At 36.8% G+C, this 115343-nt stretch carries 105 protein-coding genes, 1 tRNA gene and 1 riboswitch (2 of these 107 only partly in view); of the genes, 9 read left to right on the top strand and 97 right to left on the bottom strand.

What is annotated here, in order from left to right; translation table 11 throughout:
• The 11 genes from EDD66_RS04615 to EDD66_RS04565 all read right to left on the bottom strand — a co-directional run.
• Positions 1 to 828, bottom strand: partial view of a ribokinase gene (locus EDD66_RS04615; protein ID WP_123608383.1) — the 5' portion only. It extends 63 nt beyond the left edge of the window; 828 of the gene's 891 nt are visible here — the first part of the coding sequence; it begins with the start codon at positions 826 to 828; its stop codon lies off the left edge, out of view.
• 185 nt (positions 829 to 1013) lie between these two features.
• Entirely contained in the window at positions 1014 to 1415 is a 402-nt protein-coding gene (rbsD, locus tag EDD66_RS04610) for a D-ribose pyranase (RefSeq protein WP_123608382.1), read from the bottom strand.
• A gap of 253 nt (positions 1416 to 1668) precedes the next feature.
• Positions 1669 to 2715: an ABC transporter permease gene (locus EDD66_RS04605; RefSeq protein WP_123608381.1), complete on the bottom strand. Its 1047-nt coding sequence runs from the start codon at positions 2713 to 2715 to the stop codon at positions 1669 to 1671.
• A 25-nt stretch (positions 2716 to 2740) separates the two neighbouring features.
• A complete protein-coding gene (locus EDD66_RS04600; protein WP_123608380.1) occupies positions 2741 to 4285 on the bottom strand; it encodes a sugar ABC transporter ATP-binding protein in 1545 nt (514 codons plus the stop codon).
• A gap of 17 nt (positions 4286 to 4302) precedes the next feature.
• Positions 4303 to 4944, bottom strand: coding sequence for a DUF2291 domain-containing protein (locus tag EDD66_RS04595; RefSeq protein WP_123608379.1), 642 nt, complete (start codon positions 4942 to 4944; stop codon positions 4303 to 4305).
• A gap of 216 nt (positions 4945 to 5160) precedes the next feature.
• A complete protein-coding gene (locus tag EDD66_RS04590) occupies positions 5161 to 6216 on the bottom strand; it encodes a D-ribose ABC transporter substrate-binding protein (protein ID WP_123608378.1) in 1056 nt (351 codons plus the stop codon).
• Positions 6217 to 6302: 86 nt separating this feature from the next.
• Positions 6303 to 7796, bottom strand: coding sequence for a glycerol kinase GlpK (glpK, locus tag EDD66_RS04585; protein WP_207667753.1), 1494 nt, complete (start codon positions 7794 to 7796; stop codon positions 6303 to 6305).
• Positions 7786 to 8727 carry a transketolase family protein gene (locus EDD66_RS04580; RefSeq protein ID WP_123608376.1) on the bottom strand — a complete coding sequence of 314 codons (942 nt, stop codon included), beginning with the start codon at positions 8725 to 8727 and terminating at the stop codon, positions 7786 to 7788. Before EDD66_RS04580 ends, glpK begins: the two co-directional genes overlap by 11 nt.
• Positions 8720 to 9577: a transketolase gene (locus EDD66_RS04575; RefSeq protein ID WP_279232879.1), complete on the bottom strand. Its 858-nt coding sequence runs from the start codon at positions 9575 to 9577 to the stop codon at positions 8720 to 8722. Before EDD66_RS04575 ends, EDD66_RS04580 begins: the two co-directional genes overlap by 8 nt.
• 4 nt (positions 9578 to 9581) lie before the next feature.
• Positions 9582 to 10982, bottom strand: coding sequence for an L-fucose/L-arabinose isomerase family protein (locus EDD66_RS04570; protein WP_123608375.1), 1401 nt, complete (start codon positions 10980 to 10982; stop codon positions 9582 to 9584).
• A gap of 21 nt (positions 10983 to 11003) precedes the next feature.
• Positions 11004 to 12008 (bottom strand): LacI family DNA-binding transcriptional regulator, encoded by a 1005-nt coding sequence (locus EDD66_RS04565; protein WP_123608374.1) that lies wholly within the window; start codon positions 12006 to 12008, stop codon positions 11004 to 11006.
• Positions 12009 to 12435: 427 nt separating this feature from the next.
• On the opposite strand from EDD66_RS04565, the gene EDD66_RS04560 reads away from it, so the two are divergent.
• Positions 12436 to 13986, top strand: a complete 1551-nt coding sequence (locus EDD66_RS04560) for a putative polysaccharide biosynthesis protein (RefSeq protein WP_123608373.1) — start codon at positions 12436 to 12438, stop codon at positions 13984 to 13986.
• Positions 13987 to 14085: 99 nt separating this feature from the next.
• Here EDD66_RS04560 and EDD66_RS04555 read toward each other — a convergent pair whose 3' ends face one another.
• From EDD66_RS04555 to EDD66_RS18670, 14 genes are all read right to left on the bottom strand, one after another.
• A complete protein-coding gene (locus tag EDD66_RS04555) occupies positions 14086 to 14559 on the bottom strand; it encodes a glutathione peroxidase (RefSeq protein ID WP_123608372.1) in 474 nt (157 codons plus the stop codon).
• 220 nt (positions 14560 to 14779) lie between these two features.
• On the bottom strand, positions 14780 to 15040 hold the full coding sequence (locus EDD66_RS04550) for an HPr family phosphocarrier protein (protein WP_123608371.1): 261 nt from the start codon (positions 15038 to 15040) through the stop codon (positions 14780 to 14782).
• A gap of 55 nt (positions 15041 to 15095) precedes the next feature.
• Positions 15096 to 16466 (bottom strand): PhoH family protein, encoded by a 1371-nt coding sequence (locus tag EDD66_RS04545; RefSeq protein WP_123608370.1) that lies wholly within the window; start codon positions 16464 to 16466, stop codon positions 15096 to 15098.
• A gap of 208 nt (positions 16467 to 16674) precedes the next feature.
• Complete coding sequence (gene atpC, locus EDD66_RS04540; protein WP_123608369.1) at positions 16675 to 17082, bottom strand: ATP synthase F1 subunit epsilon; 408 nt, start codon at positions 17080 to 17082, stop codon at positions 16675 to 16677.
• 23 nt (positions 17083 to 17105) lie between these two features.
• Positions 17106 to 18494 (bottom strand): F0F1 ATP synthase subunit beta, encoded by a 1389-nt coding sequence (atpD, locus tag EDD66_RS04535; protein ID WP_123608368.1) that lies wholly within the window; start codon positions 18492 to 18494, stop codon positions 17106 to 17108.
• Between the two features lie 45 nt (positions 18495 to 18539).
• Positions 18540 to 19412: an ATP synthase F1 subunit gamma gene (gene atpG / locus EDD66_RS04530; RefSeq protein ID WP_123608367.1), complete on the bottom strand. Its 873-nt coding sequence runs from the start codon at positions 19410 to 19412 to the stop codon at positions 18540 to 18542.
• Between the two features lie 8 nt (positions 19413 to 19420).
• The gene (gene atpA, locus EDD66_RS04525) at positions 19421 to 20920 is read right to left on the bottom strand and encodes a F0F1 ATP synthase subunit alpha (protein WP_123608366.1); all 1500 of its coding nucleotides are present in this window, start codon (positions 20918 to 20920) and stop codon (positions 19421 to 19423) included.
• Between the two features lie 4 nt (positions 20921 to 20924).
• Positions 20925 to 21431: an ATP synthase F1 subunit delta gene (gene atpH, locus EDD66_RS04520; RefSeq protein WP_123608365.1), complete on the bottom strand. Its 507-nt coding sequence runs from the start codon at positions 21429 to 21431 to the stop codon at positions 20925 to 20927.
• Positions 21428 to 21913: a F0F1 ATP synthase subunit B gene (gene atpF / locus EDD66_RS04515; protein WP_243115299.1), complete on the bottom strand. Its 486-nt coding sequence runs from the start codon at positions 21911 to 21913 to the stop codon at positions 21428 to 21430. Before atpF ends, atpH begins: the two co-directional genes overlap by 4 nt.
• A 15-nt stretch (positions 21914 to 21928) precedes the next feature.
• A complete protein-coding gene (atpE, locus tag EDD66_RS04510; RefSeq protein ID WP_123608363.1) occupies positions 21929 to 22153 on the bottom strand; it encodes an ATP synthase F0 subunit C in 225 nt (74 codons plus the stop codon).
• A gap of 21 nt (positions 22154 to 22174) precedes the next feature.
• Positions 22175 to 22399: an ATP synthase F0 subunit C gene (gene atpE / locus EDD66_RS04505; RefSeq protein WP_123608362.1), complete on the bottom strand. Its 225-nt coding sequence runs from the start codon at positions 22397 to 22399 to the stop codon at positions 22175 to 22177.
• Positions 22400 to 22465: 66 nt separating this feature from the next.
• Positions 22466 to 23149, bottom strand: coding sequence for a F0F1 ATP synthase subunit A (locus tag EDD66_RS04500; RefSeq protein ID WP_243115298.1), 684 nt, complete (start codon positions 23147 to 23149; stop codon positions 22466 to 22468).
• A 125-nt stretch (positions 23150 to 23274) separates the two neighbouring features.
• Positions 23275 to 23712, bottom strand: a complete 438-nt coding sequence (locus EDD66_RS04495) for a hypothetical protein (protein WP_123608361.1) — start codon at positions 23710 to 23712, stop codon at positions 23275 to 23277.
• 749 nt (positions 23713 to 24461) lie between these two features.
• Positions 24462 to 24974, bottom strand: a complete 513-nt coding sequence (locus tag EDD66_RS18670) for a collagen-like domain-containing protein (protein ID WP_170164254.1) — start codon at positions 24972 to 24974, stop codon at positions 24462 to 24464.
• 4 nt (positions 24975 to 24978) lie between these two features.
• Here EDD66_RS18670 and EDD66_RS18665 point away from each other — a divergent pair, with 4 nt between their 5' ends.
• Positions 24979 to 25371: a C1q-like domain-containing protein gene (locus tag EDD66_RS18665; protein ID WP_170164253.1), complete on the top strand. Its 393-nt coding sequence runs from the start codon at positions 24979 to 24981 to the stop codon at positions 25369 to 25371.
• A 621-nt stretch (positions 25372 to 25992) separates the two neighbouring features.
• On the opposite strand, the gene EDD66_RS18660 is transcribed toward EDD66_RS18665, so the two are convergent.
• Positions 25993 to 26751: a collagen-like domain-containing protein gene (locus tag EDD66_RS18660; protein WP_243115297.1), complete on the bottom strand. Its 759-nt coding sequence runs from the start codon at positions 26749 to 26751 to the stop codon at positions 25993 to 25995.
• Here EDD66_RS18660 and EDD66_RS18655 point away from each other — a divergent pair.
• Complete coding sequence (locus tag EDD66_RS18655) at positions 26732 to 27439, top strand: right-handed parallel beta-helix repeat-containing protein (protein ID WP_243115296.1); 708 nt, start codon at positions 26732 to 26734, stop codon at positions 27437 to 27439. The two genes, EDD66_RS18660 and EDD66_RS18655, sit on opposite strands and share 20 nt — an antisense overlap.
• A gap of 200 nt (positions 27440 to 27639) precedes the next feature.
• On the opposite strand, the gene EDD66_RS04480 is transcribed toward EDD66_RS18655, so the two are convergent.
• The 17 genes from EDD66_RS04480 to EDD66_RS04400 form a co-directional block, all read right to left on the bottom strand.
• A complete protein-coding gene (locus tag EDD66_RS04480; RefSeq protein ID WP_123608359.1) occupies positions 27640 to 28497 on the bottom strand; it encodes an AAA family ATPase in 858 nt (285 codons plus the stop codon).
• Between the two features lie 185 nt (positions 28498 to 28682).
• Entirely contained in the window at positions 28683 to 28904 is a 222-nt protein-coding gene (locus EDD66_RS18995; protein ID WP_123608358.1) for a GNAT family N-acetyltransferase, read from the bottom strand.
• A gap of 289 nt (positions 28905 to 29193) precedes the next feature.
• The gene (locus EDD66_RS04470) at positions 29194 to 30339 is read right to left on the bottom strand and encodes a substrate-binding domain-containing protein (protein ID WP_123608357.1); all 1146 of its coding nucleotides are present in this window, start codon (positions 30337 to 30339) and stop codon (positions 29194 to 29196) included.
• 51 nt (positions 30340 to 30390) lie between these two features.
• Entirely contained in the window at positions 30391 to 31641 is a 1251-nt protein-coding gene (locus tag EDD66_RS04465; protein WP_123608356.1) for a sugar ABC transporter permease, read from the bottom strand.
• A gap of 1 nt (position 31642) precedes the next feature.
• Positions 31643 to 33205: a sugar ABC transporter ATP-binding protein gene (locus EDD66_RS04460; RefSeq protein ID WP_123608355.1), complete on the bottom strand. Its 1563-nt coding sequence runs from the start codon at positions 33203 to 33205 to the stop codon at positions 31643 to 31645.
• A 53-nt stretch (positions 33206 to 33258) separates the two neighbouring features.
• Complete coding sequence (locus EDD66_RS04455) at positions 33259 to 34083, bottom strand: Cof-type HAD-IIB family hydrolase (RefSeq protein ID WP_243115295.1); 825 nt, start codon at positions 34081 to 34083, stop codon at positions 33259 to 33261.
• Positions 34084 to 34103: 20 nt separating this feature from the next.
• A complete protein-coding gene (locus EDD66_RS04450) occupies positions 34104 to 35315 on the bottom strand; it encodes an ROK family transcriptional regulator (RefSeq protein WP_123608354.1) in 1212 nt (403 codons plus the stop codon).
• Positions 35316 to 35831: 516 nt separating this feature from the next.
• Entirely contained in the window at positions 35832 to 36737 is a 906-nt protein-coding gene (metA, locus tag EDD66_RS04445; protein WP_123608353.1) for a homoserine O-acetyltransferase MetA, read from the bottom strand.
• A gap of 142 nt (positions 36738 to 36879) precedes the next feature.
• Positions 36880 to 38856 carry an NAD-dependent DNA ligase LigA gene (gene ligA, locus EDD66_RS04440; RefSeq protein WP_123608352.1) on the bottom strand — a complete coding sequence of 659 codons (1977 nt, stop codon included), beginning with the start codon at positions 38854 to 38856 and terminating at the stop codon, positions 36880 to 36882.
• Positions 38857 to 38883: 27 nt separating this feature from the next.
• A complete protein-coding gene (gene rluF / locus EDD66_RS04435) occupies positions 38884 to 39639 on the bottom strand; it encodes a 23S rRNA pseudouridine(2604) synthase RluF (protein ID WP_123608351.1) in 756 nt (251 codons plus the stop codon).
• Positions 39640 to 39728: 89 nt separating this feature from the next.
• Entirely contained in the window at positions 39729 to 40448 is a 720-nt protein-coding gene (locus tag EDD66_RS04430; protein WP_123608350.1) for a hypothetical protein, read from the bottom strand.
• A gap of 22 nt (positions 40449 to 40470) precedes the next feature.
• Positions 40471 to 40543: transfer RNA gene (locus EDD66_RS04425), tRNA-Arg, on the bottom strand.
• A gap of 97 nt (positions 40544 to 40640) precedes the next feature.
• Entirely contained in the window at positions 40641 to 41618 is a 978-nt protein-coding gene (locus EDD66_RS04420; RefSeq protein ID WP_170164252.1) for a DUF5688 family protein, read from the bottom strand.
• A gap of 396 nt (positions 41619 to 42014) precedes the next feature.
• The gene (locus EDD66_RS04415) at positions 42015 to 43589 is read right to left on the bottom strand and encodes an EAL domain-containing protein (protein ID WP_123608348.1); all 1575 of its coding nucleotides are present in this window, start codon (positions 43587 to 43589) and stop codon (positions 42015 to 42017) included.
• 257 nt (positions 43590 to 43846) lie between these two features.
• Entirely contained in the window at positions 43847 to 45232 is a 1386-nt protein-coding gene (gene gltA, locus EDD66_RS04410) for an NADPH-dependent glutamate synthase (protein WP_123608347.1), read from the bottom strand.
• The gene (locus tag EDD66_RS04405) at positions 45233 to 46123 is read right to left on the bottom strand and encodes a sulfide/dihydroorotate dehydrogenase-like FAD/NAD-binding protein (protein WP_123608346.1); all 891 of its coding nucleotides are present in this window, start codon (positions 46121 to 46123) and stop codon (positions 45233 to 45235) included. It abuts the gene before it with no gap.
• A 144-nt stretch (positions 46124 to 46267) separates the two neighbouring features.
• Positions 46268 to 46768 carry a CYTH domain-containing protein gene (locus EDD66_RS04400; protein ID WP_123608345.1) on the bottom strand — a complete coding sequence of 167 codons (501 nt, stop codon included), beginning with the start codon at positions 46766 to 46768 and terminating at the stop codon, positions 46268 to 46270.
• 218 nt (positions 46769 to 46986) lie between these two features.
• Here EDD66_RS04400 and EDD66_RS04395 point away from each other — a divergent pair, with 218 nt between their 5' ends.
• Positions 46987 to 47538 (top strand): phosphatase PAP2 family protein, encoded by a 552-nt coding sequence (locus EDD66_RS04395; protein ID WP_123608344.1) that lies wholly within the window; start codon positions 46987 to 46989, stop codon positions 47536 to 47538.
• Between the two features lie 75 nt (positions 47539 to 47613).
• On the opposite strand, the gene EDD66_RS04390 is transcribed toward EDD66_RS04395, so the two are convergent.
• The 6 genes from EDD66_RS04390 to EDD66_RS04365 all read right to left on the bottom strand — a co-directional run bounded on the left by EDD66_RS04390 (position 47614) and on the right by EDD66_RS04365 (position 56225).
• The gene (locus EDD66_RS04390; RefSeq protein WP_123608343.1) at positions 47614 to 49491 is read right to left on the bottom strand and encodes a DUF4914 family protein; all 1878 of its coding nucleotides are present in this window, start codon (positions 49489 to 49491) and stop codon (positions 47614 to 47616) included.
• 317 nt (positions 49492 to 49808) lie between these two features.
• On the bottom strand, positions 49809 to 50174 hold the full coding sequence (locus EDD66_RS04385; protein ID WP_123608342.1) for a DUF2294 domain-containing protein: 366 nt from the start codon (positions 50172 to 50174) through the stop codon (positions 49809 to 49811).
• 96 nt (positions 50175 to 50270) lie between these two features.
• Positions 50271 to 50984: an HAD family hydrolase gene (locus tag EDD66_RS04380; protein WP_170164251.1), complete on the bottom strand. Its 714-nt coding sequence runs from the start codon at positions 50982 to 50984 to the stop codon at positions 50271 to 50273.
• Positions 50985 to 51092: 108 nt separating this feature from the next.
• Entirely contained in the window at positions 51093 to 51998 is a 906-nt protein-coding gene (locus EDD66_RS04375; protein ID WP_123608340.1) for a DUF362 domain-containing protein, read from the bottom strand.
• Between the two features lie 120 nt (positions 51999 to 52118).
• Positions 52119 to 53972 (bottom strand): coiled-coil domain-containing protein, encoded by a 1854-nt coding sequence (locus tag EDD66_RS04370; protein WP_123608339.1) that lies wholly within the window; start codon positions 53970 to 53972, stop codon positions 52119 to 52121.
• A 186-nt stretch (positions 53973 to 54158) separates the two neighbouring features.
• Positions 54159 to 56225: an efflux RND transporter permease subunit gene (locus EDD66_RS04365; protein ID WP_207667746.1), complete on the bottom strand. Its 2067-nt coding sequence runs from the start codon at positions 56223 to 56225 to the stop codon at positions 54159 to 54161.
• Positions 56226 to 56402: 177 nt separating this feature from the next.
• Here EDD66_RS04365 and EDD66_RS04360 point away from each other — a divergent pair, with 177 nt between their 5' ends.
• Positions 56403 to 56993 carry a TetR/AcrR family transcriptional regulator gene (locus EDD66_RS04360; protein WP_123608338.1) on the top strand — a complete coding sequence of 197 codons (591 nt, stop codon included), beginning with the start codon at positions 56403 to 56405 and terminating at the stop codon, positions 56991 to 56993.
• A gap of 45 nt (positions 56994 to 57038) precedes the next feature.
• On the opposite strand, the gene EDD66_RS04355 is transcribed toward EDD66_RS04360, so the two are convergent.
• From EDD66_RS04355 to sigK, 18 genes are all read right to left on the bottom strand, one after another.
• Positions 57039 to 58883: a heavy metal translocating P-type ATPase gene (locus tag EDD66_RS04355; protein ID WP_123608337.1), complete on the bottom strand. Its 1845-nt coding sequence runs from the start codon at positions 58881 to 58883 to the stop codon at positions 57039 to 57041.
• A gap of 18 nt (positions 58884 to 58901) precedes the next feature.
• The gene (locus EDD66_RS04350; protein ID WP_123608336.1) at positions 58902 to 59123 is read right to left on the bottom strand and encodes a cation transporter; all 222 of its coding nucleotides are present in this window, start codon (positions 59121 to 59123) and stop codon (positions 58902 to 58904) included.
• A gap of 62 nt (positions 59124 to 59185) precedes the next feature.
• Positions 59186 to 59548, bottom strand: coding sequence for an ArsR/SmtB family transcription factor (locus EDD66_RS04345; RefSeq protein ID WP_123608335.1), 363 nt, complete (start codon positions 59546 to 59548; stop codon positions 59186 to 59188).
• A gap of 409 nt (positions 59549 to 59957) precedes the next feature.
• On the bottom strand, positions 59958 to 63854 hold the full coding sequence (locus EDD66_RS04340) for a DUF5057 domain-containing protein (protein ID WP_123608334.1): 3897 nt from the start codon (positions 63852 to 63854) through the stop codon (positions 59958 to 59960).
• Positions 63855 to 63873: 19 nt separating this feature from the next.
• The gene (locus EDD66_RS04335; RefSeq protein WP_170164250.1) at positions 63874 to 64380 is read right to left on the bottom strand and encodes a prepilin-type N-terminal cleavage/methylation domain-containing protein; all 507 of its coding nucleotides are present in this window, start codon (positions 64378 to 64380) and stop codon (positions 63874 to 63876) included.
• A gap of 21 nt (positions 64381 to 64401) precedes the next feature.
• Positions 64402 to 64917 (bottom strand): prepilin-type N-terminal cleavage/methylation domain-containing protein, encoded by a 516-nt coding sequence (locus EDD66_RS04330; RefSeq protein WP_123608332.1) that lies wholly within the window; start codon positions 64915 to 64917, stop codon positions 64402 to 64404.
• Entirely contained in the window at positions 64907 to 67021 is a 2115-nt protein-coding gene (locus EDD66_RS04325) for a hypothetical protein (protein ID WP_123608331.1), read from the bottom strand. The genes EDD66_RS04330 and EDD66_RS04325 overlap by 11 nt, the downstream gene beginning before the upstream one ends.
• 2 nt (positions 67022 to 67023) lie before the next feature.
• The gene (locus EDD66_RS04320) at positions 67024 to 68040 is read right to left on the bottom strand and encodes a type IV pilus modification PilV family protein (protein ID WP_123608330.1); all 1017 of its coding nucleotides are present in this window, start codon (positions 68038 to 68040) and stop codon (positions 67024 to 67026) included.
• Between the two features lie 207 nt (positions 68041 to 68247).
• A complete protein-coding gene (locus EDD66_RS04315) occupies positions 68248 to 69012 on the bottom strand; it encodes a hypothetical protein (RefSeq protein WP_123608329.1) in 765 nt (254 codons plus the stop codon).
• Complete coding sequence (pilM, locus tag EDD66_RS04310; RefSeq protein WP_123608328.1) at positions 68999 to 70657, bottom strand: pilus assembly protein PilM; 1659 nt, start codon at positions 70655 to 70657, stop codon at positions 68999 to 69001. The genes EDD66_RS04315 and pilM overlap by 14 nt, the downstream gene beginning before the upstream one ends.
• Before the next feature lie 27 nt (positions 70658 to 70684).
• Complete coding sequence (locus EDD66_RS04305) at positions 70685 to 71437, bottom strand: prepilin peptidase (protein WP_123608327.1); 753 nt, start codon at positions 71435 to 71437, stop codon at positions 70685 to 70687.
• 81 nt (positions 71438 to 71518) lie between these two features.
• Positions 71519 to 71923, bottom strand: coding sequence for a type II secretion system protein (locus EDD66_RS04300; protein ID WP_123608326.1), 405 nt, complete (start codon positions 71921 to 71923; stop codon positions 71519 to 71521).
• A 96-nt stretch (positions 71924 to 72019) separates the two neighbouring features.
• Positions 72020 to 73234 carry a type II secretion system F family protein gene (locus tag EDD66_RS04295; protein WP_123608325.1) on the bottom strand — a complete coding sequence of 405 codons (1215 nt, stop codon included), beginning with the start codon at positions 73232 to 73234 and terminating at the stop codon, positions 72020 to 72022.
• A 12-nt stretch (positions 73235 to 73246) separates the two neighbouring features.
• On the bottom strand, positions 73247 to 74302 hold the full coding sequence (locus EDD66_RS04290; RefSeq protein WP_207667745.1) for a type IV pilus twitching motility protein PilT: 1056 nt from the start codon (positions 74300 to 74302) through the stop codon (positions 73247 to 73249).
• Between the two features lie 24 nt (positions 74303 to 74326).
• On the bottom strand, positions 74327 to 76024 hold the full coding sequence (locus tag EDD66_RS04285; RefSeq protein WP_123608324.1) for a GspE/PulE family protein: 1698 nt from the start codon (positions 76022 to 76024) through the stop codon (positions 74327 to 74329).
• Between the two features lie 202 nt (positions 76025 to 76226).
• Positions 76227 to 76350, bottom strand: a riboswitch (cyclic di-GMP riboswitch).
• 291 nt (positions 76351 to 76641) lie between these two features.
• Positions 76642 to 77103 (bottom strand): chemotaxis protein CheX, encoded by a 462-nt coding sequence (locus tag EDD66_RS04280; RefSeq protein ID WP_123608323.1) that lies wholly within the window; start codon positions 77101 to 77103, stop codon positions 76642 to 76644.
• Complete coding sequence (locus tag EDD66_RS04275) at positions 77094 to 77957, bottom strand: response regulator (RefSeq protein ID WP_123608322.1); 864 nt, start codon at positions 77955 to 77957, stop codon at positions 77094 to 77096. Before EDD66_RS04275 ends, EDD66_RS04280 begins: the two co-directional genes overlap by 10 nt.
• Positions 77958 to 78152: 195 nt before the next feature.
• The gene (sigK, locus tag EDD66_RS04270; protein WP_123608321.1) at positions 78153 to 78773 is read right to left on the bottom strand and encodes an RNA polymerase sporulation sigma factor SigK; all 621 of its coding nucleotides are present in this window, start codon (positions 78771 to 78773) and stop codon (positions 78153 to 78155) included.
• A 344-nt stretch (positions 78774 to 79117) separates the two neighbouring features.
• Between sigK and EDD66_RS04265 the strand changes: the two genes are divergently transcribed.
• Entirely contained in the window at positions 79118 to 81550 is a 2433-nt protein-coding gene (locus EDD66_RS04265) for a CoA-disulfide reductase (protein ID WP_123608320.1), read from the top strand.
• Positions 81551 to 81756: 206 nt separating this feature from the next.
• On the opposite strand, the gene EDD66_RS04260 is transcribed toward EDD66_RS04265, so the two are convergent.
• The 9 genes from EDD66_RS04260 to EDD66_RS04220 all read right to left on the bottom strand — a co-directional run bounded on the left by EDD66_RS04260 (position 81757) and on the right by EDD66_RS04220 (position 89417).
• Positions 81757 to 82992: a peptidase U32 family protein gene (locus EDD66_RS04260; protein ID WP_123608319.1), complete on the bottom strand. Its 1236-nt coding sequence runs from the start codon at positions 82990 to 82992 to the stop codon at positions 81757 to 81759.
• Between the two features lie 3 nt (positions 82993 to 82995).
• A complete protein-coding gene (locus EDD66_RS04255) occupies positions 82996 to 83655 on the bottom strand; it encodes an O-methyltransferase (RefSeq protein WP_123608318.1) in 660 nt (219 codons plus the stop codon).
• Between the two features lie 136 nt (positions 83656 to 83791).
• Positions 83792 to 84262, bottom strand: coding sequence for an endolytic transglycosylase MltG (locus EDD66_RS04250; protein WP_123608317.1), 471 nt, complete (start codon positions 84260 to 84262; stop codon positions 83792 to 83794).
• Positions 84263 to 84422: 160 nt separating this feature from the next.
• Positions 84423 to 86159 (bottom strand): ribonuclease J, encoded by a 1737-nt coding sequence (locus tag EDD66_RS04245; protein WP_123608316.1) that lies wholly within the window; start codon positions 86157 to 86159, stop codon positions 84423 to 84425.
• A gap of 24 nt (positions 86160 to 86183) precedes the next feature.
• On the bottom strand, positions 86184 to 86642 hold the full coding sequence (locus EDD66_RS04240; RefSeq protein WP_123608315.1) for a Fur family transcriptional regulator: 459 nt from the start codon (positions 86640 to 86642) through the stop codon (positions 86184 to 86186).
• A gap of 233 nt (positions 86643 to 86875) precedes the next feature.
• Positions 86876 to 87154, bottom strand: a complete 279-nt coding sequence (locus EDD66_RS04235; RefSeq protein ID WP_123608314.1) for a DUF1292 domain-containing protein — start codon at positions 87152 to 87154, stop codon at positions 86876 to 86878.
• A gap of 11 nt (positions 87155 to 87165) precedes the next feature.
• Positions 87166 to 87600: a Holliday junction resolvase RuvX gene (gene ruvX, locus EDD66_RS04230; RefSeq protein ID WP_123608313.1), complete on the bottom strand. Its 435-nt coding sequence runs from the start codon at positions 87598 to 87600 to the stop codon at positions 87166 to 87168.
• A gap of 22 nt (positions 87601 to 87622) precedes the next feature.
• Positions 87623 to 87886 (bottom strand): IreB family regulatory phosphoprotein, encoded by a 264-nt coding sequence (locus EDD66_RS04225; protein ID WP_123608312.1) that lies wholly within the window; start codon positions 87884 to 87886, stop codon positions 87623 to 87625.
• Between the two features lie 106 nt (positions 87887 to 87992).
• A complete protein-coding gene (locus tag EDD66_RS04220) occupies positions 87993 to 89417 on the bottom strand; it encodes a MiaB/RimO family radical SAM methylthiotransferase (RefSeq protein ID WP_123608522.1) in 1425 nt (474 codons plus the stop codon).
• A gap of 258 nt (positions 89418 to 89675) precedes the next feature.
• Here EDD66_RS04220 and EDD66_RS04215 point away from each other — a divergent pair, with 258 nt between their 5' ends.
• A complete protein-coding gene (locus EDD66_RS04215) occupies positions 89676 to 89909 on the top strand; it encodes an HPr family phosphocarrier protein (protein ID WP_123608311.1) in 234 nt (77 codons plus the stop codon).
• 335 nt (positions 89910 to 90244) lie between these two features.
• Here the strand turns inward: EDD66_RS04215 and thiI are convergent, their stop codons facing one another.
• The 12 genes from thiI to gpr form a co-directional block, all read right to left on the bottom strand.
• A complete protein-coding gene (gene thiI, locus EDD66_RS04210; protein ID WP_123608310.1) occupies positions 90245 to 91423 on the bottom strand; it encodes a tRNA uracil 4-sulfurtransferase ThiI in 1179 nt (392 codons plus the stop codon).
• A 35-nt stretch (positions 91424 to 91458) separates the two neighbouring features.
• The gene (locus tag EDD66_RS04205; RefSeq protein ID WP_123608309.1) at positions 91459 to 92625 is read right to left on the bottom strand and encodes a cysteine desulfurase family protein; all 1167 of its coding nucleotides are present in this window, start codon (positions 92623 to 92625) and stop codon (positions 91459 to 91461) included.
• 36 nt (positions 92626 to 92661) lie between these two features.
• Positions 92662 to 93402 (bottom strand): 16S rRNA (uracil(1498)-N(3))-methyltransferase, encoded by a 741-nt coding sequence (locus EDD66_RS04200; protein ID WP_123608308.1) that lies wholly within the window; start codon positions 93400 to 93402, stop codon positions 92662 to 92664.
• A 12-nt stretch (positions 93403 to 93414) separates the two neighbouring features.
• Positions 93415 to 94368: a 50S ribosomal protein L11 methyltransferase gene (prmA, locus tag EDD66_RS04195; protein ID WP_123608307.1), complete on the bottom strand. Its 954-nt coding sequence runs from the start codon at positions 94366 to 94368 to the stop codon at positions 93415 to 93417.
• Between the two features lie 17 nt (positions 94369 to 94385).
• Complete coding sequence (dnaJ, locus tag EDD66_RS04190; RefSeq protein WP_123608306.1) at positions 94386 to 95567, bottom strand: molecular chaperone DnaJ; 1182 nt, start codon at positions 95565 to 95567, stop codon at positions 94386 to 94388.
• Between the two features lie 257 nt (positions 95568 to 95824).
• Positions 95825 to 97681: a molecular chaperone DnaK gene (dnaK, locus tag EDD66_RS04185; RefSeq protein ID WP_123608305.1), complete on the bottom strand. Its 1857-nt coding sequence runs from the start codon at positions 97679 to 97681 to the stop codon at positions 95825 to 95827.
• A 77-nt stretch (positions 97682 to 97758) separates the two neighbouring features.
• Positions 97759 to 98400, bottom strand: coding sequence for a nucleotide exchange factor GrpE (gene grpE, locus EDD66_RS04180; protein WP_123608304.1), 642 nt, complete (start codon positions 98398 to 98400; stop codon positions 97759 to 97761).
• 28 nt (positions 98401 to 98428) lie between these two features.
• A complete protein-coding gene (gene hrcA, locus EDD66_RS04175) occupies positions 98429 to 99460 on the bottom strand; it encodes a heat-inducible transcriptional repressor HrcA (RefSeq protein WP_123608303.1) in 1032 nt (343 codons plus the stop codon).
• Positions 99461 to 99710: 250 nt separating this feature from the next.
• A complete protein-coding gene (gene hemW / locus EDD66_RS04170) occupies positions 99711 to 100913 on the bottom strand; it encodes a radical SAM family heme chaperone HemW (protein ID WP_243115294.1) in 1203 nt (400 codons plus the stop codon).
• 59 nt (positions 100914 to 100972) lie between these two features.
• Complete coding sequence (gene lepA / locus EDD66_RS04165; protein WP_123608302.1) at positions 100973 to 102784, bottom strand: translation elongation factor 4; 1812 nt, start codon at positions 102782 to 102784, stop codon at positions 100973 to 100975.
• Positions 102785 to 102856: 72 nt separating this feature from the next.
• A complete protein-coding gene (gene spoIIP, locus EDD66_RS04160) occupies positions 102857 to 104170 on the bottom strand; it encodes a stage II sporulation protein P (protein WP_170164249.1) in 1314 nt (437 codons plus the stop codon).
• Between the two features lie 78 nt (positions 104171 to 104248).
• Positions 104249 to 105199: a GPR endopeptidase gene (gene gpr, locus EDD66_RS04155; protein WP_243115293.1), complete on the bottom strand. Its 951-nt coding sequence runs from the start codon at positions 105197 to 105199 to the stop codon at positions 104249 to 104251.
• Between the two features lie 247 nt (positions 105200 to 105446).
• On the opposite strand from gpr, the gene rpsT reads away from it, so the two are divergent.
• Positions 105447 to 105710 (top strand): 30S ribosomal protein S20, encoded by a 264-nt coding sequence (rpsT, locus tag EDD66_RS04150; protein ID WP_123608300.1) that lies wholly within the window; start codon positions 105447 to 105449, stop codon positions 105708 to 105710.
• A 35-nt stretch (positions 105711 to 105745) separates the two neighbouring features.
• Here the strand turns inward: rpsT and EDD66_RS04145 are convergent, their stop codons facing one another.
• Positions 105746 to 106120 (bottom strand): YbaN family protein, encoded by a 375-nt coding sequence (locus EDD66_RS04145; protein WP_123608299.1) that lies wholly within the window; start codon positions 106118 to 106120, stop codon positions 105746 to 105748.
• Positions 106121 to 106297: 177 nt separating this feature from the next.
• Here EDD66_RS04145 and EDD66_RS04140 point away from each other — a divergent pair, with 177 nt between their 5' ends.
• Positions 106298 to 107629: an APC family permease gene (locus tag EDD66_RS04140; protein WP_123608298.1), complete on the top strand. Its 1332-nt coding sequence runs from the start codon at positions 106298 to 106300 to the stop codon at positions 107627 to 107629.
• 98 nt (positions 107630 to 107727) lie between these two features.
• Here EDD66_RS04140 and EDD66_RS04135 read toward each other — a convergent pair whose 3' ends face one another.
• From EDD66_RS04135 to EDD66_RS04105, 8 genes are all read right to left on the bottom strand, one after another.
• On the bottom strand, positions 107728 to 108477 hold the full coding sequence (locus EDD66_RS04135) for a DeoR/GlpR family DNA-binding transcription regulator (protein ID WP_123608297.1): 750 nt from the start codon (positions 108475 to 108477) through the stop codon (positions 107728 to 107730).
• Positions 108478 to 108662: 185 nt separating this feature from the next.
• The gene (locus tag EDD66_RS04130) at positions 108663 to 110036 is read right to left on the bottom strand and encodes a GntP family permease (protein ID WP_123608296.1); all 1374 of its coding nucleotides are present in this window, start codon (positions 110034 to 110036) and stop codon (positions 108663 to 108665) included.
• Positions 110037 to 110054: 18 nt separating this feature from the next.
• Complete coding sequence (gene pdxA / locus EDD66_RS04125; protein ID WP_123608295.1) at positions 110055 to 111056, bottom strand: 4-hydroxythreonine-4-phosphate dehydrogenase PdxA; 1002 nt, start codon at positions 111054 to 111056, stop codon at positions 110055 to 110057.
• Positions 111057 to 111136: 80 nt separating this feature from the next.
• The gene (locus tag EDD66_RS04120; protein WP_123608294.1) at positions 111137 to 112441 is read right to left on the bottom strand and encodes a four-carbon acid sugar kinase family protein; all 1305 of its coding nucleotides are present in this window, start codon (positions 112439 to 112441) and stop codon (positions 111137 to 111139) included.
• A 271-nt stretch (positions 112442 to 112712) separates the two neighbouring features.
• On the bottom strand, positions 112713 to 113765 hold the full coding sequence (locus EDD66_RS04115; RefSeq protein WP_123608293.1) for a PQQ-dependent sugar dehydrogenase: 1053 nt from the start codon (positions 113763 to 113765) through the stop codon (positions 112713 to 112715).
• A gap of 178 nt (positions 113766 to 113943) precedes the next feature.
• Positions 113944 to 114309 carry a GyrI-like domain-containing protein gene (locus EDD66_RS18650; RefSeq protein ID WP_243115292.1) on the bottom strand — a complete coding sequence of 122 codons (366 nt, stop codon included), beginning with the start codon at positions 114307 to 114309 and terminating at the stop codon, positions 113944 to 113946.
• Complete coding sequence (locus tag EDD66_RS18645) at positions 114306 to 114815, bottom strand: helix-turn-helix transcriptional regulator (RefSeq protein ID WP_243115291.1); 510 nt, start codon at positions 114813 to 114815, stop codon at positions 114306 to 114308. The genes EDD66_RS18650 and EDD66_RS18645 overlap by 4 nt, the downstream gene beginning before the upstream one ends.
• A gap of 31 nt (positions 114816 to 114846) precedes the next feature.
• A protein-coding gene (locus EDD66_RS04105) for an AraC family transcriptional regulator (RefSeq protein WP_123608292.1) crosses the window boundary here: on the bottom strand, positions 114847 to 115343 show its 3' portion. It continues 499 nt past the right edge of the window; only the last 497 of its 996 coding nucleotides appear in the window; its start codon lies off the right edge, out of view; the stop codon is at positions 114847 to 114849.

Raw genomic sequence — 115343 nt, 5'->3', positions numbered from 1 at the left:
TCTTGATACTGCGATTGCAGACGCTTTGGAAGAGAGTTTCAGTGCCTCTTCAACAGGCAGATCATTTAGAAGAGAATTTAAGAAATATCCGGTAAAGGTATCTCCCGCCGCTGTTGTATCCACTGCTCTCACCCGGTATATTCCATGAGAACATTCCTTTTCTTTATCCCGGTAGACGACTCCTTTTGATCCAAGGGTAAGGACAATCCTTGCCTTAGGATATTGCTCTATCATGGCATCCAGAATTTCCTGCTCATTGGATAAGCCGGTTATCTGCTCTCCTTCAATTTCATTGAGTAAGAACAAAGTAATTTTGGATAGATCACATTCTCTCACTGCCTCATCAAAAGGAGATGGATTCAACGCTATGTTCATTCCTTTTTCATAAGCCCTGTCAATAATATAACTAAGCAGGTTCACTTCATTCTGAAGCAATATCCAGTCTCCCGGATCAAAAGAATCTAATACCTCATCCACATATTGGGAAGTTAAGAATCTATTGCTTCCACCATAGAGAAGAATGCAGTTCTGTCCCTCATTATCCACCTGAATGATTGTATGACCGCTTCTTCCCTGGATTTTTTTAATGTGGCTCACTTCTATCTGATTCTTCTTACAGGTATCTAACAGAAGTTCTCCATCCTCACCGATGAATCCTGCATGATAAACAGATGCACCTGCCCTTGCTAACGCAACTGACTGGTTTAGTCCCTTTCCGCCGCAAAAGGTCTCCATTTTAAGAGAGGAAGCAGTCTCTCCCGGCTTCACAATATGTTTTACAGAATAGACGTAATCATAGTTCAATGATCCAATGTTTAATATCTTCATCATTTTTCCTCCCTTTACCACCTTATTATTAGGCATTTGCGAAACTATTAAGTTTTCTAAATTTATGAAGCAATGAATACAAATTCCTCCGCTCCAACGCTCCTTCCGCTTAGCTTCCGCTCCGGAATTGTATTAATTGTTTCACAAATAAATATAATTTTAGAGTTTCGCAATTACCTGCCTTATTATATAGGAAATGATACCCCTGCCCGTAGAATAATATTAGGAAATGGTGTGAATTCTCCCGTACGGATTGCGAATTTTACATTCTTTGTTGCCTCTTTAAACTCCAAATGAGGTATCATTTCATATTCCACTTCCGGTAATGACTCCTGAATGAACTCCAGTAATCTTTCATTTTTTGTTACAATTTCTTGGGCAAGGCAATAGTATTCTGTTTCTGTCTCGTTAAGAACAGCAGTCAATACCTGTTCAAAGCTTGGTACTCCTCCACACAAGGCGAGATCAACAATAGGTATTCCTGCAGGAATGGGAAGTCCCGCATCTCCGATCACAAAAGTATCTCCATGACCCAGTGCAGCAATATATCCGGCTAATTGAGCATTTAATATCCCACGTTTTTTCATCCTTTTTCTCCTCTCAAAATATATGATCAGCTGATTTTGAAACTCTATTCTGTGTTTATGATTGTTCCAACGTGTTCTTTGTCTGTCGTTACTGTTTGATGAAATTGTTTGTACGTTACATACACTGAAATGCGAAACTTCAGTGTATGGATAAGTCAAACAATTTCATCAAACTGTAGTAGACAGCCTAAGAATACGGGAACATCAATAAACCCCAGAAAAGAGTTTCTCAATTACCTAATTATCTGGATAATTATGAATTTTCGTTACGGGACTGTAACGCCATCTTAGCCTGTAAATTACGTTGGAACTGGTCAATTACTACTGCAAATACGATTACCAGACCTTTAATCACCATCTGCCAGAATTCAGATACTCCGCACATTACCAGACCATCATTGATCACACCGATTACAAAGGCACCTATAATCGTTCCTCCAATGGTTCCCACGCCCCCTGACATGGAGGTTCCTCCAAGTACGGTTGCGGCAATTGCATTCATCTCCCAGGATTCGCCGGAAGCAGGATGGGCAGCCACTAATTGGGAAGCAGTGATGATTCCTACGATTGCGGCACAGATTCCGGAGAACATATATACTAATATTTTAACTTTATTTACTTTTACACCGGATAATTTAGCGGCCTTTTCATTCCCGCCAATGGCAAGGATATGCCATCCAAATGAAGTCTTCTTTAAAAGAATTGCTGCAATTACTGCAATAATCAGCAGTATGATTGCACCTACGGGAATTCCCCCAATATTTCTTCCAAAAAATTCAAACCCGGTATTACCAAGTCCTTCTTTACCTGTAAGGTTAGAAAAAGTTGCCCCGTTGGATCGAAGCATCGCAAAACCTCTTGCCACATACATCATACCCAGAGTAGCAATAAAAGGTGCTACATTAAATTTTGTGATTACCAGACCATTAAGAATACCAATGAGGGCACCACAGATCATAGTAATGATTACAATTGCAGGCACACTGAAATACACCGTGACCCCAAACATTTTCAGGGTAAGGCCTTCATTGATCAATCCACCGGCGATCATACCGCCCAAGCCGACGATTGCACCTACGGAAAGATCAATACCTCCGGTAATAATAACATAAGTCATCCCGATTCCAAGAATACCATATAAAGCTACATGCTTAGCGATGAGCAATAAACTGCTTGTAGTTAAAAAAGTCGGAGTTGCTATACTAAAGAATACTACCAAAATACCTAATACGATTAATGTTCTTCCTTTTAAGAGAGTCATTATGATAGCACTATTATTTTTTTGCTTTGAATTATTCATACAATCTGTCTCCTTTTCTTTCTCATCAATGTCCATGATGACCTTTATAAGAGGCTAAAACTAAATGCTCTTCTTTTATCTCATCACCGGTCAATTCACCTGTTTTGATTCCATTGGACAGGACCATGATCCGGTCTGCAATTGCTATGATTTCCTTTAACTCTGATGAAATAACGATAATAGATAGACCTCTTTCCGCATATTGGTTTATAATATCAAATACCTCTGTCTTTGCTCCAATATCGATTCCTCTGCTTGGCTCATCAAGAAGCAGTATTCTAGGGTTTGTGAGAATCCCTTTCCCGATGACTACTTTCTGCTGGTTTCCACCTGACAGAGAAAGAATCGGCAGGTTCTTATTTGCCACTTTTATATGTATATCTTTAATCTCCTCATCGATTGCCTGATTTTCTTTTTTAGAATCAAGGAATAACCTTTTCCCATAATTCTTCAGACTTGACAAAGATATATTCTTGGCAATATTCATCGTCTGGACGATTCCCTCCTGCTGTCTATCCTCAGGTACAATGGCAAATCCTTTATCAATCTGTTCTGATATGCTCTTTACCGATAAAGTCTCACCTTCCAGCATAATTGTTCCCGTATGTTCCGGACGAAGTCCCATAATACATTCAAAGATCTCTGTTCTTCCGGCACCCATAAGACCATAGATTCCCAGTATCTCGCCTTTTTTCAATTCAAAGCTCACGTTGTCAAGCAAAAATCCGCCCCCGCTCTTTGGCAGGGATAGATTATTAACCTGAAGAACTGTCTCACATTTATCCCAGTCAATATTTCTTTCTCTCCTTGGGTATGATTTACCTTCTCCAACCATTTTCTGAACGATCCAGGGTACATCTATATCCTTTACATCAGCTTCTGCCACATATCTGCCGTCTCTTAGAATCGTAACATGGTCACCAATTTTCATAATTTCTTCTAATCTGTGAGAAATATAAACAATGGAGATTCCCGAGGCAGTCAATTCTCTCATTAATTTAAATAAAACCTCTACTTCCTGCTGGCTAAGGGAAGAAGTCGGCTCATCCATGATCAGTATTTTAAGATCATCCTGAATCAGATTTCTGGCAATTTCAATCATCTGCTGCTGACCTACTCTTAAATCCCCGATCAAGGTACCAGTATCCAATGGAAATTCCAATTTTTCCAGGATTTTATTGGTCAGATCAATATGGGTCTTATTATCCAGGGTCACCTTTCCTTTTGTCTTCTCTCTTGCCATAAAGATATTCTGGTACACATTAAGATTTGGAAATAAACTTAATTCCTGATGTATAATGCCTATTCCATGTTTTCTTGCTTCCGTTGTATCTCTTAGAAAAACTTCCTTCCCATCCATTGAAATAGTTCCGGAGGAAGGCTGTTCAATCCCGGCTATGATCTTCATCAAAGTAGATTTACCTGCACCATTTTCTCCAATTAGCACATTTACTTTGCCTTTTAACACATCGAAGGATACGTTATCCAGTGCTTTTGTTCCAGGGTAAATCTTATCAATGCATTCTGCATGCAGACAGACCTCTTTGTTTTCTTTTTCTTTATCAGTCATTGTCAATGCCCCCTCTTTTATTTGACAGTCAAAGTAACCGGAGTAATTAGTAACAGATCATCTTTATCCGCTGTGAAACACCCTGTAAATTCAATATGTTTTCCTTCCAAAGTGGTTAGATCCATCTGCTCGATAATTGATGTTTTGATAATATCGTGAATACTTTGTGAAACTGCCGCATAGTCAACCTGATTCTTATAATCTTCAAATTTGATGATATCTAAAGAATCCCTTACTGCCGAGCCTTTAAATACCGGTCCGATCTGCAGGCGGATTACCGCTTCCCCTGTGTAGCTGTCTAATGTCACTTCCACATACCCTGCTTTTTTCTCTGTATTTACCTCTTTCACGGTCCCGGCTCCTTTTACCGTATAGTTCAGTTCACCGGAACTTCCCATGGAATATTTGCCATATTGGTCCGCAAGTGATTTTAAATCTCCATTGGATTCTGCTAAAAAAGCTGATAAGTCCACCGCTTTTTCCGTTAATTCCGATAAAGCAACCGAATCCCATATTTCTGCAACATTATCACCGGCATTAAATTCAACTTCTCCGGTTAATTTTCCTTCTTCTCCAATCTTTACGATTTTCATACAGCCTGTCATAACTGACATTGACAGGATGACTGCCATGGATAATAATAATATTCTTTTTCGCATATTTTCCCCATTTCTCCGTTTTATATATTTGATCGTGGATTCTCATAACGGCAAGATGCTCCACAATTAATTGCCGATTTTAATAAATTAATAGGATGTTTATCAGAATTTTCATCAGATAAGGTACGATTCAATATACCTTAACCGTACCTTACCCCAGTATACCCACAAGCTGATATATATACCAATTACTTGTCTAAATTTTATCTACTACGATTATTTATATCTGAATGCTGATAACTGGTCTGCATTCTCTTTTGTAATTACCACACAGTCAACAAGCTGCTTTTCATCCAGCCCTGTTGTACCATTCTTCAAATAATCATCTGCCTGCTGCACCGCCATCTCTGCAATTAATGCAGCCTGTTGAAGAGCTGTTGCAGTAATATTTCCAGCTTTAATTTCATCTCTTACATCATCACTGCCATCTACACCAATAATTGCAATATCTTTTAATCCGGCCGCTTTAATTGCAGCTGCTGCTCCCATAGCCATTGTATCATTACCACAGATGACACCTTTAATATCTGGATTAGACTGGATAATCGTTTCCATCTTTGTATATGCTTCCGCCTGTTCCCAATTGGCTGTCTGAGTGGCTACCAGTTCCATATCCGGATACTGATCGATTACTTCATGGAATGCACTTGATCTGACTCCGGCATTGGTATCTGATTCTTTTCCAAGTAATTCTGCATATTTTCCTGCCTCACCCATGGCTTCAACAAAAACTTCCGCAACTGCCTTTGCACCCTGGTAGTTATTTGCAACGATCTGAGAAATTGCAATTCCTGATTCATTGATCTCTCTGTCAATTAAAAATGTAGGAATATTATTATCCCTTGCCTTTTGCACTGCTGCAACTGTCGCGTCAGAACCTGCGTTATCACAAATGATCGCTGCTGCTTTTTCTGAAATGGCAGTATCAAATAATTCTGCCTGTTTTGTAGGATCGTCATCATGAGATACTGTTTTTACTTCATATCCCAATTCCTGTGCCTTTGCAGCTGCCGCTTCTGCTTCTGTCTTAAAGAAAGGATTGGAATGGGAAGGGGTGATGATATAGATCAGATTCGTTCCCCCTCCGGTCAGTGCAGCTGTTGGTTCTTCTGCTGGAGTTTCTGCTTCTGCATTATCAGTAGTTTCTTCCGTTGACTCAGTTGCTGCAGGTTCTTCTGCCTTGTCTGCTCCTTTACTCCCACAGCCTACAAGCATGGTGCCCATTAATGCTGCTACCATAAAACCTGCCATTAACTTTTTGAATTTTTTCATTACTTCATCCTCCTAATTTATTATATAGTTTTATTGATGGCTATCAGCTGTAACTCTCCTGCTTTTAGAACCGGAGAGAACGGCTGCTACATCCCTGGTCTGCTCAGGGCACATAAGACTGCGTCTTTCCAGCCCTGATAACGGATTTCTCTTATCCTTTTATTCATTACAGGATTAAAACTTTTTCTCTCCATTCTTGCAAACAATTTTTCTTCTTCATAAATTCCTAAGGTGATACCTGCAAGATAAGCTGCTCCAATCCCTGATAATTCTTCAACGTCCGGTACCTGTACTCCAATTCCAAGAAGATCACTTTGAAACTGCATTAAATACTCATTTCTGGTCGGTCCCCCGTCTACTCTTAATTCACGGATTGTAACACCGGATTCTTCACTCATGATCTTTACAATATCTCCAATCTGATAAGCAATGCTCTCTACTGCCGCTTTCACAATTTCTGCTTTTCCCGTTGTTCTTGTCATTCCGCTAATATGTGCTGTTGCATTGCTGTCCCAGTACGGTGCTCCAAGACCTGTAAATCCAGGAACCAGATAAGTTTTATCCTCTTTTTTGGCTGCTTTAGCCAGTTCTTCACTTTCCCTGGCCGATTGGATCAGCCCTACATTTTCTATCAGCCATTTAATGACCGCACCTGTATAATTAATATTGCCTTCTAATACGTAATTCACTTCTCCATTCATACTATAGGCAAGAGAAGTAACAATACCTTTCTGACTGAACACCGGCTCTTTCCCTATATTCATCATAATGGAGGAACCAGTGCCATAAGTTGCCTTTATCATTCCTTTTTTCAGGCAGCCCTGGCCAAAAAGAGCACCATGGGAATCACCAAGTACTCCCCGGATGGGTACTTTATGGTCAAGAAAGCCGGTAAAATCCGTTTCTCCATAAAAACCATTAGAGTCACACACTTCTGGCAGCATTTCTACCGGGATTTCAAATATCTTACATATCTCTTCATCCCATTTCAGCTCAAGAATATTAAACAACTGGGTTCTGGACGCATTGGAGTAATCTGTTTTAAAAGAAACTCCTCCCGTTAGTTTGTATACAAGCCAGCTGTCCATGGTCCCGCAGCATAATTCTCCTTTTTCAGCTTCTTCTCTCGTTCCATCCACATTCTTAAGAATCCAGCTTAATTTTGCCCCGGAAAAGTATGGGGACAGGTGCAGACCGGTACGGCTCTTTATTATATCTTTATGGCCTGCTCTTTCAATCTCATTGCAGATCGCTTCTCCTCTGGCACATTGCCATACAATGGCATTGTATACCGGGTTCCCTGTGTGTCTTTCCCAAACCATGGCAGTTTCTCTCTGGTTGCTGATACCTACTCCAACTATATTGTTTTTGTCAATACCTGCCTGTTTTACCACTTCTCTTACCACATCTAATGTGTTTTCATAGATCTGTATGGGATTATGTTCTACCCAGCCTTGTTCAGAAATAAGCTGGTCATGGGGCAGATCACTTCTGGCAATCAGACCTCCATCCTCGTCAAAAAGCAATGCTTTGGTTCCTGAGGTACTTTGGTCAATTCCTAATATGTATTTATCTGACATCATTTATCAACTCCATTGCTGCTTTTACGATACCTTCTTTATTTAAGCCGTAATAATCAAATACTTCCTTGGAAACACCGGTCACAACCGGAGAATCCGGCAGTGCCAGATTAATGACTTTCTTAGGGGCAGTATTTGCAACTATCTGGCTTACCATGGCACCCAGACCGCCAATATAGGTATGTTCTTCTATTGTAATAATGCCTTTTGTTTCTTTTGCAGCCTTTTCTATTGCCAAACGATCGATTGGTTTCACGCAGTACATATCAAGTACTCGGGCATATACTCCCTGTTTCTCTAATTCAATAGCCGCATTGTTTGCCGCACTTACCAGTTCACCGCACGCTACAATCGTCAGATCATTGCCTTCATGGACAAGGGTCGCCCTATCTAGTTCAAACTCTATATTTTCTTCTTTATATAAATCCTCTACCGGATTGCGTCCCACCCGGATATACGCCGGTTTTTCATCCTCCAGCAAACATTTAAATAACTTTTTTGTCTGTAACCGGTCGCTTGGGATATAGACTCTCATATTGGGAATAGATCCCATAGTCGCAATATCCGTAGAGGAATGGTGAGTCATACCAAGTGCTCCATAGCTGATCCCGCCGCTGATCCCTATTAATTTTACATTGGTATTAGAATAGGCTACATCTACTTTCGCCTGCTCCATACTTCTTGTTGACAGGAAACAGGCAGGAGAAGCTACATAGGGCTTTTTCCCACATTTTGCAAGACCTGCGGCAATGGATACAATGTTTTGTTCTGCAATTCCAGTCTCTATAAATTGATCCGGATGAGCTGTCACAAAGTCTGCTAAAGAAGCAGAACCTCTGGAATCACTGCAAAGGACAACAATATCATTATCCGTATTTGCTTTTTCTACTAATACATCACATATTGCCTGGCGATTTGGTATTTTATTCATATGCTGCGACTCTCCTTTGCTCTAATTCTGCCAATGCCTGTTCATATTCTTCCTGGTTTGGTATCCTGTGATGCCATCCTGCTTTATTTTCCATAAAAGATACACCATAGCCTTTTGTTGTATCTGCAATGATTACGGTAGGCCTGCCCTTGGTTTCTTTTGCCGTCTGAAATGCCTGATCCAGAGAATCCATATCATTCCCTTTTGCATGGATTACATTCCATCCAAAACTGCTCCATCGTTGATCCTGATCATCCTGAGCCATGACTTCTTCTGTCGTACCGGATATTTGCAGACGATTTCTGTCCACCACTGCAGTCAGATTGTCAAGCTTATAATGGCCTGCTGCCATGGCTCCCTCCCATACGGAACCTTCTGCAAGTTCACCATCCCCCATCACAGTATATACCCGGTAAGAGGACTGATCCATTTTACCTGCAAGGGCCATGCCGACAGATACTGACAACCCATGCCCAAGAGAACCTGAATTCATCTCTATCCCATTCACTTTATTGTTTGGATGTCCGATATATTTGGATTGAAACTGGGAATAGGTTTCAAGATCAGTTTTTGGAAAGAATCCTCTTCCCGCAAGGACACTATAAAGTGCTTCCACAGAATGTCCCTTGCTAAGTATAAACCGGTCTCTTTTTGGATCATTCGCCGTCGCTGGTGTTATGTTCATATGTTTATAGTAAAGAGTTACTAAAATGTCCATTACGCTGAAATCTCCGCCCATATGCCCTGTCTTTGCTTTGTATATCATATTAACGACATCTTTTCTCAGTTCAAACGACACTGCCTTTAAATTATCCATTTCTTTCCTCCTTGCTCTTTCTTGATCCTCAATCACTCTATTCTCCTCTGATGTAAGCTTTTACTTCCTCCTCAATGGGATCATAAAAGTCCGGTGTGACATTAATATATTTACATGCTTCATACAATACCGGTACAACATCTTTATGAATTCCAACACAATGATGAATGTAAGGACCGCATACGAGCTTATCTTCCAATCTTTTTAGATTCTCCACTTCAATCCAAAGATAAGTTCCCTTGGTGTATGGACCGTCAACGCCTTTTGCCCTGCCTAATAATAGTGAATATTCTCCGTTGTCACCATCAAATCTACATAAAGTAATGTCACCATGCTTTGCTTCCGCCTCTACAGCACCCGGATGTTTGAATGCTAAAGGATATCCAAGTGTTGGTTTCTCTTTTGCAATAGAAATCGGCCAAGGGCCACAATGCTGCAGTAGTTCTCCATTCTCATTATCCGGATGGCGGACTGTCCAGTCAGCGAAAAAGGATCGTGTCTGCCCCATACCTGCTGCTTCCACTAAAATAGAAGTGATTGCTCCATGTATATCTGTTTCACACGCAACTGGAATTCCCAGATCATTCAACAAAGAATTGGCTGCACAAGGCATGATTCCCAGTTCTGATTGAAGACAGTTCCAACACTGGATCGCTATGGCATTGCAGCCATATCTTTCTGCCATTCCCTGCATTGCTACCTTCATAGCTGCCACACTTTCCAAAGCTTTGTCATCTATCTCAACTTTCATATTCTCTTTGATATATGTAATTACTTCTGCAACTTCAGTTCCTTCCTTTTTGGCTGCCTTTACTTCATCCATAAGTTCCGGCATTGGAACAGGAGATAGCTGAATATTATATTTTTCAAGCAATTCTCCTTCATTACACATGGTAGACCAGAAATCAAAAGGTCTTGTAGATATCTGTAATATCCTTGTATTTCTAAAAACTTTCACAACATTACATACTGCCATAAAATCTCTGATTCCTCTTTCGAATTCAGAATCCCCCAATCTGCAGTTCGTCATGTAAGTAAATGGCACCCTGAATCTTCTAAGTACCTTACCAGTTGCAAACAATCCACATTGACTGTCTCTTAAGCGGACACCTGATTCATCGGGTCTTTCATCTCTTGGCCCCCATAAAAGTACCGGTACATCCAGTTCTTTTGCTAATCTTGCAACTTCATATTCTGTTCCAAAATTGCAGTGGGGAAAGAACAGCCCATCTATTTTCTCTTTTTTGAATTTCTCAGCAATCTTTTTTCTGTCTTCCTCATTATAGAGCAGACCTTCTTTATTGATATCATTAATATCAACAACGTCTATCTCCAGTTCTTTTAACCTGTCCCTTGTAAGATTTCCGTATTTAATTGCATCCGGAGCACTGAAAATACTCCTTCTCGTAGGTGCCAAACCGATTTTAATCTTATCCATATGATTTCCTCCATATCTATTTTATTTCGTTAAATCTTTTACACTATCTCTCTCAATGAACTCCGTACACACCTGAGTCTTGGACTTGATACCTGCTCCGTTCCTGATCACATCAAGAAGTCTTCGAACTGCCATCTGCCCCATTTCCTGTTTAAATACCCGAATGGTTGTTAACCTTGGAGTCGAGATTTCACTGGATGACAAATCATCAAATCCAATTAAAGATACATCCTCAGGGACATGGTATCCCTTTTCAATCAGTGCCTTCATTGCACCAAGTGCTATCATATCGTTGTCTGCGAAAAAAGCGGTAGGTATTGGTGGTTTTTTCTCCAAAAAAGCAAGCATATCCTTATATGCACCATCCATTGTGGTATCCAGTGTGACAATATATTCTTCCCTGATACCGATTCCTTTTTTATGTAATGCCCTTGCATAGCCATTGGCTCTTGCACTGAACGCTTTGATACGGAATCTTCCTCTTAGATAACCGATCTCTGTATGTCCCTTCTCGATCAGATATTCAATTGCATTTCTTGCAGAATCTGAATTATTAATTAATATCCCATTAAATTCCATGGAAGTGCTCCAGCTATCCAGAATCACAATAGGGCACTTTGCATCCATAAATCTTTCAAAATCTTCATCCTGCGCCTCTGTTCCCAACATTATGATCGCAGTAGATCTGTCATTTAGAATTTCATCCAGCCTTGTTTCATAAGAATCACTTCGCCTATCCAGATTACAGACTGTCATTTCATAGCCGAATTCTCTGCACTCAGTCTCTACACCGTCTAATAAATTCGTAAAGAATGGAGAATTATCAATGATCGAACCATTTCTTTTGTAAATTACCAGCATAATTCTTGATATTTTTAATTCATTTACATAACCTATCTCATTGGCAATCCTGAATATCGTTTCTGAAGTTTCTTTATTTACACCTTTTTTACGGTTTAATGCATTGGAAACGGTAGCAGGTGAAAATCCGGTGATATCACTTATCTTTCTGATGCTTGGTTTCAAAATATCACTCCTTTTGTAATTCTTATTATAAATGTTTTATATGAATATTCAATAATTTTATAATATATTATTTGCTTTTTGTAATATTTTCACGGTTTTTTAATTTATTTTTTGTGCAAACATTACATATTTTCAATACAAATCTATTTACTTGCATATTTTTTAGTTATTATTTTATATAAACATTTATATAAAACATTAATAAACAATATTGAACTATTCCCAGGTAAAGTTGTATTTCAAGGAGGCAATACGATAAAAAGGACCTGCTCCACACTGGAACAGGTCCCTGAATTATTAACTTAAATATTCTCTGGTCTCAAAGGGGGCAAAAATCCCATTTTCTTTAAAATAACATTTTTGTCATTCTATTTCCCTTTGAAAAGAAATATATTAAATTATAAAATATATAAATAGGCGGATAAGGATGAGCAAAAATACAATAATAAAAGGCACATTAATTCTTACTATTGCAGGTTTTGCTACAAGATTTATTGGAGTTTTTTATAAAATCTATCTTGCAAAATTAATGGGAGCAGAGATGATGGGCGTTTATCATCTTGTATTCCCTGTATATGGAATATGCTTTACCCTATATGGATCGGGACTTCAAACTTCTATCTCAAGGCTCATTGCCGCTGAGAGGGGAAAGAATAATAAGCAAAATATAAAGAAAATATTAGCTGTAGGATTAATTTTCTCTGTTAGTATTGCACTTGTTCTATCGATACTGGTATATAGTAATTCTGAGTATATAGCAGGCAGATTGCTTACCGAACCAAGAAGTGCATCTTCTTTAAGAGTCCTGGCCATGGTCTTCCCATTCTGTGGCATCACTGCTTGCATCAATGGTTATTATTATGGGATAAAGAAGGCTTCTGTACCAGCTGCCAGTCAATTGTTTGAGCAGATCGTAAGAGTCCTATCTGTGTACATAATCTCAACAATCATAGGAAATGGCGACGTCACCCTGACTTGTGAACTTGCTGTATTTGGTATTGTTCTTGGAGAAATTGCTTCAAATGTTTATAATATTATTTGTTTTGTAAAAGGAAATCTTAAAAGCACAAGAATAAGATATGAAATACAACAAAAGAATCCGTTCTTTACCGCTGCGCGAAAAGAACGAATTCCTCAAAATATCTTAAAACTTGCAGTTCCATTAACAAGTAACCGACTCCTTATTAGTATATTACAAAGCTTCGAAGCAGTCTTAATTCCTAATATGTTAAAAAGTTCAGGTCTGACAAATGCCGAGGCATTAAGTGTTTACGGTATATTAACCGGAATGTCCATGCCATTTATTATGTTTCCATCCACCATAACCAATTCCTTTGCTGTTATGCTGCTTCCTGCAGTATCAGAGGCACAGGCTGCCAGAAATGACCGGATGATCGATAATACTACTTCCATCTCTATTAAATATAGTTTATTAATTGGTATCTTAAGCACTGGTGTCTTCATTATCTTTGGTAATTCTTTAGGTATGGAAGTATATCATAATAAACTGGCGGGCAGTTTCTTAACGACCTTAGCCTGGTTATGTCCTTTTCTCTACCTTACCACTACTTTAGGAAGCATCATTAATGGATTAGGTAAAGCTCATATTACATTTTTTAATACCGTTATCGGATTGTCCATACGTATCCTTTTTATTCTTTATCTTGTTCCAAGGAAAGGAATTGCCGGTTATCTGATCGGCCTATTAGTAAGCCAATTGATCATATCCTTTTTAGACGGCTTTGCAATCTATCGAAATGTACCTGTAAGTATTCATGCCATTGATTGGATCGTAAAACCTGCGCTCATTATTTTTTTTGAAGGTCTTATCATTATGCGTTTTTATAATTACCTTGTAACAACCTCCAGTACACATCCTCTTATAATACTATTGCTCTGCTGTTTCGTTTTAAGTGCAGGCTATTTTATATTATTATTAATAACCAAAGCAGTGTCTTTAAAAGAATTTAGAAGGTGATATATAAAAAGTCTATCCTCTCCCTATGATGTACTGAGTAAAGGAAGAGGATAGATCTTGTTGCAGTTATAAGGCTCAAAATGTAACATCCCTTTTGTTCTATAATAATTCTGCAATCCTTGATTCTATTTTTTCCGGCGCTGTAGCTGGAGCAAATCGTTCTACAATATTTCCTTTTCTGTCAACTAAGAATTTGGTGAAATTCCATTTAATATTATCACCTAGTACACCTTTTTTCTGAGATTTAAGGTATGTAAACAGAGGCTCTTCATTCCTGCCATTTACTTCAACCTTAGCAAATTGTTTAAAAGTAACTCCATATTTAATTTGACAAAAATCCACTATCTCTTCTTCTGTTCCAGGTGCCTGATTTGCAAATTGATTACATGGAAAATCAAGTATTTCAAACCCTTTGCTTTGATATTTTTCATATAGATTCTGTAATCCATCATATTGAGGTGTAAATCCACATCCAGTAGCAGTGTTCACAATAAGCAGAACCTTCCCCTTAAAATCCTCCAGGCTGACTGGATTCCCTTTTTCATCTTTTATTTCAAATTCATAAATTGACATATTGCCCTCCTTATATTGTACAAAATTAAATTGTATACAATTTTTATAAATTAAATTGTACACAATCTATTTTGAAATGTCAAGCCTGTTTCTTAAGATTTTTACTTTATCTTCCCATGAAATATATTTTATGAATCGACTCAATGAAATCCAATTTATTCATAATAAAAAGAACATGAAGACAATTTCATGTTCTTTTTACTTTGCATCCTGCTCCATATTAACTTACCATTGATTCTTTCATTAAATACTTATCAACCTTTTGCCATTTAAAATCATTTAAAATTTTTAATAACATCTCGCTTTTAATATGATCTGTTACTAATTCAATTGGCTCTGTCAGATCCAGGCAAAATACCCCCATTATGGATTTAGCATCTACAGCATGTATCCCTGACTTTAATTCAAGCTCCTCATCAAATCTGGAGACTGCATTTACAAAATTAACTACCTTATCTACTGAATTTAAACTTATTAACATCTATATTCTCCTTTAAGTTACAACTATATATTATATTCTATCATGTATAAATTTATTACATTCTTTTTATTGCTTCAAAAGCAAGTTCCGAACGTTCACATTCTTTTGCCGTTAATGTAATCTGATAGCAAAGAGAACTCCCCTTCATCCGTTCAGAAGCATAACATAGACCATTGGTTCTTTCATCTAAAAATGGTGTATCAATTTGTTTCGGATCTCCAAGCAATATAACTTTTGTTCCCTTCCCTGCTCTTGTTATGATCCCGGTTACTTGTTTTGGCGTCATATTCTGTGCTTCATCTATGATTAAGTAAGTATTTACAAAAGAACGTCCTCTGATAAAATTCATAGCTTCCGCAGTGACTATGCCTCTATCAAAAATTTCATCGATTTTTCCTTTCAATTCCCTCTCATCTTTATATCTCTCAGTTTCATTGGAATCAATCAACTGTTCTAAATTATCAATCACCGGTCTGATAAGTGGAGAAATTTTTTCCTGTTCATTTCCAGGTAAAAAACCTATATCATTGTCAAATTGAACATTCGGTCTGGTAATAAGTATTTTTCTATATTCTTTATTGGTAGAATTCAATAATTTTTCCAGACCTACCGCTAAAGAATAGAAGGTTTTGGAGGTACCTGCCATTCCCTTTACGATCACTAATGGAACTTTATCAGCATCTTCCATTAATGCCTCTTGTAAAAAGTATTGACCAGCATTTCTTGGATTAACCCCATATGGTTTACTTTTTTTATATTTCAGAGGTACAATTTTCTGTCCATCAAATCTTCCAAGTTGTGTTTTATTTGTTGATTGATCTGCATGTAAGATAACAAATTCATTGATTATAAATTCCCCTTCTTTTTTCATTCCACTTTCATCTATACAGTAAGTATCAGATATATTTATTCCCTTTTTCTTAAAGTCTTTGAATAGATCCTCAGGTGCATAGACTTCTGTACGCCCAAGATATTGGGCCTTTTCTGCCGGAACCTGTTCATTGGCAAAATCCTCTGCCTGAATGCCAATTATTTGTGCTTTCATCCGAAGAAGAATATCTTTTGTTACCAGGATAACCTGATCTGATTTTTCCTGCAGACCTTTACATACTTTTAATATCCGGTTATCCATTTTGTCCTCTGGCAGATTTGCCGGAAGTGAAACATTAATACAATTTACTTCTACACGTAAGGTCCCCCCACTGTTTAATTTTACTCCCTGGAGCAAATCACCCTTAACACGAAGTTTCTCCAAGTAACGAATTGCCTCTCTTGCATTTGACCCTCTTTCACCATCTGCTTTCTTTAAACCATCCAATTCTTCTAATACCACTAATGGAATTACCACCTGGTTCTCTTCAAAACATTCTACTGCATAAGGTGCTTGAATTAATACGTTTGTATCAATTAGATAAGTTTTAGTCATAAGCAATTCTCCTTTTTTTGCCATCAATAGTCAATTTTTCATCCATAGATATTTTCCATATTCAATTTTTCTTTTTATAACTATTACACTTTCAGTTTATATCTTTTGAAAGAATAAACTATCTTAAATAAGTTAAATTTTTGCTAAGATATTGTAAAGCATAAAAAAGACATTCCAGAATTTATCTAAAATGTCTCTCTTATATTTATTAACTATGCCTTTTTGTTATTTTTAATCGATTCATTGCCCGGTTAAGTGCCGCCTGTGTATGATAATATTCCATAATACTTTGTTTCTGACGAAGCCTTTCTTCCGCACGTAATTTTGCTTCGTTAGCACGATTTACATCAATCTCTTCTGGTTTTTCAACCGTATCAGCAAGAAGAACTACAAATGTTGGTGTAATTTCAACAAATCCATCACTTACAGCAGCATAGTGCCACTCTCCATCTATCTGAAACCTTAGTTCTCCTGCACTTAAACAAGTAACCATGGGCTGATGGCTCGCTAAAATTCCATGTTCACCGTCAATACCGGGAAATACCAGCATTTCACACTTTCCTTCATAAAAAAGATGGTCACTGGCAACGATCTTAAGTTGAAATGTTTTAGACATTGCTCCTCCTATCTACCTTTATTTCACTGGATTGATTTTGCTTTCTCAATTACTTCATCAATTGTTCCTACCATTAAAAATGCTGCTTCTGGATATTCATCCATTTCACCATTAATGATTGCTTTAAACCCTCTGATCGTTTCACTAAGAGGAACATATTTACCAGTGATACCAGTAAAATTCTCAGCTACATTAAATGGCTGTGATAAGAATTTTTGAATCTTTCTGGCACGGTATACTGCCAATTTATCTTCTGCATCTAATTCTTCCATGCCAAGAATCGCAATGATGTCCTGCAATTCCTTATATTTTTGCAAAAGCTCCTGTGTCTTTCTGGCAATTTCATAATGCTCTTCCCCAACTACATCTGGTTCAAGGATTCTTGAAGTTGATTCAAGAGGATCCACCGCCGGGTAAATACCCTGCTCTACTATTTTTCTGGATAGAACGGTAGTCGCATCAAGATGGGCAAATGTAACTGCCGGGGCTGGATCTGTTAAATCGTCTGCAGGAACATATACTGCCTGAACCGAAGTAATAGAACCATTCTTAGTTGATGTGATTCGTTCTTGTAATTCTCCTACTTCACCTGCAAGGGTCGGCTGATAACCAACTGCGGAAGGCATACGGCCTAATAATGCTGAAACCTCAGAACCTGCCTGTACATAACGGAAGATATTATCAATAAAGAGAAGCACATCCTGTTTCTCTTCATCTCTGAAATATTCTGCCATGGTAAGACCTGTCTGGGCAACTCTCATACGGGATCCAGGCGGCTCATTCATCTGACCAAATACTAAGGCAGTCTTATTAATAACTCCAGATTCTTTCATCTCCATCCAAAGGTCATTCCCTTCTCTGGAACGCTCCCCAACACCGGTAAATATGGAATATCCACCATGTTCTGTTGCTACATTACGAATAAGTTCCTGGATTAATACTGTCTTACCCACCCCGGCTCCACCAAAGAGACCGATTTTACCTCCCTTTGCATATGGAGCAAGGAGATCAATTACCTTGATTCCGGTTTCTAATATTTCAACGACCGGACTTTGTTCCTCAAATGTAGGAGGTTTTCTATGAATCTCCCACTGTTCTTCTCCTTTTACATCTTCTTCCCCATCTATAGCTTCGCCTAGTACATTAAACATCCTTCCAAGGACCTGTGCTCCTACAGGAACTTTAATACATGCTCCTGTTGCAGTCACTTCCATTCCTTTCACAAGACCTTCACTGGATGCTAACATAATACAACGTACTATATTATTGCCTATATGGCTTGCAACTTCCATCACAAGTCTTTTTCCATCCCGGATTACTTCAAGTGCATCTTTGATCATTGGAAGCTTTCCACTTTCAAATTCCACGTCCACTACTGGTCCTAAAACCTGAACTATTTTTCCTTTATCCATATTACTATGTGATTCTAAGCGCTAGTGTTAGAAATCTCCTTTCCCTTATTTTTTCAAGCTCTTGGCACCACTGACAATCTCAGTGATTTCCTGAGTAATGGATGCCTGTCTTGCTCTGTTATATTGTAGATCCAGTTCTCTAAGCATATCTTTTGCACTACTTGTTGCTGCTTCCATCGCAGTCATTCTGGCATTTTGTTCACTTGAGAAAGCCTCTACCAACACGCCAAATATATATCCTTTCAGATAATTCGGTACTAATTTATTCATTACCTCTTCTGGAGAAGGTTCAAAGATCGCGTGCTGATATCCTTCTTTTCTTCTGTCGAACTTTCTTCTTTCCAAAGGTAAGATTCTTCTAAATTGAACTTCTGATTTCATTGGTGTGATCATCTTATTGAATATCACATATACATCGTCTAATTCACCTTTTTCAAACATCTCTATAATCGTTTCTGAAATTAACTGGGCACGGTATAAAGTTGGATTCTGTGCTGTATATAAAAATTCGCATTCAATTTCAACGCCTTTTCGAAGAAAATATTGTCTCCCTACCTGACCAATCACAAAGAGAAAATTCTTTTTACTCTTTTGCATTTCTTCTTCTGCCCTTTTAATTACATTATGATTGTAAGCACCTGCTAATCCTTTATCGGCAGTAATTACAATATAACCTTCTTTTCGAAACCCTGGTTTTATCTCTTCTCTGCGCTCAAAAAACACCTGATGCATATGAGGAGTACGAATTAAGATATCATGTATGGTTGACTGCAATCCTTCAAAATAAGGTTGTGTTGCAAGAAGACTTTTTCTTGCTTTTTTTAGTTTGGAAGATGAGATCAGATACATGGCATTGGTAATCTTCATAATATCTTTAATGCTTTTCATTCTGGAATGAATTTCTCTTATATTAGCCATGATATCACCTACTTCTTGAATTCTTTTGCAGCAGTTACAATTTGTCCAATTAACTCATCTGTTAATACTTTCTTAGTATCAATCTCTTCAATTATGTTCGAATATTTGCTTCTAAAGAAATCCATCAGATCACTTCTAAATGTTTTAATTTCTTTTACTGGTACATCTAATAGAAGCTTGTTATTGGCAACACATAAAAGCATTACCTGTTCATGTAATGGCAATGGTCTTGATAACGGTTGTTTCAATAACTCGACCAGACGGTTGCCATGATCAAGTAGATCTTTTGTGGCCTTATCCAAATCTGAGCTAAACTGTGTAAAAACTTCCATTTCACGAAATTGTGCCAGATCAATACGTAAACTGCCGGCTGCTTTCTTCATGGCTTTTGTCTGAGCTGCACCACCGACACGGGATACACTAAGTCCAACATTAACAGCAGGTCTGATACCGGCAAAGAATAATTCACTTTCCAAGAATATCTGACCATCCGTAATAGAAATTACATTGGTTGGTATATAAGCAGATACGTCGCCTGCAAGTGTTTCAATGATTGGTAAGGCGGTTATGGATCCACCCCCATGTTCTTCATCTAATCTGGCAGAACGTTCTAATAATCTTGAATGAAGATAGAATACGTCTCCAGGGTATGCTTCACGTCCAGGGGATCTTTCCAATAATAAGGACATAGTGCGGTATGCTACTGCATGTTTTGACAGATCATCATAAACAATTAATACATCCCTTCCCTGTTTCATAAAATATTCTGCCATGGCTGTACCTGAGTATGGAGCAATATATTGTAAGGATGCTAAATCGCTTGCAGATGCGGAAACAACGATAGAATAATCCATTGCACCATGTTTTGCCAAAGTGGCCACCAGTTGTGCAACAGTAGACGCCTTCTGTCCAATTGCTACATATACACAGATTACATCTTTGCCTTTTTGATTAAGAATCGTATCAACAGCGATTGATGTTTTACCTGTCTGACGATCTCCAATAATCAACTCACGCTGTCCTCTGCCAATAGGAAACATGGAGTCTATTGCAAGAATTCCTGTCTCAAGGGGTACACTTACTGATTTACGTTCACACACACCGGCTGCTTCATTTTCAATAGGAAAGAAATCCTTTGTTTCGATTGGGCCTTTCCCATCAATTGGGCTTCCAAGTGCATCTACAACCCTTCCGATTAATTGTTCTGAAACTGGTACACCAGCTCTTTTATTTGTTCTAACAACTTTACTTCCTTCTGTAATTCCATAGTCTGAGCCGAGTAGTACACAGCCAATTGTTTTCATCTCCAGATTTTGAACAATACCACGTACCCCTGTTTCAAACTCCACCAATTCGCCATACATGGCATTATCAAGTCCGTAAACTGTTGCAATTCCATCACCAATACTGATAACTGTTCCAATCTCCTTCACAGACATTTTCACATCATAATCTTCTATTTCACTTTTTAAAACAGATATAATATCATTTTGACTTATATTACTCATGCTTTCACCTCCTGGCAAGAGTCTTACCTAACTCTTCTAGAGTTCCTTTAATACTTTTATCATAAACGGTATCACCTATAGTTAAAGTAAACCCGCCAATTAATGAAGTATCTTCCACTAACTCCAAACTTACTCCTGCTTTATTATATTTACTGCATATCATGTCTTCTATCTGTCCAAGCTCTGTCTCATCAGGTCTTGTAACATAGGATAGTTTTCCCTTAATCATATTTCTGCTTTCTAAAAAAAGTGTTTGGTATTCATCAAAAATCATATCCACAATGTTAATACATCTGTTTGCACATAATACTTTTATAAATCCCTGTATTTCTTTTGGAAAAATGGAATGAATCACAGCATCTTTCTGGGATTCTTTTATACTTGGATTCTCCAGTACTCCCATTAATTCTTTATTTCCTCTAAAAATATCTGCAGACTCATGAACACTTTCTTCTTTTAATCCCATGGAAAATAATACTTTCGCATAATTAGCTGCTCTTAAAGTTATCATTTCACAGCACCTACCTCTTTAATAAAATCACCAAGAAGTTGCTTATTTGCATCATCATCCACATTTTTCCCGATCACTTTAGAAGCAGCTAAAAGTGCGATACCAGCGATTTCTGCCTGGGCACTCTGGGTGGCTTTCTTTCTTTCCAGTTCAATTGTTCTACCGGCATCCTGAATGATTCTTGCCGCTTCCTCTTTTGCCTGTAATACTTGTTTGTTATACTCTATATCAGCTCTTTCTCTGGCTTCTTTTACAATACCAGCCGCTTCCAAATTTGCTTGATTTAGCTCTTCTTCATAGTCTTGTTTTAATTTCATAGCATCTGCTTTTTTTGCTTCTGCATCCTGTATGGAATCTTCAATAGCCTTAGTACGTTTTTCCATCATTTCAGTTACTGGCCCAAATAAAAATTTCTTAAGAAATATAAACAGAACAAGAATATTAACAAAAGTCCATATAATATGCCAATTTAATACTAACAATAATATCCCCTCCTGCTATTTTAAGAAAAGTATAATTAGGACTGCAATAACAAAACCATAAATTGCAGTTGCTTCTGCCAGGGCACAACCTAATAATAATGCTTTATTAATGTCTCCTTTTGCTTCTGGTTGTCTTGCGATTGATTCTGCTGCTTTTGATGTTGCGATACCAATTCCGATTCCTGCTCCTATACCTGTCATTACTGCGATTCCCGCTCCTATTGCGATTAATGCTGTCATAATATATATCTCCTTTAACTATTATTTTAAGAATAAAATGATTAATACTGCGATAACAAAACCATAAATTGCAGTTGCCTCTGCCAGGGCACAACCTAATAAAAGAGCTTTATTAATATCTCCTTTTGCTTCCGGTTGTCTTGCGATTGATTCTGCTGCTTTTGATGTTGCGATACCAATTCCAATTCCTGCTCCTATACCTGTCATTACTGCGATTCCTGCTCCTATTGCTATAATAGCGCTCATATATACATCTCCTTTAGTTTTAAAATTTATCTGTGGTTTAAACCACATCTGAATCAAGCTTCTACTCTATTCCATCTTTTCTTTTATAAATAATGAGGTTAAAAATACAAATACATAAGCCTGTATTAAACCATCAAATACATCAAAATAAAAACTAAGTGGAATTGGAACAATTGCCGGCGCAACTATTTTTATCAATTCCATTACAACAAATGCTCCCAGTACATTACCAAAGAGCCGCATGCATAAAGATAACGGCCTTATAATGATCTCCAGAATATTTATTGGAGCCAGCAATGCCATAGGCTCTGCAAAACTTTTTAAATATCCCTTTCCTCCCTTTGCGTGAATACCTGAATATTCAATTAAAATGATGCTCATAATAGCCAGACCGGCTGTAACATTGAGGTCTTTCGTAGGCGGCGTGATACCTATAATCCCAATTAAATTAGCACATGCTATATAAATGATTACCGTTCCAAGATAAGGAATATATCTTTTGCCTTCCTCTCCCAAAATATCTTCAAAGAAATTATTGATAAACCCAACTAAAGCTTCTACATAGATCTGGGGTCCAGTTGGTACCATCTTTAAATTCCTTACAAAGACCAGTGTTAATATCATAAGAAATGCCATGATTCCCCATGTAACTACCACTGAGGCCGGTACTGGAATACCTTCAAAAATTGGAATCACAAAACTAATCTTCGTTTCCAACTGGGACATGAGCTCTGTAGCTAAGTCTTCCATCGATTTCACCTTCTTTTATTAAATTGAATATATAGTTAGATTAACCATATATTAAAAAATTACGCTAAAAACAAACCAATTCACAAACCGTCATTGGTCTAAAAAATAATTATTATAATTGGAAATTAAAAAGAATATAAATACTGATCAGAATACGTCTTACCATCTTTTTGCTGTATATATTCTACCATTAGTAATTTACATTTTGATTGGGAGGCGAGAATGAGCCATCCTTCAAAATATTGGAATAGAATATATAAAGATAAAATGATAAAAAGATATAGAATGGCAAAAATTAAATGATACCCAAAAATTTTATTCTGGGCATATAAGACGATTTTGCCAAAGAAAAATTCTTCATTCTCAACATTGACCTGATTATTGGATTTCACTATAGTTTGTATGTGATTTATGGATCTGATACTTCCTCCATCGGATACCTTTCTAACCCAAAGGTTAGTATCTGACATAGTTGTTGTGTAAAATGAAAAAAAAGTTACACAAATAAGCAATGCGAAGAATGCTCTCATTATTCTGTTATTTTTTTTGTGTTTGTTTTTCATTTCATCACTTCCTAACCCAATCAATTTGATAATATAACATATAATATACCTCTAAATTTAATAAGTCCAGCAATAAATTTTGAATTTAAAAAGATTGTTATTTTAATCAAAAAATAATAATTTTATATGACAAATTATATTATATTCTTACATATGTTTTGATATTTTTTTCACATACAGAGAAGGATTAACCCCAAAATCAATAAATTTTCATAATCAAAAGTAGTTTTAATATTAAATTTTCATAAATTTTTCATAAAAATCATAATTCATTATTCAAAAAAGATCATGACAACAGTTATCTCAAATAGTTTATATTTTATAAACTGATACCATCTGTTTTTCCCCCGTGATTTCTAAATAAAATGCTAAAATCCCTTTTAATTACTCACAATATTACATTTTCAGCATATAATATTATGCTACTTATAATAATGATTCATCTTTAGAGCGAATATCAGTTCATTCAATTATACCCTAAAATTAAGATAAAATATAAAATCCTATTGTTATATTTATCAATAAAGCTGTCATTTATATATTAGCACTGCTATTAAATAATCTGCATCATCGAATGTAGATTAGAAAAAAATATTATGGAAAGGAAATAGATAATGAATTATCTACAGGTTCATTATATAAGGTGATTATATGGAGAAGAATTTCAGTATAGATAATAGCGGTTCAAATGATAATAAATGTTATTCAGCAGATTTGGTTCAACAGCAAAGCTTTCATTATAATAATCCTTATTTTGGTTCCCATAGGCCATGTCCACCTAAACCATGTCCACCGCATAATTGCAATTGCTGTGTTGGCCCTACTGGAGCTACCGGTCCTACTGGAGCTACTGGAGCTACCGGAATCGGCTTAATCGGTCCTACTGGCCCTGCTGGTCCTGTTGGCCCTGTTGGTCCTGCTGGTCCTGCTGGTCCTGCTGGCCCTGCTGGTTCTACCGGCCCTGCTGGGCCTACTGGCTCTACTGGCCCTGCTGGTCCTACCGGCTCTACCGGTCCTACTGGCCCTGCTGGCGATACTGGTCCTACTGGCCCTGCTGGTGATACTGGTCCTACTGGTTCTACTGGTCCTACTGGTCCTACCGGCCCTGCTGGCGACACCGGTCCTACTGGTCCTGCTGGTTCTACCGGTCCTACTGGTCCTGCTGGCTCTACCGGTCCTACTGGTCCTACCGGGCCTGCTGGCGATACCGGTCCTACTGGTCCTACTGGGCCTACCGGGCCTGCCGGTTTTCTAGAAGGCATCCAGGTGCAATTGCAGTCGGGCGTATTTATAACAATCGACGATGGCAATCCGGTCATATTCGATACCGTGCTTTTTAGCGGAACGACCGCCATCACCTATGATGCGGTGACCGGCATATTCACCATTACCGAGCCCGGAGTCTATTACTTCGATTGGTGGGTCGCAGTGGATGGCGCTGCAGCATCGCCTACCATAGCCTTTGAACTGAGCGGAAGCAACGGAACCAGTGTTTTTACCGCATCGGCCGCCGTTACGGAGCTTCTGGCAGGCAATGCCCTAGTAAACGTTGTAGGTCCTCCGGTCACGTTCAGCTTGCTTAACCAAAGCGGAGATACCGCTTTTATTTCCGCCCTGGTCGCGCAGGCCAATATGACCATCATACACCTGCCAATCTAATATCCCTACACTTAGTAAGCCGCCGCCAAATTTTATTTGCCGGCGGCTCACTGGTTTCACACTGGGCCATTATAGCAGCGTATAATCTTAATTACCGCCCGTTGACCCATATTATATTCTTATATATATTTTGATATTTTTTTCACATACAGAAAAAGATTATGACAACAGTTATCTCAAATTATTTATATTTTATAAACTGATACCATCTGTTTTTTCCCGTATTTTCTAAATAAAATGCTAAAATCCCTTTTAATTACTCACAATATTACATTTTCAGCATATAATATTATGCTACTTATAATAATGATTCATCTTTAGAGCGAATATCAGTTCATTCAATTATACCCTAAAATTAAGATAAAATATAAAATCCTATTGTTATATTTATAAATAAAGCTGTCATTTATATATTAGCACTGCTATTAAATAATCTGCATCATCGAATGTAGATTAGAAAAAAATATTATGGAAAGGTAACATATAATGAATTATCTACAAGTTCATTATATAAGGTGATTATATGGAGAAGAATTTCAGTATAGATAATAGCGGTTCAAATGATAATAAATGTAATTCGTCAGATTTGGTTCAGCAGCAAAGCTTTCATTATAATAATCCTTATTTTGGTTCCCATAAGCCATGTCCACCTAAGCCATGTCCACCTAAGCCATGTCCACCGCATAATTGCAATTGCTGTGTTGGCCCTACTGGAGCTACCGGTCCTACTGGTCCTACTGGAGCTACCGGCCCTGCTGGTCCTGTTGGTCCTGTTGGCCCTGCCGGCTCTACCGGCCCTGCTGGTCCTGCTGGTTCTACTGGTCCTACGGGTCCTACTGGTTCTACTGGTCCTACTGGCTCTACCGGCCCTGCTGGTTCTACCGGCCCTGCTGGTCCTACTGGCTCTACCGGCCCTGCTGGTTCTACCGGTCCTACTGGTCCTGCTGGCCCTGCCGGCGATACCGGTCCTACTGGTCCTGCCGGCGATACTGGTCCTACTGGCGATACCGGTCCTACCGGCCCTGCTGGTGATACCGGCCCTACTGGCCCTGCCGGCGATACCGGTCCTACCGGCCCTGCTGGTGATACCGGCCCTACTGGCCCTGCTGGCGATACCGGCCCTACTGGTCCTGCTGGTGATACCGGTCCTACTGGTCCTGCTGGTGATACTGGTCCTACCGGTCCTGCTGGTGATACCGGCCCTACTGGTCCTACCGGTCCTACTGGTCCTGCTGGTGGTCCTACTGGTCCTACTGGTGATACCGGTCCTACTGGTCCTACTGGCCCTGCCGGCGATACCGGTCCTACTGGCCCTGCCGGCCCTACTGGTCCTACCGGACCGACCGGCCCTACTGGCACTGTGGAATTTAATCCATTCAATGTTTATGTTCAATCAGGGGCTATAGGAGGCGATGGAACACAAGCCAATCCTTTTGGTACTATTCAAGAGGGCGTGACTGCGGTATTACCAGGAGGGACTGTGTTTATACTGAATGGTACGTATCCGCTCACATCTCAAATTACTTTGAACAAGGCGAATGTAACGCTCAAGGGATCTCCTAATGCGATAATTATATTAGAATCGAATGTGATACCTTTCTTGGTAACAGGCGGTGGAAATACGCTAGACGGACTGACTATAACCAGCGATAACCCATATCCAGTGGAGTTTATTCAATTTGCCGGAGCAAACAACAGACTGATTAATTCTGTGATTTACGGTCCTCCACAGGCGGGGCCATCCACAGGATGGGTTGTGAACCGTGGCTTTGTCACCCAAGGAAATGTTACAAATCTTTTGGTGCAAAATAATATTTTTTATTCCTTGCGTCAGCCCGCTTATTTGAACCCAAATTCAACAGGATTTATTACCGGAAATGTTGTATACAACACAAGAGGGTTTGTCGTAGATCAAGCGATTTTTGTCTTCTCCGGAAATTCATGGGGAATCCCAGAAAACGCGGTGGATATCGCCTTGCTGGCAGGTACCATCACGGGTGCCCCTTATGATCCTCTGTTAGATTTAAGCAGCAATAACAGCGCTGCAACAATCAGCGATCAAAGATAACAAAGTTGCATCCACAGTAGGATCCCACATCCGTGGTAGGGTCCTGCAAAAAACAGATTCGTCACGACATTACGTTAAAACTAACGTATGTCGTGGCAAATCTGTAATTTAATAATTCATATTACATTTTCAGTAAATTTCTTATATCTGCTTCTCCTAAATAAATACTTTTAATTCTGCTTCTATTTTTACGTCCAGTCTTATAGAAATTCCTTTTCATGTATTTTGAAAAAATCATAATAAGTACGCACATTCTCTAAATCTGTCCAACGTTCTATCTCAACTGGATTATTATCAAGATTATAAATTCTTGCTCCTCTCATGGAAAGCAGAAATGGTGAATGGGTTGATATAATAAATTGGCAGCCAAAAAACCTGGCTGATTCCTCAAGAAAATTCACTAATTCCATTTGTCTTTTAGGAGAAAGGCTATTTTCCGGCTCATCCAACAGATAGAGGCCATCTTCACTGATTTTTTCAGTAAAATAAAGAAAAGCACTTTCACCATTGGAACGCTCACGGACATTATCCATCAATTCCCCGCGAACAAAACGTGACTGAGTTTTTCGTCTGGAATTATTCACTTTTTTCAGTTGTTCATAATCAGCCATTGATTTCATCTGAAAGTGTGAGTATTTTGCATCCAGATACTCATCAAACAGCTCTTCACGTTTCAAGTCAATTCCCTCATTCAGACTACGGATGTTGAGCATATAATCAAATACATCATCACTTGTTATGATCCGGCTATTTTGAGGAATCTCCTCTTCTGCATTCATCCTGCACATCTTAACATAATCCGGAAAAAAATTAGATCTATTATATATAGAATCCCGGCAGATACCTGTCTTTTCAGCGATCACATTAAGTACCGTAGATTTTCCAGAACCATTCCCTCCATATAATATGGTAACTATATCAAAATCCAGCCTGTCCAAGTCATGATGGGACAATATTTTAAAGGGATAGTATGAATCATAGCAGGTTCTCCTTATGCCCATAAAAAAGTCAAATTCCATGTCAGCATCTGGGAAGGTAAAGCTTTTTAGATACATCATTCCATTCTCCTAATCATACTCCATAATTCTTGTGTCCAGTTCTTCATCTCCAAAAGGGTATACATGCCTCAATATTTTTTTCACTTTCACCTGAAAATATTATTTCCCGGTATATGGCTATATTTAATATAGACTTCAAATATCCTGTATTCTCTTTAGGTACGCCAAGTCCAAAACCTATTGATTCATAATATTTTACGCATTATTACTTGCTCATCTTGCCTTTTCACTTCAGTAAATCCTACTTTTTCATATAGCCTGATTGGCCCATTATAATCGTAGTCCACATGGTCGTTACACAACTTTGCATATCCTTCAACTGCTGCATATCCTCGCGCTTTTGCATCAATGCAAATACGTTCAAGAAATGCAGTCGCAATGCCTTTATCACGATATTCTGGAGCGATTTCAAAACATACGACAGAGAATGTTTTTCACCATTTTGTCTCCACAAATTTCTATTTATTACTACACTACTGTAAAAGCATTTGTTTGCTATCGCCACCAGCATCGAACTACTCTGACATAATTATACCCCAATATTATCCATAATTCTATTGGAATTTGTATAAGATAAATTTAAATAAATAGAAAGTAAAAAATTACATGGCAAAAGAACCCCCCTACCCCTCATAAATGAGGGGTAGGGGGGGGTGAGAGTGTCGAAGACACTTTTTTATACTTTAATTTAATTGATTATTTTAGAAGATCAAGACGACCAGGATCGTTCGCAAAGATTTCTTTTGCATTCTCTTTCGTAACAACAACTGGAGGAAGTTCAAATACTCCTACATCTTTCTTACCGTTGTTAACATTTGTGTCAGGAGCTGGCATGCCATTACCTGCCTGAAGAGATTTAATGATTTCAATTGTTTTACTTACAAGTGCATCTGTTGGTTTTGCTACAGTTGAATACTGTCTTCCAGACCATACCCACTGAACAGATTCATTCTCAGCATCGAGACCTGAAACAACAGGAATCTCTTGGCCAGCTTGTTCAGATGCAGTAATGATTGCACGTGCAATGCCATCGTTTGGAGAAAGAACACCATGGATTTCTTTATCGGAATAGAAACCAGAAAGTAAGGAATCCATACGAGCCTGTGCTTTGGAGTTATCCCAGTCAGGAGTTGCACATTGAGTAAAATCGGTTTGACCTGATACTACAACAAGTGTACCATCATCAATCTTTGGTTGAAGAACTGACATAGCGCCTTTAAAGAAGTTAGGTGCATTTGGATCTGCAGGACCGCCACCGAATAATTCGATATTGTAAGGGCCTTCGCCTTTTACTTTTGCAAGACCATCAAGAAGAGCCTGACCTTGTAATTCACCAGTCTTAACGCTGCCAAATTGTACTACGCCATCAACGCCTGTAGTATTTTCAAGAAGGCGGTCATACCCAATAACTGCAATACCTGCAGCAGCAGCTTCTTCTAAAACTGATCCTAATTGTGTACCATCAACAGGACCTACAACAATTACTTTTACACCATTTTGAATCATGGATTCAATCTGTTGTTGCTGCTGAGGAACTTTGTTATCAGCAGCCTGAACAATTGCTTTGAATCCAGCAGCTTCTAACTGAGTTTTGAACATTTCATCTGCCTCTTTCCAGTTCTGAGTTCCAAGCCATGGAAGAGATACTCCAATTGTTGCATCAGCTGCGAACCCTTTTTCTGGTTCTGCAGTAGTCGTTTCCTCTGTTGTTGTTTCCTCTGTCGTTGTTACAGCTTCTGTTTCTTTTGTTTCAGATGTTCCTCGGCCCCCACAGCCTGTCATCGCTACCGTAGCAACAAGCGCTGTTGCAAGGAGTAGAGATAATTGTTTTTTCATTTTCATAAGTAACCTCCTTTTATTGTCTCTCGACTATATAAGGCTCAGTCTGGCAGTTTATTTTTCACGACTGTCAGCTGGCTTGCCTTCTGATTGTTTGCTTTCCTTTTCAGGAAAGATTGCTCCAATAATAGAGCGACGTCCATGTGCTTTGTTGTAGACATCAAATGCCACCGCAGCTAATAATACAAGACCTTTAATAACCTGTGTACGGTCAGCACCAACTCCCATCAACATAAGCCCTGAATTGAGAACTGCCATTACCATACCACCAACCATTGTATTAAGAACGGTACCGATACCGCCTGACACCGCAGCACCACCAATAAATACAGATGCAATGGCATCTAATTCCCAACCAGTTCCATCGGATGGGCCTGCTGCTGTGGATCGGCCAACGAACATAATACCTGCCAAGGCTGCAAGAAATGACATATTAAGCATGGTAAAGAAATATGTTTTCTGAACATTTACACCAGATAAAGCTGCTGCACTTTTGTTACCACCGACTGCATAAATATGACGGCCAAATTGTGTACGTTCTGTAATGATATGATAAATAATGACTAAGATTACAAGAATCAGGCCTGGTACTGGGAAAGATGTTCCTGGACGTCCAGTTCCAAATATCCATGTAAAGAAAGCAATGATGCCTCCTACCAGAATAATTCGTGCAATCACTGGCCAAAATGGCTCTGTAGTGCCAGTCAGCTTTGCAGTACGCTTACGTCGACGTAATTGACCATACACGTAAGCTGCAATTGCGATAATTCCTAACAACAAAGTAGAATTGTTCATTCCTGTAAATACAGGACCCCATTCAGGCAAATATCCTGCTCCAAACCATTTTAATTCCGTTGGCGCTGGTACAGAAATTGATTTTGAAATCCAGATCACACCTCCACGGAAGATCATCATACCACCCAAAGTTGTAATAAATCCTGGAATACCAAGTTTGGCTACCCAGAAACCCTGCCATGCACCAGCCAAAAGACCAATGGTAAGACTTACGATCACCGCAAGCCACCAAGGAAAACCAAGGTCCCTGGCCACTAAGGCCATAACCATACCGGAGAAGCCTGCTACTGAGCCGACTGCCAAATCAATCTGTCCGATTACAATGACCATGAGCATACCAATCGCCAGAACTAATACATAAGCATTACCAGACAATAAGTTCTGAAAATTGGATGGGGTGATCATTCTTCCCCCCGAAGTGATATTAAAGATAATGATAAGCGCTGCCAAAGCAATTACCATTGTATACTGACGAAGTTCACCGCCTAATACTTGTTTTATATATTTCATGTTACAATTCCGCCCTTTCCTGATTAGATTCTGCCACAGAGGTATTAGTCATCACTCTCATGAGTTTTTCCTGATTGGCCTCACTGCAGTTCAACTCGCCTGAAATACTTCCCTCAAAAATCGTGTAGATTCTGTCCGCCATACCAAGTAGCTCTGGTAACTCGGAGGAAACGAGTATAACCGCTTTCCCCTGGTCTGCGAGCGCATGTATTAAACGATAAATTTCATACTTGGCACCGACATCGATTCCACGGGTAGGTTCATCGAGAATCAGAACATCCGGTTCTGTAAACATCCATTTTCCAAGCACTACTTTCTGCTGATTACCACCAGACAATGTATTTACTCCAGTATCTACATTTGGAGTCTTAATATTTAATGAATGACGATATTTATCAGCAGCTTGGAATTCTTTATCTGGGTCAAGTAACGAACCACGTTTGATTGCTTTTAGGTTTGCTGATACTATAGTCGTGCGGATGCTGTCGATTAGATTGAGTCCTAAAGATTTTCGATCTTCAGGCACATAGGCTAACCCATGTTTAATCGCAGACGCTACGGAATTCATATGTACTTCTTTCCCTTTGATTTTAACGGTTCCACCTAGATAGATTCCATAATTATGTCCAAATATAGAACGCATCAATTCAGTTCTTCCGGCACCCATAAGTCCGGCAAATCCAACAATTTCTCCAGCTCTTACATTAAAATTTGAGTGTTTACATACAAGTCGTCCTGCAATTTGCGGATCCTCAACACACCAATCAGACACTTCAAATATAATCTCACCAGGATGGGATGTATGCTCTGGGTATCGGTTTTCAATAGACCGACCAACCATGGCCCGAATGATACGGTCCTCATCCACTCGCCCTGCTTCTACATCATAGGTGTCAACGGTACGACCATCACGGATTACCGTAACCGCATCAGAAATTGCTGCTATCTCATTTAGCTTGTGAGAGATCATGATACAGGTAATATCTCTCTTTTTTAGTTCTCGCATAAGATTTAGAAGATTTGCTGAATCTGCCTCATTAAGTGCAGAGGTTGGTTCATCAAGAATCAGCAGTTTTACATTTTTGGACAGTGCTTTTGCGATTTCCACCAATTGCTGTTGTCCAACTCCCAAATGTTTGATCAAGGTACCCGGATCTATGGTAAGACCTACTTTTAAAAGCAAATCCACTGTCAGGTGACGAGCCGTATCCCAATCAATCAGTCCATGCTTTACTACCTCATTTCCCAAAAATATGTTTTCAGTAATGGATAGCTCTGGTATCATTGTCAGTTCCTGATGAATAATTGCAATGCCCGCTTTTTCTGATTCCTTGATATTCTTAAAAGCTATCTCACTGCCATTATAGATAATCTGGCCCTCATAAGTTCCGTGAGGGTATACACCGGACAGCACCTTCATTAAGGTTGATTTCCCAGCACCATTCTCACCACAAATTGCATGGATATCGCCACGGCGCACCTTAAGTGTTACGTCATCAAGGGCACGCACTCCCGGAAAGACCTTGGTAATGCCCTGCATCTGAAGGATTAACGGATGTTCCATAACTCAACTTACCTCCCCATATACTTGTATTTTCTCAAGCATGTATTATTTTGTTACTTTGTAAACTCCAATTGATTCAGACCCGCCAGAACCCCATCATGATCGTTGTCTAACGTAATATTGAGCGCCTGTTCTTTTACCTCATCTGGCGCATTACCCATAGCAAAACTATTGCCAGTAGTCAAAAGCATATCAATATCATTAAAATTGTCACCGAATGACACGGTAGCTTCTATTGGAATCTCATACTTTTGGCATAAAAATTCAATTGCTCCCGATTTAGAAGCAGCACGGTCCATAATTTCAAGATAGGTGTCTTTGGATCGATAAATGGATAACTCAGGAAATTTCTCTTTCATTGCCTCATTGAGAGCTGTAATCTGCTCCGTCTCTCCCATACATAAAAACTTATGTATCTCCCTATCAGGCAAAGGAATATCGCCAATCTCACCTTCTACTGGAAAAGATGAGGTAATGCGTTCTTCCTGCATCACCCATTTATCCTCTTTCTGATCCACAAGCCAGTTATCAAAGTAAAAAGTGCTGGAGCAGATGTGCTTCCACTCACTTTTTAAATAGGCATCAACAAGAAGAGACTTTTCATATTCAATTCCCGCTGTTTTAACACATTCCCCAGACTCATTCAGGACAAGTGCTCCGCTGTAGCATACAATTGGTGAATTGATTCCCAGTTCCCTTTGTATCGGTAAGATTCCAGACGGCATACGTGCGGATACCAGAATGAACGGAATGCCCTGCTTGTTCAGTTCCTGTATCTTTTCTCTCGCAGCTCTTGAAACCTGATGGTTCGAATTCAGAAGTGTCCCATCGATGTCGCTAAAAATCATCTTATATTTCATAATGTCTATATCAATCAAATAGAACCGCCTCCTCCATTCTATTTTTCCACAGCTAAAAATGCACTTGGCATCCGCACCACTTTATCCGTCGCGATAGCGGCTGCTCCATATAAAGTAGGATCTACTTTCAAACTGGATATTTTTATCTGAACTCTATCACACAGTTCAGGAATGGTGCGCTGCTTTACTACTTCCATAATTGTTGGAAGCAGCAGATCTCCTCCCTGAGATACACTGTCACCAATGACAATAATGTCAGGGTTGTAGGCATTGATCAGTGTTACACATCCATAGCCAATATATTCTGCTACCTCTTTCACTATCTCAAGTGCCTTTTGATTGCCGCCCCGGGCTGCTTCAAATACGACATTGCATGCTTCAATACTTTTTGGATAACTTTCTGATAGACATTCCGGTACATGTTGTCTGGCTTTCTTAAGCATTGCCTGGGCCGAACAATACAACTCCAGACATCCATAATTACCACATTCACACCGTAGTCCCTGAAAGTCGATACTTATGTGACCGATTTCACTTGCAGCACCCTGTACCCCTAGTAACAGGTTACCGTTCTCAATAATACCAGATCCCACACCTTCTCCTACTAAAAAATAAGCAAGGGTGTGTATCGGTCTTTCATGGTCTCCAAACCACCATTCCGCTAACGCACCGGCATTAGCATCATGGACAATATAGAGTGGTTTGTTAAACTCATCTTTGAATTCCTCTATGAAATTAATGTCATGCCAAGCAGGCATCTGTGTAATCACCGCTATGTGCCCATCATCCTTTAGATAAGGACCTGGTACTGCAAGTCCGATTGCCACCACATTTTTATACTGGTCCAGCATGTCATATATTTGCTTTTTCATAGCAGCTATAACTGATTGATGATCCTCGTCAATTGAATATTCTGTTTCAGTCTGGGTATATATTTTACCTGAGATATCAAATACACCCACTCCAAACATATGTCTTGCGAACTTTACCCCAATGATCTGATGCATATCTGTGTTCAGTTTCAATCCGATGGAACGACGGTTCCCGTTGCCCTTCATGATACCAACCTCAGAGACAATACCCATCTCCATCAGTGCCGCCACTATTTTTGTAATGGATGCCTGGGTCAATCCCATCTGCTTGGCAATGTCCGCTCTGGAGCATACCTCTCGCTGTTGTAATATCTTAACAACGGCGGAACGGTTCATCTCAGTTAAATCACTATTATTATTACCAATTGTGTCTCGCATGTTTCTGATCGACCTCTTCCTGTGTTATTGTACAAGCTTTCCTGCGTTAATTACTTAACTCTGTTTATATATTAACTCCGAATTGTGAATTTGTCAATTTATTTTTGAAAATCGCAATTTGTTTGTGCAATTTGACCATTGCAGACTTAACTTCCAGATATAATACCTGTAAAAACATTAATATATCTACATATAAACGTAATAAATACCATCATATATCACAATTTTGAGTTTTAGCCATTGATTCGACGAGATATTGTACCCATTGCAGGGTCTATCAATAACGCGGATAATAAGGAACTAAAACATAAAAAAAAAGAGTATTTAAAATTCAAATAACTGAACTAAATACCCTTGTTTTAAGGTTTAATATATATAACTATTAAGAGGTTTTTCTGTCTTTTTCAGTGTACCATTTTATAACAAACTGTACCAAATTTCGATAAATTATACTAACTTAAAGAATTAACCAAATCGCTGCAAGCCACTTAAACCACAGGATTTTCAAGGCACTTCCTATAAATCGTAAGGAGTCACCTGGTACACATAATAATTCAACCAATTAGAATACATTGCATTAGAATGATTTCTCCAGGTCAGTTTTGGTCTCTTCTCTGGATCATTCCCAGGGTAATAATTTTCTGGAAGATCAATTGGGATTCCTTTTCCCACATCCCTCTTATATTCTGTATCAAGAGTCATTCGGTCATATTCAAGGTGGCCGGTGACAAAAATTTGTTTTCCTTCTTCTGCCAGTACCATTAATACACCTGCTTCTTCTGATTCTGCCAGTATGGTTAAATCTTTATTGTTATGAATGTCTTCTGTGGAACTTTCTGTATATCTTGAATGAGGAGCATAAAACACATCATCGAAACCACGTACAAATGGGATCTTCCGGTTTAATACCTGATGTTCATAAACTCCAAACATCTTTTTATCTAATGGTAATTTCTTAATTCCATAGTGGTAGTATAAACCTGCCTGGGCTCCCCAGCAAATATGAAGAGTGGATGTTACATTGGATTTTGACCATTCCATTATTTTCGTGAGCTCATTCCAGTATGTGACTTCTTCAAATTCCATCTGTTCTACAGGAGCTCCCGTAATAATTAGACCATCATATTTTTTATCTTTTACATCTTCATAAGTCTGATAAAACTTATCCAAATGGCTTGTTGCAGTGTTTTTGCCAACATAGGAACCCGTTGTTAAGAAATCGATCTCAACTTGCAGCGGGGTATTAGATAAGCATCTAAGCAGATGAACCTCTGTATCTTCTTTTAATGGCATAAGGTTTAGTATGGCAATATCAAGTGGTCTGATATCCTGACTTATCGCCCTATATTCATCCATTACGAAGATATTTTCATCTTCCAATACCTTTTTTGCCGGCAGATTATTTTGTACTTTAATAGGCATAGCTTCACCATCTTTACTTTCTTTTCTAATATTATGCTTACAGTTAATTATTTAGTTGTCATTCTAGCATGAAAGGGTTAAAAAATCAACTAAAGCCATTCACAGATACCATATCTGCAGAGACAGCAGTAGACAGACTCCTTTAAAATTCAGGTATCCTGTTATTTTCAACCCAATCCACAAACTGTTCCTCTGTTATAATTGGAATATTTAATTCTTTTGCTTTTTTGTTCTTAGAGGAGTTTGATGTATTGTCATTATTAATTAAATAATTGGTTTTTGAAGTGACTGACCCAGTAACTTTTCCGCCTCTTTGTTCAATTACATCTTTCACCTCATTGCGATTTCCATAGTGTTCTACAGATCCTGTGATAACGAATACCATTCCATCAAAAATTTGTGCCACATTATTTGTCTGCTCATTTTCAAATTTCACTTCCAGAAGTAAATCATCAATTACTTTTTGATTGGTTTCCTGATTTAAAAATTCAATGACAGAATCAGCAATTACTTCTCCTATTCCCGGAATCGTTACAAAATCTTCTCTCCCAGCTTTTCTTAATCTGCTAAAATCATAAGAGAATTCTTTACATATTAGTTTCGCATTGGATAGACCAACATTAGGCATACCAAGACTATATATAAATTTAGGTAATGTGGTATGTTTTGCTTTCTGTATGGAAGCTGTCAAATTTTTATAGGACTTCTCTCCAAAGCCTTCCATCTGTACAATTTCATCTTTGTATTTCTCAACATGGAAAAGGTCCGCTAATTCTTTAATCATTCCTTTGGCAATAAGCTTCTCAATGGTCGCTTCTGAAAGCCCCTCGATATTCATGGCATCACGGCTTACAAAATGAGTAAATGATTTTATCTTCTTTGCCAGGCACTCTTTATTCTGGCAATATAAAACCTTTACATTATTCTCCTGTTTTATTGCAGTCTCTTCTCCACAGACCGGACATTGTTTTGGAATATCTTTTACTCCGCTTCTTGTTTCATTTTCTGCGATCTGAGGAATGATCATATTGGCTTTATATACTTTAATGGTATCCCCTACACCCAGTTCTAATTCTTCCATAATACTAATATTATGGACACTGGCACGGCTTACCGTAGTACCTTCTAATTCCACTGGTTCAAATACAGCAATTGGATTAATCAGGCCGGTTCTTGAAGCACTCCATTCAATTTCACGCAAAGTAGTTTCTTTGATTTCATCTGCCCATTTAAATGCATAAGAATCTTTAGGAAATTTGGCTGTGGATCCCAATGATCTGCTGTATTCGATGTCATCATACATAAGGACCAGACCATCAGACGGGAAATCATTGGTACTTATCTTCTCTGAAAACCAATCCACTGTATCAATGATATTTTCCTTCGTAACCGCCCTGCCTTCTACAATATCAAATCCCTGATTGCTTAGCCACTCCAGTTGCTCAATTTTTGAATTATGGAAATCTACTCCCTGAGCACTTACTAATGAAAATGCAAAGAAATGTACATTTCTTTTGGCAGTAATTTCGTTGTTTAACTGTCTTACAGAGCCGCTGCAAAGATTTCTGGGGTTTTTATATTTTAAAGCCACATCCTCAATACTCTCATTGATCTTGTTAAAGTCAGAATATTTAATGACTGCTTCCCCCCGAAGAACAACTTCTCCTTTAAAGCCAATATTATGAGGAATATTCTTAAATGCTTTTGCATTATTGGTGATAACTTCTCCGATTTCGCCGCTTCCTCTTGTTACTGCTTTTGCTAACCTGCCATCCCTATAAGTCAGTACGATGGTAAGACCATCCAGTTTCCAGGATAAAAATCCGGTCTGATTTCCCAGCCAGCTTTGCAATGCCGTTACTTCCTTTGTCTTATCAAGGGATAACATAGGAGACTCATGTCTTTCTTTGGGAAGTTCACTTAATACCTGGTATCCAACATGAATGGTTGGGCTTCCTGCCAGAACGATACCTGTTTCTTTCTCAAGTTCCACTAATTCATCGTATAATTTATCATACTCATAATTGCTCATGATTTCTCTATCTTCCTGATAGTAAGCAAGATTTGCTTTATTTAATTGATCTACTAATCTTCTAATTTTATTGATCTTTTCACTCATTTTGTTCTCCTTAAAAATTAAACTAAATTAAGCTTCACCCGGTATTTCTATGGACTTCTTTAATTCTTCCAATTCTCTGTCCGTTACTTTTCTATAGCCGCCTATATTAAGCTTTCCTAATTGTATATTCATGATTCGCACTCTCTTAAGTGAAACTACCCGGTAATCAAGATACTCACACATTCTGCGTATCTGTCGGTTGAGTCCCTGAGTCAGGATAATGCGAAAACTATTTTTACTAAGGGCAGTGACAGTACATGGCCTTGTAACAGTATCCAGTATCGGCACCCCTCCACTCATCTTCTCCAGAAAATCACTTGTCAAAGGTTTATTCACTGTTACAATATATTCTTTCTCATGATAATTACTTGCTTTCAGGATCTTATTTACAATACTTCCATCGTTTGTAAGCAGTATTAATCCTTCCGATTCTTTATCAAGTCTGCCTATAGGATAGATTCTTTTATCATATTTAATAAAATCTATAATATTGTCAGGATCTGCCTTCGTTGTAGTACAAACAATCCCTGCCGGTTTATTAAATGCCAATAGGATGAATTCTTCTTCCCTGATTGCCTCTCTTCCATCAACCGTTACTTTCTGCCCTGGATAAACTCTGGTTCCTACCGTTACGATTTCTCCATCTATCTTTACTTTTCCTGCTTCAATATATCTGTCCGCTTCTCTTCGTGAACATACTCCTGCATCACTCAGGTATTTATTTAATCGGATCCCTTCTTTCTCCATGGTCTGTCCAAGGGGCATTTTTTTTCTTTTTCCCATCTCAATCCTGCTTTCTATTATTTCACCTGTCTGGTTCATACTTATTTGGTCAAAACAAGGTCAAGTAACCTTGACCTTGATATGTATTATTATTCTTTTACTTTTTCTTTGGATATATTCTTTGCAGTATTCTCTAACCCTTCTATAAAAGCTTTTAAATTTTTATCTGAGGTCATTGCCTCTTCTAATTTTTTATTTACACTTTCAATTAACTGGATTACTTTTATATCATTTCCCGTTGCCTCAATAAAATCAATTGTTTCATCTTCTACCTGTCCAAAATATATAACAGGTTTCCCATCTGGATTCACCCGTACATAAAGTCTTATCATCCCGGGAGCTAAAGTATCAATTCCTACAATTTTAAGTTCTTCATAAACATATACGACAAAAGATTCATTATCTGGTGCTTTTATGGTATAGCAAGAGATATTATTATAACTTTCAATATATTCCGATTCCTTTTGTAGCGTCTCTAAGGATATGGTACTGGTACTGCTTACAAGATTTTTAATAGTGTCCATATCACAGGCAACCCTTGCCTCAAGATATTTTTTAATCAATTCATTAATATCCGGATAAGCATTCTCAAGCAAAGTTCCATCATCTGTCAATCCATCCGTAATTTTTATTATACCTGTTTCTGCTTGTTCTTCCTCTTTATCCTCTTGTTGTTCACTAAGAATCGTCTGTTGCTTTACATTATTGGGTTCTTTCCCTTTGGGATTACTAAGAGAAAGTGTGATTAAGCCAATCCCCATACTGCTCATTGTCACTAAAAGTATAATTTTCTTATATTTAAGTTTCATCCTGCTCTCCTTTATTGCCCGATGTACCTAGGGGGACTCGAACCCTCGACACAAAGCTTCGGAAGCTTCTGCTCTATCCACTGAGCTATAGGTACTAAATACACAATATTATGGTATAGAGTTTTAACCCTATACCACAATATTATAACTGATATTGTCCTTTTATACAATATCATTTCTTTTGAGTTTTCATTAAATCTCAATTGAATTTGTACTTCTTCGGTAAATATATACCTGGTTTGACAGTACTTCATCCTCAGGTACCTGGGTCTGGTTCACATTAAGAACCATCTCTCTTAAAGTTTCTTTCGATAATTGTACAGAATATGGTACTAGAATTACTTCATGAATACTGCTTGGCAGTATGTAGAAATCTGAATTTTGACTAGTTGAGAATTCTTTCAGTATATCCGTATACAAAATAGCACTTGCACCGTTAATACCATTGGAATTAGATAATATATACATTGGAATCTGTTGCTTCTCTTCTATCTCTTGTAAAAAGTTCATCATAACATCATCACTTATTGAATCAATATCTTCTCCAGTAAATTCATTCCATTCTGAAAGGTTTATACCTCCTATGTACTTTTCAATATCCCGCTCCATTATACTTTCAATCACTTCATTCATGGGTTTAATACTTGCCGGAAATATTCTTTGGGTATTTCTTCCCGCCAATGACATAAGTTCTCCTACATCTGTTTCCCATTCATTCATATGCTCATTGGTAATACGTATGGTACCAATTCCATTATAATCGTTTTTCACTAAACCGTGAAAGGTGATTGCCAGGTCAAGAAATCTTATATGGGGCGATTCCTGAAGTAATATCTTATTCTTTGAATAATTTACAATGCGGAATATAATCTTTGATTTCATCTCTTCAAAGATAAAATTAATATCGAACTCGTTTTCTTCACTTCTGTCTTCATAGACCCTTAATATTTCATTGGCAATGTTTTCAACACTTTCTCCATATTTATATTTTTCGTAATAATCATTCAAATAAATATTGGGTGATATTCTGCTCTCCTTATTACTTATAATAATACCATCCAGTTCCAGTGAATTATTCTTTATAACATGGTTAATATTCACATCATAATTACCGCCTGCATTTTCCTCCACCTTATCTTTCACTTTCATTATAAATTGTTTGTATTCCATTTTTTTGCATGACCTAAGAATAATGCTAAAAAAGCACCCGATCATCTACTCCTTTCTCTGTTAAATTAATTTAATAAGTTTCTATTCTACCTCCTGAATGTTCATTAATCTTTAAGCCCATGAAATTTGATAGAAAACCTATAGATAATAGAATTTTAGAAATGTCTAGAATAATTAGCAATAATATTTTAGCAAAGTTTTCTAATATGCACAACAAATTTTTACAGTAATTTTTTGTCATCTTTTCTTCTTTCGTCCTATTCCTTTTTTTATGACTCGTATTTTATGAAAATATGTGAGTCATAAATATGCTTGATACAAAAAAAGACTATATATTCAATCATTATATGTATGAAATATATAGCCTCTTCTAATGTTCACCAATATTTAATTTCACTATTTATGACTGTCTATCAGCTCTCTGGCTTCATCACTGGGGATTGGTCTGCTGTATAGATATCCTTGCGCTTTATTACATAGAACATCTTTAAGAAAAAGAGCCTGATCCAGATATTCAACACCTTCTGCGATTACATCCAGATGAAGTATCTGTGCTAAATTAATAATTGTGGAAATTATTTTTTGATCTCTTGTGTTATCCATTACAGTATCTATAAAACTTTTATCAATTTTTAGATTTTTCACAGGTAACATTTTCAAATAGCTCATGGAAGAATAACCAGTTCCAAAATCATCTAATGAAAACTGTATTCCTATTTCCTGTAATTTTTGTATGGTTTCAACAGAATATTCAAGATTACTTAATGCTATGGACTCAGTAATCTCAAGTTCTAAATGTTTTGGATTTACTTTGGTCTTATCCACAGTATCATAAACCATCTGGATAATATCCATATCTTTAAATTGACGGGCAGACAAATTAATCGACATGGTCAGATCTTCATAGCCTTCATCTTCCCATTCCTTTAATTGTCTGCAAGCTTCAAACAATACCCATCTTCCAATGGGAACAATGAGCCCGGTCTCTTCTGCAATTGGAATAAATTCACCAGGACTTATTATTCCTTTGGCTGGATGCATCCAGCGAATCAATGCTTCAAACCCGACAATCTTATCTGTATTCAGATCAATCAATGGCTGGTAATAGATTACAAATTCCTGATTCTCAATCGCTCTCCTGATTTCTGATTGTAATTCTATTTTCTCAAGCAATCTTTCATTGATCTTATCATCATAATAGCAATATGTATTCTTCCCCATCTCTTTTGCAGCATACATAGCCGCATCTACATTTTTAATTATATTCTGGGTCGTATCTCCGTCTTTTGGAGCATAAATGATACCTATACTGACAGTGATAAAGAATTCTTTCATTGCTAATGTGAAAGGATACGAAAACACTTTCTGTATCCGTTTAACCTTGGCATCATAATCTGCTACGTCCAGATTTTGTGTCAGGATAATAAACTCATCACCGCCAAAACGGGCCAGGTAATCATTCTCATCTGTTACTTCTAAGAGTCTGTGGCTTACATCAATAATTAATTCATCTCCATAAGAATGGCCTAAACTATCATTAATATTCTTAAAATCATCTAAATCAATATACATAATAGCTATGGTTTCTTCTGACCTTAAAGTACTCAGTATACTCTCGATCATGTCAGTAAATGCCCTTCGATTTGGCAATTCCGTCAAATAATCATAATAAGCTATTTTTCGATTCTTAGCTTCGCTCGCCTTTAATTCTTTAAATTTTGTTTCTAATTCATTTTGGGTCTTAGAAGCCTTTAGGAAAGTTTCTTCTAAATCCTTATAGCTCTCATTTAACCTTAATTCCACTTCTTTCGCTTGCTTTTCTGCTTTCTTTCTCCCAATAATATTAGATATGAGAAAGAGAATTACAATGACGAAAGATATAATAAAAAAGTATAATAATATGGATTCATTATTATTTTTATCGTTAGCACTACCTTGTGTGAGTAGTAGACTAAGTATATTTATTACCATCCAATTTCCTCCATTGTGGTAAACGATCAATTAAATTGATTCTGTATAAAATAAGTAAGAACTTCGTAATTATATCATACTTTAACGTTTTCGCAAGTAAATTTGTATTTTTTTACAGTATTATATAAATAAATTGGATATTTTCTACTTTTTTTAGATAGTTTTAACTAAAAAGTATATACAGTTATTCATTAAATCCGACCAAAATCAGGGTATAACCTACGCAATGGTTATACCCTGATCAGTTATAGAGTATATTATTTATTACTTAAATATTCATCAATACCTTTCGCTGCCGCTTTTCCGGCACCCATTGCCAGGATTACGGTTGCTGCGCCTGTAACTGCATCACCGCCTGCAAATACGCCCTCTTTTGAAGTCATACCATTTTCTTCATCTGCTACGATACATTTCCATCGATTTGTCTCCAGACCTGGAGTAGTTGAAGAAATAAGAGGATTAGGGCTTGTCCCAAGTGACATGATCACTGTATCAACATCCAGTGTAAACTCAGAGCCTTCCACTTCTACCGGTCTTCTTCTGCCAGATTCATCCGGTTCACCAAGAGCCATCTTAATACATCTCATTCCCTTTACCCAGCCGTTTTCATCTACGAGTATTTCTTTTGGATTGGCCAGCAGATCAAAGATGATCCCTTCTTCTTTGGCATGGTGTACTTCTTCCACTCTTGCAGGAAGTTCTTCTTCACTTCTTCTGTAAACAATATGTACTTCTGCACCAAGTCTTAAAGCAGTCCTTGCTGCATCCATTGCCACATTGCCACCACCAATAACTGCAACTTTATTACTTGCAATAAGAGGAGTATCATAATCATCCCTGGAAGCTTTCATAAGATTGCTGCGGGTTAAATATTCATTGGCAGAGAATACTCCATTGGCATTCTCACCTGGAATACCCATAAATTTTGGAAGACCTGCACCTGAACCGATAAATACTGCATCAAATCCTTCTTCTGTAAGAAGTTCCTCAATGGTAGTTGATTTACCAATGACAACATTGGTCTCTATTTTTACACCAAGTGATATTACATTATCTATTTCTGTTTTTACCACTGTATCTTTGGGCAAACGGAATTCCGGAATACCATATACAAGCACTCCGCCCGGTTCATGAAGAGCTTCAAAAATTGTAACATCATAACCCATTTTTGCCAAATCTCCGGCACAGGTTAACCCAGCAGGACCTGAACCAATAACTGCAACTTTTTTCCCATTCTTATTTGGGTTCGCTTCAGGTTTAATTCCATGTTCTCTGGACCAATCAGCAACGAATCTTTCAAGTTTACCAATGGAGACAGGTTCTCCCTTGATCCCGCGGATACATCTTTCTTCACATTGGCTTTCCTGTGGACATACTCTTCCGCAAACCGCTGGAAGTGCAGAGTATTTTCCAATTACTTTAGAAGCCTCTTCAATATTACCCTCTTCCACTTCACGGATAAACCCTGGGATATCAATAGATACCGGACATCCGGCGATACATTTTGCATTCTTACATTTTAAACATCTGCTTGCTTCTTCTCTTGCTTCTTCTATGTTATATCCTAAACAAACTTCTTCAAAGTTTGCAGCTCTGACCTTAGGATCTTGCTCTCTCACAGGTACTTTTTTTAATACGTCCATTTATTCGTCACCTCCACAGCCACAGCCACCATTTTTATGAGTATCGCCTTCCCTTTGTTTCAAGATAGCTCTTCCCTCTTCCGATTTATACATCTGTTGTCTTTTAATAGATTCATCAAAATTGACAAGATGTCCATCAAATTCAGGACCATCCACACAGGCGAATTTTACTTCCCCGCCAACAGTTAAACGACAGGCGCCACACATTCCAGTTCCGTCAACCATAATAGGATTCATACTGACAATCGTAGGAATTCCAAGTTCTTTTGTAAGTAAGCTTACAAATTTCATCATAATAACCGGTCCGATTGCAATGACCAGATTATATTCTTTTCCTTCATTTTGCACAAGGTCTTTAATCTTATCATTTACATTTCCTTTGAAACCATAAGAACCATCATCTGTTGCAACATATACATTTTTTGCATATTCTTTCATTGCATCTTCTAAAATAATAAGATCTTTATTTCTTGCGCCAATAACACAATCTACATCATATCCATTTTCTTTCATCCATTTTACTTGTGGATACACTGGTGCAGTACCTACACCCCCGGCTACAAATAAGATTTTTTTCTTTTGTAATTCTTCCCGGCTTTCCGTACATAATTCTGACTTACATCCCAATGGTCCGGAAAAATCCCTAAAAGAATCTCCTTCATTATATGCAGCCATCTTTTGAGTGGATGAACCAAGCGTTTGAAATACAATCGTAACACTTCCAGCTTCTCTGTCATAATCGCAAATAGTAAGAGGAATTCTCTCACCTTTTTCATCTGTTTTAACAATAACAAACTGTCCTGGATAACAGGATTTTGCAACTTTTGGTGCTTCAATATCCATAAGGATAATGTTATCAGCCAAATATTCTTTTTTAAGTATTTTAAACATTTTTATTCCTCCACTTTTAATTTTATTGCTTTTTATTATAACATCCTTTTTAAATCGGCACAATAGATTTTGTTATATATCTATCATTTTTTTATTATATATATGTGATTTTATTGTGATGTTTAGATAACTTTATTGTGATGTTTAGATATTTTCTCCCAGTTCTTTCATATTTTCCACTGTAGAGAGATAAGTATTTTTAAATCTGTGATCAAAGCTTATCTCTTCTCCAAACCATTCTGGCGGCTTAAATTTGACGGCAATATCAGCACTTGGAAATTCCACTTCTACAAATACAAGACCTTTTAGGCGTTCTTCAAATATATCCAGCTCCGCCTTCAATCCTTCCCCAAGTGGAATGAGATATCTTGTTTTATAGACCATATAGTTGTCTACTTTCTCTTTTAAATGCTCATATCCTTCTTCTGACAGGGGAACTTCAACTTCATTGGACACGCATCCGGTTTGCAATAATTCAGGATCAAGCCCATATTTTGATTTATAAGTAAGAATATATTCCTCATTACTTTTGCGGATTCGTATCGTTGGATCTGAGCAAAGATAGCCCTGCTCGATCTTTTTCCTGGGATAATTATGTAAATTTTCCGGAAGTTGTCTGATTTTGTATTTCTTTTCTATTTCCATATTTGTTTCACCACTTTTATTCCAATTATTGTATAGAAACTATTTCTTTTTTGACTATTTTTTCATACATTTATAAATATACCACAATATTTTAGTGAAGCAAAGAGTAATTTCGCTGAATTTGGTAAGGAAATCTATTTTGGTTTATGTTATAATTATTTAGTAACAAAACTATTTTTTTATTATACTATAAAATAGATATGCAAATGGGAGGGGTCATGTTTTCATTTATTCAAAATATTGATAACCTTATTCTTGATCGTATAAACACTATATTTCATTCCTCTTTCTTAGACGAAATAATGCCTGTAATAACCAGACTTGGCAATAATGGATTCATATGGATCGCAATTGCAGTCATATTCATATTGACAAAAAAATATAGAACAACGGGAATTATTATGTTATGTGCTTTAGGTGTAAGTGCATTGATTGGAAATCTCATATTAAAACCTCTCATAGCCAGAGAGCGGCCTTGTTTTCTTAATACCGATTATAAATTGCTGATTCCCCGTCCCCAGGATTTTTCCTTTCCATCGGGACATACCATGTCTTCTTTCACAGCATCCACGGTCCTTTTTATACGTCATAGAAAATTTGGTATCGCTGCACTGGTTCTGGCAGCAACAATAGCATTTTCGAGACTGTATTTATATGTTCACTATCCTTCTGATATTCTTGCCGGATTATTAATGGGAGCTGCTATCGCAATTTTATGTTCTTATGGATATCAATATAAAATTGAGGATAAAAAGATTATCAAATCATAGACAAAAGCATCACTTTAATAAACAGAAAAAGGAATTGTTACAGGCATATCTTCGTAACAATTCCTTTTTTCATTATTAATATCTCATTGGAATCAATTTTATATAATCTGAAAGTGGTGCATCATTCATAAAACAGTTAATGATTTCTTTTCCCAGAGGATGAAGATCTGCGGTATTAAATTTACTTACCTCTTTTTTAAAGAAATCTATTAAGATCTGTGCACCTTTGTCATATCCATCCGTTCCTACTTCTGACTGCATCTCCGGTTGTAAAAATGCTTTACGGATATAATGGCCTTCTATTTTTAGTGAATCAAGTCCGAACCCTAACAACGGGCAGCGGGCTTCCACTAGATGTTCCGGCTTAAATTTGGCACCGCCGCGTCTTGCGATATATTCTCTTGCAATCCATTGAGGCATAAATCCTACGTCATATGCTCCAATATGTTGGTTCGGAATTAATACATATCTTGTACTGGAGGAATTCACTACCTGGTCTAATAACAGATTCGCCTGTTCAACCATCTTACCGGTGGCAAATGGCCAGTAAGAACCAACACCTTCACTTGTCATACCTTCTGTCGCTGTCACACTTGGATTGTTGTAACCCCTTGGTGCAACCAATCTCCATAACCATGCAAGAGCCGGTGGAAGTATATGGAATAATCCAAGGATTCCATAAGAAGGATTCTCTCTTGTACATGCCGGTGTTCTAACACCAAAACTTCTAACATCAATTTCTACAGGCTCATTTACTATATTAGGTGCCAAACGTCTGGGAAGTATGACTCTTGGATTAGGGCATGGAGTGCCGTCTGAATCCAGAGTATGCTCCCATACAAGGCAAGTTGATTTAGGAACACCCTGAATATTTAAAAATACTAAAGGTTCCTGGGGCTCTATAAATATTTTTTCAAATTGAGGTGCAGTCCCATAATGTTTAATATGATCAAGCCTTAAAAACCAGCCTTGCTCTGCATCCATAACAATTAATTTTTTGCTTTCATTCTGCATTTTTGGATGACATAAGGCCATATCATCTGTGACTGGCCTAAGATCACAGGTGTCTGCTAATTTTATATAATTCTTCTCACCGGTTACCGTATTCTGACCAATGATAATTCTTCCATCCATTTCTCTATGGATATCTTCAAGCATTTCACTTTTGCCGCCGCCGGATGCACCTTCATGCATAATCACTATTTCATTATCATATGGAGTGATTACTTTCACTGTGGATGCATGTACCGTAGTCCAGCCTTCATTTTCACCAATATTAAGTAATACACCATAGATACCTTTCTTGGCACTTGGACCCGGATATAAATTATATGAAAATACTTCATGCATATCTTTTAACCGGTTATGAACCACTATCTGCTTTCCGTCAAAATGAGTATGTCTAAAAGGTGGCGCAAGGAAAACAATTGCTTTTGGAGAGAAGCCATCGGGAATAGATCCTGCCGGTAAAAAGCCTTGAAGATCCGATAATGCACAGGCAAAGAAGGTAGCATTGACCGGAGCGATCAAAAGTGCATCATACCCATACTCTTCTCCACCTGCCATAAAAGGAACAATGATTAATTCCTGTTTCTTTAACCAGTCAAAAGTTTCCTTACGCAATGGTTCAAAATCTTCTTTATATACATCATCATATTTTGGTTTATCCGTATCAAATTCATCTGCTACTAAAAGGCAGTCAGGGTCACGGCGTCTCATATAATCTGTTGGATAATTTACAACAGCACCATTTTTACAACGAGTTACATTTGCCTCTGTTAATCTGCCCATTCCTTCTACATCATAGATGACATCAAAACTATCTTTGTTTTCATTTCCAAAGGAAAGTTCAATTAATTCCTCCCTTGACTTTGGAAAGATCAAACTCTTACTGCTCTTTAAGATGTCTTCTACCTCATTTGATAATTTTAATTTTTTTAAATATTCGTTCATATGCTCCCGGCTGATATAAAAAACTACATCAACCTTCTCCTTTCCTGCTTTCTATTTATCTGGTGACTATCAGTTGTAATGCTCCCGTTTTTAAATGAGAGAGAACATCTGCTATATCCTTGGTAAGTCCAACTAAATTTTATTGAATAATTTATCGTTGAACAACAAAAACCTACTATCCTATATTTTGATAGGATTCATTTTTTATATGCACATTTAAGAATGAAATATGTAATAAAAAAAACCGATATCCTGGAAAATTCAGGATATCGGCTTATATGCAACTTAGCTGGGCTATTTTGCTTTATCTTCCGAAATTATTTTATTTTTAGCATTTCTTCTATATTTCTATCTGTTGTGATAATTATGATCTTCTCACCGGTTTTCGTACTAACATCAGAATGAGTGCTGACTATGGCTACATCAATTATCTCAGTAATCAATGTCTCCAAATATCCTCTCCCACCTTCAAATAGTGAAGTCCGTACTTTTTTAAATAATTCAATTCCTTGAGGATTATCTGTAAGCTTTTGCTCTGAAAGGCTTAAAAACCCAGATAAGCGGACTACAATAAGATCATTAATAATATATGTCCGGATTGTTTTTGGTCCTCTTCCCATATATTCAATCTCAAATTTACTGACTGCCTCAGATATCTTTGCTTCCAACTGGCCTTTGGTCATGAAGTTACCTCCTCTTGGTTGTGTCATTATAACTTATCTAAGGGTGTAAGTCAATATTTTAATTGCTTCCATTTTTACAATACTTCATGTTTTTCATCATAGAATATTGGGAAGGCCCTTCACCAGCTTAATAAGATCTTTAAAATTCCCACTTTTATAATATGAGAAATCAGATTCCCCGTCACTTATCAGACAATCCGTAAGTAAATATGTATCCATTCCAAGTTCTTTCGTACACATATCTTCCTTTACATCATTTCCAACCATCATACACTCATGAGCCTCTTTCCCTATTGTATTTAATATATCCTTATAATAGTTTAAATTCGGTTTACAATAGACTGAATTTTCATAAGTAGTAATTAAATCAAAATCTTCCGGGCTAATTCCTGCCCATTCCATTCTTTGATAAGTTGCAACCTGTGGAAATATTGGATTCGTAGAAAGAATTAATTTATAACCTTTCTCTTTTAATATCTGCACACACTCATTGGCATATGGTGTGGGTGCGGCAGCTTCTTTTGCCAGATTAAATTCATTTTTATAAAATTGTTCGAATTCCGGTTCCAGTTTGCGGACATCTTCTCCAAAGAAAGCTGAGAAAGTATCCCAGAAACGTTCCTCGTTTTTGAGGGTACCATCATTTTCAATCATGGCTCTCGTTCCAGCCCAGATACCTTTTATTAAATCTTCCGGACGAAAGCCAAGAGGTATGCACTTCTGTGCTAAAGCCTGAAAATAAATTTCAACAAATTTATCCTGATCCATAGGTAACAGTGTTCCATCTAAATCAAAAAATATAGTATTCATTCTGTTCATTACTCCTTCAATTAAGATCTTATCCTCGTAAAATCCATTTTATTTTGACGTTCAAACTAGATGTATTTTAACACTTACCATAATAAAATACCATGGATATTATGAAATATTTATATCGATCCCAATTTCTTTACCATAAGCAGCTTTTGAGAAGATTTCCTCTGCTTCCTCCAATGGGATTCCTTTAAACTCCATCTTGGTGGTATCTGTCTCACCAATCTTATCCTTATTTAATTGAAAGAGATAATGAATTGCCTGTGGCTTAAATCCAAGTAATCTTGCACCTATTGTATCTGCAGCTGCCGGATCTGTTGAAGCAATCACAAGTCCATCTGTATTAACTGCAATTCCTTTATTGGGTCCGGTTCCTATCATTGTTTTATCCGCACTAATGATAGCCAGATCAATTGGTATTTTTTTGCCCATGGCAATAATAAATTCATGAAGATCATCATGAATTCCAAGATTTTTCTTAGGAAAACCGTGGATTTCTCCTGGAGGCCACCCCATTGCAACATTCTTGATTGAAGCACTCATCGTTGCCTCTTCATGCTGTTTCAGCTGAGTAAAACTTATCAGAACATCCAGGTTTTCTATAAGATTATTGATCTTTGTCCTGGGTACAAAATTACTTTCCAAATCTATCTCTGTATAAGGTCCATAATTTAGATCAGTAAAATCTACATTTTCCTCCTTAATCACTTTATCATATCCAATGGAATGAAAAATCGTCCTGGTATCACTTCCGGAGCCGGTTGCAATAATAATCTTATCTGGCTCATATCTTTTTACATACCGGATTAATACTTTTAACGTTACCGGTCCAACGACAGTAGCCGTTTCCGGTGTCTTATTCCCAACCCAGTTGGGAGTAATCACCACCACATCCCCTTTGTGGATAATCTGATCTACAGGCAATAAATCAAGGGCTTCAATAATGGATTGTTGTTCTCCACCGCTTTTCGTAATACTTACAATAGGTTCCTTAATCTTTCTTTCTCTCATAATCCGGCTCCTTTCATGCTCTCTCTTATTCTTTGCCAAATTAAGAGAATCCTATACATATTTAAAAAAGAGAACTATAGCGCCACCAGCTATCTGCTGGCGGCGCTATAGTTCCTCTTTTTAATCTTTTTTAAATAAGGCTGTAAATCTGTCCCAAACCGTTTCATCATGTTTTGATTCGTCGTTTCCTTTTGTGGTTTTCACTTCGTTTATTTCAATTCCTTCGCATTTTAAAACAAACTGGACCAGCCCGGTATTTATATTTTTAGGGGAAACAAAGGAGATTTCTTCAAAATCCGATCCCTTGTATTCCTCCGTTAATTTGTTGATTTCCTCTTGTATTTTATCAGGCATTTTTGAAGTTTCTTCTTTGAGTCTGTCTGTCCCGTCATTCAGGTCTAAGACCCCCTCATTCAGATTGCCAACTCCATCGGCAAATTCTGAAACTCCAGAATCAAACTGATTGTATCCATCGGATAATTTTTCCACTCCATTCATGTATTCATTGAGCCCTTTATCAAATTTAGAATACTGATTGGCCAGTTCCATGATTCCTTTTGAGAGTTGCTCCGCCTGTGCCGTAATATCCGTACCGGACGAGGAACTCTCTATCTTAGATAAAATTCCATCCATTGCCTCTGAAATTTTATCAATATTTCCAGTCACATTTTCAATTGCCGGCAGGACAGAGGCGAATGCCTGCTGTACCTGATGATAAGTTGCTTTCACGGTCTGACCTGCACTATAGGAAGAATAAAGCCGGTTTAATAATTGAAGCTGATCCTCACTTGCATCAGGAAATTGTGTTTGTATCATATCCTGTGTAATCACATCCTGGGGGATAGTCTGTATTGCAGTATCCAAAGCTGAGTATGCCGTAGAATACCCGTTTTTCAGTTCATTTAATCCCTGTGAGATTCCTTTCAGGCCCTGGGATAATTCCTTTAGTGCCATGGGAAGTTGTGTGAGATCACCAGGTTCAGTGCCATTGGAACCCGTATTTAAGGAAGAAGATATTGTCCCAAGTGCTTTATTTATTTGAGAAGATCCATTTTTAATCTGAGATGAATTCTTCTTAAGTTCAGAGAGTCCATCCTTAAATTCACCGGAGCCGTTCTTTAATCCATCTGCACCTTTTTTCAGTTCATTCGTCCCATCTGATAATTTTTTCACACCATCATTCAAATCGGATATAGCTTCCGGAAGCTTATTAAAATCTTCCAGCATTCCATCCGTATCCGGAAGTTCTACACTCATGAAAAATGGCATGGCTGATAGTTCAATGCCGCTCATGGTAAAGTTACTTACGTCGGCTTTGACCTGAAAATCCCCATTCTTCTTTGGCATAACAGTAAAAGTAAGTATCGTATTATTTCCCCCATCGGCAATTACAGCACCGGGAGCACTGATATTACTGGTCTTGTCAGAATCCAGTGTCACTGAGATCTGGATCATATAATTTTCAAAAAAGACTGGATCTATCATCCTGTTCTGTCTTGTACTGATATGAATGCCCAACTCTCCTGACTTTCCTGGAAGGTCCTGTGGCAATATCTCTTTACCGTCCAGGTCATAAGTTATTTCAACTATCCATGGTAAATCATGAGCCTTAAGATTCCCCTGATAATAGAAATCTCCTTCTTCTACCTGTAAGGAAAGTGTATCTTCCGTTTGTTTGATTTCCTCACTTTCAGTCAGGTTCTGTACCGATTGATAATCACCGTAATCTGTTACAGTACCCCCTTCTTCTACTTCAAAATGATTGACCACATATAACCCGTTGATGCTGCCATCAGCCTTTAGTTTCCCATATACCACTTCCTTTTTATTTTTAACTTTTGCCGTGTCCTGGTTCGTTGTCTCAGCCGAATTGACCTTCCCGTTGTTTGGGGTTGCATAGGTCGTTCCTGGTGAAGCAGTTACTATCAATAATATGGCAGCCATAACCATAGAAATAATTTTATGCTTTTTCATTTATTTCATTCTTCTCCTTTCATTATTTATTGTATTAGTCAATTGCGAAACTCTAAAACTTTAGTTATTTGTGATTCAAAATACAATTCCGGAGCGAAAGTTAAGCGGAAGGAGCGTTGGAGCGGAGGAATTTGTATTTTTGGTATCACAAATTTAGAATATTTATTAGTTTCGCAATTATCTATTTTATTGTATAGGTGACTGGGAATTTTTTTCTGTGTCCATTGTTGTTCTGGCAATTGCCTTGTCAAAAAGTATCAGCATGGCAGGAAGAAAACATACAACCATAACGAAGGAAAAAATAGTACCTCTCCCAAGTAATAGCCCAATATCTGCCGCCGCTCCATTTGAAGATGTTCTATATAGTGTAAAGCCTGCAATGGACAGTGTGGAGGCTGACACCAGAATTGATTTGAAGGTTTCTCCCAACGACTTATGAATTGCTGCTCTTTTGGTCATCTCCCTTCGGTTTCCCAGATAATGATCAGTAAGTAAAATCGCATAGTCTACCGTTGCGCCTAACTGTACTGTACTTAGCACCAGATAACCTATAAAATTAATCGACGATCCCATAAAATACGGAATGGACAGGTTAAACCATATCCCAGCCTCAATGGTAATAACCAAAATGAACGGCAGTGTCAGTGACTTGAAAGAAAATAGAAGCACCAAAAATATTGATATGATCGCAATTAAATTTACCAGAGTATTATCTTTTTCGATAACATTTTTCATGTCATAGAGGTTCGTACTTTGGCCCATAGAATAAACCGTATCGCCATAATAGGATTTAGCCCTCTTTTGTATTCTTTCTACTGTATCGAATGCCTCGTCTCCTTCTTCAGGCGTATCGGTATAGACGATGATCCTCCCATAATTTTCAGAATAAAAACGTTCCACAATATCATTCGTAAGAAACTGTTCCGGTATAGCCGTGCCTACTGTATTGGCATAGGACATAACACTTGTTACATGAGGAATCTGGCTAATATCCCGTGTTAAATTATCTTCCCTGGCAATATCCCCACGGGGAACAAGTAAAACCATTATAGTTGATTTCCCAAACTCCTTCTCAATTTCATACCGGTCCTGCCCACTTTTACTGCTTGCAGCTGTATTTGCATTTCCATATAGGAATCCTGTCTGTCTCTGCCCCAGGAAACCGGGGACAATCAGTAAAATAACCAGTATGATGATCGGCACGGATAGCTTTGATAAAACTCTGTATACATTTTTAAATCCGGGCATAAACTGGCGGTGACGTGTCTTATCAATAAATTTATAAATACAAAGGGTCAGTGCAGGCATGAAAATCATGGTTGAAATAAAACTTAATATGATTCCTTTCGCCAGATTGAGACCTAAATCAGCTCCGATACCGAACTTCATAAACATCAGGGCAATGAAACCGAATAAGGTGGTAAGAGCGCTGGCCGCCACTGTTACAATAGAAGATTTGATCGCATGATGCATTGCTTCATTAACATCAGGATACTTCTCCCTGTTATGTGCAAAACTATGTAGCAGAAAAATAGCATAATCAAGAGAAACCGCCAGTTGCAGAATAGGACTAATGGAATTTGTCATAAAAGATATCTCACCAAAAAAGATATTGGTACCCATATTGATCAATATTGCTATGCCAATGGTTACAATAAATAACACAGGTTCCATCCATGAAGTCGTTGATAAGATAAGAATCAATATGACTGCCGGGAGCAGGATCAACATTGCACCTGCTACTTCTGAAACTGTACTCTCCTGCATTGCCGCCAGATCCGGAGCTTCTCCTGCAAGAAAATTATCTTCACCGATAAATTTCCGAATGGCTGCACAGGTATTTTTTTCTGTTCCTTTTCGGATCGTTATTGAAAATAATGCATTTTTATTTTTATAAAAATCTTCCACTGTATCCGGATCATTCATTTCCAACGGCTGTTTCATATCAACCATGTCATCCAGCCAGATGACCTGGGTCACTCCATCAATTTCCCCAAGCTGCTGCTTATATTCCAGCGCTTCCATAATGGATACATTTCTGATCATCACATTAGCATTTGGCATCACTTCTGTAAATTCTTCATTCATGATTTTAAGCGCTTTGGTTGATTGGGATTCCTTAGGAAGATAATCAACCATATCATAATTTTTCTTGACAAATGACTGAAGAACGGCACTGACCATAGCGGTCAGAATAAAAATAATAAGTATTCCCTTTTTGTGTTTAATAATGAAATTCGCAATTTTGTCCATCGTTTCCTCCAATTTTTATAACTGTCATTGAAAATCGGTCTTATATGTATTATAATAAACACACTGTAGCTTTACAACCAGCACTGTTGGAGAAAAAGTTAAATATCCAACACTCTCTTTAAAAAGTGATGGGTATTTAGAAAAATTTTATATTTGAAGGGGAAGTGGATACAAATCATGAAAAATGAAAGAACAGACAGGCGTGTCAGATTGACGATCCAGCTTTTACAGAATTCCTTAATCGAGTGTATGCTGAAAAAACATATTTCAAAAATATCGGTGAAACTTATTTGTGAAAAAGCGGATATCAACCGGAGTACTTTTTATTCCCACTTTCAGGATCAGTACGATCTGCTGGAATACATCTGTAACGAGGTGATCAGGAATATAAAGAAGCATATGGACATAGAACCTTTCGACGAAAAAAAGCCAATATCATATCAGTCTTTGACCTGCATTCTGGATTATGCCCAAAAAAATGCGGATCTTTTTACTGCTTTGCTTAGTGAGAATTGCAATCTTGACATTCAAAAAAAGATCATGAAAGAAGTAATAACATATCAGCCATTTGACGGGTATGACTTAAGGACTAAAGAGTATTATTCTGCCTTTGGGCTGGCTGGATGTGTCAGCATGCTGCAGATATGGCTTAAAGATGGTATGCCTGAACCACCTGCAAAAATGGCGGAGATCATTTTACAGGCCATTGATAAAGGAATCACCGCTCAGACACACATAAAAAAAGCCGGAGCTGCTGCAAAAATGTAAGTATCTTTTATAAGAAGAAACTTTATTTTACAACAACTCCAGCCCTTATATATTTTTTATATTTAAAGCTCTAAAAGCATTTAGTATAGCAATTACAGCAACTCCTACATCTGCAAAAACTGCTGCCCACATACTTGCATATCCCATAGCGCTAAGTGCAAGTATTAACGCTTTTACTCCAATTGCAAATATAATATTCTGATTTGCAATGATCTTAGTTTTTTTAGATATTTTGATAGCCGCAGCTATTTTGGATGGTTCATCTGTCATGATAACAATATCTGCTGCTTCGATGGCTGCATCAGACCCTAGCCCTCCCATTGCAATGCCAATATCTGCTCTTGCCAATACAGGTGCATCATTAATACCATCACCAACGAAACATAATTTACCATTTATTGATTTTTCTTTCATGATCTCTTCCAGCTTATCAACTTTGTCACCTGGAAGAAGTTCTGTATAAGCTCTGTCAAGTCCCAGTTCTCTTGCAACTTTTTCACCAACATTCCTGGAATCACCTGTCAGCATAACGGTTTGTTTTATATCGGCTGCCTTAAGTCCATGGATTGCTTCGGCCGCATCTTCCTTAATCTCATCCGCTATTAAAATATATCCTCCATAGATATTATCTACAGCTACATGGACTACCGTTCCTGCAATTTCTTCATTATTGTAGGGAATATTCATTTTCTCCATAAGCTTCCCATTCCCAGCCATTACAACTTTGCCATCCACAGTTGCAATAACACCGTGTCCTGCAACCTCTTCCACACCTGAGATTCTTTCATTATTTATCTCTTCCTGGTAGAAGCGCTTTAAGGAAGAAGAGATTGGATGGCTTGAATAACTTTCTGCATATACTGCAAATTCAAGCAATTCTTCCTTGGAAATTCCTACTTCATGAATTTCCTGAACATTAAATACACCTTTCGTTAAGGTACCTGTTTTATCGAATACTACAATTTCAGTACTTGCCAGTGCCTCAAGATAATTGCTGCCTTTTACAAGAATACCTTTTTTCGATGCCCCGCCGATTCCCCCAAAGAAACTTAATGGGATAGAGATAACTAAAGCACATGGACAGGATACAACCAAAAAGGATAATGCTCTATAGATCCAATCACTAAATGTTGCTCCCTCAATAACAAGAGGTGGAACGATTGCTAAGATTGCAGCAATGATTACAACAATTGGAGTATAAAATCTTGCAAATTTAGTGATAAACTGTTCTGATTTTGATTTTTTACTGCTTGCATTTTCCACCAGATCAAGTATCTTACTGACGGTTGATTCACTATATTCTTTGGTAACTTCTGCAGTGACCAGACCGTTAATATTAATACAGCCGCTTAATATATTACTTCCGGGATATACTTCCCTGGGAACAGATTCTCCAGTAAGTGCTATGGTATCAATCATGGAATTTCCTTCTAATACAATACCATCCAGAGGAATTCTCTCTCCTGCCTTAATCACAATAATATCTCCGATTTTTACATCATCCGGGTCTAGTGTAACTATTTCCTCTCCTCTTTTTACATTGGCGTAATCAGGTCTGATATCCATCAGATTGGAGATGGATTTTCTGGATTGGTTCACTGCGTAATCCTGGAACAGCTCTCCCACCTGATAGAAAAGCATAACTGCAACTCCCTCCGGAAATTCACCAACGAAGAAAGCACCAATGGATGCAATACTCATTAGAAAGTTTTCATCAAAAACATTACCCCGAAATATATTACGAATTGCTTTGTATACTACGTCACCACCAACAATAATATAACTAATCAAAAAAGCCGCTAATCGTAACCATTCATTCTCTATATGAAATATCACAGACAGAGCAAATAAAATACCGCCTAATAGAATTCGCCTCAAACGTTTCTTCATACAATCGCCCGCCCCTCATTATGCTTTCTTCATTACTACATCTGGTTCAATTTTCTTTATGATCTTCTCAGCTGCAGCAATGATATCGGGTATCTTCTCGTCTTCCCCTTCAATAACCATCTTAGTCGTCATAAAATTGACGGTAGTACTTGTAACTCCATCTAATTTGCCAACTTCTCTTTCTATTTTAGAAGCGCAATTCCCACAACATAATCCATCCAATCGAAATGATTTCTTCATACAATATTCCTCCAATATTTTTAATATTTCATTTTTATTACTCTTTTTATATTATAAAGTTTTTATTCCCGTATGTGCTCCAGGCCTTTTTCAAATATTGCTTTTACATGGTCGTCTGTCAGTGAATAAAAGACTACTTTTCCTTCTTTTCTATTCTTTACCAGGTTGGCTTGCTTTAAGGAACGAAGCTGATGTGAGATGGCTGATTTGGTCATATTAAGAAGTACTGCCAGATCACAGACACACATTTCACTTTCATCCAGCGCCCACATGATTTTGATTCTCGTACTATCACCAAATACTTTAAAGAAATCGGATAAATCATATAATTCATCTTCTTCCGGCATCTTCTTTTTCACTTGTTCTACTAAATCTGCATGTATTACTTCACAATCACAAATTACATCTTCTTTTTCTTTGCCCATATTTTTGTACCTATCCTTTCCTTTGATCTTTCTTTTTCCTGCTTCCCCTTTGTCAGATAAAAATCAATCACATTAGAGAAACATATCTTAAATAGATATTCTTAATTGAAACAGTTGAACAACTATTCAACTTATGCTTTTATTATAGTTGAGTGGACATTCAACTGTCAAGTGCTTTTTTATGTATTTTTTACCTTTTTTATAGTTTTTAATTTTTTAAAAACAAGGTATGGTAAACATCCCTAACGTGTAAAGGGTGCCTCACAATTTAGTGGGATACCTCCATGATTATTCCATGAAAAAAACACCGATTACTCGGTGTTTTTTTACTCTGATTTTTATCTATTATGATATTTCCTAAATCATTACAGTTCAGTCTAAGCTCGTTTTCCCTTTACTACATCTCAAATCAATATAGGTTAAATAATACTCTTTCTTTTAGCTTTAGCTCTTCATCTCCGTAAAATCCACCTTTATTCTCAATATAAAACTCTATGGTTCTTAAGTTTACATCAGAGAACAAACTTCGTTTATAACGGGCAGTATATGTGTTACCATTCTCAAGCTTTAACAGCCTCTTTCCATCTTTACTTGTGAATATCTGATTCATTTTATTGCCGAACTTATCATATATCTCCAACTCAGAACTATCTTTGATATTTACTTTAACACCCAGTTCCTGACTGGATAAGTTGAAATCCCAAGGTATGAATTCGATCTCCAGATATTCATTTTCTCCATATTCTTCCCCAGGAATGAAGATACATTCTTCCTCATTCACAATCTCTATCATAGGCTCTTCTATACTTGCCCGGTAAGCTGCAATCATAGTATTCACGAAAAGTTTTACTTCCATGATACTACCCCCGACCTTGGAGTGGCCTACTCCCGAATAAGTAATATTGCCCTTGTTATAGATGTAGTAATTATTAGCGGCATCGTTTGGAGACTTCCCATATACATCGTTAAGACCTTTGCCCAGGCAATACCATACTACAATACCAGGATCATCCAGGTTCAATTGAAAATATTGTCCATGGGTATTGGCTACCGGAATTGTATCGTCAATGGCATATGGATACTGGGTAATCTGCCCGCTATTTAACTTAGTTACTGTAGTTGTTTCAAGAGCATTATCCGTTGGGGTCAGATCTTTATATGTGAGCTTCTGTCCATTATCAGCCATTCTTATTAAAGAATAGTAAGTATACCCATGTTTTTGGGAATACCGGGCTCCACTTGGAGATATGGCCAAATCATTATAATCTTTTAAAACCTTCCCAGGGTTTCTAATGCCAAAACGATCCATTCCCAGAATATCCCTGAAGTCCCTATTAAAATAATATCCGTAAGAACCGGACTGATTCGAAGCATTATTAAAAGAAGTAATATCATGAGTAAATAAAACGCTCTTTCCCTTTTCTATAAAGTACTGGATATTATTCCTTGCAGATTCATTTGTAATCGGCCCATAGGTATCATTGAATCCTAAAATGAGCATATTATATTCTTTTAATTGATCTGTATTCTTTTTGGTTTCTTCCGTTGAAGTATTAAAATATTTAGATCCTGCATACCGTCCCTGAAAATCCGCTATAGTTACCGTTTCAAATTTTACAACAAAATCATTTAAATTTTTGGTATAGGTTTCAAAAACAGCATTCCCCGCCAGGCTCAAGGTAGAGCTGTTTGTTTGATTCACCTGCAGTACTTTGATTCTTTCTTTGTCTGAATCTGTTCTTTTCACAGCCGATGTTCCTGATACTTCATCCCTATTATTGGGATTACCGGTATCTACAATCTGTAACTTCCAGGGAATGACGCCAAAGTAATCTCTCGCCAATCTTTTTGTAAAATTATGTGATACATTGGGAGTCATCCCCCTTTGTATCATATTAAGTTCTGTCTCCTCATCAAATCTGCCATCCGAGTTGGCATCAATAAAGAGCTTCACATCAAATCTCTTAGAATCATCCTCGTCCAGAATCGTATATTTAAAATTAAGATTCCTATAATTAATATTCTCACTATTAATATAATTACTATCAGCTATCTTACCATCACTGGAGGTACCTACATATGCCTTAGGTGAAGAATCAATCTGTAAAATCGGTTTGCTCCAGACTACACCTGTGGCTGGAGTATTACTTGGAAGATTCTCTGCATTCATCACATTCACCTTAGACTTTTTATTCCGGATCAGAGAATATATATTAGAAGTTTTATCAACCACAAGGTCCGTAAGGTCTGTTCCGGTGTTATATAACATTGGTTCCACCAGTACCGGATATCCCGCCTCAATGAATTCTTCCAGATGTTTCATTTTACTCTTTGTAATATCATTCCCGGGCATTCTTGCAGTTCTGTTTTCATAAGGCTCCGTTTTTGGAAGAATCTCAGTGATCCAATTCACTCCATGGCGGTCTCCGGTGATCTTATCTCCTACATGTAGATATATCTTTCCATCAAGATTATTATCATTATAATCAGGTAATTTTAAGTTCTGGGGCCAACTTTTATTATCGGAAGAAACTCTGCTCCTGGTGTTATACTCTCCATAATTCATTCCCATATATATCATATCATAGGTACTATTAAGATCTTCTATTTTACCCACAAACTCTGCTGAAGTCATAGATACGATATCGATCTTTCCAATACACCTTGGAAACATAGTCCGAACCGTAAAAGGAGTAAGCCCGAAATCCTTCGTAGGTTGAAGTTCCAGTACCTTCATATCTCTATTGCGTATTGGCTCTTTATTCTGTGGTCCTAAAATATATCTGACTGCATGGGCAGGTGTGGAAGTAAGTCCTTTTTTACTTATATAATCCCTGAATTCTTCTGTGAATTTTGTTGCTGCTATGGTATTACTTGCAAAATTCTGAGACAAACTATTGTCTCCATTATAGGAATAGATCCTGCCGGACACACTAACATTATCTCCCATGTTAGGATTTAATTGATACTTATCCCATAACTCATTCCAATGGGTGTCCCATGCAAGGCTTCCATCTTTTTGTGAAAACATAAAAGTGGATTGGGTCCAGTACTGCTTTGCGTTGCTGTTTGGCTGGATTGTATAAGACCCATCTTGTATTAATGGAGTCCCCTGGCTTTCATTTAGGAATAAATTATAAAAAAGGACCGGATTCATGGTTCTGGACATCAATGCCAGCTTATATACATTGTTCCTGTTACCTTTTTGTGCAGCGTTTCCATTACCGGTAATCTTTCCATCATAGTTAATCTGGTAAGATATCACTCCTGACCTTGATGTGGAAGCAGGAGGGTTGGTATAAACGCCCCAATCAAATATCATGCCGGCATAATCTTCTGCAATATTTACTTTTTTAAAGATTCTGACGACCGCAGCCCAACTCAGGTCATTACCGGAAAAATCTGTACTATGGTTCCCTTGATAGGATTTTCCTGCTAAATTATACTTTCCCCATACCTCAGGTAACCCTGCAATATGGGATTTGGGGCTGATTGAGATCAAATCTGCCCGATCGATCCAATCCAGTTGATTATTCAAATCTTTTGGCTCTACCGTTTTTACCATAATCTCATAATTTGGAATCTGCTTCTCCGGTACTTCCAATACTTCTTTTAAAAATTGATGTTTATGATCATAGGTATAGGCATATCCTTGTTTATACTGATTATCCGTTCTATACATATAGACTTTTTCACCAATGGCAGTAAGTTTTCTTTTTTTCTCTACTACACTGATATTTTTCTTGAAAATTGTCTTCCATATGATATTACCTTGATTCTCACCGACCTTAATATAATCAATTTCACCTGTAGCACTGTTTACAGCTTCTCGAAATACCCCTTTATTATCTGCAACCTTCTCATAATAGCCATAAAGTGTCACATTTTCATTCACAGCAGTCCAACTGGACGGGATTCCTTTTTCATCAGGGAATTGTTTTCTTACTCCCCATTCAGCTGTAGATGCCAATGCTGCCGTAACTGTTGTCATATCTCCTGAATATCTTACTTTTTCCATATCCACAGGTTCACAGCCTTCTATCAGATATCCAATCTCTGCATATCCCTCATAAGGAACAATCTCAAGTATTACAAATGGGTTCTGTTTCGTTCCTTTTTCCCCTGTTTCCCCGGGGATAATATCATTTACAGCCTCTCCATGAGTAATTACGGCAGCCTGTACCCAGGTAATGATCTGAGGCATGGTAAAGAGAAATGCAGCAAATATGATACATCCAATGGATAATTTAATTCCTTTATGGGATACTATCCTTCTTTTCTTATTCTTACCGTTATTTTTCTTCATCTCATACACCTCATTCCATTTATGGTACCGGTTTAATCTGATTCCTAAGTGTGATTAACTGATCTTTTATCTCATACATATTCCGTCCATTCTTAAGACTTAAGGATATCTTTATCTGACTGTTATCATCATCATCCCCTGTGTCAGTCACCTGAAAAGAGGTCACATATCTGCCTAAAAGTTCTGTATTTCCTATCTTGTCTCCACCAATATAATATTTCTCAAAGTTTAGCTGTTGATTTAGTGAATCTAATATGATCAGATATTTATAATCCTCATGATACAAGGTCAGGATTCCACTTGGGTCATATTTTACATTATAGGCTTCTATAATAAGATCCGACATCTGGTTCAGCATCATCTGGGCTTCTGTCTGGAGGGACACTTCTGCACTGGCATTTCTATAATTCCTGGTACTATAATTAATAATATAGACCAAGGATAGCATAACAAGTGCGGATATAGAGATGGACACTAATAATTCAATAAGGGTAAATCCTGTATGATCTTTTTCTATTCTCCTCAAAAGTCCCCCTCCTTTCACCTGCTAACTCACATAATGCCTGCCTGTCGCTTTGATACAATATATTGTTGAACTTTTTCCACCATATTCAAATCGTATGGTATCATAATCCGATGAAAATGCTCCTGAACTTCTCTCAAATCCAATTACAATACTATTATCGGTTCCCAATAGTTCCTCGGTTCCGCTGGCACCAATATAATATACAGACATCCTGCCGCCAATTTTCTTCCCGGAATCTGAATCTAATCCAGCCAATGACGGATCACTTTTATCAGATACTTTTATATATATAGAATTATCATAAGTATATAGGTGAAGATATTGTTTCGTACTCTTAGTCATTGTCTCTAAACGAAGCTTATCCATAGTAGAATCCACAATTTTCGCTGCCTTTGTCGTATCTGCAAAAGTAATACGGCTTGCCATTGCCACGGCACCTGTTGTGATTATCGTAAGGATAGCTAATGTAATGATCAACTCAATCAGCGTATATCCTTTATTATTACGGTCCATGTCCCTGCACCTCTTAGTCTTCATTCATCTTCCATCTTTCATAGCCAATTAAATCAGAAACAATAATTCTGTCACCACTGATAGATCCACCTGTTCCTCCCACACTGCTTACTGTTACATTTCTTAAATAAGAATTCAATTCTGTATTTTTATTAAGGATATGATTTACGATACTGCCGGAAGCAGTCACACTTGATTCATTTGTGAGAATGACTTTCCCGCCGGCAAGAATCAATCCTGTATAATCACCATTGACGGTAACATCTCCCGTTGCAATAATGATTCCCTTTGTTCCTGGAATAGTGTTATAGTTTCCATCAACCACATATCCCTTATATCCATCCACATTATATACCTTGTTCATTCCTGCCGTGATAAGAGAATCATTTACAAGGGACCTATATACAGAGTTCGTATCTAAGGCTCCTCCTCTGGATATCTCAGATAATTCTTCGGATAATACTTTATATCTGCTCTTGAAATTTGCGGTCATAGAATTCAATGAAGTGCCATCCGGAGCAGTAGTACTTTCTTCAAGCCCTACACCATCCACATCTGTATAACTAAGCAGATGTCCCGGTGAGAGAATCATGGAAGAAGCAGTATTAAGAGTAAGGCTGTTGGCAAAACTCTTTATTCTTGCTTCCATATTGCTTTCTGTCAGGGAACGCTGGCTTTCATAATAATATTTTAAATATTCATTGGCCTTACCCGGGCTGTCAAATGTGAGGAAGAAAAATACTTCCTGTCTCGTTCCATTATTATAAAATATCTCCGTATATCCGTTGGCATAGTTTCTTATCTCTGAAGTTAAACTGACCATTGGCGTTCCTGCCGGTAATCCATCCGTATTATTCCTTCTCTTCTCATATAATTCAAAAGATACCGGGTTACTGACCTGCTTGGGATCGATTCCTGTATAACTGGTATCTCTCCACAGACACTCAGTAGGAACTAAGTAGGCATATTGATTTCCCTTAACTGCCAGTGATTCTCCTGTCTGAATCTCACCCTGTTCCGTAGCATTATATTGATTCCCGCTGGTCTTTGGGTCAAGATAGGCCCTCCCGGCAATTAACAGGCGTGAAAGACCTGACAGGTCTAAGGTTGATTTCAAACCATTAATGATAACTGCACTGCTGTTATTGGGATTTAATTCATTCCCATATCCATAATATTCGCCCTTTACTGTGACCTGGCTTTTCCTTGCATTCAGTAAAAGATCATTCTCTATAAAGCAGTTTCCTTCAATATCTATCGTTGTTTTTGCCTCTGTATCAGGACTGGTTCCTGCTGTAATAAGATTCTTTGCCCATATATTAGGATTATCCTGTATTTGTAATTTACTTCTGTCAAGAACCTCAATATTTCCCCTTGTAATAATATTACTTCCCTGGCTCATATTAAGGAAAGAAGCATTCTCCAATCTGATACCTTCCGCTCCTGCGTATGTATTTCCCTGTATATTAACGTTGTTTGCCGTAAGAAGTGTAATGCTTTTATCGGCAATCAGACCATAATCTGCATATACATTGGTTCCCCTCGTTGCCGCCTGAATATCCATACCTGGAACGGATATCTTAATGTCTGTAGACAAAGTAGTCTTATAATCTTTTGCATCTACATAACTTATATGAACGTTCTTTATTGTAATATACTTTGGTCTGCCCGCATTCGTTCCATCAATGATTAATTGATTCTCATCAAGGTCTGTATCCGTTATCAGCATCGCTTCCGGATTCTTTATATATGCCGCTAATTTACTGATATCATAATAGTTAAGAATAATACCATTTCCTAATGTCTTTGCAATTTCTTCCGTAAATGTTTCAGAGAACAGGCTTTCTTTATCCACAGAATCATCAAGATACTTTTCCATAACTTTATTATAAGCCACTTCCATAGCTTTTGCCGTCACTTCTTCAACACCGGCACGTATCTCTGAAAGTGCAATCTCTGCACTGTAGAAATTGGACTTTGACCTCTGATTGATTGCCTTCATCTGAATGTTATTCACTGTAGTAATCAATAGAAGAGAGGATATGATACTTATGAATCCAACGCATACAATAACAATGATCATAGTAGACCCGGAATTGTTCATGATATTGCTTTTCCTATTCTTCATGGTCATTCCTCCTTAATCGTATGGAAAGTTACACGTGGCTCTGTCACTAAGTAGTCCACTCCCGGCTCATATAGCTCAATTGTCACATCATATAATCTGATATTCGTATCCTTCTTTACCAGAGGACTATCTGTGTCCACATTACTATATACAGGTACAAAGCCAGGGTTCTCAACTGTGATTGGAGGATAAAATTCCGTATCCTGACTGACCAGGAACACATCAATACTGTCAGTGATAGTATTTTCTTTATATATAGTTACTTTATCATGCTGAATAGGATTATAAAACACATATATCCCTTTCATTTCAGAAGTATATGGAACTTCTTTTAATACATAAGTTTCACTGCCGGTTCCCGGTACTGCATTACAGGTATAAACTGCTTCCACCCTTACAGTAATTAATCCGCTGCTATAAGTAATATTGATCCGGATATTCCTGTGAAGATTTGTTCTTACCTCTTCTTCATTATATTCATCTACGGTATATCCGCTATCCGTCTTTGTTTCCTCCCTATACCACCTGTAATTATTATATAATACCGATACTGCCATAGAACTCTCATAAGACTCTGTGGCAATTACATTCTTTGTCTCATTGATATCGGATATAATGGGCATTTTAAAATTATTATAACCCATAGGATCCCCACCGGGACTTACCTCTTTATACACACCTTTATTTAAGGTTATCCTTGCATCATAAATATGCCTGCCATCCTTTATGATTTTCTTGGTATAGGTTGTCTTATCACCATCTGGTACTGTATTATCATTATAAGTTGTAGCAATATCAAGAATTGATTTTGCTTTCACATCTTCTGCAATACTTTGGACAATATTTGTTTCATTCTGTACCTTTCTGGCTTTTGCATTCACCCTGGCTGCAGTAACAAAATTATTCAGAACAGGTCCGATCACAATAGCCAGAATAGCCACACTTACAAGGAGTTCAACTAAGGAAAAACCTTTATTGTTCTTTTTAATATTAGATATATTATCTCTCTGAGCAAACATGGTTTTCCTCCTCTCTTGTCTGTATATTACAGTAGGTAATTGCGAAACTCCAAAGCATTGGCTGTTTGTGATACAAATAATACAATTCCGAAGCGGAAGCTAAGCGGAAGGAGCGTTGGAGCGTAGGAATTTGTATAAGTTGTATCACAAACTTGGAATATTTATTAGTTTCGCAATTACCTATATATATTACAGACATTTGCAAAACTATTCTACCGGTAATTCAAAAGTTCCAAATATATTATCTTTTCCAATATTAACTCCATTGATATATACTGATTCTTCTTCTCTGCCTTCCCCAAGAAGTGCAAAGACATCATAGGATAATGTTCCTGTTAAGTTTCCTGTAGTACTGTCAAATGCAGCTGTAAGAGATTGAATCCTCATCTTTTCTTTATATTTATTAATATAATCAATGGCACTCTTTAATCCGGCATAATTTGTTTGATAATTAATTGTTATATTGGATTTATAACCTTTTAATTCCGATTGCTTTCCCACTTGTTCTCCCGTGGATTCCACCGGAACAGTTTCATTGGTTATCTCAGGATCTGTAGCTGTCACGTCCCCGTCTGATGCTTCCTCCTGACCGGCTGCTGCCTGCCCCTGGGAATACACCTCACTTACTTCCCCATATGTTACTGCACTTACATTCATCTTGGCATTCTCTTCTAATTCTGTAACAAATACTGTACTCTTCTCCTGGGATATGGAAGTAGACAGGTTATTCAGCATATGAGTAATCTCACCAGTCATCTGATTTGTTTCTTCTGCATATTTATCTTTATTTGCAACTTTTTGCTGGAGATCTGCAAGTTTTGTACTAAGCTCTATATTTTCACTATGCAGAGCATCTGTTTTATTCGTTAAATACACAAAACCGAATCGATAAGATACCAGTAGAATTACCAGAATGAATAGTATGAATATCAGGTTCTTCTCTTTTTGTGATAACTTATTAATAAATTCCATCCGTATCCTCCTCTGGAACAGATTGATATTGGGCAGTAACAGTAAATGATACTGTTACATTACCACCTTCATCTCTTGTCTCTGTAATATTAGTAGTTGATACCTGAGTAAGGACCTTTATCGTCTTTAATTGGGTTAATACTTTCGCTGCTATTGTTTTTGAATCTGTATTAATATTTAAGGATATATCTTTATCTGTAACATTCATTGTCACTACATTAAGATCACTTGGTAACTTATCTTCCAATTCTTTTATAAGCGCAGATAATTCATCATTATATCCCACCGTCACATCATACATGGCTTTCATAGTATCATATTTTTCTTTTGCCAGGGCATGGGATTCATACACCTCATATACTCCGGATAATGCACTGATCTGAGCTTCCAGTCTCTTCTTCTCAAGCCGCTCAAATTGATATCCTATATAGGCTGTCAATATTAATATTATACTTATTGCTACGGAACCGATAAGAACTACCTTTCTATTATGAATCAGACTTTTCTTCTTCACTGTACTAATATATTCTTTTGGTATAAAATGAATCGGATCTATGGTAGCACCGATACAGGAAATATATTCGCTCTGTTCCTCCTGATTCATATAAGTATCTTTATGAAAAGCAACAGAGGTAAGATTTTTTAATTTTTCTGTATCAATTCCGGTCTCATGCCTTAATAACCTTTCGATCCCAAGAATTTGTGCCCCCTGCCCCATCACATAAATAGTACGGATACTTTTGTCTTTATTCTTAGACGTATAATAGTCTAATACTCTTAAAACATTGCTGATCAAATAGCTTAAAGAATTTGTTACTTCCTCTTTTCCATCTCTTTCTTTTCCAAAATCCATGAATTCTGCTGCTGATTCAGAAACAGTCAATGCCGCTTCTTCCTCATAAGAATCCAATTGCATATTAATTAATTCACTACTGCACAAAAGCAGTAATGCTTCATTTTCATTTTCAACATTAAAACACTCATTATTTAATACTGCCTGTACTGCTGATGTTGTACCATAGGGTATTGTTCTTTGAAGCTGCAATACGTTTTCTTCCAAAATACTGATAAGTGTTGTCTGCTCATTGATTTGTATCATCAAATTTGTTTCAGCCTTCATTTGTTTCTTAAAGATCTGAACGATACTATTGCCGATATAGTCAATTGCTTCTACTTCGTAGCCTAATAACTCAGCTACATTATAATAATTCTTAATCAAATTGTTGGGCGCTGCCAACACGGATAATCTTAACTTCTTCTCTTCTTTTGTTATGATTCGCTCCAATATGCTGTATGTAATTGCATATTCAGAAATTTCAACCGGAAAATATTCAGATGCATTTGCATCGATCACAGCCTGGATCTGATTATCTTTTACCATAGGTATGGTAACTTCTCTATTGGCAATCTTTGTAGACGCAATGGTAAAGACTACTTTATTGCCTTTCATATTTGCTTCTTTTATTTTTTCTTTTGCAACGGATGCAAATTTTACTTTATCTCTGATATACCCATCTTCAAAGGTATCCTCCGGTGTTGTAAATGTGATCCAATTATAAACACACGGATTTTTCTTTTTATAATCAACTTCACAGATTTTTGTTCTTTGAAGCCCAATTTCAATGCTAATTACTCTGTTTGCCATATTTCCCCTCCTTTGTATTGATACAGCTTAATAAAAACTCAGATACCAATTTACAATCTGATTTCCATAAAGCATTGCTATGAATATACCAATGGATAAATAAGGTCCAAATGCTAATACCCTGTCTTCTTTGGAGATTCTCATTCGAAGGATATGTATTACCGAACCAATAATACAGCCAAGGATAAAAGCCAGAACTATGTTTGGAAATCCTATTACCAGCCCACTGGCTGCCATAAGTTTAATGTCTCCTCCGCCAATCCCTCTTCCTTTTGTAAAAAGATAGATCAGCAATAAAAATCCGCTTACACTGCATAGTCCTAACAGATATTGCCCTATATGGGGAAAATCTAAAAATGTGCGAAAGCTTCCAAGAACCCCTATGAATAGATTGATTCCAACGGGAATCTCATAAGTCCTGAAATCAATTACACTTAGTACAATTAATGCGGAAGTAAATAAGCAATAGATTATACTTTCAAGCCGATACCCATGGATCAGAAATATTAACACATAGAGACTTCCATTCAGTGCTTCTATGATTGGATACTGAATAGATATCCTTTTCTTACACTTTCTGCACTTTCCCCCAAGAAAAATATAGCTGAATAACGGAAACAAATCATACCATTTTAATGAATAACCACAATTCATGCAATGAGATCTGGTGGTGGTGATATTCTCTTTCCTGGGGATACGGTATATACATACGTTTAAGAAACTACCGATGATGATACCGTATAGGAAGATGAGTGGGGGAAATATGATATCTGGATGCATATTGATTGCTCACTTTCAAAGGAATACAAAACACTCAGATATCTTGCTATATTGAGTGTTTTGTATATCATAATCTATTAATTATGGTGCAACTGTACAGGTAACTGTCCATCCAGCTGCATCAGATCCGCCTATGGTTATTACAAATCCTTTGCCCCTACTTACTTTTGACATTGGATATTTGCTACCTACTGCCTGTTTAAAAGCAGCCTCAAATGTAGAACCAACATTTGTAAAAGTTGCAGCTGATGTAGAAGTTATTGTAACCGTACCAACTGCTGGTGTTACGTCTGGATCTGCTAACACAGCATTTGTTGTTGCAATTAACAAATCTATATTCTGATTATCTGTTGCCTCTCTAGATTTAGCCACATATTTAATAAACTGTGGTGCTAATGCACCTGCAAGCACTGCCATAATAGCAATAACTATAATAAGTTCAACTAATGAAAAACCTTTGTTGTTTAATCTCTTTTCTTTCTTCATACTTCTTCTCCTTTAATATATAATTTTATTTTATTAATAATTATTATTACAGGTAAACTGCAATAATATATTATCCAACTTAGTGTTTTGAATAGACTATAGACTGTCCAGTCCATTGTACATGGACAGCATTGGCTGCATGATTGCCATAATCAGTACCCCTACCACCAATGCCATAATCACAATAATCATTGGTTCCAATACTGCGCTTAAAGATGTGGTGGCAATCTCCACCTCTTCATCATAATAGTCTGCCAGTTTCTCTAGCATGCTCTCAATATTACCGGATTCTTCTCCAATCCTGGTCATCTGATATACCATAGGAGGAAAAATACCTGAATTTCGAATTGGAACGGATAAAGAAATTCCCTTTGACACATCTTCCTTGGCATCTAACAGCGCTTGCCTTGCAATCACATTATCCATAGTTCTGGCTGTAATGTCGATTGCTTCAATCATAGAGATTCCTGCTGCCAATAAAGTACTTAAGGTTCTCCCAAATCTTGCAGAATTAGATTTAATAATGATCTTTCCAAACAGAGGAAGTTTTAACCCTAATTGCCCCAGTACCATCTGTCCTGATGGTGATTTCTTATAAGCATGAAATCCGATTGCAATTAAGATAATCAAACCCAGAATCATGTACCATTGACTTTTCATGAAATTACTCATATTAATGATCATCTGTGTCATAAAGGGCATTTCTATATTCATGTCCTGAAACATCCCCATAAAATTAGGGATAACCACAATCATCATAACAAATACGACGCCGACTGCAACAAGGGCAACCATACTTGGATAAATCATGGCTTTTTTCACCTGAGCCCTCATTTTCGTATCTTTTTCAAAATGTACCGCCATACGTCCAAACACAACTTCCAGATTACCGGAAGCCTCTCCTGCTGCCACCATATGTATCAAAATATTGGGGAATACTTTTTTGTTAGCTTCCATGGCATCTGCCAGAGCCTCACCCTTTTCCACTGCAATCTGTACCTCTTTGATTGCTTTGGAAAGAACTTGATTCTCCGTCTGCTGGCTTAGCATATCCAGTGCATTAATAATAGATACTCCGGCGGATAATATACTCACTAACTGCCGGCAGAATACACTTAAATCTCTTGGTTTCACAGAACTCCCAAAGGTAAGATTAATATCTTTATTCATTATATTCTGGGGTGTTACAGACAGGGGAATATATCCTTCTGCTCTTAAAGAAGCTTTTACTTTCTCTTCATTGGCAGCATCCATACTTCCCTTTTTTTCTTTTCCATTCTTATCTATGATCACATAAGAAAAATCAGCCATTCTCTCCCTCCTTTAATATAACTTTCTCTCAAGTGCAATTGGATCTTGTGCAAAATGAATTGCTTTATTCTCATCGATTTTCCTGCTCAGATACAAATTATAAATTGCATCATCCATCGTCTGCATTCCAAGCTTCTTATTGGTCTGAACAACGGACGTAATCTGAAACGCCTTTGCCTCTCTTATGAGATTCCGGATTGCGGAATTTCCATGCATTACCTCAAAAGCTGCGACCCGTCCTTTTCCATCGGAACAAGGAATCAACTGCTGGGATATTACAGACTCTAATACTGAGGCAAGCTGAATCCGAATCTGCTGCTGTTGATGTGGAGGAAATACATCTATAATTCGGTCAACGGTATTGGCAGCACCAATAGTATGGAGTGTGGAGAATACAAGATGTCCTGTTTCCGCAGCTGTAATGGCAATGGATATGGTATCTAAGTCCCTCATCTCACCTACCAGTATCACATCCGGATCTTCCCTAAGGGCTGCTCTTAATGCATTTGCATAAGAGTGGGTATCCAGACCAATTTCCCGTTGATTTACAATTGCCTTTTTGTGCTGATGTAAATATTCAATGGGGTCTTCCAGGGTGATCACATGAGCATTATAGTTAGAGTTAATTACATCAATTAAAGAGGCTAACGTAGTTGACTTACCGCTTCCCGTTGGTCCGGTCACCAGGACCAGCCCACGTTTTTTCTTGGTCAATTCGATCACAGACTCTGGAATTCCCAACTGCTCAGGTGTTGGAACTGTAGTTCCTACTAATCGAATTGCAACCGCATAGGAACCTCTCTGTTTAAATACATTGACTCTGTATCTGCCAAGGCTTGGTATAGAATAGGAGAAATCCACTTCCCCTTTGTCTTCTAAGATTTCTTTAAAATGCTCTGATAGCATAGGCATAATTAGAACATCCGTATCCTCAGGCATAAGTTTATTCTCGCCCATATTCTGAAGTTCTCCATTAATCCTGCATTTTGGCGGGATACCAACGGTAATATGAAGATCGGAAGCCCCTTTTTCTTTGGCAATCTTTAATAATTCTTCTATGGTTATCATAAATTACTCTCCATTTCTTAGAAGCTATTCATCAAAAGAAATTCTCTTCATTTCAGAAATTGATGTAATACCTTCCAGGACATATCTGGTAGCGCTCATCTTTAATGTATTCATTCCCTCTTTTAATGCGATTTCTGTTATCTGACTGGAATTACCCTTACGGCTGATAATTTCTTTCAGGGCAGATGTAACCGGCATGATTTCATAGACACCAATACGCCCGAAATATCCGGTATTGTTGCACATATGGCAGCCACAAGGTTCATAGATGACCTGCTCTGCTTCTGGATCTATCCCAAGTATCTCTTTCTCCAGTGAATCGGCATATCTTTTTGTTTTGCAGGAAGGACACAGCCTTCTTACCAAACGCTGTGCGATCACGCCTACCGTAGCATCTGCGATCAGATATGGTTCAATCCCCATATCTTCCAGTCTTGTAATTGTACTGGCCGCACTGTTGGTATGGAGCGTACTGACTACAAGATGCCCTGTAATAGAAGCCTTTACTGCAATCTCTGCCGTTTCACTGTCCCTGATCTCACCAATCATGATAATATCCGGATCTTGTCTTAAGATAGAACGAAGAGCATTGGAAAAGGTTAACTCTGCTTTTGCATTTACCTGCACCTGATTGACTCCGTCAATATTAGCTTCCACCGGATCTTCTACTGTAATAATATTAACACCTTCCGTATTCAGTTCGCTTAATGCAGTGTACAGAGTCGTTGATTTACCGCTTCCCGTTGGTCCCGTAACAAGAATCATTCCATGAGGTCTTTCCAGTATTGCATCAAATTTCTTCATTTCTTCCTCAGAGAAACCAAGATCTTTCTTTGCTTTGGTCAACCCTTTTTTAGAGGTAATACGCATTACGATCTTTTCCCCAAAGACGGTGGGAAGGACCGATGCACGAATATCAAATTCTTCTCTGTCAACTACTACGGTAATACGCCCATCCTGAGGTTTTCTCTTTTCAGAGATATCCATGCCGCCAATAATCTTTATTCTGGCAACCATGGCCGGCAGCAGATTAATTTCATACTGGCTCATTTCCTTTAGCAAACCATCTACCCGGTATCTGACTCTTATCTGTTTCTCAAATGGTTCAATATGTATATCACTGGCTCTTTGCCGGACTGCTTGTTCAATAATAGCCTTCACCAATAATACGATAGGCGAGTTGTTTATGTCTTCATTACTCTGTTCTTCTTCTTTTTCCTTGTTCTGTATCTCTTTCTCTTTGGTATACCTTTCAGCCACTGCCTTAACTTCTGCATTCCCATAATATTTATCGATTGCAGTAGCAATCTCTTTAGGAGTGGATACCACAGGATCAATCTTAAGATTTGTAATGATAGCCAAATCATCGATTGCAATAATATCTAAAGGATCTGCCATGGCAACACGAAGTATATTAGGTGATGTCTTATGAAATTCAAAAGGGATCACCATATATTTTCTAAGAATCTGTTCATTCACTAATCCCAGAACATCGGGAGCTATTACAATACCGGACAATTGGACTATATCCAGTTTTAATTGCTTTTGTAATGCTTTTGTAATGGATAATTCATCAATATAGCCAAAATCTACCAGTAGTTCCCCAAGTTTCAGTTTCCCTTTTTTCTGTTCTACAAGGGCATTCTTAAGCTGTTTTGGAGTAATCAGCCCTTCATCAACGAGCATATCTCCTAATCTTTTTTTGTTCTTTCCAAAATCCATTTTATCCTCCACCCTTTGATATTAAACCAGATATATTAAGTTTTCCTTATAATTCATGTTAAATTATCTTTTTAAGTAACAGCATCAAATAGATCTCAAATAGTATTATAATTCTCTTTTAATACCAATAATTCACTAATGATTGATAAATTAGGATAAAAAAAGCAACTAAATTAAGTAAATTATATAAATTACTTATTCTAGTTGCAACCGAACGACCATTGGATGAATAATTATACAGTCCATAATAAGGTTTCTTTTGTATAAATTCCTTTAGGTTTCAAGCTTTGCGTCCTTGCTTTTCAACAAGTTTGCCTTTATAATTATTTAGCATCAATAAATATTTTTGTAAATTAATTACTTTCATTATATCTTATTTTTGTGAAATGTCAACACTAATTTTCACTATTTTATGTGCACTTTTATGTTAATTGGATTATTTTCATATTTATATTAGTGTCTAAGGTATCTAATTTTCTAAATTTCGTCAAAATGTCCAATAAAAAAATACCCATCTCAAACTATTAGAACCACCCATAATGCAATTCCATCTCATATCACAGGTGTAATCATCAACAGGTGCAGGAACACATGTTAAGCCTGAGAGGGCATTCTTTCTAATTTTCAAAAGCTATATTGATTTCAATAGGAATGTCATCCGCCAAAAGCTGGACACATAGAACCTGATTTGAACTCATCTTTAGAGATATATTTTCTCCATAAAGTAATGTTGGGGTGGAAATATCTATTGAAATTCCCAGACCTGAAAAGCAGGTTGCTGCATTTGCAGTTAACATATTTGCCAATTCTGCCAATGCACTTTGTGCCATTTCATCAAACTCATTTACCGGCATTCCCATCATCATGGATGAGGCTATTTTCTTGGCATCTTCCATAGCAACAGAATAAACTACATTTCCTTTTATGGCTCCAACGATTCCAACCACTATAACTACACCTGAACTTAGCAGTTCACTATTCTTCATACTTAAATTGCCCTTTTTCACAGTCTTGAATCCCAATTGGGGGATAACTGTTGCAAAGGCTTCTATAAAGGGATTAACGTGTTTTACATCCATTTTTCTTCACCTCTTGTAAATCCTACATTGATCAATATTTCACCAAAATTTGTTTCTGCGATTGCTGTAGTTGTTTTAAAATTGGGAGCTGAAATGTGAACACTGTCACCATATAATATGGATGGCGGAGATACACGGAGGCCATAAGCTTTATCTTTTCTGTTTAATATTGAGCATGCATTTCCAGAAATGATATTGGTAAATTCGGCAATTGCAGCTACCATTTCATCGTTATTTTTAGGTGTCCTTCTTAGTAAGGCTGCTGCTATATTTCCTGCTGTTTCTTTTGACAGATCAATTAACATCCTGCCGGAGAATTTACCGATGATTCCAATTATGACAGTCAAGCCTTTTGATTCATGCTCTGTATTCGTTGAATATTCCTCCTTATAGTTAAGCAGGGTTTTAGTCATTCGGTTCACACCATCTAATAAAGACTCTTTGAATACTGGAAATGATTCTGTTTCCAGTAAATGATAAAGTTCTTCCGAAGCCATGATCCTATTGATCGCTGTGATAAGTTCGTCGGGATCAACCGGTTTTTGAATATACTCAGATACTCTGTTTTCTTTTGCCTCTTTGACTATTTCTTCATCCATCATGGAACTTACGACGATTACTTTAATATTTGGATCGATTTCATGTATTGCCCGGGTACATTCAAGCCCATCTGTACCAGGTAATGTCATATCCATTGTTACTAACGTAGGTTTTTTGTCCCTTATAACTTCTTTTACCTCTTCCAATGAACCAGCATCACCAACAACTTCATAACCATTTTCTTCAAGAATATCTCTTAATAACGTAATAGAAAAAGGTGAATCATCAACAATTACTATTCTGATTTTTTCCATAGAATGTATCAACCTCCAGTTTAATATAGCAATACTTTGTAGTAATACTCATGATGATACCATATAAGTTAGTAAATGTCACTAAATCTTATGTTTTTTTATTGTAAAATCGACAAATCTCACCCAAATGTTACCAATACATATTTTTACAAACAGTTGGTCTATCCAATAAAACAGGGATAGCTTTCGCTATCCCTATTTAAAGCATTCACTTAACTTTCTTATTGCTTTCTTTTCAATCCGTGATACATAGGATCTTGATATTCCAAGTTTATTGGCAATTTCCCTTTGTGTTACTTCCTGTGCGTACCCCAATCCGTACCTCATACATATTATTTCTTTTTCTCTTTCCGTTAAAATTGAATTTACTAATTCATAGAGCTTACCAATATTCTCTTTCAGTTCAATATTGTCAACGATGTCCTTATCTGAACTTTCTATGATATCTAATAAATTAATCTCATTCCCCTCTCGGTCAGCTCCAATGGGTTCGTATAAATATACTTCTTTGGATTGTTTTTTGTTGGTACGTAACATCATCAGCAATTCATTATCGATACACCTTGAAGCGTAAGTGGCTAACCTAATTCCCTTATTCATATTAAATGTGTCAATAGCTTTAATTAAACCAATTGTACCTATTGAAATTAAGTCATCTATGTCCTTGTCGTTAGCATTATACTTCTTAACAATATGTGCCACAAGTCGAAGGTTGCGTTCTATTAATATCCCTCTAGCTTCCTTGTCACCTTTTTGACATTGCTTTAGGTACTCTTGTTCTTCCTTGGTGCTTAGTGGTTTAGGAAAAGCTTTCACGTTATAAGCACCTCATCGATTATTAGTTTATTATTAGTCTATGATTTCAATCTAAAATTAGTGCCTTTCCTATTAAAATAGTAGTAAAAATACCTCAAAAAAGTAAATAAATTTTCTATAATTCTGTCCAAAATAAGTTAATTCGTTTTTATACTTGTTCCAATTCGGCAAATTATGATTCAATATCAGCAAATGCTTCATATTCCTTTTTGCCAAAATGGCCGGCTGGTCCTTTTGTATTATTTTAATAATATATGCCAATGTGACAAGGTCACAGAATATATTTTTTTTCTCTGGTATGCTATAAAAAAACCGATGATTATAAAAGAAGGGTGGTATTATTTATGAGAAAAGTATTAGTAATTGGGGGTGTAGCCGGCGGTGCTTCTGCTGCTGCCAGACTTCGCAGACTGGATGAACATGCTAATATTATAATGTTTGAACGTGGTGAGTATATTTCCTATGCAAATTGTGGTCTTCCTTATTATATTGGAGGAGATATTAAAGACAGATCCGCACTTACCTTACAGACACCAGAAAGCTTTAAATCCAGATTTAATGTAGATGTGCGTATATTCAATGAAGTTATATCAATAAACCCAAATGATAAAAATGTAGAAGTCAAAGACCATAGAACAGGGAAGATCTATGTTGAAAGTTATGATAAACTTATCCTCTCTCCTGGTGCAGAAGCTGTGAGGCCAAATATTAAAGGTTTTGACAATGCACGTGTGTTCACTTTAAGAAATATCCCTGACACATATCGGATCAAAGATTATATTAATCAGGAAAAACCTAAATCTGCTGTGGTAGTAGGAGGAGGATATATAGGAATTGAAATGGCAGAGAATCTAAAACATGCCGGCCTTGATGTTACCGTTGTAGAATTTGCCGACCATGTAATTGCTCCTCTGGACTTTGACATGGCTTCGGATGTCCACAATCATATTCGTGAAAAAGGGGTTCATTTAATCCTGGGTGACGGAGTAAAAGAAATTACTGACCAGGGAGCTGCTCTTAAAATTACATTAGGAAAACAGGATATCTATGCTGACATGGTAATAATGTCTGTTGGCGTACGTCCTGACAGTACACTTGCTAAAATTGCCGGCTTATCCCTAAATGAGCGTGGTGCAATTATAGTAGACGAACATATGAGAACTTCTGACGATTCCATCTATGCTGTTGGTGATGCAGTGGAAATTACAGATTATATCACAGGGACGAAAGGATATATTCCTCTTGCAGGCCCGGCAAATAAGCAGGGAAGAATCGCAGCGGATAATATATGCGGCATAGAAACAGTTTATAAAGGGACCCAGGGCTCCGGCATATTAAAGTGTTTTGACTTAACGGTAGCAACTACCGGAATCACTGAAAAGCAGGCAAAAACTCTTAACTTAAATTATGAGAAATCTTTTACTTATTCTGCTTCCCATGCATCCTACTATCCCGGAGCAGTAAGTATGTCTATAAAACTGATCTTCCATAAAGATAACGGTAAAATCTTAGGTGCCCAGATCGTGGGATATGAAGGAGTCGATAAACGTCTTGATGTACTTGCAACAGCAATCCGGGCTAATATGACAGTCTACGATTTAACGGAATTAGAACTGGCTTATGCCCCACCATTCTCTTCTGCAAAAGATCCGGTGAATATGGCAGGATATGTGGCTGAGAATATATTAACGGGAAAAACCAGAATATTTCATTTTGATGAGGTCGATAAACTTCCAAGAGATGGAAGTGTAACTCTTTTAGACATTCGTTCTGACATGGAATATGAGAATGGATCCATTGATGGTTTTATGAATATTACCGTAGACGAACTCCGTAAAAACCTGCACAGGTTGGATAAATCCAAACCGGTATATGTGACTTGTCAGATTGGACTTCGTGGGCATACCGCATGCAGGATTCTCTCCCAAAATGGATTTGAATGCTATAATCTCTCCGGTGGTTATCGTCTTTATAATAGTATTTATCATAAAGCAGAACAAAAAGGACAGGAGAATTATAAATTAAACGAAGAAACAATGGTAGTTGCGGCGAACATAACTACCGTAGAGGTAGATGCCTGCGGACTACAGTGTCCCGGCCCTATCATGAAACTGTCCGAAGCAGTTAAGAATGCTTCAGAGGGTGATGTTATTGAAATTAAAACTACAGATCCTGCTTTTGCTGCTGATGTTGAAAGCTGGTGCAAAAGGACCGGCAATACTTTCGGTGGGGTTCATTCCGAAAAAGGAATCTCAAAAGCAATTATTAAAAAGGGCGGCGTGGCAGCATGTGTGAATTATTCTGATGGTAATAATAAAAATATCATCGTCTTCTCAGGGGATCTGGATAAAGCAATCGCTTCCTTTATAATTGCCAACACTGCTGCTTCCATGGGGCGTAAAGTAACTATGTTCTTTACTTTCTGGGGACTAAACATCCTTCGAAAACCAGAGAAAGTCTCTGTGAAGAAGGATATCATAAGTAAAATGTTTGGCGCCATGATGCCACGGGGCTCTAAGAAGTTAGGCCTTTCAAAAATGAATATGGGCGGCATGGGAGCTAAGATGATTCGAATGGTAATGAAAAATAAAAATATCGATGACCTGGAAAGCTTAATAAAAGCCTCTATAGATAACGGAGTGGAATTGATCGCCTGCTCCATGAGCATGGATGTAATGGGAATCACAATGGATGAATTAATTGACGGTGTGAAGATCAGCGGAGCAGCTACCATGCTTGCCAATGGAGAAGAATCGGATATGTCGTTATTTATATAATTTCTCTAAACGATGGATTCCCTCCCACAGATTTTTTAGATGCAATGAATTCCAGCAGAAATGGAGCCGCCCCGCTAAATAATCAGTAGGACGGCTCCATTTTCTATGTATTTTTCACAAAAATAACAGCCCTTGTAGAAAACATTTAAGTTAATAAATACTTTCTACAAGGGCTGCTTATTAAAATGTACTTCTGATATGACTCTCTATTCTTCTGTAATCCTTAAAATATCATACTCTTCTAGCTCTACCCCTAAATCCACAAAGAATTTCTGTTTTGGATGAGGACAGCTCTCCATGGGATTTCCTTCTTCATCAGCCATGGCTTTTACAACTGTCCTGATATTCTCTCCATTGGTTTTCATAATATCTATGGTATCACCTACTGAAAATTTATTTCGTTGTTCTATTTCGTAGAAACCGGCTTCATTCTTACCTTCAATCATCCCCAGATAAATTGCACCTTTTACATAAGTGTTATTGTCGTATATTTGAGATTCACTATCCGTTGGACCAAAGAAGAAACCGGTTGTGAATTGACGATAGGTACAATTTTTAATTTCTTCCTGATAGCGAGGTAAATTCCTGCGATAGAGATTTTCATCTTTGTAGAAGTCATCAATGGCCTGACGATATGTTCTTGCAACTGTTGCTACGTAAAGAGCTGTTTTCATCCTTCCTTCTACTTTAAAACTGTCAATACCCGATTTTACCAGCTCCGGGATAAATTCAATCATACATAAATCCTTGGAATTAAAGATATATGTACCACGATCATTCTCGAATACAGGCATATATTCTCCCGGTCTTGTTTCTTCTACCAGATGGTATTTCCAACGGCATGGATGTGTACATGCTCCTAAATTGGCATCTCTTCCGGTAAAGAAATTACTAAGCAGACAACGCCCGGAATAAGACATGCACATGGCGCCATGAACAAATGTCTCTATCTCTAAATCATCGGAAATATTAGCTCTGATCTCTCCTATCTCTGCAAGGGATAATTCTCTGGCAGTAACAACCCTTGTTGCACCCATTCTCTTCCAGAACAGAAAATCTCTATAATTAGTATTATTGGCCTGTGTACTAATATGAAGATCAATTTCCGGCATTACTTCCCTGGCTATTTCAAAAACACCTGGATCAGCAACAATAACTGCATCTGGTTTTATTTCTTTTAACTCTTTGAAATATTCTTCAACACCCTTTAAATCTCTGTTATGTGCTGTAATATTAGCAGTTACATATACCTTTTTCCCAAACCTGTGAGCGAATTCAATACCCGCTGACATATCTTCTTTTGAGAAATTTTTCGCATTGGCACGCAGCCCAAACATCTCTCCGCCAATATAGATGGCATCTGCTCCATATTTCACCGCTACTTTTAAAACTTCAAGACTACTTGCAGGTATTAATAATTCTGGTTTCTTTTCTATATTCATGACTTACTCCTTAATTCTTGTACTTAATGTTACTCCATCTCCAATGGGAAGTATAATGGTATCCAATTCTTCCATATGGGTCAGGGTATATAGGTATTCTCTCATTCTTGTATGAATCGTTCTATTTCTTCTCGTAACGCCGTATCTGGATTGTACCACGTCGCCATCCTGAAGAACGTTATCTGAAATTAATAATCCTCCTGGTTTTAACAATTTCATAATATCTGGCAGAAAATTGATGTATTGTCCTTTTGCCGCGTCCATAAACATAAAATCATATTGGTTTTTCGGATCCTTTGTAAGATCTTTTAGAATCTTAGCTGCATCACCTTCCAGTAATGTTATTTTTCCCTCTTTCTCCGCCAGTTTTATATTTTCTTTTGCTTTTTCAATACGTCCAGGCATTTTCTCAATTGTAGTTATTCTACACCCGCCAGGCATATATTCACTCATTAAAATAGATGAGAAGCCTACAGCTGCACCAACTTCCAATATATTCTCCGGCTGATGGGAACGAATTAAAAAACGTAATAAAGACTGGGTTGGTTTCTTAATGATTGGTACATAGTCTTTTAATGCCTGTTTCTCAATTATATTAAGTATCTCTGGCCTGTCCGTTTCTAAAGAGCCAATATATGCTGAAATTCTTTCATCACCTATCACTTTAATTTCCTCCAAAGTTAGTATCTGATATAACAAAGAGTTTACCTTAGAAAACTTTTCCAATTTCCATGTAATAAGAAAAGCGAACCCAATGGTCCGCCTTCCCTTATCTTTAACAGATTTGCTAACAAATCAATTATTCATCTTTTTCTATACTAGAATCAGCTCCACTGCTTTTGTTCTTACTTAAAGCATTCTTATCATCTTCTTTATCTTCTAGATTCTTTGATAAATCTGTTATTATACTAATGATTTGTTCATAGCTCATTGAGCTATTCACTAAATAAGTTCCCGGCATAAGATCTTGATTCTTTAACTTCGCCTTAACGAAAAAAGAATATTTATTTTTAATGACACGATTAATTTCAAGTTTACTTGAAACGTTCATAGTTGATTCACCTGATTTAATCTGAATATAGATATCCCTTCCAGGAGCCTGCTCCAGGGATTCATTCCCAAATATCTGATAAGTGAAGTCGTATGCTATCGTACTTAATCTGGTTATTGCATAGATAACAACAACGTAAAATAGAATGTTTAAGAACACATGCAATACAAAGCTTGTAATATTAAGCGCAACTCTTGTCTTTGCGTTTCTTAATGTCATATTATATCCTCCACTCCACTCAATACGAAGATTTCCAGATTCCAAAACCAGAAGACACACTCTTTACGAATGTCTTTTCAAGAGAATCGGCACCATATCATTGTACCATATTATATCATAGATTTTAATCGCATGCATTATCTTTTTTGTAAAATGACCCTTATACTTCCATGATGATTGGAAGTATCATAGGATTTCTCTTCGTTTTCTTCCATAGGTAGTCACTGAGGGAATCTTTAATCTCAGTTTTAATTTTACCCCAATCTGTAATACCTTTATCTAAACACTTGTCCAGAGCACCATTTACCACATATCTTGCTTCATCCATAAGGTTTTCTGATTCCCTTACATATACAAATCCTCTGGAAACGATATCTGGGCCGGCTAACACTTGATTGCTATGTTTTTCTAAAGTAACTACCACGATCAACAGACCATTTTCTGATAAATGCTGTCTGTCACGAAGGACAATGTTTCCAACGTCGCCAACACCTAAACCATCCACCAAAATTCCCTGTGCCTGAACTTTATCCACAATTTGGGCTTTTTCATCTGTTAGTTCCAGTACATCACCGGATGATAATATTTTAATATTATTTTTATCAACACCTAATTTTTCAGCCAGTTCTGCATGTTTTATCAAATGTTTATACTCACCGTGTACCGGGATGGCATATTTAGGTCTGGTTAAAGAATAGATCAGTTTGATCTCTTCCTGGCAGGCATGACCGGATACATGAGTATCCTGATAAATTACTTTCGCACCTTGTCTATATAAATCATTAATTACTTTGTTTACTGATCTTTCATTCCCTGGAATCGGATGTGAGCTAAAGATTACTGTATCTCCTGGTTTAATAGAAATCTTTCTATGTGTAGATGCAGCAATTCTTGATAAAGCTGCCATTGCTTCCCCTTGACTGCCTGTAGTAATTAATACAAGCTGATCATCCGTATAGTTCTTCATCATTTCTGTTTCAATCAGAACATTTTCTGGAACAGTAATATATCCAAGTTCTGAAGCGGTAGACATAATATTTACCATACTTCTGCCTTCAAGAACAACTTTTCTTCCAAATTTCACGGCAGAATTAATAATCTGTTGAACTCTGTCAACATTAGATGCAAACGTTGCGATGATAATCCGATGCAGCTTATTCTCCGCAAAAATATTATCAAATGAGATTCCAACCGAACGTTCTGACATGGTAAATCCAGGTCTTTCTACATTGGTACTATCACACATAAGTGCAAGTACGCCCTTTTTACCCAGTTCTCCAAAACGCTGTAAATCAATTGTCTGTCCAAATACAGGAGTATAATCAATCTTAAAATCCCCTGTATGAACAATAATGCCTGCCGGCGAATAGATTGCCAAAGCTGCAGCATCTGCAATACTATGATTTGTACGTATAAATTCGATACGGAAACAGCCTAAATTAATAGATTGTCCATATTTGATTACTTTTCTTTTCGTTGATTTTAATAAATTATGTTCTTTTAATTTATTTTCAATGATTCCTATTGTTAGCTTGGTTGCATAAACTGGTACATTAATATCCTTTAGCACATATGGCAGTCCACCAATATGATCTTCATGACCATGTGTTATTACGAACCCTTTTACTTTATGGATATTCTCCTTCAGATAAGTTACATCCGGTATTACTAAGTCTATCCCTAACATTTCGTCATCTGGAAATGATAAACCGCAATCTACAACGATAATACTATCTTCGTATTCAAATGCAGTTATATTCATGCCAATTTGTTCTAATCCTCCAAGGGGTATTATTTTAACTCCCTTTTTTACTATTTCTTCTTTTTCTTTTTCTTTCAAAAGATTGCACCTCCAATGGTTATTATGTATTATTTCTTTTCCATATATTAAGTGCATTCATTCTTACATTAGATTTAGTGATTATTCTTGATTTTTTATTATGCAATCCTTGCAATACCCAAATAATTTCACTTCATGGTCTGCCACTTCAAAGCCTGCATTCTCATGAATTCTTTTTTCTAAAGTATCAAGTAAATCATCCTCAAAAGATGAAACCGCGCCGCAATTTAAGCATATCAAATGATGATGGTGATGCGACCTTTGTGGATCTCCCATCTTGCCAATCTCATAACGTACGTAACCATCATCTAAATTAAGCTTATCAATCAGATGTAACTCCGACAACAATTGAATTGTTCGATATACCGTTGCTAGTCCAATATCTGGATACTGCTCTTTCACACAGTCATAGATTTCTTCTACGGTCATATGTTCTCCTGGCCTATCCTGCAGTACCTCAAGTATTGTGACTCTTTGGGTAGTAACTTTCAAACCATTTTGTTTTAATAATATCTTAAATTTTTCTTGATTGTCCGGCACCTAAATCACCTTTTTCTTTATTTGTTTTCTAAATCCAATCTAATATTAATGCATTTAAATTCTTTATTATATTGTTACAGTCTGGCCATGGAAATCTTTAATAAATCTGCTGGAAAAGCCTGCTTTTCAATACAGATCTGATTGAAGATTCATATGGCGTTCTGCCAAAGCGAGATATGCTGAAACAAATCTGGCTTGTAGCTGAACTGTAGCAAAATTTTTTATCTTTCTATCTATTCTAACTCAATATCAACATCGTCTAATAATTCAACAAAAATCTTAGAGATGGATAATATTTCTTCTTCATTCTCTACTACATCATATATAGTCTCTTTATTATCTACTATTGCTTTTTCTTTTAAAATTAATGCATTTGCCTCATCTTCTTCATTATCTGAATCAGCAACTAACAAATAATTTATACCATTAATCATAGTCTGCTCTAATACATAGAATTCAACCTCTTCGCTATCGTCGTTCGTGAATACTATTCGCTCTAGTTTTTCTGACATTTGTATTCTCCTTAAGTTCCCTTTTTCATACTCTGCATATCCAGATATCCCTGTAATATAAATACTGCGGCTACTTTATCCACAACTTTTTCTCTGTCACTTCTACGAACATTCCCTTCGATTAGGGCATTATGAGCTGCTACGGTAGTTAATCTTTCATCCCATAATACAACTTCTAATCCGGTTCTTCTTCTTAACGTATCAGCAAATTCTTCTGACTTTTCAGCACGTTCTCCAATAGTATTATTCATATTCTTAGGGAAACCAAGAATAATCAATTCTACATCATATTCTACAATTAATTCCTCAATCCTTGCCAATGTCTGACGTAGTTTATTCTCCTGTTTTCTTCGTATTACTTCAATTCCCTGCGCAGTAAGATGCAGTTCATCACTGATTGCAACTCCAACCGTGACAGAACCATAATCTAAACCCATTATTCTCATTCATGTACCTCTATCTGTGGTATTACTTTCTAAGATTTCTTCCTATATAATCTTCTAATAATTCTTCAATTATTTCATCACGTTCAACCTTCATGATTAAACTTCTCGCACCCTTATGGCTTGTAATGTATGTGGGATCGCCTGACATAACATACCCAACTATCTGATTCACAGGATTGTATCCCTTTTCTGTCAGTGCAACATATACCGATGCTATAATATCTTTTACTTCAATTTCAGGTTCTTTTTGAACTTTAAAAAATTGAGTATTGTTAACTTCTTGCATTTTCTCACGTCCTTTTATATATAAATATGTTTCTATTATTTTAACCGAAAATTAAGTTCCACTTTATTACTGAGTAATTATATATTAATATAAATTGGTAGAAAATTCAATCTATTATTTTACAAAACAAGATTTCGTCTGTTAAATCACCTGTTATCTTACCTTGTACAATCTCATTCACATAGTTTTTCTTGCTGGAAAATGCGATTTTAAGATAACGCTCATTATGACCAACTTGATATTTTTCTCCATCTATCTCTATTTCTTCTTCGACGAGTATCTTCTCTATTCTATCCATAAAATGCTGTTTATATTCCTTATTTAATCTTGCTCCTATCTCAATTAACTGATTACTTCTCTCCTGCTTAACTGATTCCTGTACCTGATCCGGCATAGTTTCCGCTTTGGTTCCTTTTCGTTTGGAATATTTGAAAATATGCATCTGAGCAAATGAAACCTGTTTCACAAATTCCTTACTTTCATCAAATTCTTCTTTGGTTTCTCCGGGAAAACCTACAATGACATCTGTTGTAATTGCCGGATTTTCAAAATGTCTTCTTAATAATTCACATTTTTCATAGTATTCTTCAGCAGTATATCTCCGATTCATACGTTTTAATGTTCCATTGCTTCCACTTTGCAAAGACAAATGAAAATGTGGACAAAACTTTTTATTCTTTGCCAATGAGCCTGCAAATTCTTCTGTGATAATTCTTGGTTCTAATGAGCCAAGCCGGATTCTTTCAACCCCATCAATATTACTAATATCTATAATTAATTGTAAAAGTTCTTTATTATGATATTCTTTTCTATTTGCCTGATAATCAACACCAGTAATATTCTCATCTTCTATCTTGATCTGGGCAAAAGCCTCCTGTTTTCTAAAATCAATACCATAGGATGACAGGTGTATTCCAGTCAGAACTACTTCTTTATATCCTTTATCTGCAACTCTTACCACTTCTTCAATTACATCTTCTGCTTTTCTGCTTCTTACTCTTCCCCTTGCATAAGGAATAATACAGTACGAACAGAATTGATTGCAGCCGTCTTGGATCTTGATATAAGCTCTTGTCTTCTCACCTACCGATTCAATAGTAAGCTCTTCATATTCCTGCTCCTGATTAATATTAATGACCGCTTCATTCTCACTTCCATCATTCATATAATTTTCAACAATGGAAACGATATTTTTCTTTTGATTATTCCCAACTACGATATCAATTGCTTCATCTATTTCAAGAGTTTCCTTGGATGCCTGTGCATAGCATCCGACTGCTACTACGATACCATCTGGATTATTTTTCTTTGCCTTATGCAGCATCTGACGTGATTTACGATCTGCAATATTAGTTACAGTACAGGTATTTATTACATATATAGAGGCTTTTTCGCTAAATTCGGTAATCCTGTAACCAGCTTCCTGGAATAGTTTTTCCATTCCATCTGTTTCATAAGAGTTTACCTTACATCCTAATGTTAGAAATGCAACACTTCTTTCCTGCATTTCATTCCTATTCTTAATTGTCATACTTAGTCCTTTCATAATTTGTTAACATGACTCGAGCGGACATGCTCCCAGTCCATCTGAGTCTCAAATCAATAGTGAACGTGCTTTCACTCTTATTACACAATAATCAACAAAGAAATTGTACAAACTTTGTTCAAGTGGCTGAGACAGTCAATTTTATCATTGTAATATCAACCTTTTTTTATATACTTTGTATATTGACTTTTAAGATGGCAAAATGTAGTATATACCTATATATAATAAAAAGGAGGGCTTACAATGAAAACAGTTAAAATATCTTTAAATTCAATTGATAAGGTTAAAGCATTTGTAAATGAAGTAACAAAATTTGATACTGATTTTGATTTGGTTTCTGGAAGATATGTAATTGATGCAAAATCAATTATGGGCATCTTTAGTTTAGATCTATCAAAACCTATCGATTTAAATATTCATACAGAGGACGATGCAGAAAGAATTCTTTCTGCTTTACAACCTTTTATCGTTGACTAATCATTGCGATGATAATGATTTAAGTACCAGATTAATCGCGAAGGTAACGAGTTAAGTGCCAGAATAATTGTGTGAATTCCATGCTTGCATGAGAATTCATGCAGCTATTCTGGCTTTTTGCGACTACCCGGGGTAATTGGGAAACGCCTAACTGTGTCTATGATTGTTCCAACGTGTTCTTTGTCTGTCGTTACTGTTTCCCCCAATTGTTTGTACATCACATACAATGTGTCTTGTATGTGTAAGTCAGACAATTGGGGGGAAACTGTAGTAGACAGCCTAAGAACATGGGAACATCATTAGACACAAAAAGAGTTTCCTAATTACCTGATATTTTAATCTACATGTATGGTTTCTACTGTATTCAGAGCAACTTTAACCAATTCTTCTATCTTTTCTTCCAATGCTTTCTCAGAATACTTGATCACTTTAAGACTTGGTTTTGTTACAGGATGTTTTGCTACAAAGATCGTACAACAATCTTCATAAGGCTGGATCGAAGTTTCATAAGTATTAATCTTTTCCGCCAGATTCACAATATCTTGTTTGTCAAAACCAATCACCGGTCGATATACAGGAAGAGTACATACTTCATTGGTTGCAGCAAGACTTTGCAATGTCTGGCTTGCTACTTGTCCAATACTCTCTCCCGTAATAAGTCCAAGGCAATTATTCTCTAATGCAATATGTTCTGCGATTTTCATCATATATCTTCTCATAATAATCGTTAATTCTTCATGAGGGCATTTCTCATAAATATATAATTGGATATCTGTGAAATTAACAATATGAAGGTTAATCGGTCCTGCATATTTTGATACCAGTCTTGCAAGATCCACCACTTTTTGCTTCGCACGTTCACTGGTATACGGTGGTGCATGGAAGTAAGTAGCATCGATTCTCACACCTCTTTTTGCAATCATGTAACCTGCTACAGGACTGTCAATTCCTCCCGAAAGTAATAACATCGCCTTTCCATTGGTACCAATTGGCATTCCACCAGGACCTGGAATTACTTTAGAGAATACATAAGCTTTGTTGCGGATCTCAACATGTAACATAACTTCCGGGTTATGAACATCTACCTTTAATTCATGAAAGCGATCTAATAAATATTCTCCCATGTCCATGCAGATTTCCGGAGAAGTTTTAGGATATCGTTTGTCCCCTCTTTTAGCTGCTACCTTAAAGGTAAAGTTCTTGGAAGGATATTCTGCATCCACATAATCTCCAACCGCTTTACTTAATGCTTCCCAGTTATTATCTTCAATAACAACTACCGGACAGATTCCAGTCACGCCAAATACTCTCTGCAATGCTTCTACTGTTTCATCAAAATCATAATCAGTCATAGCTTCCACAAAAATTCTACCTTGTTCTTTTGATACATGGAAAGTTCCTTCCACCCATCTAAGTGCAAATTTCACCTGATCTTTAAGCGCATTTTCAAAAATAAAACGATTCTTTCCTTTAATTCCAATCTCTGCATACTTGATTAGGAATGCTTTATACATAGGTTGTTCCTCCTGAACTTTTCATTGTTTATGAACTAGTGCCTTGAATATCTTCTCAGTACGGGAATGACTTCTTTTAACGTAGATAAAGTGTATTCAATCTCTTCTAATGTTGTATTAATAGAAAAACTAAAACGAATGGTGGAATCTAATAATTCTTTCTTAATCCCAATTGCTTTTAAAGTCCCGCTAAGTTGTGGATGATTGGAAGCACATGCAGAACCGGCAGATACATAAATGTTATTCTCTTCTAGAGTATGAAGCAGAACTTCACTCCGGATTCCCCCAAAGCTCACACTAATAATATGTGGTGCCGTATCTGTCAGTTCTTCATTGTCTGTGATTCCATTTATAATAATATCCTCAATTTCTTTTACACCTTGGATAAATATCTTCTTTAGTCCATATAATTTCTTTATTTTTAACTCATGATCCATATATATTTCTTTCACGGCAACACCAAGTCCGGCAATTCCAGGAACATTCTCTGTTCCGGATCTCATCCCTTTTTGCTGTCCGCCACCAAAAAGGATCGGTTTCATTTTTACTTTGTCCCTTATATATAATGCTCCAATTCCTTTCGGACCATGTATCTTATGTCCACTTATTGAAAGTAGGTCAATACCCATTTTCTTTGGAAATATGCGATACTTTCCATATGCCTGGATCCCATCTACATGGAAAATAACCTTTGGATTTTTTCCTTTGATTAATTTAGCTATCTGGGCAATGTCCTGTACGGATCCAATCTCATTGTTAACATACATAATAGAAACAAGGATCGTCTCCTCACAAATTTCATTCAATAATGCATCTATCTCAACTTTACCATATTTGTCTACCGGAAGATAGCTGATCCGAAATCCTGTCTCTTCTAAAAACGATAATGGATTATGTATGGAAGGATGCTCAATTCTTGTGGTTATGATATGATTCCCCGATCTTTTATAGGCCATTGCTGCACCTATCAATGCCATATTATTAGATTCTGTCCCTCCGGAAGTGAATACGATTTCTTTTGGATCTGCTTTTAAACTATCTGCAATAATATTCTTGGCTTCTATAATATATTTTTCCGCATCTACACCTTTTTGATGCATAGAAGATGGATTCCCATAATCCTCACAAAGTACTTTTACTATAACATCTTTTACGGATTCTAAAGTTTTTGTAGTCGCTCCGTTATCTAAATATGCTTCCATCACACACCTCCAGTCATCAAAAAAGGTAGGTGCATCCTACCTTTCCAGTTCAAACATTATAATTGATAAAATCGCAAGTCCTGCTGTTTCTGTTCTTAAAATCCTTCTTCCAAGTGTAACAGGTTTTATATCTCTATTAAATGCCATATCAATCTCTGATTCTTCAAAACCACCTTCCGGTCCTATGAAGATTCCAAGGGATTGTTTTCCTTTCGCACTTTTTACAATATCTCTTGTTTTATCTATATCTTCTGCTTTTTCATAAGGTATTACATTATATTCTAACTTACTGGCAAAATCAATTGCTTCCTTATATGTCATCACCTCTGACACACGGGGAATAATTCCTCTTCCCGACTGTTTTGCAGCACTGGTAGATATACTTTGCCATCTTTCAAGCTTCTTAAGTTCTTTCTTCTTCTCATCAAGTTTTACAATAGATCTTTTTGTAACCACCGGAATAATCTCGTATACTCCAAGTTCCACTGCTTTTTGAATAATTAATTCCATTTTATCTTTCTTTGGCAGCCCCTGAAAAAGATAAATCTTTGTTTGAAGTTCTGCATCTGTATCCTGTTCAGACATAATGTCTGCAATCACTTCATTACTTGATATCTGATTTATTATACAATAAAAGTCTTTTCCTTGTCCATTACAAATTATAATTTCATCATCAATCTTCATGCGGAGAACATTTCTAATATGATTTACATCCTGACCTGTAATAACTATCTCTTTTCCATGAATTTGATCATTTTCTACATAAAAACGATGCATACATTTGTTCTCCTAGCACTTTGCAATAATGGAAACCCATTCACCCATTTCATTTATTTCAACAATTTCAAATCCATTGGATAAAATAGCTTCTTTTACTTCTTCTTTCTTCGTATTAATAATTCCAGACGTAATAAACAGGCCTTCTGGTTTCATATGTTGTTTGATCATACCAGATAAAGGTATAATTACATCAGCCAAAATATTGGCAACTACAATATCATACTCTTCTAATCCTGTTCTTTCCTGTACCTTCCCATCATCAATAATATTACCACTGATAATAGTAAAATCATCTTTTGAAATACTATTCACTTTTGCATTCTCGTAAGTAGCCTCTATTGCATTGGGATCAATATCAATTCCTAAAGCTGATTTTGCACCTAATTTTAGGGCAATAATAGACAGGATTCCACTGCCGCAGCCCACATCTAAAATCTTAGATGTGTTATTCAGATATTTCCTAAGACCAAGAATACATAATTTGGTTGTTTCATGAGCTCCTGTACCAAATGCAGTACCAGGATCAATTTCAATCACCAAATCATCCTCCCTTACTTCGTCTAAAGATTCCCAGGTAGGCTTTATGATTATGTTGTCATCCACGCGGAATGGTTTAAAAAATTCTTTCCAATTATTGATCCAGTCTGTGTCTTCTGTTTCAGATGTGGAGATCGTTCCTTCTCCTATATCCACATATTCTGATAATTCATCCAATCCTTTTACAACTTTTTCGATTGTTTTCCCTAAATTTGCTGTATCTTCAATATAGAAACTTAATGTGGCTGTTCCGTCATCAGGATCTAATTCTGGTAATATGTCAATAAACATTTCTTTCTTCTCTTCTTCAGTAATTGAAATATTATCCTCTATCTGCATTCCTTCAATTCCAAAATCACTTAGCATATTACTAACCAAATCAACTGCTTCTGTTGTTGTTCTTAAAGATAATTTTGTCCACTTCAAGTCTCCATTCTCCTCTCTTATTCAAAAAGTTCGTTTATTTTATCCTTAAGATTCTTTTTCTTGCCTTTTTCTTTTACTGGCTCTGAAGCTTCTCCAAATTCCCCTTTACTTCCTGTCATAGCTTCATCAAATTTCTTAAGTAATTCTTTTTGTTCTGTATTCAGATTGGTTGGCACTTGGACAACTAATGTAACGTAATGATCTCCTCGTACTTGTTTGTTGCGCAGAGTAGGGACCCCTTTGCCTTTTAATCTTACTTTCGTATCTGTCTGGGTTCCTGGTTTTACAGTATATATTACATCTCCATCTACCGTATTTATTCTCACATCTCCGCCCAAAGCAGCTTTTGCATAGGAAATCGGAGCTGTTGAGAAAATATCATACTCCTGACGTTGGAAGATTGGATGTCTGCTTACAGAAACTTCTACAAGTAAATCTCCTCGCTCGCCTCCATTGATGCCAGGTTCTCCTTTATCACGAATACGAATACTTTGACCATTATCAATACCAGCCGGTACAGATACTTTGATCTTCTTTTTCTTTGTAATATATCCTGAACCATAGCAATCTGCACATTTATCTTTAATTGTCTTACCTGTTCCATGACAATCCGGACATGTCTGAACATTACGGACCATTCCGAATAAAGATTGTTGTGTATAAACAACCTGCCCTTTCCCTCCGCACTTTTCACAAGTATGTGGCTGGGTACCCGGTTTTGCACCTGTTCCATGACAAGTATCACATTCGTCTTTCAGATTCAGTTCAAGTTCTTTCTCACAGCCAAAAACTGCTTCATCAAATGTAATCCGGATTCCGGTTCTTAAATTTTGGCCCTTCATAGGTCCATTACTTGCTCTTCTTGATGATCTTCCTCCACCAAATAAATCGCCAAAGATATCACCAAAAATATCGCTCATATCACCCATACCGCTGAAGTCAAAACCGCCGGCTCCTCCAGCTCCTCCCTCAAATGCAGCATGACCGAACTGATCATATTGTCTGCGTTTATCCGGATCGCTAAGTACAGCATAAGCCTCTGATGCTTCTTTAAACTTGATTTCTGCTTCTTTATCCCCTGGGTTAGTATCAGGATGGTATTGTTTTGCCAATTTTCTATATGCTCTTTTCAGTTCTCCGTCATCCGCAGATTTGGAAACTCCAAGCACTTCGTAATAATCTCTTTTACTCTCTGCCATCTTTATACTCCTTCCTTGTCTCATCACAATTTATTTCAATTACTATGTTAAAATCACACAAATGTATTATTCTCATTATAGTATATTACATAAAGTTTATCATACTGAACTCTTATGTTTTCGTCAAGCTTTTTCGTCTTATAAAGACTTGATTCAGATGTCAAAAATCCTCAAGTACCTATATCATGAATATCTATCTTGATTAAACCATAAAAGTCACGCAAAGCGTGACTCTTATGGTTTACCACTTTTCTTTATTATACTTCTCTATAATCTCCATCTACTACATCATCTGCATCGGCAGTATAAGCATCTTGTTCTGGAGCTGCACCTGTGGCACCGGCTGCACCCCCTGCCTGTTCATATACTTTAGCGAATAGAGCTTGAGCACTTGTCATTAATTTTTCTTTTGCAGCTTTAATATCTTCAACTTCACCTTCTGACATTACTTCTGGATTAGACTTTTCTACTAATTCTTTTAAGTGAGCAAGATCTGCTTCCACAGTCCCTTTATCATTAGCATCAATCTTATCACCAACTTCATTTAATGCTTTTTCAGTCTGGAATACCATTGAGTCTGCATCATTACGTACTTCAACTGCTTCTTTACGTTTTTTATCCTGTGCTTCATATTCAGCAGCTTCTTTTACTGCTTTTTCAATGTCTGAATCAGAAAGGTTGGAACCTGCAGTAATTGTAATGTGCTGCTCTCTACCTGTACCAAGATCTTTCGCAGATACGTTTACGATACCATTTGCATCAATGTCAAATGTAACTTCGATTTGTGGAACACCTCTTCTTGCTGGTGGAATACCATCAAGTCTGAATTGTCCAAGTGATTTATTATCTTTGGCAAATTGTCTTTCACCTTGAACTACATTAATATCAACTGCGGATTGATTATCTGCTGCTGTTGAAAAGATTTGACTCTTTCTTGTAGGAATTGTAGTATTTCTTTCAATTAATCTTGTAGCTACACCACCCATTGTTTCAATAGAAAGTGATAATGGAGTAACATCAAGTAATAAGATATCGCCGGCACCGGCATCGCCAGCTAATTTACCACCTTGAATAGAAGCACCAATTGCCACACATTCATCAGGGTTAAGTGTTTTAGATGGCTCATGGCCAGTTAATTGTTTTACTTTATCCTGAACAGCTGGGACACGAGTAGAACCACCAACTAATAATACTTTACCAAGTTCAGAAGCTGTGATACCTGCATCTTTAAGAGCATTTGTAACAGGTGCAGCTGTTCTTTCAACAAGGTCATGAGTTAATTCATCAAATTTAGCTCTTGTTAAGTTCATATCAAAATGTTTAGGACCTTCAGCTGTTGCAGTAATGAAAGGAAGGTTGATATTAGTAGTTGTAGCAGAGGATAATTCTTTCTTTGCTTTTTCTGCAGCTTCTTTTAATCTTTGAAGAGCCATCTTGTCTGTAGATAAATCTACACCTTCAGATTTTTTGAATTCATCAATCATGTATCTGGTGATTTTATCATCAAAGTCATCTCCACCTAATTTGTTGTCACCAGATGTAGCCAGAACTTCGATAACACCATCACCGATTTCAATGATAGACACGTCGAAGGTACCACCACCTAAGTCATATACCATGATTTTCTGCTCATGTTCATTGTCAAGACCATAAGCTAATGCAGCTGCAGTTGGTTCATTGATGATTCTCTTAACATCAAGACCTGCAATTTTACCTGCGTCTTTTGTTGCCTGTCTTTGAGCATCATTAAAATATGCCGGAACAGTAATAACTGCTTCTGTAACTTTTTCACCAAGATAACTTTCCGCATCTGCTTTTAATTTTTGAAGAGTCATAGCTGAAATTTCTTGTGGTGAGAATTTCTTATCATCAATAGTTACTTTGTAATCAGTTCCCATATGTCTTTTAATAGATGATATTGTTTTATCAGAGTTGGTAACCGCCTGTCTTTTTGCTGGTTCACCAATTAATCTTTCACCTGTTTTAGTAAATGCAACAACGGATGGAGTTGTTCTTGCACCTTCTGTATTTGCTATAACAACTGGTTTTCCACCTTCCATTACAGCTACACATGAATTTGTTGTACCTAAATCGATTCCTATAATTTTACTCATAATTTATTCCTCCTAAATGAAATATACGTTAGTTTACTGTTGTTCATAAAAATTTTAATGTGCTGTTAAGCTTTATATTAATTAACTACTTTCACCATGCTATGACGTACTACAGTATCTTTGTACATATAGCCTTTTTGGAATTCATCCGTAATAATGTTCTCTCCCTGTTCTTCATCATCTGCATGCATTACTGCATTATGAAGGTTTGGATCAAATTCGTTACCAACAGCCTCAATTGCTTTTACACCGACTTCTTCAAGTGTAGTAGTTAACTGTTTATATATTTTTTCGATTCCCTGGGCAAAAGCACCCTCTCTCTCTTCTTCTGAGATAGTATCTAACCCTCTCTCAAAATTATCAATTACAGGAAGTATTCTCTCAATAATATCTTTCGCTCCAAGTTCAAACATTTGAGATTTTTCTTTTTCAGAACGTTTTCTAAAATTATCAAACTCAGCCATCGTTCTTATTAATCTGTCATTTAATTCTTCAATTTTTTCATCTTTAGGATCTTTTTTTTCTTTCTTATCCTTTTTAAAGAATTTAGATTTCTCTTTTTTCTGAGTTCCTTCTTCGTCTGACTCTTCTATGTTATCAGTATCTGATTCTCCTGTTTCTTCCATTTGTTCTAAAATCTCTTCTGTTTTTACTTCTTGCACCTCTTCATGCAGTTCTTCATTTGTCTCTTCCTGGTTTAACTTTTCTTCCTCTAACACTTATGAAACCACCTTTCTTTCTGATTATCTATGTTTTATTCTTGAATATATCATCCAACTGCTGCATAAGAGATTGTAATGTATGAACTACCTTTTCATAATCCATTCTCTTAGGTCCGATAATTCCTATCTTCCCATATACTCCTTCTTCCACTTCATATGTGGCCGTTACTACGGCACAATCCTTCATAGATTTCACGGGAGTCTCATTGCCAATATATACTTGAATTCCCCTACTTTCTTCATCTGCCAATTTATCTGTAATCAAATTAGATAATTGCTTTTTCTCTTCAAAAGTATAAAGTAGTTCTGTTGCTCTTTCTTTGTCACTTAATTCCGGGTACTTTAATATATTAGTTGCACCACTTGTATATATTTCAAGGTCATCTTCCTCTGTAAGTGCCTTGGCAATTGCATCAATGATATCATTTGCCAGATCAAAATAATCTCCAGACTGCTCTTTTATCTTTTGTATGATGGAGATATTAATCTCATTAATATCAAGTCCTTGTAAGAAAGTATTCATTACAATATTCATTCTTAATATTGCATCTTTCTTAACAACTTCTTTCAGTTTGATAAATTCGTTTTTAACAATGTTGCCCTCTAATACAATTACTGCAAGAAGCTGATTATCATCTACTTCCGTAAGCTGAATAAATTTCACTCTTCTATGCTTATATTGAGGAGTTGTAACCATCGTAGCATAATTAGTATTCACAGCTAATAATTTAGCCACTTGCTGAAGCAGTAATTCAATCTTATCTGCTTTTTGAACGAGTAGTTCTTTCATATCCTCTACTTCTTGAACTTTATCCTGCATTAAAGTATCAACATATAACCGATACCCTTTATCAGAAGGAATCCTTCCTGCTGATGTATGAGGCTGAAGGATGTAACCCAATTCTTCAAGATCTGCCATTTCGTTACGAATGGTCGCAGAACTGAGATTTAAATCCGTAAACTTTGATATTGTTCTGGAACCGACTGGTTCTCCGGTTTCAAGGTAATTACGAACGATTGCCTGCAATATCTTCAATTTTCTTTCATCTAAATCCATTGGATCACATCCTTTTGCATTGTTAGCACTCACAAAGATAGAGTGCTAATATCTTTATAAATAAAATATCACTTCATTTTTCGTTTGTCAAGGAAAATATGAAATTTTTTATTACAGTTCAGCCATGCAGAAAGGAGTGTGCAAATTGCACGTGAGTACTTGCACACTAAGGGCAGTTTGTGCACTCCTTTCTATATGGTGCTCTGCCTAAGCAAGATGCAGCGAAGCGTAATCGAGTTTAGGGCTGATTTCAACCCAATAAGAATTCGGCTAAAACATAGTTGCTTACGTCAATTCCTTTTTCCGTGAGACTTATTTGCTCTTCTTCTATCATCAATAATTTTTCACTGCTTAACTTTGAAAGAACCTGTCCATATATTTGATTTATGTCTATATGAAACTGTTTCATGAATTCCTGACGATTAATTCCCTGGCTCATTCTAAGCCCCAGAAACATAAACTCTTCCATTTGTTGATTCTTAGTTAATTCTTCGGTCTCTTCCCTTATCTTATTATGATCATACGAATACTTTATATATTCGGAAATATTTCTCACGTTATGAAATCTTTTATTATTTAATAAAGAAGATGAGCCCAGTCCAATTCCAAGGTAAGGTATCCGCTTCCAATAAGAAGAATTATGAATGCACTGATACCCCGGTTTTGCATAATTTGAGATTTCATAGCGATAATAACCGTAACTTTCTAATATTTTTTTCGTCTTTTGATATATTTGCCTGTCTGTTTCTTCATCCGGCAGAAGATCTACATTTTCTTCTCCATATATTTTATAGAACGGAGTCCCTTCTTCTATAATTAAACTATACGCTGAGATATGCTCTGGTTTCAGTGCTATCACCTTGTTTAATGTATCTGTCCAATCATCCATTGTCTGTCCTGGTAAGGCTGACATTAGATCAATATTTATATTCTCAAATCCAACTTCCCTTGCTAACTTATAGTTATCCACAAATTCTTTAAAATTATGAATTCTGCCAAGTCTTTTTAGTTCTTCATCATTGGCTGATTGCAGCCCGATACTGAGCCGGTTGATTCCTGCCTGCTTATAAGCAAGTAACTTTTCTTTTGTTAAGGTGCCCGGATTACATTCTATCGTAACTTCTTCTGCCATTACATTTTCAGCATTTTCTTCTATATTAAAGACATTTTTAATCCTATCCATAATTAAGATGATATCATTCTCATCTATAATGGATGGTGTTCCTCCTCCGATAAAAATAGTACTTATCTTATGATGATCTCCATATTCTCTTAAACTCTCGATCTCATTAATAACAGCTTTCACATAATCCTTTTGTAGATAAGAATCATATTTAAAAGAAAGAAAATCACAGTAATCACATTTTTTCACACAAAAAGGGATATGTATATATATCCCTAAATTGTTTTTCTCATCATTCATTTTTAAAAAATTATTTCTCTTAACATTCATATATTTTTCTTCAATCATATTTTCATCTATTCTATTATGAAAAACGTTCCTTCTTTTGATTAATCTTCATCAAGTTTTAATACAGACATAAATGCTTTTTGCGGTATCTCTACATTACCGACCTGGCGCATTCTCTTTTTACCTTCTTTTTGTTTCTCAAGAAGTTTTCTCTTTCTTGAAATATCTCCACCATAACATTTTGCAAGTACATCTTTTCTCATTGCTTTTACTGTTTCCCTGGCGATAACTTTTCCACCAATTGCAGCCTGGATAGGAATTTCAAACAGATGTCTTGGAATCTCATCTTTTAATTTTTCGCACATCTTTCTTCCACGTTCATAAGCACTTTCTGAATGAACAATGAAGGAAAGGGCATCCACTTCTTCCTTATTAATAAGAATATCTAACTTCACCAGGGTCGCTGTTTCATATCCTTTTAATTCATAATCAAAAGAAGCATACCCTCTGGATCTTGATTTTAATGCATCAAAGAAATCATAGATAATTTCATTCAGTGGAAGTTCATATTTTAGCAATGCTCTCGTTGCTTCCATATATTCCATGCCAAGATATACGCCACGACGCTCCTGACATAATGACATAATGGTTCCTACAAATTCTGTAGTAACCATAATCTCTGCACTTACGATTGGTTCTTCCATATAGTTTATCTCTGATGGGTCTGGCAGATTTGACGGGTTCGTTACATCAATTACTTGTCCATCGGTTTTATGAACTTTATATATAACACCTGGAGCCGTTGTTACAATGTCCAGATTATATTCACGTTCCAGACGTTCCTGAATAATTTCAAGATGTAATAATCCCAGAAAACCACAACGGAATCCAAATCCCAGTGCGAGAGAAGTTTCTGCCTCAAATTGCAATGCCGCATCATTTAACTGTAATTTCTCTAATGCATCTCTTAAATCCGGATATTTTGCCCCATCTGCCGGGTACATACCGCAATAGACCATGGGATTTACTTTTTTATATCCTGGAAGTGCTTCTTTACATGGATTATTTGCATCTGTAACAGTATCTCCAACTCGTGTATCCTTTACATTTTTAAGACTGGCCGTAATATATCCAACCATTCCTGCCGTCAATTCATCACCAGGGATAAACTGGCCTGCTCCAAAGATACCAAGTTCAACGACTTCTGCCGTTGCCCCTGTTGCCATCATTTTAATTGTAGTGCCTTTTCTTACTGTTCCCTCTTTTATTCTGCAGAATATAATTACCCCTTTATAAGAGTCATAAAGAGAATCGAATATCAGCGCTTGCAAAGGAGCATCTTTATCCCCAAGGGGTGCAGGTAATTTATTTACAATCTGTTCTAATACATCCTCAACATTAAGACCATTTTTTGCAGAAATTAATGGTGCTTCAGAAGCATCTAAACCAATAATATCTTCAATTTCATCTTTTACTCTCTCTGGTTCTGCACTAGGCAAATCTATTTTATTGATCACAGGTAAAATCTCTAAATCATGATCCAGGGCAAGATAAACATTGGCAAGTGTTTGTGCTTCAATCCCCTGGGCTGCATCTACTACAAGAATAGCTCCTTCACAGGCTGCTAAACTTCTGGATACTTCATAGTTGAAATCCACATGTCCTGGGGTATCAATTAAATTAAATATATATTCCTGACCATCTTTTGCTTTATAAACAGTACGGACTGTCTGGGCTTTAATAGTGATTCCACGTTCTCTTTCAAGTTCCATATTATCAAGAACCTGAGCCTGCATTTCACGGTTTGTAAGTAAACCCGTCATTTCTATGATTCTATCTGCCAAAGTAGATTTCCCATGATCTATATGAGCTATAATACAAAAATTCCTAATATTTCTCTGGTCAATTGACACGCTATATTCCTCCTAATGGTAATTCTTATGTATGGAGATTATAACATACCATTTTTAGGGATACAAGGAATTTTACTTACCTTTTAACACCTGGTCCAGAATATTGGCAAGTGGTTCCATTGCATTCTTTGCTTCTGCAACCGTATTATTCTGATTTCCTAACTCGATAAGTAATGATTTAGGCACAAGATGAAGATTGTATCGATAATCTTTCAAATATATCTTTCTGGTAAAATTAGCATATTCCGATAAGGATTTCATATGTAACTGGAGGCTAAAAGCCAGATTATCACTTATATATGGATTCTTTAGATATCCAATCGGTCCCTGATTATTCCTGCATAATCCATTAAAGAACATTAACTGGGCAGTTTTCTTTCCTTCAATAATTGTAACTCTCCTGGTATCATCATTCACCCCATCTCTATGGAGATCAATCACTACCTCTATGGATGGATTATTTTTTAATGTTTTTTGTAAAGCAGGGAGAGCATAATTATATGCTTTATTACGGTCAAGAGATCCATTGATCATATCATAAGTTGTTGTATCATGTATCACATTATAACCATATTGTTCTGTAAGAATTTTAGCAAGATAAGCTCCCACTCCCACTACCGTATCATCAGGTTCTCCTTTTTTACTGTCAATAAATGCTTCCTGAGAATGGGTATGATAGATCAATACCTGAGGTTTATTATTCTTTGTATTTTTTAATGACACATCTTTTTTTAATAATTGAGATACATTAAAGATCTGTTTCATTGCTTTTGTTCCGGAATCAACAATATAGAAATTACTAATAAGATAATCATAATTTTTTTCTGCTTTTAATTTTGTGATTAAATTTTTATTTTGATTCAGCATATCCAGAGATTCTCTGCTAAACTCTGTGGGAATGTCTTCCAGATATGTTTCTCCACGGATAAAACTGATCTCATTATTTGCCTCATGAGACATTACATCTTCCACATATTCAGCATCATATCCATTCTCCTCCATGATTGCAGACAATTCGGAAGAATCATAACTGAGAGAATTTACTTTTGCATTGTAATTTTCATTTTCCTTTTCCAGATTTTCATCAAAAGCATCTAAAAAATAATTATTGATAGGAAACGCATTATTCACCAGATTAATCAGTGGATTATCACTAAATCTGTGATTGCTGGCTGCATCTACATACTGTAATAAGGGCGAATTAGACATGATCAGCTGATTACTGACTTCTGATACAATCTCATCGCCCATATCACTCATAGTTTGTCTTACATTTGTACCTGAGAATAGAATCGTACTTTTCATTAATATATAAGAAACTAAAATAGTTATTAATATCCATACTGAAGTATTTAAGAAACGCACAAATGCTCTTTTATTAATCATAGAATCATCCTTATCATATTTTATCAAAGGGAGGATTGTTTTCTCCATTTTACATTATATTCTAAGGATGCAAAATTATTACTCCGTTAGACTTTCACAAAAACAAGAATTAAGTGCTTCGGAAATAGTATAACTAGTCTTTTTAATGGCTTCATCTATATTTTTAGGAGTTACAAACATATTTTTAATGGTCATATCTCCAACCTCTTTGATGAAATTATTGACTTCATCCTCACTAAAGCCTTTATCGGACATGAAATTCTCCATAGTATCATATACGATAGTAGACGCATCTACTACAGTAGGGCAGCCAATTGCAATTACTTTTACACCAAGCCCTTCTTCATTTAATGCCTTACGATTATTTCCCACTCCAGAGCCGGGACTTATTCCGGTATCAGTAATCTGTATTGTCGTATTTAATCTTTCCATACTTCTGGCAGCCAATGCGTCAATAACAATCACTAATTCAGGTTTGGTCTCACGGATAATACCTCTTAATATCTCACTGACTTCCATTCCTGTTTGTCCCATAACACCAGGAGCAATGGCACTCATATTTTCCATTTTATTATGTTCTTTAAATTCCTGGCCATATTCTCTGATAAGATGTCTTGTTACAAATAAATTATCAACAACTTCAGGTCCTAATGCATCCGGGGTAATATCCCGATTACCCAGTCCTACCACCAGAACATGTTCTGATTTCTTCTCCCCCATTAATTTTTTTAGGTATTTAGCTATTTCTTTCGATAATGGTTTGTGATAACTTTCATCTTCCTCACTAAGTTTAGGCGCTTCAATAGTAATATACGTTCCGATTGGTTTTCCCATAACTTTAGCACCCTGTTCATTCTCAACAGTTACTGTCGTTACTTTAATCTCTTTATTTTTATGATATGTTTCTTTCAGAATAACTCCTTTTACTTCTACATTATCCTGTTCAAATCTTTCGCTTACTTCCAGCGCTAAGTCTGTTCTTCCTCGTTTATAGCTTGTTTCACTTAGATTCATATCAATTATCTCCATTTCTGCAAAAATCTCCTCATATACAATGAATAACTTTCCCAAAAAACATTTAAAATATGTATTGACAGATTGGATACTTTATACTACTATATATGAGTATGTTTCCATTAGTTCGTCCGTGTCCGGCTATAATGGAATAAGAATCAAACAGTGAATTGTCAAGTTAAGTCAATTCTATTGTTAATACAATAGTACAGCATGCGAAGTATTATTGTCATAAATAATAATCATTTTGGAGGTGCCCGAATTGGCTAACATTAAATCTGCAAAGAAAAGAATTTTAGTAAATGAAGTAAAAGCTGCTAGAAATAAAGCAATCAAATCAAAAGTGAAAACTGCTATTAAAAAAGTAGAAGCTGCTATCGCTGCTGGTGACAAAGAAGTTGCAAAAGCTGCATTAAAAGCTGCAACTATTGAAATTGATAAAGCTACTTCAAAAGGAGTTTATCATAAGAATACTTCTTCAAGAAAGATTTCTCGTTTATCAATCGCTGTAAATAAAATTGCTTAATTATTAATATAACGATTTATCAGAGGGTATCCTAACTAGGTACTCTCTTTTTTTGTTTTGATTAATAATAAGTGAATAGTCACACCAGTTCCAATGATAGCCAAAATACCAATGATAACAGGTTTCTGAATTAAAATTCCAGATATGATCAAGGAAATCCATAGGAAAAAAATTGCTCTTATCTTAATTTTCAAAGGAATTCCTGATTTATCCTGATAATTTGTAATATAACTTCCAAAGTACTTATTCTGCTTTAATCTTTCTTCAAACTTTTTATTACTCATGGAAAAACAGCCTGCTGCAAGTAATACAAAAGGTGTTGTTGGCAGCACTGGAAGAAAAATCCCGATGGTTCCCAGTGTCACACTGATGCATCCTATAAGGAAAAGTATTGTTTTTTTTAGATTCATTCAGTATCTGCTCCTTCTAAATTTATTTATTAAATATACTTATAATATCTCATTGACTTGTTTACTCTAATCAGTTAAACTCATCTAGTATAGCCTGGTTGTGGTTCGGACCACATCTGAATTAAGTTTCACTTAAGGGATATACCTTACTAATAATATGAAACAAGGAGTTCATTTATGGAAAAAAGAAAATATGGTTTATTTACTGGCATTGCTATGATTACTGGTATTGTAATCGGTTCAGGTATCTTTTTCAAGAGTGATAATATTTTACTCTGGACAAACGGCGATGTAAAAGCAGGTGTCATTATCTTTGCAATCGCTGCCATTGCAATTATCTTCGGCTCACTTTCCATCTCACAGCTTGCATCTTTAACAGATAAGCCGGGTGGTATTATTACTTATGCGGAAGAATTCTGCGGGATTCCTGTTAGCTGCGCATTTGGCTGGTTTCAAAGCTTTCTTTATCTGCCTAGTATCACAGCTGTTGTAGCATGGGTTGTGGGAATTTATACCTGTATTCTGTTTAATATTCCTGGTACTTTGGAAAGTCAGGTATTAATAGGAACAATATTTATTCTTATATTATATACTTTTAATGTACTATCTGCCAAGCTTGGAGGTTATATTCAAAATGGTGCTACAATCATTAAATTAATCCCTCTTTTCGTAATAGCATTTGCCGGTCTTGTTTTTGGTAACCCAGGAGAAAGCCTGACATATTCAAAAGCAAGTGTAGGTACTATTAGTTTATTAAGTGCCATTCCCCCAATTGCTTTCTCATTTGACGGCTGGTCAATCTCTACCTCCATTTGTCATGAGATAAAAAACAGTAAAAAGAATCTTCCGAAAGCGCTTATCATTTCACCAATCCTTATTTTAGTAATTTATGTCCTCTATTTTGTGGGTATTAGTTCACTTGTTGGACCAGAACAGATTATGTCCATGGGGGATGCCCATGTTGACTATGCGGCAAATTTAATCTGGGGTAAGATGGGTGCTAAAATAATCTTGGTATTTGTAATTATATCAGTACTTGGTACCGTAAATGGACTTGCTCTTGCCTCCATTCGATTACCATATGCTATGGGTATTCGTAACATGATCCCGGCCTCTAAGATTTTCTCAAAAGAAAATCATAAACTGGGAAATATGCCGGTCAACTCTGCTATATTAGCATTGATATTTTCCTTAATTATGATGGCAGCTCATTATGTGACTCAAAAGTTTAGTTTACTCTATAATTCTGATATTTCAGAGATCAGCATTGTTACCAATTATATTGGATATGTTGTACTTTATATCGCCGTTATCAGATTAGCCCGTAATGGAAAAGTAAAAGGTTTATGGAACGGTTATATCTTCCCTATTCTTGCAATTCTTGGTGCTATTATCATTTTATTCGGTGGAATTCAAAATCCAATGTTTATTTATTATTTCATATTCTGTGTATGCTTTATAACAATAGCCATTATTTATGCTGTTAAGAATAAAGAGAAAATATCATAAATACAATATCGTTTTAAATGAATGCAAAAAACAGGGATTAGGAAGATTTCCAATACAGCCTAAGCCCTGTTTTTATTTATATTAATCTGCCCTATTTTTTATTTTACGGTGATCATTCTTATTCCCAGCTCATCTAATGATTTTAATTCCTTTCTGGTAAATATTTTATTGGTTATAACTCCCGTATAATCTTTAAAATTATTAATTTTTAACAGAGCCTTCCGATTAAATTTAGAATCATCAACAACCAGGAAAGAACGTTGGCAATTTTTTAAAACTAATCTTTTAAAGGAGACCTTATCCATTGTAGGTGTTAAAACATTAAAATTCTCATCAATAGAGGCTGCACCAAAAAAACCTATATTCAATCTGACATTTTCCATCATTTGATTTGCAAATAATCCATACATACCACCTGTTGATTTCTGCATATTACCACCGCAAACGAGCAATTCCACATCGCTATTCTTGAGTAAGGAAGCTATTTCAATATCGTTAGTAATTACAGTCAGGTCCTGCATATTTTTAATTAATTTGGCTATTTCGTAAGTAGTGGTTCCTGCATCAAGAAATATAGTATCTCCATTTTTAACATAGTCAGCACTTTTTTGGGCAATCTTTACTTTTTCTCCAGGGTGAGTCTTCCTTTTCTCAAAATAATTCACTTCCTGCTTCATAACAGCACCACCATGACAGCGTTCAATCATATTACCTTCCTGTAATTTTTCCAAATCCCTTCGAATCGTCATTGGGCTGACATCTAATATTTTAGATAACTGTTCTACTTGTGCACTTCCTGTTTCGCTGATTATTTCGATTATCTTTAAATGTCTTTCTGCTGCCAGCATTTTATCACCTTCTCTTTTCTAAAACATTACCGTATTATGTTAAGTATATTCTTCATCATAAAAGAAGTCAATCACTAACAGTTTCACATAATTGTCTGAAGTGGAGGTTTTTTTACTATTTATTTAATAAATAAGGCTATTGCCCCGTCGGTCAAAACCGTTAGGGAAACAGCCTTATTTTCCTGTTACATAAAGATATTTAATATTAGTAACTCTACAAAACCCATTGCCCATATAATAGTCGTCGGCAAGGACCATACTCGTATCTGTTCTTTTGTATCTTCAATACCAATGGTTCTATTTACAACCCAATAGAAACTATCGTTAAAATATGAGAAAAAGAAAGATCCCATGCATGCTGCAAATGCTCCTAACAGCATATTACCACCTGCTGCTGCAACAATTGGTGCTGTAATACCTGCTGAAGTAATCATAGCTACAGTTCCTGACCCTTGTACAAAGCGAATTAAAGTTGCAATTATAAATGGCAGTACAATAACTGGAATAGCTGTTGCAGCAATACCTTCTGCGATATAAGTACCTACACCACTGGCACGTAATACTTCACCTAATGCTCCGCCGCCGCCAGTTACAAATACAATGATACCTGCAGATTTAATACCTTTTTCCATTTCACTGATCACTGTCTTTTTATCTGTGTGCAATGCAAGAGTATAAATTGCAACTACCAAGCCGATTGCAACAGCTACAATTGGTGTTCCAAGGAAAATTAAGATACTGTAAATACCATCTGTCAATCCCATTGCCTTTAATACGGTATTAAATAATATTAATATAATAGGTAAAATAATAGGTAAAAAAGAGACAAATGCAGATGGCAGGTTTTTATCTGATTCACTATTTTTCAAATCATATACCGGTTCCTGATATGCTGGTCTTTCCCAGTCCTCTCCATTCTCACTTGGAAGCTGATATATTTTCTTTCCAATATATTTTGCATAGACCATGACTGCAATCGCTAAAGGAAGAGCAATTACGATTCCTAATAGTATAAATTGACCTACATCAACTCCAAAGGTACCTGCAACCCCTAATGGGCCCGGCGTAGGTGGTATTAATGTATGTGTAATAACAAGTCCTGAAGCTAATGCAACACCTAAACCAACAATAGATTTCTTTGTTCTTTTAGAAATAGCTTTTGCTATTGGGGAAAGAATTACAAAACCAGAATCGCAAAAGATAGGAATGGATACAAGAAATCCTGTAAGAGACAATGCAAGTTCTTCATTCTTTTTACCAAAGATTTTTAAAAATGTCTTCGCCATCTTCTCTGCCGCACCAGATATCTCAAATATCTGGCCCATCATGACACCAAATCCAATAATAACACCAATATTACCCAATGTACTGCCAAATCCGGTTTGAATGGCTGTGATAGTGTCCGCCGGTGTCATACCTCCTACGATACCAACCGTTAAAGCTGCAATAATAAGTGCCAAAAATGCGTGAATCTTTGTTTTAAGAATCATAAAAATTAATAGAATAATTCCTATTAGTAAACCTATCAACATTTGTTGTCCAGATACACCCTCCATAATAAGCTCCTTTCTTCTCCTTTAATTTGAAGTTTTAAAATTAGGTGAATATTTCGCAGCAAGCAGTATAGCCTCTGCCATGCTTACCTCACTGGCAATGCCTTGACCTGCAATATCAAATGCAGTGCCATGATCTACAGATGTTCTTAAAATTGGCATTCCTCCAGTAATTGCAATGGTTCTTTCAAAATCCAGTGTCTTAGTGGCAATATGTCCCTGATCATGATAAAGTGAAAGAACACTGTTAAATTTTCCTTGCAGTGCCAGATGAAAAACAGAATCTGCCCCAATTGGCCCTGCAACTTTATATCCCTCCTTCTCCAATTCCTCAATTGCCGGCATTACCTCGTTCACTTCTTCATCTCCAAACAAACCATGTTCGCCACTATGAGGGTTTAATCCTGCTATTGCCATTGTTCCTTCTCTGACTCCTAATTTCTCTAACGCATTTAAACACCTTTTCACATAATCTTTAATTCTGTCTTTCTTCACCATGTCACAGGCCTGCCTTAAGGACACATGACGGGATAAAAAGAATACTCTCATACCTCTTACTTCAAACATAGTAAGGGGGTCTTCTGTATTGGTAAGTGCTCCAAAAATTTCAGTATGGCCTATAAAATCAATTCCACCCGCTTTTAAGGACTCTTTATTAATTGGAGTAGTAGAGACTGCATCTACTTTACGGTCATTGGCTAATTCAATACTCTTCTCAATATATTCGAATGCTGCCTTGCCGCACATTCCATTTACTTCTCCAAATTTAAATCCTTCCATATCAATGTTATTTAAATCAATAAGATTCATAATGCCATCTTCGTAAGTGCCCTCTTCCGGTTCATTGATTATATTTAATTTTAAATCTGTATCTGTGAGACGAATGGCATATTCCATTACTTTTTTATCACCGACTATAACACACCTGGCAGCTTTATTTACCTCACTATTTGCCAGTGCTTTTGCTACTATTTCAGGTCCAATCCCTGCTGGATCTCCGATTGGAATTGCAATCAATGGTTTCAATAAATCCACATCCTTTCTGTCTTCTTATGTGCTTTCAATCAATTTGTCTCTATTTTATTTAAAAACGTGGGGGCTGAACTTTAAATATATAATTTACTTTTTAAATAAGTAATACATTTGTTAATTGCATCATTATCTCCTACCATGCCTCCTTTCGTTATAATATGAATTCCATCAAATTCACCCTGGATAAATTGTCCATAAGCAGCTAAAGGTACTACTTCATCTAACAGCCGTAATCCGGCAGTATTAAATTCCTTGCAAACGGCAACCGTAATGTCTCCGCCACTGGTATATAACCCTTTAAAACTGTCATTCCCTTTTAAAATCCGATGAGTGATATGAGAAAATGCTGTATTGATCATGTTGCTTACATCATCTACACTACACTGATATTTCATCATATAATGTTGAAAATCAATACGGTTCTCTGGGAATAATCCATCTCCCGTAACGCTGCAAACATCATATTCTTTACAATTTTCTAAAACCGCTCTTACAACTCTGCCAATTTCTTCTTCTCTGGCTTCGTCACCTTCTAATAATTGTTTTGTATTTACAAAGATATTAAAATGTTTTTGAGATAACCAGAGCTGTTCCATCTGGCCTTTCGTAACTGGATTTACACTACCAACGACAGCCAGTATCTTAGGTTTTTCTTTTTTATTTGTTGGAACAATTAATTTTCTTGCCATTGTTGCAGTAAATACACCCGGATCCACAGTTACGAACGGCACTTTGCTTTCGATGATTGCATCTGCAATGAAATCCATATCTTCCTGAGATATACTATCAAAAATAATTGTACGAATTCCCTGAGCTATAAAATTCTTTATCTTTGAAGCAATAAATTCTTTCCCTTCCATATAATCTTGAAAATAGATAGAACCCACCGGATATCTGCTTTGCTCTTTATATAATTGTTCTGCTTTGGATGTTAAAACAGGTGTTTTAGGATCCAGGGCAACTTCCGTTTTATGAAGGGGTATGCCATTTACCAACATATATCCCCCAATTAAGACTCTGCTTGATGCCGGATAACAAGGAACGACCATAGCTATGTAATTATTCCCTAATGCATCTAGAATGGCATCTGTCTCGCTTCCAAGATTTCCACGAAGAGTACTGTCAATTCTTTTGGAATATACTAATACTTCTTCACCCTTTAACAGTCCTGCTACATTAAATACGCGATTATAAGCAATTTCCTTATCTACTGCCCTGCTGTCTGTTGGATACATAATGCAATCACAATCCGGTAGATTTTTTAGCTCTAATCTTTCCATATTCATAACAGTATAGGTATTATAATTTAGTTTTTTCAGCAAAACACCTGTGGCATTTGCTCCGGTTAAATCATCAGCAATAACAATACATTGTGGCATTGAAAACCTCCTCTCTCTTGTTGTGTGTTCATTTTTGTTTTATTTTTTGTTCGTTTATGATTGTATTTTACTCTCGATGTTCGTTTTTGTCAATATTAAATTAAAATAAACATGATATAACATTATTATTGGTTATTATGAACAAATTATTCCAAGAAAGTCCATGCTCTCCCTTTATAGATTCCAGGGAGAGCATGGACTTTCTTGGATATTCATAATGGTTTTTCACAGCTCCATCTTATAAACAATTACTGATTCTTATAGATTACAGTTAAAATCTTGGTTCCAGTCTTATAATTTTATCATCCGTCCTGTCCGGATTACCTCTGCCATCCATATTACTGGTTGTAATATAAATAGAACCATCCTTTGCTTCAATCACTTCACGCAAACGTCCAAACTGATTTGTAAAGATTGGTTCCACATTTTCTATTCTGGTCCCATCTTCATTCAAGGTCATCACCAGTAACTGTTCCCCTCGAAGATTTGCTACCAATAATTTTCCTTCCCATGGTCCCTGTGTCACAAATGCAATACCGGAAGGTGCCCAGGTAACTGGGCCACTGTGTATTAAAGGTCTTTGCAGGTCTAATTCCTCTAAATCTTCATCCCCTTGTACAAGTGGCCAGCCATAGTTTCCTCCTTCTATTATCATATTTATTTCATCATGAGCAGATGCTCCATGATCCGATGCATATAAAATATTATTTAAGTTCCAATCAATTCCTTCCGGATTCCGGTGTCCATAACTATATATAGGGGACCCTGGGAATGGATTATCTGCAGGAATGCTGCCGTCTAAACTAATCCTTAATATCTTTCCTGCTGTACTTGAGAGATCCTGGGATAAGCTGGAATCCCCTCCATCCCCTGTTGTTATATATAATTTCTCATCCGGACCTATCTTTATCCGTCCACCATCATGAACTCTTCCTCCCGGTATACGGTCAATAATAATCTCATCTATATAAGCACGATTATCTTCCTCCACTAATCGGATAACCCGGTTGTAAATACGGTTACCTTCCTCATAAGTATGCATCACATATATATAATGATTCTGGGTAAATTCAGGGTCCAGAACAATCCCCATCAGGCCGCCTTCCCCTACACTTACAAATGGAGCTTCCAATACAATAAGGGGCTCTGGAAGAATCCTTCCATGATCAATGATATAAATAGCTCCGGTTCGTTCTGTAACATATATCCGTCCTTCATCGCTGATTGCGATTGCCCATGGTATATTAAAATTTTGAGCAATAATTTCTACGTCATAAGGAATTTCATCTGAGGTAATCTGGCTAGTTCTAACATTATTTATCATACTGCCATTCCTCCCAAAAACAATTGTTAAAAATAGTATAATTCAATTTATAATATGAAACGGCTATATTAATGTGTTCTATCAGCTTCTTTTATTACAATTTATAATCGGCAATTTAAAAAGGTAACAACCTTTGTTTTTAACTATTTGTTAAAACAAGGGTGTTACCTCGATTCAGCTAATTTTCAACAGGTATCATGATCTCTACTCTACACTTATCATTTTTCTCATCCCACTCAATATATCTTTCTATTGTAGGCAAATCACTCTGTTGATATTCACTTTGTGGAAGGAACTCTCCATAGATCCGATTCCATGTACTTCCTAAGATACCTTCTGAGATAGCCCCTTTTGCCTCAAATATCAGCCAGGAAGCTTTTGGATATGTGTACTTATCCCATCCATTTATTCCATTACCGTCATGTTCAAATCCGCACATATAATCATTGCTGCCATCGTCACCAAAGCCAAAGCAAAGTCCCAGGGATATAAAGTCTTCACCCCCAATTTCCTTCATTTTTTCAATACTGCCGTCAGATTTCACGATAGCCCATGTGCCACCTCCATAAGGGGTCGTACGCCGCACCCCCACCACAGTAAAATCGACTTTTCCATCACCCTGTAATCCATTTCATCCACTCCTTTCATTGTCAAAGTAAAATGAAGGCGTGAGTAGAATTTCAGCTGTGTATCCGTCTTCCGCATTATATTTGGAGCAATACCATGCATACGTTTGAATGCAACACTAAAAGCATCCGCTGATTCATAACCATACTCCAGGGCAATATCCAATATCCGCCTATCCGTATTTTGTACCTCATATGCAGCTAATGTCAATTTCCTTCGACGAATGTATTCCGATAAAGGAATACCCGTAATCTGTACAAAAGCACACTGGAATACCGTATAAGGACTTGCCATTATTTTGCTGATTTCACTAGAAGATATTTCACCCCATAAATTATTTTCAACATAATCAATTACTGCATTCATTCTATCAACCCATTCCACTGCACAACCCCCTTTCACATCTATTATATCCTGCTGCATCCATATCTTCCCGTTAGTTTCCTAACAAATCCTAACGGGCCACATATGCTTTTCTAAGAATCAGCTCACGGTATTCATTGGGTGTCATATCATATTTGTCTTTAAAAATACGATGAAAATGACTGACACTTCGATAGCCGCATTCTTCAGCGATATTAGAAATATTAAACTCAGAGTTTTCTAACAGATTTACTGCTTTGTTTAAACGTGCTTCATTAATGATATCTTTGCAATTTCTTCCCGTATGTTTTTTTATATAAGTAGTGAGATATGAAGGATTGTAACCTATTTCCATGGCCATTTTTCCTAATGTACTGTGGATACAATTGGCACGAATATAGTTTATGATTTTCAATGTATGATCATCAATACCATAATAGCTGTATTCATTGATTTTTACCAGTTGGGAAAAAAGCAGGAGAAACAGTGCTTCCAGTGAAAATGATTGATGAAAATCCGAATCAGCATATTCCTGAATAATAGATGAGATAAGTGTCTGTATATTTAAATGATGGCCTAGTGAAAAAA

Source organism: Mobilisporobacter senegalensis, assembly GCF_003752155.1.
Taxonomy (GTDB): domain Bacteria; phylum Bacillota; class Clostridia; order Lachnospirales; family Lachnospiraceae; genus Mobilisporobacter; species Mobilisporobacter senegalensis.
Note: the sequence above shows the minus strand (reverse complement) of the source record. Positions and strands in the feature narration are given on the sequence as shown.

Excerpts from the sequence above, each read along its gene's own strand:
- atpC (WP_123608369.1), bottom strand. The coding sequence starts at position 17,082 with ATGTCTAAAACATTTCAACTTAAGATCGTTGCCAGTGACCATCTTTTT.
- atpE (WP_123608363.1), bottom strand. The coding sequence starts at position 22,153 with ATGACAGCATTAATCGCAATAGGAGCGGGAATCGCAGTAATGACAGGT.
- EDD66_RS04390 (WP_123608343.1), bottom strand. The coding sequence starts at position 49,491 with ATGAACGAATATTTAAAAAAATTAAAATTATCAAATGAGGTAGAAGAC.
- EDD66_RS04325 (WP_123608331.1), bottom strand. The coding sequence starts at position 67,021 with ATGAAGAATAGGAAAAGCAATATCATGAACAATTCCGGGTCTACTATG.
- EDD66_RS04430 (WP_123608350.1), bottom strand. The coding sequence starts at position 40,448 with ATGAAACTTAAATATAAGAAAATTATACTTTTAGTGACAATGAGCAGT.
- ligA (WP_123608352.1), bottom strand. The coding sequence starts at position 38,856 with ATGAGTGAAAAGATCAATAAAATTAGAAGATTAGTAGATCAATTAAAT.
- EDD66_RS04145 (WP_123608299.1), bottom strand. The coding sequence starts at position 106,120 with ATGAATCTAAAAAAAACAATACTTTTCCTTATAGGATGCATCAGTGTG.
- thiI (WP_123608310.1), bottom strand. The coding sequence starts at position 91,423 with ATGTATAAAGCATTCCTAATCAAGTATGCAGAGATTGGAATTAAAGGA.
- ruvX (WP_123608313.1), bottom strand. The coding sequence starts at position 87,600 with ATGAGAATAATGGGTTTAGATTATGGTTCTGTCACGGTTGGAGTTGCA.
- EDD66_RS04375 (WP_123608340.1), bottom strand. The coding sequence starts at position 51,998 with ATGAGAGAAAGAAAGATTAAGGAACCTATTGTAAGTATTACGAAAAGC.
- EDD66_RS04120 (WP_123608294.1), bottom strand. The coding sequence starts at position 112,441 with ATGCCACAATGTATTGTTATTGCTGATGATTTAACCGGAGCAAATGCC.
- EDD66_RS04260 (WP_123608319.1), bottom strand. The coding sequence starts at position 82,992 with ATGAATATAGAAAAGAAACCAGAATTATTAATACCTGCAAGTAGTCTT.
- EDD66_RS04595 (WP_123608379.1), bottom strand. The coding sequence starts at position 4,944 with ATGCGAAAAAGAATATTATTATTATCCATGGCAGTCATCCTGTCAATG.
- hrcA (WP_123608303.1), bottom strand. The coding sequence starts at position 99,460 with ATGGATTTAGATGAAAGAAAATTGAAGATATTGCAGGCAATCGTTCGT.
- EDD66_RS04250 (WP_123608317.1), bottom strand. The coding sequence starts at position 84,262 with ATGACATTAAGAAACGCAAAGACAAGAGTTGCGCTTAATATTACAAGC.
- glpK (WP_207667753.1), bottom strand. The coding sequence starts at position 7,796 with ATGTCAGATAAATACATATTAGGAATTGACCAAAGTACCTCAGGAACC.
- EDD66_RS04415 (WP_123608348.1), bottom strand. The coding sequence starts at position 43,589 with ATGGTAATAAATATACTTAGTCTACTACTCACACAAGGTAGTGCTAAC.
- EDD66_RS04580 (WP_123608376.1), bottom strand. The coding sequence starts at position 8,727 with ATGAATAAAATACCAAATCGCCAGGCAATATGTGATGTATTAGTAGAA.
- hemW (WP_243115294.1), bottom strand. The coding sequence starts at position 100,913 with ATGAATGTTAAGAGAAATAATTTTTTAAAAATGAATGATGAGAAAAAC.
- gltA (WP_123608347.1), bottom strand. The coding sequence starts at position 45,232 with ATGGACGTATTAAAAAAAGTACCTGTGAGAGAGCAAGATCCTAAGGTC.
- EDD66_RS04395 (WP_123608344.1), top strand. The coding sequence starts at position 46,987 with ATGTTTTCATTTATTCAAAATATTGATAACCTTATTCTTGATCGTATA.
- EDD66_RS04140 (WP_123608298.1), top strand. The coding sequence starts at position 106,298 with ATGGAAAAAAGAAAATATGGTTTATTTACTGGCATTGCTATGATTACT.
- EDD66_RS04340 (WP_123608334.1), bottom strand. The coding sequence starts at position 63,854 with ATGAAGAAAAATAACGGTAAGAATAAGAAAAGAAGGATAGTATCCCAT.
- EDD66_RS04470 (WP_123608357.1), bottom strand. The coding sequence starts at position 30,339 with ATGAAAATGAAAAAACAATTATCTCTACTCCTTGCAACAGCGCTTGTT.
- spoIIP (WP_170164249.1), bottom strand. The coding sequence starts at position 104,170 with ATGATTAATAAAAGAGCATTTGTGCGTTTCTTAAATACTTCAGTATGG.
- EDD66_RS04315 (WP_123608329.1), bottom strand. The coding sequence starts at position 69,012 with ATGGAATTTATTAATAAGTTATCACAAAAAGAGAAGAACCTGATATTC.
- pilM (WP_123608328.1), bottom strand. The coding sequence starts at position 70,657 with ATGGCAAACAGAGTAATTAGCATTGAAATTGGGCTTCAAAGAACAAAA.
- EDD66_RS04265 (WP_123608320.1), top strand. The coding sequence starts at position 79,118 with ATGAGAAAAGTATTAGTAATTGGGGGTGTAGCCGGCGGTGCTTCTGCT.
- EDD66_RS04560 (WP_123608373.1), top strand. The coding sequence starts at position 12,436 with ATGAGCAAAAATACAATAATAAAAGGCACATTAATTCTTACTATTGCA.
- EDD66_RS04290 (WP_207667745.1), bottom strand. The coding sequence starts at position 74,302 with ATGATAACCATAGAAGAATTATTAAAGATTGCCAAAGAAAAAGGGGCT.
- EDD66_RS18670 (WP_170164254.1), bottom strand. The coding sequence starts at position 24,974 with ATGCCTTCTAGAAAACCGGCAGGCCCGGTAGGCCCAGTAGGACCAGTA.
- EDD66_RS04285 (WP_123608324.1), bottom strand. The coding sequence starts at position 76,024 with ATGGATTTTGGAAAGAACAAAAAAAGATTAGGAGATATGCTCGTTGAT.
- EDD66_RS04465 (WP_123608356.1), bottom strand. The coding sequence starts at position 31,641 with ATGAAATATATAAAACAAGTATTAGGCGGTGAACTTCGTCAGTATACA.
- gpr (WP_243115293.1), bottom strand. The coding sequence starts at position 105,199 with ATGGAGATAATTGATATGAATCTAAGTGAAACAAGCTATAAACGAGGA.
- EDD66_RS04495 (WP_123608361.1), bottom strand. The coding sequence starts at position 23,712 with ATGAAAAACAAACACAAAAAAAATAACAGAATAATGAGAGCATTCTTC.
- EDD66_RS04205 (WP_123608309.1), bottom strand. The coding sequence starts at position 92,625 with ATGGAAGCATATTTAGATAACGGAGCGACTACAAAAACTTTAGAATCC.
- EDD66_RS04385 (WP_123608342.1), bottom strand. The coding sequence starts at position 50,174 with ATGACCAAAGGCCAGTTGGAAGCAAAGATATCTGAGGCAGTCAGTAAA.
- EDD66_RS04220 (WP_123608522.1), bottom strand. The coding sequence starts at position 89,417 with ATGACAATTAAGAATAGGAATGAAATGCAGGAAAGAAGTGTTGCATTT.
- EDD66_RS04300 (WP_123608326.1), bottom strand. The coding sequence starts at position 71,923 with ATGAAGAAAGAAAAGAGATTAAACAACAAAGGTTTTTCATTAGTTGAA.
- EDD66_RS04380 (WP_170164251.1), bottom strand. The coding sequence starts at position 50,984 with ATGAATACTATATTTTTTGATTTAGATGGAACACTGTTACCTATGGAT.
- atpE (WP_123608362.1), bottom strand. The coding sequence starts at position 22,399 with ATGAGCGCTATTATAGCAATAGGAGCAGGAATCGCAGTAATGACAGGT.
- EDD66_RS04450 (WP_123608354.1), bottom strand. The coding sequence starts at position 35,315 with ATGCGAGACACAATTGGTAATAATAATAGTGATTTAACTGAGATGAAC.
- EDD66_RS04360 (WP_123608338.1), top strand. The coding sequence starts at position 56,403 with ATGAAAAATGAAAGAACAGACAGGCGTGTCAGATTGACGATCCAGCTT.
- EDD66_RS04355 (WP_123608337.1), bottom strand. The coding sequence starts at position 58,883 with ATGAAGAAACGTTTGAGGCGAATTCTATTAGGCGGTATTTTATTTGCT.
- EDD66_RS04235 (WP_123608314.1), bottom strand. The coding sequence starts at position 87,154 with ATGTCAGAAAAACTAGAGCGAATAGTATTCACGAACGACGATAGCGAA.
- dnaJ (WP_123608306.1), bottom strand. The coding sequence starts at position 95,567 with ATGGCAGAGAGTAAAAGAGATTATTACGAAGTGCTTGGAGTTTCCAAA.
- EDD66_RS04295 (WP_123608325.1), bottom strand. The coding sequence starts at position 73,234 with ATGGCTGATTTTTCTTATGTGATCATAGATAAGAATGGAAAAGAAAAA.
- EDD66_RS04570 (WP_123608375.1), bottom strand. The coding sequence starts at position 10,982 with ATGGATAAGATTAAAATCGGTTTGGCACCTACGAGAAGGAGTATTTTC.
- atpA (WP_123608366.1), bottom strand. The coding sequence starts at position 20,920 with ATGAGTAATATAAGTCAAAATGATATTATATCTGTTTTAAAAAGTGAA.
- EDD66_RS04280 (WP_123608323.1), bottom strand. The coding sequence starts at position 77,103 with ATGGATGTAAAACACGTTAATCCCTTTATAGAAGCCTTTGCAACAGTT.
- EDD66_RS18645 (WP_243115291.1), bottom strand. The coding sequence starts at position 114,815 with ATGCAGCAGGATATAATAGATGTGAAAGGGGGTTGTGCAGTGGAATGG.
- EDD66_RS04420 (WP_170164252.1), bottom strand. The coding sequence starts at position 41,618 with ATGGAATACAAACAATTTATAATGAAAGTGAAAGATAAGGTGGAGGAA.
- atpG (WP_123608367.1), bottom strand. The coding sequence starts at position 19,412 with ATGGCTAATATAAGAGAAATTCATTCCAGAATGAAAAGCATTAAAGAT.
- EDD66_RS04225 (WP_123608312.1), bottom strand. The coding sequence starts at position 87,886 with ATGCAAGAAGTTAACAATACTCAATTTTTTAAAGTTCAAAAAGAACCT.
- EDD66_RS04350 (WP_123608336.1), bottom strand. The coding sequence starts at position 59,123 with ATGAAGAAATCATTTCGATTGGATGGATTATGTTGTGGGAATTGCGCT.
- EDD66_RS04460 (WP_123608355.1), bottom strand. The coding sequence starts at position 33,205 with ATGGAACATCCGTTAATCCTTCAGATGCAGGGCATTACCAAGGTCTTT.
- EDD66_RS04320 (WP_123608330.1), bottom strand. The coding sequence starts at position 68,040 with ATGTTTGCTCAGAGAGATAATATATCTAATATTAAAAAGAACAATAAA.
- EDD66_RS04480 (WP_123608359.1), bottom strand. The coding sequence starts at position 28,497 with ATGATGTATCTAAAAAGCTTTACCTTCCCAGATGCTGACATGGAATTT.
- EDD66_RS04400 (WP_123608345.1), bottom strand. The coding sequence starts at position 46,768 with ATGGAAATAGAAAAGAAATACAAAATCAGACAACTTCCGGAAAATTTA.
- EDD66_RS04275 (WP_123608322.1), bottom strand. The coding sequence starts at position 77,957 with ATGGAAAAAATCAGAATAGTAATTGTTGATGATTCACCTTTTTCTATT.
- EDD66_RS04600 (WP_123608380.1), bottom strand. The coding sequence starts at position 4,285 with ATGACTGATAAAGAAAAAGAAAACAAAGAGGTCTGTCTGCATGCAGAA.
- EDD66_RS04365 (WP_207667746.1), bottom strand. The coding sequence starts at position 56,225 with ATGGACAAAATTGCGAATTTCATTATTAAACACAAAAAGGGAATACTT.
- EDD66_RS04200 (WP_123608308.1), bottom strand. The coding sequence starts at position 93,402 with ATGCATCGTTTTTATGTAGAAAATGATCAAATTCATGGAAAAGAGATA.
- EDD66_RS04345 (WP_123608335.1), bottom strand. The coding sequence starts at position 59,548 with ATGGGCAAAGAAAAAGAAGATGTAATTTGTGATTGTGAAGTAATACAT.
- EDD66_RS04550 (WP_123608371.1), bottom strand. The coding sequence starts at position 15,040 with ATGTTAATAAGTTTAAATTCAGTAGATAAGGTAGTTAATTTTGTAAAT.
- EDD66_RS04330 (WP_123608332.1), bottom strand. The coding sequence starts at position 64,917 with ATGAAGACTAAGAGGTGCAGGGACATGGACCGTAATAATAAAGGATAT.
- atpH (WP_123608365.1), bottom strand. The coding sequence starts at position 21,431 with ATGATAACTTTAAGAGCAGCTAATTATGCGAAAGTATTATTTTCCATG.
- atpD (WP_123608368.1), bottom strand. The coding sequence starts at position 18,494 with ATGGATAAAGGAAAAATAGTTCAGGTTTTAGGACCAGTAGTGGACGTG.
- EDD66_RS04545 (WP_123608370.1), bottom strand. The coding sequence starts at position 16,466 with ATGACTAAAACTTATCTAATTGATACAAACGTATTAATTCAAGCACCT.
- EDD66_RS04370 (WP_123608339.1), bottom strand. The coding sequence starts at position 53,972 with ATGAAAAAGCATAAAATTATTTCTATGGTTATGGCTGCCATATTATTG.
- EDD66_RS04215 (WP_123608311.1), top strand. The coding sequence starts at position 89,676 with ATGAAAACAGTTAAAATATCTTTAAATTCAATTGATAAGGTTAAAGCA.
- metA (WP_123608353.1), bottom strand. The coding sequence starts at position 36,737 with ATGCCTATTAAAGTACAAAATAATCTGCCGGCAAAAAAGGTATTGGAA.
- EDD66_RS04500 (WP_243115298.1), bottom strand. The coding sequence starts at position 23,149 with ATGGAAGACTTAGCTACAGAGCTCATGTCCCAGTTGGAAACGAAGATT.
- EDD66_RS04405 (WP_123608346.1), bottom strand. The coding sequence starts at position 46,123 with ATGTTTAAAATACTTAAAAAAGAATATTTGGCTGATAACATTATCCTT.
- EDD66_RS04590 (WP_123608378.1), bottom strand. The coding sequence starts at position 6,216 with ATGAAAAAATTCAAAAAGTTAATGGCAGGTTTTATGGTAGCAGCATTA.
- rbsD (WP_123608382.1), bottom strand. The coding sequence starts at position 1,415 with ATGAAAAAACGTGGGATATTAAATGCTCAATTAGCCGGATATATTGCT.
- EDD66_RS04555 (WP_123608372.1), bottom strand. The coding sequence starts at position 14,559 with ATGTCAATTTATGAATTTGAAATAAAAGATGAAAAAGGGAATCCAGTC.
- rluF (WP_123608351.1), bottom strand. The coding sequence starts at position 39,639 with ATGGGAAAAAGAAAAAAAATGCCCCTTGGACAGACCATGGAGAAAGAA.
- EDD66_RS04115 (WP_123608293.1), bottom strand. The coding sequence starts at position 113,765 with ATGATAAATAATGTTAGAACTAGCCAGATTACCTCAGATGAAATTCCT.
- EDD66_RS04245 (WP_123608316.1), bottom strand. The coding sequence starts at position 86,159 with ATGCACTTAATATATGGAAAAGAAATAATACATAATAACCATTGGAGG.
- EDD66_RS04135 (WP_123608297.1), bottom strand. The coding sequence starts at position 108,477 with ATGCTGGCAGCAGAAAGACATTTAAAGATAATCGAAATAATCAGCGAA.
- dnaK (WP_123608305.1), bottom strand. The coding sequence starts at position 97,681 with ATGAGTAAAATTATAGGAATCGATTTAGGTACAACAAATTCATGTGTA.
- EDD66_RS04305 (WP_123608327.1), bottom strand. The coding sequence starts at position 71,437 with ATGCATCCAGATATCATATTTCCCCCACTCATCTTCCTATACGGTATC.
- EDD66_RS04605 (WP_123608381.1), bottom strand. The coding sequence starts at position 2,715 with ATGAATAATTCAAAGCAAAAAAATAATAGTGCTATCATAATGACTCTC.